We start from the raw sequence: 94,029 nt of genomic DNA, 5'->3' as shown, positions 1-94,029 counted from the left end.
CCGTCAAACCCTATTTCAGGTGCCTATATCGGCGGGGTCCACCTCTTCCCATCCCGAACAGAGAAGTTAAGCCCGCCAGAGCCGATGGTACTGCAGTAACATGTGGGAGAGTAGGTCGGCGCCAAACCTTATTGTAATAAATTGAAGAAAGCCCGGATGCGATGCGTCCGGGCTTTCCTCGTTTTTGGCCATTCCAATTAAATGAGTTGGAGATCGGTGCATTTCCAAGATTTAAGATGTTTTTTCGCTTCCATGCGGATGTTGTTTGGTTTAAACAAACAATGGATATATTGCATTTGTAGTGCATATATGCGCATACCACAACTGTTTTTAGCAACGGCTTACGGATTGCTTTTTTTTACACTTGGCTATAGCCAGCAAGGGAAACAATCACCTATTGATAATCTCTTTGCGAGTAGCAAAAAAAAAACTCGCTCTTTCCATAGAAATACAAGATACTGCCTTATTGCAAATTGTGGATAAAGATGCATTATATACGGTATTGGGAACGGGTTATTATTGGACGGAAGGGCCTTTATGGATCGACTCTCTCCAATGTTTATTGTTTTCTGACGTTCCTGCCAATACCATTTATAAATGGTCTGTGGATAGTGGAATTACCACCTATCTAACCCCTTCGGGTTATACAGGAGATATACCTCGTGGAGGAGAACCAGGGTCAAATGGTCTTCTATTGAATAGTAATGGAGAACTTATTTTGTGCCAGCATGGCGATAGACAAATAGCAAAAATGCGGACGGATATAGGCCAGCCAAGCCCTTCTTTTATCACTATCGGAGATAGTTATTTGAAGCAAAAGCTCAATAGTCCGAATGACATAGTAGAAGATACCGAAAGAGGGCGCTACTATTTTACTGATCCTCCCTATGGGCTTAATGACCAAGAAGTCTCTAAAAGAGAACTATCGTTTAACGGTGTTTATAGCCTAGATTACAATGGCGATATCCGTTTGTTGGTGGATAGCCTTACGAGACCCAATGGCATAGCCTTGATGCCTGGAGGCAAGAAGCTCATCGTTTCTAACTCCGATGCCAAAAATACTGCGCTTTATTGCTTCTATCTGAATCGTGACGGAGCAGTAGAAAGTGCAGAAAAGGTTTTTGATTTTACGCCCTATATGAAAAGTGGCGGAGGTGTGTCGGACGGTCTAAAAATCGATGAAGAGGGGAACGTCTTTGCATCGGGGCCGCAAGGTATCTGGATTTTTGATCGCAATTTTAAAGTCTTAGGCAGGGTGTTGTTTGATCACAATATATCTAATTGCTTTTTGGCGATGGAGGGAAAAGTATTGTTCGTGACTGGAAGCGATAAGGTAATGATGCTTCGATTGCGGAAGTAAGTGTTATTTTTGCTTATGAAGCGTATGCATACTTTTCCCGAACAAAAGCTCTTGAGGTCTGAAGATATATTGTTGCTGGATATGTCCAAGCATCGACATCAACTATCGGCCGTTCCGCACCGCCATGATCATTATACCATCATGTGGGTACAGCAGGAGGCTTCGTCCACACAAAGTATAGACGGAAATTCATACGAAATGCATCCACATAGGATATTCTTTATGGCACCTGGGCAAATCCATGTTATGGATGGCAAACCGCAACAGGGTTGGTTGCTTCTTTTTAGCGAAGCCATGTTCCAATATTTTCTTAATTCACATCCAAGCAAAGAAACAATAGGTATTACCACACCACTTATCAATAAGCCTTTTGTGGATTTGCCGAAGCAGGAAAGGGATCTGTTTGCCTTTATATTCCAATACCTTTATCGGAACCTGCAGAAAAAGCAAATGACGTTTAGCCTCGCTTTCCATCAATTATCTTTATTATTATTGAAGCTAAATGCTATCCACTTGCAACAGCAACATCAATTGGGGCCTCCAAAGCTTGAAACAAAGTTATATCTTCAACTTACGCAATTGATAGAACGATATTTCAGAATAGAACACGACACTAACTTTTATGCAACAGCACTATTAAGACATCCTAAAACCATAAATAATATGCTTAAACGTAGCGCCGGATCTTCTATAGTACAAATGCTGCACGAGCGTATCTGCGCAGAGGCCAAGACGCTTCTTATCACCAGCGAGCTTTCCATCAAAGAGATAAGCTATTCGCTCGGTTTCAAGGATCCTTCCTATTTCAATCGTTTTTTCAAGCGCATTGTATCAATAACCCCCTTAGACTTTAGAACGAAACACCATCATAATTCCTAAAAGTACCATGCTACTTTGCCGTGTCTCCCTACCTTTGCAAAACAAAATTAGAGAGATGACAAACTTTTTGATCATTGGCTTAGGTCTTATAGCGGGAAGACTTTTTAGGTATTTTAAGGCCATACCTGCAGATAATCATAAGGGAATCAATGCATGGATACTTTATATTGCATTGCCCGCTGTGTCGTTCAAATACCTGCCCAAAGTGCAATGGACGACAGACATGATTTTGCCCGCTATTACTCCTATTATAGTAGCATTAGGCGGCTACCTAGCGGTATCTGTATATAGTAAGAAGAAGAATTTGTCTGTTAATACTGAAGGTGCTATGAAATTGGCAGCGGGCTTTTGCAATACCTCATTCATTGGTTTTCCTTTGATCATGGCTTACTATTCTGAACAAGACCTTAGCGTTGCCATCATTACCGACCAAGTAAGTTTTATGCTGGTATCCACCTTGGCGATAACTACTGCAGTTACTTCTTCTGGGAAAGGAAAAGTGACGGCTTCCCTCTTGCTCAGAAAATTATTTACCTTTCCTCCCTTAATAGGATGTATTGCGGCACTTACCTTGCCGCGCTTATTCGATATGTCGGCCTTCGATGATTTCTTTGATAAATTGGCAGGCACAGTAGGGCCTTTAGCGCTCTTTTCTGTGGGGCTGCAGTTGCGTTTTGATGGATGGCAAGAAGAAATAAAGAATATTTTGTTTATCCACGGGTATAAACTGCTGGTAGCACCTGCGCTCGTACTATTGGTTGCCTATTTTATGAAGGCACCACACGACATTTCCAAGATCAGTGTATTTGAAGCGGCGATGCCCACATTGATTACCTCTGGTATCATAGCGGAAGAATATAACCTGAATCCGAAGTTTGTGAGCCTTACCATTGGTACGGGTATTATACTGGGCTTCATTACTACGGGCTTTTGGTATGTTGTGTTGAAGATGGCACCGTATTAGTCAAAAAATTCCGAAAAATTCATTTATTTGTGCATATCGTTAGCGTTTTATAGTCATATCAGTATCTTTGTGAAGCTAACCACTGTTGAATTGAATTATGACATGGACGTATACGAAAGCGACATTTATGATAATAGTGGCAAATATGTTGGCGCTAGCGCTAAAGGCACAAACGGAGGAAACCCCCGATCTGGTATTTGGTAACTTGTTTACCCAGGTACAGATGGAACGTGTATTCCCGGACAATAAGACTTTTGTGGATGCTGTGCCCAAAGCTCCGCCCCATCAGATACTGGCGTCTTACTTGGCTTCTAAGGATAGGGCGGACTTCTCGCTTTCGGATTTCGTATCGGCTAATTTCCATATCATAGGCCCCAAAGAATCGCATTATATTACAGATAGCACGCAAACGGTAGTGCAGCACATCAATAGGCTATGGTCCGTATTGACGCGTATGCCCGAGGAGCCTGTACCAGGTAGTTCCATATTGCCGCTGCCCTATCCCTATATTGTACCTGGAGGTCGTTTTAATGAAATATACTACTGGGACTCCTATTTCACCATGTTGGGGCTTCAAGTGAGCGGGCAGCAAGAGATGGTGGAAAACATGGTAAAGAACTTTGCCTATATGATCGATAAGTTCGGACACATACCCAATGGAAATCGTTCCTATTTTCTGAGCCGATCACAGCCGCCCTTTTTCTCCCTGATGCTGGAGCTACTGGCCGAAGACCAGGGAAATGAGGTGTACGGCATCTATAAAGACCAGTTACTAAAGGAATATGCCTATTGGATGGACAAGTCGGGCAAGACCAATCACCTGGTAAATATGCCCGATAGTACCAAGCTCAATCGCTATTACGACCAATACGCCATACCTCGGCAGGAATCCTATTTCGAGGATTCTACTATGGCCCGCTTGGTGAGCAATCCCCCTGCCCTCTACCGCAACTTAAGGAGTGGTGCCGAGAGTGGTTGGGATTTCAGCTCACGCTGGATGGCTGATGGGCAACACCTGCATACCATTGAAACCACGCGCATCTTGCCCGTCGATCTCAATTGCCTGCTATACCACCTCGAACTTACCATAGCGAAAGCCTATAAGCAAACAGGCGATAAGCAAAAGGAGCATAAATATAGACACATAGCCAAAAGTCGTAAGACTGCCATTAATCATTTTTTCTATAACAAGCATGACGGGTGGTACTACGATTACAATATCAGGACCAAGCAGCTTTCGAAAGAAAAAACCATCGCCGGCATGACACCGTTCTTCCTGAACATTGCACCCGAAAAAGCTATTAAACGGGCAGTATATGTCCTTAAAAAGGACTTTCTGCGCAGCGGCGGTGTGGTAACTACACTGAAAGTGAGCGGTGAACAATGGGATGCTCCAAACGGATGGGCCCCTCTGCAATGGATGACTGTCAAAGGACTACGCAATTACGGTGAGCACGCTCTTGCAGAAAATATTGCTAAACGATGGATTGCTTTGAATACTAGGGTTTTCCAGAATACGGGAAAGATGATGGAAAAGTACAACGTGATGGACTCTAGTTTGGATGCCGGTGGAGGCGAGTATCCCGCGCAGGATGGTTTCGGTTGGAGCAATGGCGTGTTGCTAAAGCTCATCCGTATATACGGCGAGTACTAGGACAGTATAGTACGGTATGGCAGATAAGGAAGATATAACTATCTTGTCCCCCACATCTTGATAATACAAACTCGGTGCTGTAAGTTGTAAACTAACTAAGTAGACTAAACATATACATGAAAGTAGCATTATTCATTCCATGCTATATAGATGCGCTTTATCCTAAAGTGGGTATTGCGACATTGGAATTGCTGGAAAGATTGGGTGTAGAAGTTGATTATCCACTGAATCAGACCTGTTGCGGACAGCCACTGGGCAATGAAGGCGACCAAAAGAATGCCGCTGCGGCCGAGCGGCTATTCGTAGACAACTTCAAGGGCTATGATTATATTGTGGGCCCAGCTGGCAGTTGCGTAAAACACGTAAGGCACCACCTGGACGCCATTGAGCAAACGACAGACGTACAGTCGGTAAGAAAAAACACCTATGAACTGGTGGAGTTTCTGCACGATATACTCAAATTAAGGGATTTTTCGAACGTCACCTTTAGCCACCGCGTAGCGGTGCATAACAGTTGCAGTTCTATCAGAGGATTGCAACTGGCTTCTTGTAGCGAAGTGATGGGACCGCGGTGGAACAAGACCGAGGCATTGTTGGAGCGAGTGAAGGGACTGGAGCTAGTTCACATCGACCGCCCTGATGAGTGCTGTGGCTTTGGAGGTACCTTTGCCGTCACCGATGAGGCTGTTAGTGCCAAGATGGGGCTCGATAAGGTACGCGACTATGAGCGGCACGGCATAGAATATGTGGTTTCTCCGGATATGTCCTGCCTCATGCATCAAGAGGGCGTTTCCAAAATGCAGCAGATGCCTATCCAATTTGTTCACATAGCTCAGGTGTTGAACCAAGGGCCATTTTAGAAAAGGGGGTAAACCAATGAGTACGACTAAAGTGAAGGTGGCAGAAAATGCGGCCAAGTTTATCCAACAGGACGATATACACGAGAAATTGCACGACCAGAATCTCTGGAACGTGCGGATGCGGCGCGATACGGTAGCTAGTGCCATTCCCGAGTGGGAAGAATTACGCACCCTCGCCTCTAGAATCAAAGAGCATACCCTAACACATCTGGATGAGTATGTCCTGCAGTTTGCCGATAATGCAGAAAAGCGTGGTATAAAGGTACATTGGGCAAGCACGGCAGAAGACCATAACCGCATTGTTTACGAGATATTGGCCTCGCATCAGGTCAAACGCTTGGTCAAGAGCAAATCCATGTTACAGGAGGAATGTCATATGGCTCCCTACTTGGAAAAAAGAGGCATTACCTTGACGGAAACCGATTTGGGTGAGCGCATTCAGCAGCTATCTGGGCAAGATCCCAGCCACATTGTTATGCCAGCCATTCACCAAACAAAGGAGGATATAGCTAAGCTCTTTGCAGAAAAAATAGGTACCGATCCCAACAAAGTGGATGCCAATTACTTGACCGAGGCGATGCGCAATAATGCGCGGCCCAAGTTTTTGGAGGCAGAGGCCACGATGACCGGAGCCAACTTCGCCATTGCCGAGACCGGTTCCTTTGTAGTATGTACCAACGAGGGCAATGCCGATCTTGGAGCAGCTATTGCTCCGTTGCATATTGCCAGTATAGGTATAGAGAAGATGGTGCCCAAGGTGGAGGATATGGGCGTGTTTATCCGCCTCCTTTCTAGAAGCGCTGTGGGCACAGCCGCCACGCAATACACCTCCCATTTCAGTGGACCTCGGAAGGGTACCGAAATGCATATCATACTGACCGATCATGGTCGAAGCCATCGCTTGGGACTGGAAGACTTTTGGTCTTCGCTGAAATGCATTCGTTGTGGAGCTTGTATGAACACCTGTCCCGTATATCGGCGCAGTGGTGGGCTTTCTTACGGCGCTACCTATTCTGGCCCTATCGGAATTATCCTAGATCCGAGTTATGATGAGGATAAGTACAGCGAGCTGCCCTTTCATTCCTCGCTCTGCGGTTCTTGCACGGAGGTATGCCCTGTGCGCATAGATATTGCCGAGCAAATCGTGAAATGGAGAAAGGTCATGAGTGCTAAGAAGAAATTGCCAGTGGGCTTGAGACTGGCTTTTGGCGTCACGGGAACAGTGTTCAAGTACCCATGGGTATTTAGAACAGCCGAGGCAGCGGGCAAGTGGGCGCTGAAGTTTGCTCCCGATGCGCTGATATATAACAAAACGCTGAATGCGTGGGGAAGGCAGAGAAAACTGCCTGAGTTTGCCGACCAGACTTTTCGGGATTGGTATCTAAAAAATAGGAACAAAGAGCCAAAGGCATAGCCACGGGTGCTTTGTCTGAGGTTTTACTTTTAAATTTTGATTTCACAGTGAACGCTATAAAAGAAGAAATGCTCGCCGCCATACGCAAGAATATGCCTAAGGACAAGGTGGCCTATCCCCGTCTGCCAAGCTTTGAGGTGGCGGGAAAAGATTTGAAACGCACCTTTGAAGAGAGCCTCTCCAAAGCTGGAGGAAAGCTATTTGACATAGCCAATAAGGAGGAAGCTCTGCAACTATTTGCTGAGTTGTATCCAGATGCGAAAGTCGTTTGTTCGGCTACGGCAGAATGGACTGGAAACAAGTCCTTGGAAGAAGTGAGTGCACCAGGCGAGCTGGAAAACGTGGATGTAGCCGTCATCCGCGCCCGCTTTGGCGTGGCTGAGACGGGTATGGTATGGCTCACCGAGCATGAACTCATAGTCAATTCACTTGCCTTCCTAGCCCAACACCTGGTCATCTTGCTAGATCCAGATGAAATAAGTGAAAATATGCATACTGCGTATAGACGAGTGGACCTGCAGCGGGCAGATTATGGTGTCTTTGTCATGGGACCATCCGCCACGGCAGACGTGGGCGCCGTACTGGTACGGGGAGCGCAGGGACCAAGGAGTTTGTCGCTGTTCTTCACCAAATCTCTGTAAATGGATTTGGGCATATCCTAATTTGGGCAAGCTTGTACATGAAGACAAGTTTATCTAAGTTTGTTCCGTCATGATGAACTGGGAAAAATTGCTTTCTGCTAAGCGCTGGGGTTACGAACACCGCGAAATAATCAACAAAGATATTGCTCGTTCCGAATTTCAAAGGGATTATGATCGGATTGTTTTTTCGTCTCCCTTTCGCCGTTTGCAGAACAAGACGCAGGTCTTTCCCTTGCCAGGGAGCGTATTCGTGCACAACAGGCTTACCCATAGCTTGGAAGTGGCCAGCGTGGGCAGGTCGCTGGGCTGGATATTCTACAATAAGGTAAAAGAACAGGAGCCAAGTATCGACCAACGGATTCCCTATTTGCAAGAGGTGGGCAATATCGTGGCCAGTGCTTGTCTGGCACATGACATGGGCAATCCAGCCTTTGGCCATTCGGGTGAATCGGCCATTTCCCATTATTTCCTACATGGCGATGGCCTACAGTATCAGAGCAAGGTAAGCGAGGAGGAGTGGGCTGATCTCGTCCATTTTGAAGGTAACGCGAATGCTTTGCGCATCCTCACTCACCAGTTTGCCGGAAGAGAGGCTGGAGGCTTTGGCCTCACCTACAGCACCTTGGCCGCCATTGTAAAATACCCATGCGCAGCGATAGATGGCAATGTCAAAGGAAAAGGGCTGCATCGCAAAAAGTATGGTTATTTTAATCCAGAGAAAGCTTCGTTCGAGCGTTTAGCACAGGAATTGGGCATGATAGAAGAAAATCCGGGTACGGGCATTTATCTAAGACATCCATTGGTATACCTGATGGAGGCCGCAGATGATATCTGCTATAATCTTATAGACCTGGAAGACGCACACCGGTTAGGTATCCTATCCTATGAGGAGGTGGCAGACCTGCTAGCTCCTCTTTGCGTTGATGTGGGGATTAGGGAAAGACTGGATCAGTTAGATGATATAGACAGCAAAGTGAGCTTGCTGAGGGCGAAAGCCATTGGTACCCTCATTCAAAAATGCTCATCCGTTTTCTTTGCCAATAATAAGGCCTTACTGGACGGAACATTTGAGAAATCACTGCTAGATCATTTGGAAGCTTCCTTGTTAACGGCGATGAAAAACATCGAAAATGTTTCCGTGGCCCGTATCTACAATGCGCAGTCGGTAGTACAGATTGAGGTGGCAGGCTATAAGGTGATGAGTGGGCTTTTGGAAGAGTTTGTACCTGCTTATATCAACAAGAGCTCTGCCTACGATCAGAAACTGATAGCTCTCATGCCTAAACAGTACTATACTGCAAGCGATAATGTCTATCTGAAAATTAGGAGCGTGCTAGATTTTGTAAGCAGCATGACCGATTTATATGCCGTGGAGCTGTTCAGAAAAATAAAAGGTATATCGTTTCCTTCATTGGAGTGATAGCGGTAGCGTCTTTTTTTCTTGAACCATTTTGGTTTTTGGTATGAAAGTGTTATTTTTACCCAAAATAGGTTTGCTTATGAGACGCGATTTATTGCATTATTCCCTTTTGGTCGATCGTCGTTTCGATTTTAAGCCCCATATTAAGATGTCCTTTTGGGCCTGGATGCTCTGTCTGCTGTTCCTCAAGTAGCGATTTGTTTTTGCTGTGCCTTTTCCGCAAAGGTCTTTTGTCCGAGGGGAGGCCATCCGATGCGCCCATATTTCCATTTTTATTTATCCTCGCAAAGCCGCATGGCCGCAAAAGGGGAGCGATTTTTTTGGAAAGAAAATCGTATTTTTGCCCCTTGCATGGGAAATAGAAAACCTCGGGAAAACAGGCTTATAGAAAACCTTTCGGTCATCGATATAGCAGAGGAAGGCAAGGGCGTTGCCAAGGCAGATGAGCTGGTATTGTTCATAGACAAGGCCATTCCTGGCGATGTAGTGGATGTATCGCTGTACAGGAAAAAGAAGAATTTTGGAGAGGCAAGCATAGTGGCTATCCGACAGGCATCACCTTACAGAACGGAAGCCTTTTGCCAACACTTTGGCACCTGCGGGGGCTGTAAGTGGCAGCATATGGACTATGCTGCGCAGCTCATCTACAAGCAGAAGAGCGTGGAGAATGCCCTCAGCCGCATCGGCAAGGTGGATATAGAGCCCATGGAAAGTATCTTGCCATCGGCACAAACACGCTACTATCGCAATAAGTTGGAGTACACCTTTTCCAACAAGCGCTGGCTCACGGCAGCGGATGTGTCCTCGGGCGAGCAGCACGAGGATATGGACGCACTGGGCTTTCACGTACCCCTCCGCTTCGACAAGATACTGGACATAGACCACTGCTACCTACAGGCAGATCCCTCCAATGCCATTCGCAATGGACTGAGGGATTTTACCAAGCAGCATGCTATCAGCTATTATGACCTGCGCCGGCACAGCGGCGCGTTGCGCAATCTCATGATCCGCACGTCTACCACGGGAGACCTCATGGTGGTGGTGGTGTTTGCCTACCCCACCGAAGAGGAGATCGATTTGGTGATGGAATACCTGAAGGAAGGTTTCCCTGCCATCACCTCCCTGCAGTATATCGTCAATCAGAAGAAGAACGATACTATCTTCGATCAGGAGATCGTTTGTTACCATGGGGCGGAGGACCATATCTTCGAGCAGATGGGCGACCTTCGTTTCAAGATAGGTGCCAAGTCTTTTTACCAGACCAACTCGGTCCAAGCGTATGAACTCTACAAAATAGCAAAGGATTTTGCCTCGTTCACAGGCAATGAAAAGGTGTACGACTTGTACACAGGGGCAGGCACCATCGCCAATTTCGTGGCGCGCGATGTGACAGAGGTCATCGGGGTGGAGTATGTACCATCTGCCATCGAGGATGCTTATATCAATTCGGAGATTAATGGCATAGAAAATACCAAGTTCTACGCAGGCGACATGAAGGACGTGCTGGTACCGGCCTTCATTGAGGAGCACGGCAAGCCCGATGTGGTCATCACCGATCCGCCAAGGGCGGGCATGCATCCCGATGTGGTGGCCAGGCTGCTGGAGATGGAAGCACCCAAGATAGTCTACGTGAGCTGCAATGCCGCCACGCAGGCCAGGGATCTGGCGCTGCTATCGGAGAAATACATGGTAAAAAGAATAAAACCCGTAGATATGTTTCCTCATACCCAGCACGTAGAGAATGTGGTACTATTGGAACTCGCAACTGACAACGCATAACACACAACACGCAAGGCATATATGGATTTAGAGGAATTGATGTCATCACAGGCAGGCGGCGATGGGCAATCGCCCAAGAAGGATAGTCCCTTGAGGAGTCTTCAGAAAGACCTTGATTTTTACAAAGAGTCTATTAAGGAGGTGGCTATAGAGATCGTGGCCGAAGGACTGTCTGCATATCCCATCTTCATTGCGCACCAGCATGAGGTGAGCGTTGGCGAGCTTATTTTGGACCGCAACGAGCTAGGCACCCAGTGGACTATACAAGCCTCCACGCTAGAGGAGTTTGTGGAGATTGGCCTTATCAAGCCGGAGCGGAAAAAGGCCTTTGAGGCAACCTACAAAAAGCCCGAGGACTATATGTGCCTATTCGTCATCGTACCCGAAGGGGCCAATTTCGTGTTCTATCCTTATTAGGAATTTGCAGCAATTGCCGAAGAGCAGACCGGCCTATCTCCGGTCGAAGCGTTTTTTTATTTATAGCCTCCGCCTTTCCAAAAAAGCTATATCTTTGTGCCTTGATGAGAGGCCCTATCGGTGTATTAATAGAAGATTTCAAGAATCAAATGAAATATTCGTCATTCCCTCTACAAGTATACAATGAATGTTACTTGTCTACCATCGCAGTTAATCCTATGGCCTTTAATAAGCAAATTAAACTCAAATGAAATTCAAGCGTATTTTACTGAAACTAAGTGGAGAAGCACTAATGGGGGCTAAGCAGTATGGAATTGATATCGATCGTGTGGCACAATATGCCGAGGATATTAAGGCGGTACATGACGCTGGAGTAGAAATAGCCATTGTGATAGGTGGCGGGAATATTTACAGAGGCTTGAGTGCGGAAAAGGCTGGGATGGACAGGGTACAGGCCGACTATATGGGTATGCTCGCAACTGTGATAAACAGCATGGCCTTACAGGATGCCCTGGAAAAAATAGGCCTTCGTACACGTTTGCTCACAGCGATAAAAATGGAGCAGATCTGTGAGCCTTTCATTAGGCGTAGGGCGGTGAGGCACCTGGAAAAAGGAAGGGTCGTTATTTTCGGTGCAGGAACCGGCAATCCGTATTTTACTACAGATACTGCAGCTTCTTTAAGGGCCATCGAAATCAATGCCGATGTGGTGCTGAAGGGTACGCGTGTAGACGGTATCTATACGGCAGATCCAGAGAAAGATCCAGAGGCTACTAGGTATGAGAAGATTTCTTTTCAGGAGGTGTATGACCAAGGTCTTAACGTCATGGATATGACTGCTTTTACGCTGTGCCAAGAGAACAAGTTGCCCATTATAGTTTTTGATATGAATAAGCCGGGCAATTTTAAGAGTCTTGCCGAAGGTGAAAAGATAGGCACTATTGTAAGAGATTAATAATTAAGCAAAGAAGGCTGGATTTACCCAGCCTTCTTTGCTTTGATCGGAAATTTTCGCCTATTCTCAGTTTTACGTTCTATAGGCTAGTTAAACGCTATACATGCGTTTATTCTATCAATCTCTTTAGCGCGGAATTCACTTTGCTAAAGCCAAATTCATCTACGATTTTGTAGAACATATGTCCAATTTCTTTATTGTAAAGATTCCCTATGCTGCCTTCGTGTGTGTGGTTTACTTCTTTTAAGGGCTTAAAATGGCCATGCTCAATATCATAGCCTACATTCTTGTAAGCATCTCTAAAGGGAGTGCCATTAAGCACCTGTTCATTGACCACATCTACACTAAAGAGATAGTCATATTTGGGATCGTCCAAGATATGTGCGTTGATGCGAATATTTTTCAGCATCAGGGTCATCATGTCAATACAGTCATTAAGCGATCGGAATGCTGGGAATAATCCTTCCTTGAGCAATTGCAGATCGCGATGATAGCCAGCAGGAAGGTTGGTTGTGATCATCGCTATCTCGTTTGGCAAAGACATTATTTTGTTACTCCTGCCTCTGATGAGTTCAAAGACGTCTGGATTTTTCTTGTGAGGCATAATGCTGGAACCAGTGGTAAGGTTATCCGGGAAACTGATAAAGCCAAAATTCTGACACATATATAAGCAGGAGTCCATCGACATCTTGGCCAGTGTCGCGGCAATAGAGCTCATAGCCTGTGCTAAGATGCGCTCTGTTTTTCCCCTTCCCATCTGCGCGTAGACTACGTTGTAATTAAGGCGTTCAAAGCCCAAGAGTTCTGTGGTCAGAGACCTGTTTAATGGGAATGATGAGCCATAACCAGCGGCAGAACCTAGTGGATTTTTGTTGCATACCTTCCATGCCGCTAGCATAAGTTGGAGATCGTCGGCCAGGCTTTCTGCATACGCGCCAAACCAAAGGCCAAAAGAAGAAGGCATGGCAATTTGCAAATGGGTATAGCCTGGCATTAATACGTCGCGATGTCGATTGCTGAGATCTATTAAAGTGTCAAATAAAACGCTGGTGCTCTTTACGATATGTTCAATGGCATCACGAAAATACAGCTTTAGATCTACCAATACCTGGTCATTGCGCGAGCGGCCACTGTGTATTTTCTTGCCGGCATCGCCTATGCGCTCTGTGAGCAACAATTCTACCTGGGAATGCACGTCTTCGACATGCTCGTCTATGACAAACTGGCCAGCCTCTATTTCCCGGTATATGTTTTTGAGCTCCTTTTGGATGGCTTGTAGATCCTTGCTACTCAACAATCCGATACTTTGCAGCATTTGCGTGTGCGCCAGGGAGCCCAGTACATCAAATCTGGCGAGCATCAGGTCCAGCTCGCGGTCATTGCCCACGGTAAAGCGTTCAACCGAACTTTCTACGTCTGTTTCTTTTTGCCAAAGTTTCATAATTGTTTAGATGTGAGATGTGGGATATGAGGTATGAGACACCTGACATCCAACATTCTGTTGCTTAATAAACGATTTTTTTCAATATGTTGATATACAATTCAATTCCTTCTCCTATCTCGGCAAGATAAACAAATTCATCGGCACTATGCGAACGGGCAGAGTCTCCGGGGCCCAACTTTAAGGAAGGAATGTCCAATAAAGCTTGGTCGCTGGTGGTTGGTGAGCCATAGGTAGTTCTGCCAAGGGCTATGCCCGCTTGTACGATGGGATGTTCCTTGGGAATGGAAGATGGCTTCAAGCGGGTGGAGCGGGCTTTTACCTGGCAACCCACATGCTCACTAATGATCTCGAGTACCTCTTCATTCTTATAGGCGTCGGTTACCCTGATATCGACCACAAAATTGCAGGTGGCCGGAACCACATTGTGCTGAGAGCCCGCGTTAATGACTGTCACGCTCATCTTAATAGGGCCAAACTCTTCGGAAACTTTGGGAAATCTATAGTTTTTGAACCATTCGATGTCCTTGATGGCTTTATAGATGGCATTGTCCCCCTCTTCGCGCGCGGCATGGCCCGGTTTGCCGATAGCCGTGCAGTCTAGCACCATCAATCCCCGTTCGGCAATAGCCAATTGCATAAGAGTAGGCTCCCCTACGATGGCAAATTCTAACGGTCCCAGATCGGGGATGACCAGCTCAAGTCCATTCGTCCCTGAGATTTCTTCTTCGGCCGTAGCGGCTATACAGAAGTTGTATTTCAGATTTTCTTGCGGATAAAAATACAGGAAAGTGGCTATCAAGGAAACGAGACATCCTCCCGCGTCATTGCTCCCAAGTCCATAGAGTTTTCCGCCTTCAATATCTGGCGAAAAGGGGTTACGTGTATAGCCTGTATTAGGTTTTACGGTGTCGTGGTGTGAATTGAGCAGTATTGTTGGCTTGCTATTGTTGAAGTGCTTGTTGTAAGCCCATACGTTATTTAGCTTGCGATGGGTCTGGACGCCTCGTTGCTGCAAGAAGCGTTCTATTGTTGTCCCTGTCTGCTGTTCTTCTTTGCTAAAAGAGGGGATGCGAATGAGATCACGAAGGAGGTTGACGCTATCTTGTGCCAGTTTTTCAATCATTTGATTTACGATTTACGATTTACGATTTTGGATTTACGATTTACGATTTACGATTTACGATTTGAAGTAGCCGATTGTCTAATTCTTAATGTATTGATAGAGGCCACAAAAATAGAGAGTAATTCATTGCCTTCTTTCCATAACAATTGAATAGTATCTCTTTTTTCATGATTAAATTCCGCCAGCAATTCCAGAAAAAACAATGTCTCGTCCAGTTCTTCTTCCACAATCTTTAGTTTATATAAAAAGTCAGCATTAGACTTTGCTCTGCATGCGGCCCTATAGTTTGCCCCTACAGAACTAGAACATCGCGTGATTTGATTAGAGTAATTTCTATTAAGTACGTTATACGGTAATTCCAAAACCAATTTTCCAATGTCAACGGAAAACTTCTTTGTGCGGTTTTTGAGTATGTCGCTATTCATGTGACGCTTACCTAAATCTAAAATCGTACTTCTACAATCTAAAATACCAATTAATCTTTGTTTTCGTAAAGTCCTCCTGCTTTCAAAGCCGATAATTTGATGCCCTTGATGAATGCGGAGCTGAAGCCGTTGTGCTCCATTTCGTTGAGTCCGGCAATGGTACATCCCTTTGGAGAGGTGACCTTATCGATTTCGTGCTCTGGATGGCTTTGGGTCTGCAACAGCAGGTCTGCGGCTCCCTTGGCCGTCTGCACGGCCATCTTGAGGGCATCATGGGCGTGGAAGCCTATTTCTACTCCTCCTTGCGAAGCAGCCCTGATGCTTCGTAGGAAAAAGGCTATACCACAAGCGCATAGAGCGGTGGCAGATGTCATGAGGTCTTCGTTGATAATAACGACAGCACCCACTGTCTCAAACATTTTCTCTACCTCATCGATGTTGTCTTGGCTCGCGTTGTCGGTGGCAATACAGGTCATGGATTGGCCAATGGCAATAGCTGTATTGGGCATGGCGCGTATTACCTGCACATTGTTTCCGAGTTCATTTCGTACGTCAGCACAGCTGACACCAGATACGACAGAGACAACAACTTGTTTTTCTGGGGATACGGATGGTTTAATCTCTTCCATTACCTTTTTCAACTGTTGTGGCAACACCGCCAGAACAATAACATCGGTATTAAAGATAGCGAGTCTATTGTTGTCGCTTACTTTAAAGCCGGCTGCCGCTTCGCCGTTCAATGATTTAAGGTTCCTCCGCGTCAAGGTGATATCCGCAGCTTGACAGTATTGCTTTTCCACTAGACCTTTTGCCAGAGACAAACCTATGTTTCCACTTCCGATAATGGTTATTTTCATGATATTTAGATTTGAGATATGCGATTTAAGATATAAGACCGAGCTTTCTTGATACTTGAGTCTTATGTGTTGATACTACAATTAGCTATTAACAATAATAGTCCCCACGTTTTCGTCCAAAATGTCGTCAGCATGTTTGATGATGATCCTGGCGACTCCATTACCCAAAGCGTCAAAGGCATTGTCTAGTTTTGGTATCATACCGTCGGCGATTATGCCTTTGGCTTTCAGTATAGGATAATTTTCCTTATTTACTTCAGATATAAAAGAGTTATTGTCCTTTATATCCATTAGCACGCCTTTCTTTTCAAAGCAATAGGTCAGCACAGTCTCAAAATAAGAAGATAATCCTACAGCTAAAGCAGATGCAATGGTATCGGCGTTGGTATTGAATAGCTGGCCTTTGCCATCGTGTGTAATGGCGCAGAATACGGGGCAAAAGCCTAGTGAAAGCAAATCGGTTATGCGTTTGCCGTTAACGGACTTATCCGTAATATCCCCTACAAAGCCGAAATCGACCTTTTTTATCGGTCGTTTAATAGCCGAGATGCTGTTTGCATCTGCTCCGCTCATTCCAATGGCATCGGTACCCAAGCCCTGCAGCTGAGCAACGATCTCTTTGTTTGTAAGGCCGGCATATACCATGACAACCAATTTCAGCATCGCTTCATCCGTCACGCGTCTTCCCTCTACCATGATGGCTTCTATGCCCATGTCTTGGGCCATCTGGGTAGCGATCTTACCTCCTCCATGTACCAATATTTTGTATCCAGCCAATTGATGAAAATTCGACAGGAATTTTTTTAAGGCATCGGGATTGTCGATGATATTGCCACCTATTTTGATAATGTTCAGTTTTTCCACTTGCGCTTGCTGTATCGCCTATTGCGTTTCCAAAATTCGTTTCAGTACTACTTGTGCTGCCCATACCCGGTTGCCCGCTTCTTGTATCACTACGGAATTTGGCCCGTCCAATACGGCGGAAGCCAATTCCAGGTCGCGCCTTACGGGCAGACAGTGCATCACTTTGGCATTGTTACTTACCTTCAATTTTTCTTCATCGGGCATCCAGCCTTCTCCACCTATGAGTATCTGCCCGTACTCATTGTAGCTCGACCAATTTTTGACATAGATAAAGTCGGCATCTTGGAAAGCCTCTTGTTGGTTGACCGTTATATTGGCGCCTTGCGTAAATTCCTCGGCAAGTTCATAGCCTTCGGGATGCGTGATGGTAAAGTCGAGTAATCCCTGAGCTTGCGCCTTGCACATCCACTCGGCAAATGAATTGGGTACCGCTTGCGGCAGCGGCTTCACATGCGGAGCCCAGGTAAGCACTACTTTGGGTTTTTGCCTCTCCTTGCCTTGCCAAAGCTCCGTAATGGTGATCAGGTCGGTAAGGCTCTGCAAAGGATGTCTCGTGGCACTTTCCAGACTGATGACCGGCTTTCCACAAAACTTGACGAACTTGTTGAACAGGTCTTCACTGTAGTCTTCAGCCCGATCCTTGAGTTTTGGGAAAGAGCGTATACCCAGCACATTACAGTATTCGCCCATTACGGCGGCTGCTTCACGGATATGTTCTACCGTAGTGCCGTCCATTACCACGCCGTCTCTTGTTTCCAGTGCCCACCCGTCCTTGTCCATGTTCATGACCATGACGTTCATACCCAAATTGGCAGCAGCCTTTTGCGTACTCATGCGGGTACGGAGGCTTGGATTCAGAAAAATCAGACCTAGCGTTTTGTTCTTTCCAAGTGATTGATAGGCATAAGGTGCCGCTTTCAGGGCTAACGCCTCGTCTACTATTTCTTTGAGCTTATCTACATTATGTGCCGAAAAAAAAGTATTCATAATTCAAGTAAAAAGTAAAATTCAGAAGTAAAAAACTAATTCTCTCGTAGAGCCTTTTTGCGGTTCTGGATGTTAGCGCAGCGCATTTGAAAGAGCATCAGGCTTGATCCACCGGCGGAAAGCATTATGCTTCATCCAGTCTTTCTTTCAGCGCTTCCAAGAATCGATCGGCATGTTCTTTCTTCAGATTCAAGGCAGGCAGCAAACGAATGATATTAGGCTTAGCTTCGCCCGTAAATATGCGATTTTTGAACAAAAGGTCTTTCTTTACGCTCGATAATTCTTCTGGAAGGTCGATACCTATCATCAGTCCGCGGCCCCGTATTTCCCTGATCTTGTCAAAGCCTTTCAATTCCTCGAATATATAATTACCCAAGCTAAGGGCGTTTTCGATCAAATTTTCTTGCTCCATCACTTCCAGTACGGCCAAGGCTGCCGTGCAAGCCAGGTGGTTGCCACCGAAAGTGGTGCCTAGCTCGCCAAACCAAGGCTGTATTTTGGGTGATATGGATATAGCTCCGATAGGAAAGCCGTTGCCTATTCCCTTGGCCATGCTATATATATCGGCGTTGATGTCCGCATAGTCGTGCGAGTAGAACTTGCCCGAGCGGCCATAGCCGCACTGTACCGAGTCGGCAATAAAAACGGCACCGTATTGCGTGGTCAGCTGGCGTATTTTCTGCAGAAAACTTTCGCTGGCCACCTTGATGCCGCCCACGCCCTGTATGCCTTCAATGATGACCGAAGAAATTTCATTGCCATATTGCTGGAAAGCATTTTCCAATGCTGCTTCATCATTGAAAGGCAGAAAAATCACATTGTCCGTCTCGTTGACAGGAGCCACGATCTTGGGATTGTCCGTAGCGGCCACTGCCAGGGAAGTACGACCGTGGAAGGCTCCCTTAAAGGCGATGATTTTCTTTCTTCCATTGTAGAATGAAGCCAATTTAAGTGCGTTCTCGTTGGCCTCGGCACCCGAGTTGCAGAGGAAAAGCTGGTAATCCCCTTTGCCCGATACCTTACCCAATAGCTCGGCCAATTGCGTCTGCAGAGGGATCTCTACCGAATTGGAGTAAAAGCCAATCTTATGGAGCTGGTCCGTAATACGTTGGATATAATGGGGATGACTGTGGCCAATGGAAATGACCGCGTGGCCTCCATAGAGGTCTAGGTACTCGTTGCCTTGGGCATCCCAGACGGTGCTGCCCTGTCCTTTGGCAATTTCGATGGGATTTATGGGATATACGTTGAAGAGTTTCATTTTTTTGTGAGCTAAAAGACTAAAGCAGAAAGACTAAAGCCCCTAGTCATTCAGTCCAGTCTCGTGGTTAATATTTTAATTTTCCGGTCTCAAACGCCTGATTAATCCAATCATCATGGCCTTGACTTCGGCAGTGTTTTATTCCTTTCAGAAAATTGGTTTTCATCAATGTAATCTAAATCCTTCGCAAGTAAGCAGGCATATTCCAGTTCATGAATAGAGCCCATTATCTAGAAAATGAGCGAAATCCTTTTCTGTTCTACGGCTTGCCCCTTCCACGATATTCAATGGAGCAGAGTAAGCAGCCCTTTTCAATTGATTGTGTAAATCATATCTTTCATGTAAGGAAAACGAAGGCAATACATTGCTGTATATATGAAGGACCATTAAGTGGGCCTTTTTCCAAACTTCCAATTTCTTATAATGTCTCATTACACAATCTGTTTTAGTCTATTAAAAAGCTGTCCCCTTTAACCGAAGTCCAGTGGCCTCACCCAAACCAAACACCAGGTTCATGTTCTGAACGGCTTGCCCGCTTGCACCTTTCAACAGATTATCTATGATGGTGGTGATGAACAATTTGTTGCCGTGCTTTTCCAAGTGGATGAAGCATTTGTTGGTATTGACCACTTGTTTCAAATCGATGTTTGTCTTGCTGATATGCGTAAAGGGCTGTTCGGCGTAATAGTCTTGGTAGATGGTTTCTATCTCTTCCAAACTCTTGTCGCAATCGAGGTAAATGGCCGAGAATATGCCTCTTGTGAAATCGCCCCTTTGTGGGATGAACAGTAGGCGTTCTGCGGCATTTTCCAATAAACTATCCCTGTCATTGGGCAAGAACCCTTGCTGCAATTGCTCCAGGCTCTCGCCTATCTCCTGCAAATGCTGGTGGTTAAAAGCCTTATAGACCGATAGGTTATTGTTGCGCCAACTGAAATGTGAAGTAGCTCCGGGTTTTTGCCCTGCTCCGGTGGAGCCTGTAGTGGCGTTGATATTGACTTCTTTTGGTAGGAGCTTGCTGGCGGCCAAAGGCAGCAAAGCCAATTGGATATTGGTGGCAAAGCAACCTGGATTGGCGATATAGTCGGCACTTTTTATCTTTTCTTTGTTCAGTTCGGGAAGCCCGTACACAAAATCTTTTCCTTGGTAAGAGGTATTGGCAGACAACCGGTAGTCTTGCGAAAGGTCGATAATCTTGATGGGGCTGGGAATGGTATTAGCTTCCAGGAATTTCCTAGCATCACCATGCCCTACGCAAAGGAACAGCACAGGGTTTTCTTGTCCCGCCAGTTTCTCAAGGTCAAAATCGGACGAAAACAGCAGGTCGGTATCGCCCAAAAGATCGGTATGTACGCTATGGATAGGTTTGTCGGCATTGCTGGCACTATGGGCAAACAGGATTTGTACGTGGGGGTGATGGACCAGTATCCTGAGCAATTCACCTCCCGTATAACCTGCCGAACCGATAATACCCACATGGATGGTTTGCATATCGTGTTTTGCTTGGAGTTTATTCTTCTACTTTTCCGTTCACCTTGTGCCAGATGACGATCTGGTTTCCGAATATCTTGGAGAAACCCTTTACGTCATCGGCCGTCCAGGTATTGTTCATTTCGCCATAGCTGCCAAATTTGTTGGACATAAGGTCATTTTCTGATTCGATACCGATGAGATTGAAGCGGTAAGGCAGCAGCTCTACGAAGACCTTTCCGTTTACCTGTTCCTGTGAACTGGCCAGAAATGCTTCTATGTCCCGCATCACGGGATCGTGAAATTGGCCTTCATGCATCCAGTTGCCATAGAAAGAGGCCAATTGGTCTTTCCAGCTCAATTGCCATTTGGTAAGCGTATGTTTTTCAAGTAGGTGGTGTGCTTTAATTAGGATGACAGGTCCAGCCGCCTCGAAACCAACGCGGCCCTTGATGCCTATAATGGTATCGCCTACGTGGATATCGCGGCCAATGCCATAAGGCTGTGCGATGGCCTGTAGCTGTTGGATAACCCTTACTGGACCCAATCGCTCACCGTCTAGGGCTACTGGTTCGCCTTTCTCAAACTCGATGGTCACACGGCGAGGTGCAGTTTCCGTGGCTGGTGTAGGCCAGGCGTCTTCGGGCAGCGTGTCATGAGAGGTTAAGGTTTCTTTTCCACCTACAGAGGTGCCCCATATCCCTTTGTTGATGCTGTATTTGGCCTTTTCGGCATTATACTCTACGCCATGTTTGTGTAGGTATTCTATTTCCTGTTCGCGGCTTAGTTTTAGATCCCGTATGGGCGTAATGATACCGATATTTGGGATGAGAATATTGAATATCATGTCAAAACGCACTTGATCGTTGCCGGCGCCCGTGCTGCCATGGGCTACGTAATCAGCACCAATTTTTTTGGCATAGTTGGCAATGGCGGTAGCTTGACATACGCGTTCTGCACTTACGGATAATGGATAGGTAGCATTTTTGAGAACATTGCCGAAGATGAGGTACTTGATGCTGTCATTATAGAAGTTTTGGGTTTCATCCACCGTAGCATGTGAAGCTACTCCCAGTTCATAAGCTCTTTTCTCAATGTGTTGAAGCTCCTCTTCGGAAAAACCACCTGTATTTACAATCACGGAATGAACTTCCAGCCCCCTGTCCTGCGCCAGATAAATGGCGCAAAATGAGGTATCCAAACCTCCACTAAATGCTAAAACTACTTTTTCTTTCATCTCCTTTTTCTGTTTGATGGCCATTTTCCCATGGCGATCCCTATTGTTTATTGGTTAATTTTATGAACGATTTTGTTATTTATCTTGTGAGTCTTACCTTCTATCTAGGAGAAAGACAACATCTTTGTAGATCGCCTCAAACTAAGCTCGATACGTTTTAAGAGCGAATGCTTTTTCTGCATGCCTTTCAATCTTTCTTTGGCCTTAGCTTTCATCTCGATCTTTTCCTGCAGTTCTTTTTTCTTTTCTATCGGATCCCAGAGCATGGCTGTGCACATGCAGTTCTTACGATCCTTGCTCATCAGGATATCATAGTTGACACAGCTTTTGCATCCGCTCCAAAATTCTTCATCCTGAGTGAGTTCCGAATATGGAACGGGTTCATAACCTAACTCCGAATTAATCTTCATAACCGCAAAGCCCGTGGTAAGCCCAAATATCTTGGCGTCGGGATATTTTTCCCTAGAAAGTTCGAAGATACGTTTTTTGATCGCCTTGGCAAGGCCCTCCTTTCGAAACAATGGGTTGACAATAAGTCCCGAATTGGCCACGTAGTCGCCATGACTCCAAGTTTCAATATAGCAAAAGCCGGCCCAAGTGCCGTCCTTATGTAGGGCAATGACCGCTTTGCCTTCCAGCATTTTTTTAGCAACGTATTCAGGTTTGCGTTTGGCTATACCCGTTCCACGTGCTTTGGCTGATTCGGACATCTCGTTACAAATTTCTTCTGCATAGCCAATATGCGATTCATTTGCAGGGATAACAATAAAATTTGAATGGTTCATTACAGTAATGACACGTATGAAACAAGCTAGTTTTAAATCTTCCTTTGAACTAGGTTGTTCCGATGGATTGTTTACAAAATTTTTGTTTTTTTTAACTTAGGACTGGACTTGTCCAAGTAATTAAAGACCGCGAGAGTGTATGCCCCAATCAAGCCCGGGGCATAAAGGGTCGTCGGGAGCGTAAGATGAGTTTTGGGAAATGGATGCTATTACGAGACACCGAAACCACGTGGTTATTCACAGGGTTGTTAAATTTGATGATATGTAACTGGCTTGTTTCCACAGCGTTTATTTGTTGGATACAAATGTATTAATATTTTTTTCTTTTTTGCAAGTATTATTTTTCTTTTTGTATAAGATCGGGTTTCACTTTCTGTTTACACTTTTACACTTCTTTGGTTTCTCTTTTTAACGCTCTTCCTTAAGACAAAAGTAGTCTAAGGCCTTTTTATGGGCTTGTTCAAATAGATGAAAATCAAAATTTTATTAGTTAAATGTTTTTTAGACACTTTTTATTAAGTGTTTCTTGTACATTTAATAAAAAGTGTCTACCTTGCTTCCATATTTAATGACGGTTTTAGCCAGCCGTATAAACCTATAATACAATGAAAAATAAACTACAAGGAACTTGCAGATTAAAATTCGTGGTTTTAATGCTGTTTCTCATCCAGATCACAGCTGTTGTCCAAGCGCGGCAACGGGCGGTTAGAGGTGTTGTAACGGACCAACGAGGGGAACCGATGTCCGGGGTAAGCGTCCTTTTGAAGGGAACCAATACGGGAACCAAAACGGACGAATGGGGAGCGTACACCTTAAGCGCTCCTGCTAATGGTACTTTGGTGTTTAGCTTTGTAGGACACCTGAGTAAGGAGGTGACATTGGGGCCTCAATCTGACATTCATGACCTAAGCTTATCAGAAGACCTTACCTCATTGGATGAGGTGGTAGTGGTGGGATATGGTACGCAGCGTAGGGCCGATATAACTGGCTCTGTTGCAATAGTAGAGATGACCGATGCCAAAAAGCTTTCTACCAATGATGTGGGCAATATGTTGCAAGGAAGGGTTGCCGGGGTATCAGTGACCAGTGATGGACAGCCAGGTGCTTTTCCGCAGGTGAGGCTGCGAGGTATTTCTACCTTCGGAAATGCCGATCCGCTGTATGTAGTAGACGGTATTCCACTAAGTGGGGTTCCCCGTGAGCTCAATCCCAACGATATTGAGTCCATGCAGGTGTTGAAAGATGCGTCTGCTGGTGCCATCTACGGATCACGTGCTGCCAATGGCGTTATCATCATCACGACCAAGCAAGGTAAGAAGGGTACACCATTGAAAGTAGACTACAGTGCATACTACGGCTTTGACAACATATGGCAAATTATGCCGGTCACCAATGCACACAATTATCAGGTACTGAACAATGAAGCGCGCTATAATTCAAACAACAAGCCCCTGGCACCGGGAAATGATCCCAATTCGCCCCGTTTTATTACCGATGTAGATACCGACTGGCAAAAGGAGGGACTGAAAACCGGAACAAGGCATAACCAAACCCTGAACCTGAGCGGCGGTGGGGAAAGCAGCACCTACAATGTATCCTTTGACCTATTTGATAATAAGGGAACCTTTGTGGGGAATGGGCCCGATTACAAACGCTATACCGGCCGTGTCAATACCACCCAGGAAAGGGGACGGTTTAGGTTCGGGCAAACAGTAGCCTATGCGCACTCGAAGGAGAATGCACTGGTGACCGGCGACGGTATCCTGGCGGGCGGTAGGCCGCCGCTGATCAACGACCTGGTTTTTGCCATCCCTACCATGCCGCTCTACGATCCAGCACGTTTGGGAGGCTATGGCGGTACCGCCAGTGACCTGCATGATGCTATTTCCTTAAACGGCATTGGTTTCAATGAATTGATTACCAACAATGCGACGGTAGGACGCCTTATTACCAACTTATGGTCGGAGGTAAACCTGCTTAAAACAGGCAACCATTCCCTGAAGTACAAATTGAATCTGGGTTATGATATAAACGAAGTAAGGGATTATACTTTTACGCCGACGTTTAATCTGGGTTATTTCTTTATCAATGATATTGCCCGCTTATCGGATAACCACCGGAAATACGAAAACCAGCTCATAGAGAACACGTTGACATATGATCTGACCTTGGGCGAGCACTCCATCTCCTTATTGGCTGGACAGATGTACCAGAAAAATTCTTATTGGCTCACCCAGGCTTCGGGTGTAGGCTTTCAGGATGAAAACTTTGCTTCTCTACGCAACGCACAGGAAACCAATGCCAATAGCTGGGAGGAACATAATGCTTTGGCCTCTTATCTGGGCAGGTTCAATTACAACTATGACGATAGGTACCTATTTACCGCTACCGTACGTAGGGACGCCTCCTCCAAGTTTGCCTCGCAACATAGAGTGGGCTACTTCCCTTCGTTTGCGGCAGGCTGGCGCTTGTCCAACGAAAGTTTTTTCCCTGATACGAAGGGTGCGATTTCCGATTTGAAACTAAGAGCAAGCTGGGGGAAACTGGGAAATGAAAACATTGGCAACTACTTGTATCAGGCTGTAATAAATCCCGCCGTCGTTTATACTTTTGACGGGCAACGCATACTGGGAGCTATTCAGACCAGTGTAACCTCGCAGGACCTGAAGTGGGAAGAACGCATCACCAGCAATATAGGGTTTGATGCACAGCTGTTGAATGGTAAGTTCGATTTGTCGGCTGAGTACTATAATAGCGAAAGCCGCGATATTTTGGTACCTATTCCCATTCCCTTGACCGTGGGCTCAATTAATGCCGCGCCTATTGTAAATGCAGGAACCTTGCGCAATAGCGGTGTTGAGTTTACACTGGGATACCATAAAACACAAGGCGATTTTACCTTTGATATAGCGGCTAATCTTACCACCATCAAAAATAAGGTGCTGAGCTTGGGCGAAAATGTGCAATCGAGGATTGATGGTGCCTTCCGTACGGAAGTGGGCAAGGAAGTGGGACGCCACTATGGATTTATAGCCGATGGTATTTTCAAATCGCAGGAAGAAGTGGATGCACATCCCTACCAGTTTGATGGAGCTTCGGTGGGAGACGTAAGGTACCGAGATATCAATGAAGACGGTGTTTTGGACGATAACGACCGTACCGATCTGGGAAGCGGCTTACCTAAATTCAATTATGGCTTGAACTTTACGGCATCCTATAAACGGTTTGACTTTACATTGTTTGCTTCCGGTGCTGGCAAATACCTTATAAACAGTCGTCTGTACCGCGATTTGATGCACAGTGGTGGCGATGCCAATTATCACCAGGACATGTTAAATCGCTATACATCGGTCAATACGGAAACCAATATCCCCCGCCTTACCTGGGCCGACCCTAACCGCAACTGGGAGAGCTCCAATAGAGAGGGATGGCTGCAGGATGGTACTTTCTTGCGGATCAATACAGTTTCCTTGGGTTACGCACTGCCTCAGAATTTGATCCCGTCCGTTTCCAATACCCGTATTTATGTGACCGCACAAAATCTCCATACTTTCCAGAAATATAAATCCTATAACCCTGATTATGCCTACGGCGTGTTTACGCCTGGGCTGGACAACGGTTCGTTCCCTAAACCAAGGACCATCCTTTTCGGGGTGCAGGTAGGATTTTAATGGTTAATCTAAAAAGCAAGAAAATGAAAAGATCATGTATCAATATGTTTATGGCAGCATCGGTATTTCTCTTTGCCTGCGATAAAAAACTGGATTTGTACAATCCCAACTTTCCCGTGACCGAAACATTCTGGCAAACGCCTGCCCATGCCGATGCAGGCGTGGTATCTGTTTATAATGCCTATGCACTGGAAGGAACCTATACTCGCTCTTTCCCTGGACTTAGTGACAGCCGAGGCGATGATATGCAAGGCAACAGCCCTTGGAGCGATTTGGAATTGGTGGGACGTTTTACCATTCCCAGCAATTCGGCACCTGTAGAATGGGTGTGGAGAGACCATTATTTGGTAGTGAACAGGGCCAATCAGGTATTGCGATATGTGCCCGATATTGCCGACGACCTATTTGAGGCTGGGCACAAGGGAAGAGTGTTGGGGCAGGCTCATTTTTTAAGGGCACTGGCTTATTTTAACCTGATCAATACGTATCAAAAAATACCCTTGGTGACAGAACCACAAACTACCGCCGATGAATATTACCCAGAGACGGCAGCACCAGAGGCCGTATGGAACCAGATCATAGATGACCTGAAACAAGCCGAAGGTTTATTGCCGATAAGTTACGAGGGAGTGACGGGTCCCGATGCCGGACAAAAGGGGCGGGCCACGAAAGGAGCTGCTGCCGGTCTGTTGGCCAAAGCCTATCTGTATACCAAAAACTACAACGATGCTGCCGTACAGCTGGAAAAATTTGTAGCGGCTGGAGGTGAACTCAATGGAGTATATTCCCTGATGCCTAATTACCGAAGCAACTTTAACACAGTGAACGAAAACAATGCCGAGTCATTGTTTGAAATACAGTTTACCGCAGAAGGAGGAACCGATGGAAACTGGACAGGCGAACCCAATGCCAATTGGAGGCAATTTTCAGCTGTGGCGGTTACCTATGCGGCTCCAGGAGAAACGTGGGGAGGATATAGTGACTACGAGCCTACCCGCTCCCTGTACAATGCATTTAAATCAGAACAAACAACGGACGGCAGAAGCGACCCCAGGTTGCTGGCAACCATTACTTCTTATGAGCCAGCCGATAATTCTACCACGGTTTACGGGCTGCCGTGGCCGTATAGTGCTACCAACCTTATTTATGTCAGGAAGTACACCTATGACGGGCTGGGGCTTATCCAAAAAGAATCTTTTGAAACAGGGGGAATCAACTACCGCATACTCCGTTATGCCGATATTCTTTTGATGTATGCAGAGGTTCTGAACGAGCTGGGGCGTACCAGCGAGGCCTATCCTTATATTCAGCAGGTAAGGGATAGGGCACGCTTACCTGTGCTGTCGACGATAAAGCCCAATCTCTCACAAATACAGATGCGGGATCAAATAGCCCATGAAAGATTTTTGGAATTTGCCATAGAAGGACAGCGAATCCATGATATCATTCGCTGGGGTTGGCTATACGACCCTGCAAAGTTGGCACAGCTGAGGGAAAGAGATTCCGATTTCAATAGCTGGAGACCCGGAAAGGAATATCTACCTATTCCGTTCAGCGAATTGAATAACAACAGAAACCTTTCACCCAACGATGCAAACTAAGGTCTAAAATGATATCGTTTGCTCTATTTACAGCGGAAGGAAGGAAGGAATTGATGATAGTTTTATTGGTTAACAATGTATTGAAATAAGCTCCATCTGACCGATGGATAAAAATTATTTACAGATGAAAAAGTGCTTAAAATACGTGGCAATTGTGATAGGGGGAGCGATTTTTTTTACTTCCTGCGTCAAAAATGATTTCGAAAATCAGCCACTTACGGAAACGGACCCGGGGATTTTTGCTCCGAAACCATTCGACATAGATAATATTACGGATACTTACGGGCATATTGCTAGTTATGCGTATACGGGGCAATGGGGGCCTTACAATCTGCATGACCCATCCGTTATAAAGGAAGGCGAATGGTATTATTGCTATAGTACGGATGTAGCCTATGGCCAACAGCTGCGTCCCGGCATCATGGTAAGGCGTTCGCGTGATTTGGTAGAATGGGAATATAGAGGATGGGCGCTTGATGGTCTGCCCCAGCAAGCTGTCGATTTCATACAAGGCCAGGGGACCAATCCCAATGAAGGTATTTGGGCTCCCTACATCATGCAGGTGGGCAATGAATACCGCTTGTACTATTCCTTAGCCTCTGATGGCTTTCGCGTGAGTGCCATCGGCCTGTTGACCGCTACTGCCCCGGAGGGACCTTGGACGGAAAGCGGCTTGGCGGTCACCTCCGTAACCGCAGGACCCGGCACCAATGCCATCGACCCCTCCGTGGTAGTTACCCCGGGAGGCGAACACTACATGTACTATGGCTCTGCCTGGGACGGCCTGTTCGTGGTGAGGTTAGATCCCGCCACGGGTTTGGCCGCTACAGCGGGAGATCAAGGGACGTTGATCGTGAGAAGGGGCATGACCAACGGTTTGTACAACGGCAACCTGGAAGCGCCGGAGATCATTTATAATGCTGAGCAGAACAAGTATTACCTCTTTGTATCCTACGATTGGATCGATACCAAATACAATGTACGGGTATTCCGATCGGACAGCCCTACCGGGCCTTTCCTGGATTGGGACGGACAGCCCGCCACTACTTTTGCCGATAACAATGCGCCCATGATCCTGGCACCTTATGCTTTTGAAGAGCACGCAGGGTGGCAAGGAGTAGCCCATTGTGCCGTTTTTAAGGACGATGCTGATCAATACTACATGGCCCATCAAGGACGACCGCAAGTCGATAGGTTCTTTATGGTGATGCATGTACGCAAAATCCAATGGACACCGGAAGGATGGCCTTTGGTGCTGCCCGAAAGGTACGCCAACGTTCCGCAATCGGAGATTACCAGCGATGATTTGATAGGCGCCTATGACCAGATCGTGCAAGGTTATGTCACGGTACCCGGCTATGCCGATGAACAGGTTGATCCCAATATCAACTATTCGTTCATCAGCGAACTCCTTGCCGATGGCACCATCAATGGAGATGGCAACAACACTTGGAACTATCAAGCCCCCTGGTTAGAGTTAAGCTGGGCAGGTGGCGTTTTTGTCGATAGGCTGTATGTGGCCCGCGAAAGGGACTGGGAGCATAAACTCTCCTCCACCATCGTGATGTCGGGATTCAATGGCGGAGGCCTGTCCATCTGGTTGAAGAAACGACCATAAAAAACAGATAATAAATAAATGTTTTTTTGACATTTAATTTTTTACCTTATCTTTATGGCCACGATGTCCTTGTACGAGGATTTTGTGGCCAAGTTAAAATTATCCAATTATGCATAAATTATCATTGTTTCTACTCTTTCAATTCTTCTTTTGTTGGGGTATCTCTCTGGGCCAGTCCAAGGTCACGTTAGGTGTAGATAGCGCTGAGGTTATCATCAGCAAGCACATTTATGGCCATTTTGCCGAGCACCTGGGTCGTTGTATTTACGATGGCATCTATGTGGGGGAAGATAACAAAACCGTAGCCCATACCAACGGCGTAAGGAATGACGTCATAGAGGCCCTGAAAAAATTAAATATCCCCAACTTGAGATGGCCGGGAGGCTGTTTTGCCGATACTTACCACTGGAAAGATGGCATAGGCCCCAAGGCCGAGCGGCCTAGCATCGTCAACAACTGGTGGGGCGGCGTCACCGAGGACAACAGTTTTGGTACGCACGACTTTCTGAACATGTGCGAGCTATTGGGTACCGAGCCCTATCTGGCCGGCAATATCGGGAGCGGTGAGGTACAGGAACTGGCAGACTGGGTACAATACGTCAATTTTGATGGCAAGAGCCCCATGTCCGATCTCCGCAGGGAAAATGGACGGGACAAACCCTGGAAGGTGAAATTCTGGGGAGTGGGCAACGAAGCTTGGGGCTGCGGGGGTAACATGCTGCCTGAGTACTATGCCGACCTGTACCGCAAGTATGCTACGTTCATGGCCGATTGGGATAACTCGGGTGGACTTTTCCGCATAGCTTCAGGGGCGAATGTGGACGACTACAACTGGACGGAAACCTTGATGAAGAAAATTCCCAAGAACTTGGTGTCGGGCGTAGCCTTGCACCACTATGCCAACGTGCAATGGAACAAGAAAGGTTCGGCCACCAAATATTCCGATGAAGAGTATTTCAAGACTATGAAATCGGCCTGGCGTATGGAAGAGCTGGTGGCCAAGCACAGTGCTATTATGGATAAATACGATCCGCAGAAGCGAATAGCCCTGGTGGTGGACGAGTGGGGAGGATGGTATGAAGTGGAGGAAGGAACCAATCCCGGGTTTCTTTATCAGCAGAATACCATGCGCGATGCCATGATTGCCGGTGTCACCCTCAACGTATTCAACAACCATGCTGAGCGCGTGCGCATGGCCAACCTGGCCCAAACGGTCAACGTTTTGCAAGCCGTCATCTTGACGGAAAAGGACAGGATGCTATTGACACCAACTTACCATGTCATGGAGATGTACAAGGTACATCAGGATGCCAAGCTAATTCCGGTAAAGATCGAATCGGTCGATTTTGTCTACGGGGAGGAAAAGCTACCTGCCGTATCCTCTTCGGCCTCTTTGGATAAGGAAGGCAAGCTTCATATATCTTTGGTAAACATAGACGATACCAAGTCCAATAAAGTCGATATCGATTTGGGAAGAAAAGACCTTAAATTGGCACAGGCGCGGATTCTCCGCTCGGATAACTTGAGGGACTACAATTCTTTTGACAAACCCGACCTGATTCAACCATCGATCCTAAAAGATCTGGAGGTAAACAGTGGACAGCTAAGTCTTACCTTACCCCCTTTTTCCGTAGTGGTGCTAGAATTGAATTAATGGTTTAGATTTTATATCATGATTGCAAAACACATAAAATGCAGTATACTTGGACTCATCTCGCTCGTATCTATGGGCACGGCCCAGGAAGTAAAAACACTCAAGGTAGACTTGGCAAACGCAAAGGCGGATGTTTCCGACAAGCTTTGGGGCGTATTTTTTGAGGATATCAATATGGGAGCCGATGGTGGCATATATGCCGAGCTAGTAAAGAACCGTTCCTTTGAATTTACCGAGCCCCTGATGGGATGGAAAAAACTGGGAAAAGGCGTGGCCGAAGGCGATGTGCTGGTGGTCAACAGGAGCGGGAAGCAATACGAGCGAAATCCCCGATATATCAGTGTATATACCGGAAATGCCGAAGCGAACAAGGTAGGTTTGGAGAACGAAGGTTTTCGGGGCATGGGTATCAAGAAGGGGCTGAGGTACGATTTTTCGTCTTTCTATCGCACAGACGGTACAGACATTAAACTAACGCTGGAATTGCTCGATACCACAGGTAGGGTAATAGGTACGCAGGAAGTCCCGATTGGTGCTACCGCAGGGCAGTGGCAAAAAATCAATGCCAGTTTGACGGCTACCGCCACAGAAGCAAAAGGGCATTTTCGATTATGGATAGTAGGCAAGGGAAAAGTAGATATGGATATGATTTCCTTGTTTCCCGAAGATACCTGGAAGAATAGGCCGGGAGGTTTGCGGGCAGATATGGTGCAGCTCTTGGCTGACTTAAAGCCTGAGTTTATACGCTTTCCTGGCGGCTGTATCGTAGAAGGGCGCGACTTGGCCAATCGCTTTCAGTGGAAAAAGACCGTAGGCCCCGTAGAAGACCGTCAGCTGATCATCAATCGGTGGAATACCGAGTTTAAGCATAAGCTGACACCCGACTATTTTCAGAGTTTCGGACTGGGTTTCTTCGAATATTTCCAGTTGGCCGAGGATATCGGTGCACAGCCATTGCCCATCCTCAACTGCGGGATGGCCTGTCAGTTCAATACGGCCGAATTGGTGCCTTTGGAAGATTTGGACGAATATGTGCAGGACGCATTGGACCTGATCGAATTTGCCAATGGCGACCTTTCTACCGCTTGGGGTAAGCTAAGGGCCGAAATGGGCCATCCCGAACCCTTTCATCTCAAGATGCTGGGCGTGGGGAACGAAAATTGGGGGCCGCAGTACATCGAACGCTTGGCCATTTTTCAGAAGGCCATCAAAACGAAATATCCCGATATCCAGATCATTGCTAGCTCGGGTACTGATCCCGACGGGGAGCGCTTCGAATTTTTGGACAAGCAGTTGAGGTCCATGAAAATCGATGTCATCGACGAACATTTTTACCGTAATCCGGAATGGTTTTTGAAAAGCGCGGCCCGCTATGACCACTACGATCGCCAAGGGAGCAAGATATTTGCGGGGGAATATGCCGCACATACCGATAAGATTGCCAGCAATGGTAACAAGAACACTTGGCGTGCTGCGGTGGCAGAAGCCGCATTTCTCACGGGTATAGATCGCAATGCGGATGTGGTGGCCATGGCCTCCTATGCACCGCTTTTTGCCCATGTCGATGGCTGGCAGTGGAGCCCAGATCTCATATGGGTAGATAATCTCCGTTCCTATGGCACACCAAACTATTATGTGCAGCAATTGTACTCGACCAACAAGGGCGATAAGATAGTGCCACTCACGAAAGATGGCGCACCACTGGTAGGCAAGGATAGCCTATATGCTTCTGCCATGTGGGATAGCAAAGCGAAAGAGCTGATCATTAAGGTAGTCAATCACTCCAATAAAGAACAACACATCAAGCTTGATTTGGGAAAAGGAGGCAAGTGGCAAAAATCGGTATCGGTTCAGGTACTGCATGCCGATGACCTGGACGTCGGCAACACCTTGGATGAGCCTAAGAAAGTAAGCCCTCGAGAGCAGAACATGGCCATAGCGGCCCTGCAAAAGGATATAGGTATGCAACCCTATTCGTTTCATGTATACCGAATCAAAGCAAGATAGATGATGCGCGCACTGGTCTTTGGTTTATTGGCTGTTATCGTTGGCACCACATCGTTTGCTCAGGAGCAAGACATTGTGGTACATGACCCCGTTCTCCAAGAGGTGGATGGAAAATATTACCTTTTTTCTACCGGCAACGGGATCAGTGTATGGCGTTCCGATGATTTGAAGAACTGGCAAGCCGAGCCTGCTGTGTTTTCCGAGCCACCGCTTTGGGCCAAAGAGCAGATACCGAGCTTCAAAGGGCATATCTGGGCTCCCGATATCAGTTATTATCAAGGGAGGTACTATTTGTTCTATTCGGTATCGGCTTTTGGGAAAAACACCTCCTGTATAGGACTGGCCACCAATATTACTTTGGACAGGGACGATCCCAACTTTCATTGGGAAGACCATGGGCTTATTATCCAGTCGTTTCCAGGTGTCACTAATTGGAATGCCATAGACCCAAACATGGTGCTGGACGAAGGGGGCAACCCTTATTTGGTTTTCGGATCTTTTTGGGGAGGCCTGCAATTAGTAAAGCTTCGCCAAGATGCCTTAGCGGTGGCCGATACCTTAAAGCACCCTTTGAAAACCATAGCCAGTAGAAAGAAAGATCCGGCCTTGCCTAACCCATTGGCCATAGAGAACAACCCGGTAGATGCGGGTGGCAATGCCATAGAAGCACCGTTTATTTATAGACATGAAGGGTACTTTTATCTATTTGCATCCATCGATTACTGTTGCAAGGGTAAGGAAAGCACCTATAAGATGATCGTAGGGCGTTCCAAGGTCGCGGAAGGACCTTACGTAGACGAACGTGGGGTGGATATGGCAAGGGGAGGTGGCAAGTTATTGTTGCAGGGTGACGAGCGTTGGCACGGTGTTGGACACAATGCCGTGGTGAACATAAAGGGTGTAGACTATATCCTGTTTCATGCCTACGATGGCAATGACAACGGCAAGCCCAAGCTGCGGTTGAGCGAGTTATCATGGAATAAAAGTGGCTGGCCAGAAATTAATTGATTAATATTGCTGATAAATTAAAACTTATATGATGAACTTGGGAAAATTGACTGCTGGTCTTCTTGTTGTAGGAGTCGCAGCGTGTGGCAGCCCCGCGGGAAAACAGGGATCTGCCGAGCTAGACAAGGCGGATTCGGTGGATTTTAAACTTGGTAACTTCAATCAAGAACATGAAGGAAAGCAAATTGGAATTTACTATCTGAAAAACAAGGATGGCGTGAGTGCGGCTATTACCAATTTTGGTGCTCGCTTAGTACAACTGTTGGTTCCCGACAAAAATGGCCAGCTCACTGACGTGGTACTAGGTCACGATAATATAAACGAATACCTGAAAAATCCGACCACCTTCTACGGTAGTACCATAGGACGCTATGGCAATAGGATCAAGGATGGTGCTTTTTCATTGGATGGACAAACCTATCAGTTGCAGCAAAATGACGGCAGCAATAGCTTGCATGGCGGAAAGGATGGGTTCCATACTAAAGTATTCGATGCACAGCAAGTCGATAGTCAAACGGTGAAACTTACTTACATTTCTGTTGACGGCGAAGCCGGATATCCAGGTACATTAACGGCTACAATCACCTATAGATTGACCGACAATAACAGTATTGAGATCTCCTATGAGGCTACTTCGGACAAGAACACCGTTGCAAACCTTACCAACCACAGCTTTTTTAACCTCAATGGAGCGGGAAATGGAGACATCCTATCGCATGAATTGCAGATCGATGCCGATGCGATAACATCGGTGGACAGCACGCTGATCCCAACGGGTGAACTGATGCCTGTAGAGGGTACGGCTTTTGATTTCAAGAACGCGACCAAGGTGGGTGAGCGTATAGGAAATGAAGAGGAGCAACTGAAATTGGGTGGAGGATACGACCATAACTATGTCCTGAACAAGAAAGAAGGCTATGGAAAGATCGCTTCCCTGTACAGCGCAGAGACCGGAATTTTCATGGAAGTCTATACCGATCAGCCAGGTGTACAGTTCTATTCGGGCAATTTTATGAAAGGCGGTGATCATCATGGAAAGGGCGGAAAGGATTACGATTATCGCACGGCTCTTTGTTTGGAGACCCAACATTTTCCAGATTCCCCCAACAGGCCCGAATTTCCGAGTACCGTGCTGAAGGCGGGAGAAAAATACAGAACGAAAACTTCCTATCACTTTACGGTAAAATAGACAATGAACATGAGAGCGCTAATCCAATTGTCCCTTTTGGCTATACTGCATACCCAAGCGGACTTTGCGAATGCACAGGATACGACCTTTATGGCTAAAGGCAACCCCATTATCACTCATAAGTACACGGCGGACCCTGCGGGCTTGGTGGTAGGGGAGAAATTGTACGTTTATGCCGGCCATGATGAGGCACCAAAAAGCAAGCACTTTTATGAAATGCATGAATGGTTGGTCTTCTCCACGACCGATCTCAAAACATGGACGGAACATCCCGTTCCTTTGAGCACAAAGGATTTTTCTTGGTCCAAGGGCGATGCCTGGGCTTCGCAGGTAATAGAACGGGATGGCAAGTTCTATTGGTACGTCGCTACCGAACACAAAGATGGCGGCAAGGCCATCGGGGTAGCTGTGGCCGATAGGCCAGAAGGGCCATTTAAGGACGCGCTTGGCAAAGCATTGATAACAAACGAAATGACGAGAGCGACAGCCATCTCATGGGATGATATAGACCCCTCGGTCATTATTGACGATGATGGGCAGGCTTATCTATTTTGGGGCAATACGGCCTGTTATTATGCCAAATTGGCTAATAACATGACCGAACTGGCAGGAGATATTCAAGTCATAAATATCCCAAAGTTTACCGAAGCGCCGTGGATACATAAGCATAAGGGATGGTACTACCTGTCCTATGCTACCGAGTTCCCAGAGAAGATAGCCTATGCTATGAGCAGGAGTATACATGGGCCTTGGGAATTTAAAGGTGTCATCAATGAGATTGCCGGAAATTCCAATACCAATCACCAATCTATCGTGACCTTTAAGGGAAAGGACCTGTTCATCTACCATAACGGAGCCATCAATACTGATGGAGGAAGCTACCGCCGTTCGGTATGTATCGATGAGCTGAAATATAACAAGGACGGTTCCATAAAGCGCGTCGTCATGACATCGGAAGGAATAAATTCACATTAGTATGCAAAAGTATAAAGCCGTGCTGTTTGACCTGAATGGCACCATGGTAGACGATATGCAATATCACATCCAAGGATGGAAAGAGGCCTTGCATAAATGTCTAGGTGTAGATGTCGGCGTTGAGCGCCTGAACCGCGAAATGTACGGCAAGAACGTGGAAGTACTCAAGAGGTTACTGCCAGATAGGGGATTTTCCCCTTCGGAAATCAGAGCGCTGGAAAAAGAAAAGGAAGAGAGGTATAGAAAAAATTTTGAACCTCATCTGAAGTTGCTGGATGGCCTGTACAACTTTCTGTTCTTTCTTCAGGATCACCGGATAAAAATAGCGATCGGCAGTGCGGCCATACAGGAAAATATCGACTTTGTGCTGGATGGTTTGCATATAAGGTCTATGATCGATGCGGTAGTAAGCGCAGATGAGGTAAAGGAGAGCAAACCTAGCCCAGAAACCTATCTGCAATGCGCCAGTAAGCTGCAATTGCCTCCAGCGGAATGCCTAGTATTTGAGGATAATCCCAATGGCGTGCTATCTGCCCAGAGGGCGGGCATGGATGCTGTAGTGGTCATGACCATGCATGGGCCAGATGACTTTGTCGGGTTGGACAATGTGAAGGCATTTGTGGCCGACTTTACAGATCCCATTCTTCGGGAAATCATGGAAGGAAATTTTGACGAAACAATAAATAAGGGAAGTTTATGAAATTTTTTATCGACACGGCAAATCTCGAACAGATAGCCATAGCAAACGATCTGGGTGTATTGGATGGCGTAACTACCAATCCCTCCCTCATGGCCAAGGAAGGTATTAGCGGGGAGGAAGCGGTAAGAAAGCACTACCGAGCTATTTGCGATTTGGTAGATGGCGATGTGAGTGCAGAAGTGATCGCCACAGATTATGAGAACATCGTCAAGGAAGGCTTGGTATTGGCTGAGCTCCATGAAAACATCGTGGTGAAAGTACCCATGATAAAGGATGGTATCAAGGCCATACGTTATTTCAGCGAGCAAGGCATCCGTACCAATTGCACCTTGGTGTTCTCCGCTGGACAAGCATTGCTGGCGGCCAAGGCCGGTGCGACCTATGTATCTCCATTTGTGGGACGTTTGGATGATATTTCCACGGATGGGTTGTCGCTGATTGAAGACATCAGGACCATATACGACAACTATGGCTATGAAACACAGATTTTGGCGGCATCTATCAGGCACAACATGCATATCATCGAATGTGCCAAGATTGGGGCAGATGTTATGACAGGGCCTTTATCTGCCATACTAGGGCTGTTGAAGCACCCTCTTACGGACAAGGGCCTGGAGCAATTTTTGGCAGACCATGCCAAGGCTGCTGCTGCGGCTCAAGTAGTGTAAACAAGGAGAACTATGAAAGCAAAAGGCGAAAAGAAATACGATCTTTTCGCCTTTTCTATGGCAAGGAGCTTATTATTAATGTGGATGCATGCTCGCTTTGAGGTTCCAATTGACGGGCATATACCATCTTCATAAGAGCCCGCTGTATCTGTTAGGCCATGTCCTTTAATTGGTCGTCGGTGTTAATTACCAAAATCTAACATAAAGGGCACTTACCAAGATAAGGGTAATGACAATCAATACCATGACAGATGGTTCTACACGGAACATCTTGGTATCCAGTACAAAGGCCTTGGGATTTACCTTTGGACCCAATAGGCTAACGGAAACCATTAGGATCATGGTGAACAGGAAAGCCAGCCCCATGCAGATCTGAAAAGGAATTTCATATCCGCCTCTACCATTTGGATAAGCGGTATATATCCAGGTTTCGTTGCCGAACAAAGAAGGAGCAAACTCATTGAAAAAGACCGATAGACCAAAGCCGGTAATTAGGCCCAATATGGCTGCCGTACCGGTCGTGCGCTTCCAGAACATGCCCAATAGGAACATGGCAAATACCCCGGGGCTGATGAAGCCCGTATATTTTTGGATAAAGGTAAATCCACCAGCTCCCCCAATACCCAGCATATCGTCCCAAGTGAATAGGATGGAAAGCAGGATGGACGCAATAACGGTAATTTTCCCTACCCATACCATTTTGGATTCGCTTGCGCCCTTGTCCATGTATTTTTTGTAGATATCCAGTGTGAAGATAGTAGCAATACTATTGGCTTTGCCGGCCAACGACGCTACGATGGCAGCGGTAAGTGCAGCCAATGACAGGCCTTTCAGCCCATCTGGCAAGAAGCCCAAGATAGCCGAATAGGCATTGTCGGGATTGAAATTGCCGCCGGGTGCCATTTCGTTCTGCAAGGCTCCGTTTTTGTAAAGCACATAAGCTGCAATACCGGGGAGCATCACAATGACCGGCATGAACAATTTCAGAAAGCCGGCAAAGAGAATACCCGTACGTGCCGTTTTCAGGTCGGCACCCAAAGCCCGCTGGGTGATGTACTGGTTACAGCCCCAGTAGTTGAGGTTGACTATCCAGATACCGGCAAAGTACATGGCAATGCCCGGCAGCATCAGGTATTTGTTGATGTGCTCCTGGGAGGAGCCGGGGCCAGGTTTGTCGATAATCATTTCAAAATGGTCCGGGGAATCTTTCAACAATTTATTGAAACCTGCCAATACGTCTTTTCCCATACCGAAATGTTCGCTTACGAGCGTCAGCGCCACATAGGTAGTGGCGATGCCGCCTATAATGAGTACAACTACCTGGATGACATCCGTAAACCCTATGACCCGCATACCGCCAAGTGTAATCACGATGGCAAAAATGGCCAGTGCCACCACAATGAGGTGGAAGCTTTCGCCGCCCGCCATATTGTTTATGGCCAGGGAGCCCAGGAACAAGATGGATGTCAGGTTGACGAAAATATAGAGGAACAGCCAGAATACGGCCATAATGAGGCTGGTGGTCTCATTGTAGCGGTTGTTCAGGAACTGCGGCATGGTAAATATCTTGTTCTTCAGGTAGACAGGGATAAACCATACGGCTACGATGATGAGGGCTATGGCAGCTATCCATTCGTAGGCCGCAACGGCCACGCCCACGGTGAAACCATTGCCACTCATGCCGATAAACTGCTCGGCGGAAATGTTGGAGGCAATGAGCGACGAGCCTATGGCCCACCAGGTGAGTGAGCCTTCGGCAAGGAAATAATCCTTGCTACTGGCCTTTTCTGAGCTTTTCTTTCGATAAATCCAATAGCCATAACCGGCCACTAGAAAGAAGTAGATGACATATATGATATAATCTACGGTTGCAAATTTTTCCATATCAGTTCCATATTGGTTTGTATAGGGTTGTCGATAAAGTTAACCTTTTTCGACAACCCCACAGGTCTTGGTTATTTTTTCAATAAATAATACAATTCACTCCATTTCAGCTCATTTTCGAACGTCGAAAGGTTCGTGTTCTCGTCTATCGCCACGTATTCGATATTGGCTATTTTGGCAAAGTCCTCCAGGTATTCGGGGGTGAGGCTCAGGCTGTAGGCGGTATGGTGGGCGCCTCCGGCATAGATCCATGCGCTGCATCCGGTTTTCATATCGGGCAATGGTTTCCATAGTACTCTGGCTACGGGCAATTTAGGCAGTTCGTTTTCTACTTCCACACCCTCTACCTTGTTGACGATAAGCCTAAATCGGGTGCCAAGGTCTACCAAGGAGGCATTGAGTGCAGGACCGCTTATGCCGTTGAATACCAGCCGTGCGGGGTCTGCCTTTCCGCCAATGCCCAGTGGGTGCACCTCTATCCTGGCTTTGCCCTTCGCCAGGGCGGCGTCCACTTCCAGCATGTGCGAGCCCAGCACCAGGGCATTGTCTGGGTCGAAGTTGTAGGTATAGTCTTCCATGAAAGCGGTGGTTCCGGGAAGTCCGACGCCCATTACCTTACAAGCCCTCACCAAGGCTGGGGTTTTCCAATCGCCTTCGCCCGCAAAACCATAACCTTCGGCCATGAGCCTTTGTACCGCTAAGCCTGGCAACTGTACCATGCCATGCAAATCTTCAAAAGTATCGGTAAAACCCTTGAAGTTGCCCTGTTCAAGGAACTTTCTCAACCCTATTTCTATTTTGGCCGCCTCTACCAGGCTATGGCGTTGCGCGCCGCCGGCTTTCACGTCATCGGCCAACTCATAGATGGTTTCATATTCAGCTAATAAGGTGTTTATCTCCTCTTCGCTAGTTTGATTGATGACCGCCACCAAATCGCCAATGGGGTAGGTATTGACAGAGAAGCCGAATTTTGTTTCGGCCTCTACCTTGTCCCCGTCGGTAACGGCCACGTAACGCATATTGTCGCCAAAACGTACAAATTTGGCACCTTGCCAATCGTGCCAAGCGGCCGCGGCCCTGGCCCACACGTTGATCCTTTCCAATACCTCTTCATCTTGCCAGTGCCCGGTCACCACCTTTCGGTTGATGTTCAGCCTGGTGACGATATGGCCGAACTCCCTGTCGCCGTGTGCACTTTGGTTGAGGTTCATGAAGTCCATGTCCATGCTAGACCAAGGAATGTCCCGGTTGTATTGCGTATGGAGATGCAGCAAAGGCTTTTGCAGCGCCTTCAATCCCCTGATCCACATTTTTGCCGGTGAAAAGGTATGCATCCAGGTGATAATACCGATGCAATGGGCATCTGCATTGGCAGCGACGATGGTATCGTATATTTCTTCGCTGTTCTTTACGATAGGCTTGTAGGTTACTTGTATAGGAGTACTTTCGTGAGTGGAAAGGTATTGCGCTATTTCCTCGGCATGTGCAGCTACTTGCTGGAGTGTTTCTTCCCCATATAAGTCTTGGCTTCCGGTAACGAACCAGACTTGCAGTTGTTTTAAATCTATCATTCTATTTTAAGTGAAATTTATTTATTCTTGACCATAATAGGCATTGCCGCCATGTTTTCGTTCGTAGTGTTTCTTTATGAGTGCGTCTTTCAACCTGGGTGCGTTTGGGTTGATTTGCTCGGTTAGGAGTGCCATTTGCGCCACCTGTTCCAGTACGGCACTATTATATACCGATTTGATACCCGTTTTTCCCCAGGCAAAAGGGGCGTGGTTGCCCACCAATATCATTTCCACTTCCTTGTAGTCGAGGCCCTGTTCCTTAAAGTGGTTGATAATCTGAAATCCGGTCTCGTATTCGTAGTTGCCACGTATCATATCGTCGCTCATGGGCGGGGCACATGGGATGTCCGCTGTAAGGTGGTCGGCATGGGTAGTGCCGTAATTGGGAATAGCACGCTGGCTTTGTGCCCATGCCGTGGCATAGGTAGAGTGCGTGTGGGTTACTCCCCCTATTCCCTCCCAATGCTTGTACAGTACGGCGTGGGTCTGGGTATCCGAAGAGGGCCGTAGATGACCCTCAACTATTTGTCCCTCGAAATCGACGACGACCATTTTTTCGGGCGATAATTCTTCATAAGGTACGCCACTGGGCTTGATGGCAAAGACACCTTTGGAGGCATCGGCTACGCTGACGTTGCCAAAGGTGAAAAGCACTAGGCCCAGTTTAGGCAGTTGCATGTTGCAATGGTATGCTTCTTCTTTGATATGGTTATACATGGTTTAAGCTAGGTTTAACTGTTCTTCCTTGATATCCTTTTTGCTCAGGAAACTGCCAAATTCCTTGTACTTTAGGTAGCGTTTGGCATAGAGCGCCGTTTTTTCCGCATTGGGATAATAGGTTTTTTCAAAACCTTGTCCCATGGCTTCCATGGCTTCCTCCACTTTGGTATATATGCCTGCTGCAGTGGCTGCAAACATGGCCGCACCGATGGCGCAGGTCTGTTCGCTTTTGTGGATTTTAATGGGCATATCCATAATATCGGCCATGGTCTGCATGATGTAGGGCGATTTTTTGGCCACGCCACCGAGACCGATAAGTCCTTTCACGGGAATTCCCTGCTCGATGAAACGTTCTACGATGCTTTTCGCACCAAAACAGGTGGATTCGACAATAGCCCTAAATATCTTCACCGTGTCGGTTCCTAGATTCAATCCCTGTATGGCCCCCTTTAGTGTCTGGTCCGCATCTGGCGTTCGGCGACCATTCAGCCAATCGACGGCAAGTTCGGAAGATTCCGTTACGGGGAGTTCTTCCGCCAATTTGCTCAATTGCGGCAACAATTGGTCATCAAGTTCTTTTATGAGGTAATTGATGGTCTCTTCATCTACATTGGCTAGGCCGGCCAATAGGTTCTTGCTAGGCCAGAGTAGTACTTGTTTTAGCCAAGCGTAAGCGTCTCCAAAAGCAGATTGCCCGGCCTCCATACCAATCATGCCAGGAATGATAGAGCCATCGACCTGTCCACAGATACCCTTTACCAGTGTATCGGCCACTTCATCCTTAGGAGCCACCAACATATCACAGGTAGAAGTACCCATCACTTTGCTAAGATAATAGGGTTCTATCTGGCCTCCTACGGCTCCCATATGGCAATCAAAGGCACCTATGCCTATGACTACATCGGTAGATAGGCCCAGTGTATCGGCCCATTCTTCGCATAGGGTACCCGCTGCTTGATCGGCCGTGTAGGTCGTGCTAAATAGCCTATCTGTAAAACCATTTAGCAATGGATCTAAGGAGCTGAAAAATTCGTTCGGAGGGAGACCGCCAAATTCGGCTGCCCATAGGGATTTATGCCCCGCCGAACAAACACCTCGTTTTATGTCTTTTGCGCGCTTGCCGCCAGAAAGCATGAAAGGAATATAGTCGCAATGTTCCACCCAGGTATAGGTGGCGTTCCTTACCTTTTCATCAGCCCGGAATACATGGAGCAATTTGGCCCAAAACCATTCTGACGAATAGACGCCTCCGACGTATTTCAGGTAATCGGTTTTGAAGTTTTTCGCATGTCTGTTGATTTCTTCTGCTTCCCGAACGGCCGTATGGTCTTTCCAGAGCACAAACATGGCATTGGGGTTGTCCGAAAAATCTTCCAGGAGGCTTAGTGGTACACCTGCTTCGTTAATGGCAATGGGTGTGGAGCCGGTAGTATCTATGGAAATAGCCTTGATTTTTTTGGCTATATCCAGTTCGGTGGCCTGCTGCAGGCAGTCCTTGATGGTGAATTCTAGTCCTTCTATGTAGTCCAGGGGATGTTGTCGGAATTGGCTTTCCGATGGAATGCAAAAATCCCCTCTTTTCCATCGCGGATAATAATATACCGACGCGGCCACTTCTTCGCCGGAGCCCGCGTTTACGATGACGGAACGTACCGAGTCACTTCCGTAATCTACTCCTATAACAAATGCTGTGTTCATCCTGTCAATGAGGTTTTTTATTTGGTTATTTTTTCATTATAAACGTTCATGCAAGGAGGTGTTTCATGCCGAAAAACTCCTTTTCATTATAATTAATGTCAAATTAACATTTAATTTTTTAGAAATGGAAATTTATCTGGAATTAGTTTACTCATGTTTTGTCGGCAAATTTTAAGAGAGATTAAGTCATTGATTTGTTCGCTGCAATTTTTTTTAATATAATTGTCTTTTTACTTTATGACGTCTTATAAAACTGAACCACCTGTACTTCTTGCGGTTGATTGCATTATATTTGGCTTTGATGGCGAAGGCTTGAAGATATTGCTGATAAAGCGTGGCTTTGAGCCCGAGCGGCATAAGTGGAGCTTGATGGGAGGCTTTGTCCAGCCTACTGAAAGTCCTGAAGATTCCGCGGCAAGAATTCTCAAAAAATTGACGGGGCTTACGGATGTTTATATGGAACAGATTGCGGTTTTTGGCAAGCCTGACAGAGATACGGAGCAGCGTGTGGTAAGCGTGGTCTATTTTGCATTAATAGATATCAACAAATATGAGCATGTCATCAGCCATGATTATAGGGCAGAATGGTTTCCGTTAAAGGAAGTTCCACAGCTAATATTTGACCATAATGAAATGGTAGAAGTAGCCAAAAAGAAACTGAAGTATAAGGCAGCGCTATACCCTATTGTGTTCGAACTGTTGCCGGAGAAATTTACCATTCCTCAAATTGCCTTGTTGTATGAAAGTGTGTATGATATCGACTTGGATAGGCGAAACTTTAGTCGCAAATTGCTTTCATCGGGCCTGATTATCAAGTTGAAGGAAAAGGATACCGAAAATTCAAAAAAGGGAGCTTTCTATTTTAAGATAAATACGGAAGTCTATAAGGAAAAAATTATGTCGTTCTTGAGATTCCTACCCGGATGGCCTATTGACTAAAGGGCAATTCACCGCAGGTTATATAAATGTTTTTTTGACATTTATAATTATATGCATACATTCGCAACATGAGATTGCCTCCATATGGTATCGATCTTCTATGTTGTTAACCAATGTATAGCCATTAAGACCGCAGATGAAAAAGTATCTTTTCCTTTTCCTTTCCATTAGCCCGTTCGTTATAATAGGGCAAACCAAGAGGCTTTCGACATTCTCGCTTGAAGATGTGCGATTAACAGAAAGCCCGTTTTCTGAAGCACAAGAAACAGATAGGGCCTATATCATGAAATTGGATCCAGACAGGCTGTTGGCTCCATTCAGAAAAGAAGCGGATTTGGCTGTAAGGAAAGAAAGTTATGGCAACTGGGAATCTACCGGGTTGGATGGTCATATTGGCGGACATTACCTGTCGGCACTTGCCAATATGTATGCATCCACAGCCGATTCCGCTATAGGGAAAAGGCTGGAATATATGATTTCCGAATTGGCAGATTGCCAAAAGAGCAATGGGAATGGCTATGTTGGCGGAATACCGGATGGAAAGGCGCTTTGGAAGGAGATTGCCGAAGGCAAGATAGAGGCCAGTTCCTTTTCGCTCAACGGAAAATGGGTTCCCTGGTACAACATCCACAAATTGTATGCTGGCCTTTGCGATGCCTACCTGTTGGCACATAACGAGCAGGCAAAGGATGTGTTGGTAAAACTTTCGGAATGGTGCCTTGGCTTGACGGATAATTTGACCGATGAACAGATGCAGGAAATGCTCATCTCGGAGCATGGGGGCATGAATGAGACTTTTGCCTATGTTGCCAGTATCACCAAAGATAAGCGCTACGTAAGATTGGCACAGCGATTTTCAGACCGCCGGATTTTGAATCCCTTGCTGGAAGGCCGCGATGAGCTCAACGGGTTACATGCCAATACCCAGATTCCAAAAGTAATAGGCTTTTACAGTGTTGCCCAGTTGACAGATGAGCAGGAATGGGCCAAAGCGGCCCGTTTTTTCTGGAATACGGTAGTCAACAAGCGAACGATATCGATAGGCGGTAACAGCGTGCGCGAACATTTCCATCCTTCGGATAATTTTTCTTCCATGCTGGAATCGGTGGAGGGACCGGAGACATGCAATTCGTACAACATGCTGAAGCTGTCGAAACAATTGTTCCTGACCAAGCCATCACCTGAACTGATTGATTACTATGAACGGACATTGTACAACCACATCCTCTCCTCACAGCACCCGCAAGGAGGCTTCGTTTATTTTACGCCCATGCGCCCAAGGCACTACCGCGTATACTCTCGGGTGGACGAAGGTTTTTGGTGCTGCGTAGGCTCGGGTCTGGAAAACCACGGCAAATATGGCGAGTTGGTCTATGCGCATAATGGCGAGGATCTATTTGTCAACCTGTTCATTCCATCTACGCTGAATTGGAAAGAAAAAGGGGCGAAGATTTCCCAAGACACTAAATTTCCATTTGAAGAAGCCACCGAGATCAAAATAAATCTAGAGAGGAAACGGTTATTTACCGTTTATATCAGAAAGCCGTCTTGGGTAAAGGATAGCGGTTTTCAGGTCAAAGTAAATGGTAAACGGGTGGCGGCTACCGAAGATGTGGTATCTTCCTATATCGCTGTAGAACGCACATGGAAAAATGGAGATATTGTTAGCGTATCATTGCCCATGGAAACGACTTTGGAACAAATGCCCGATCAATCGCCCTGGTATTCTTTTGTTCACGGCCCCATTGTACTGGCGGCGGCGGTAGACTCGAGCGGTTTGGATGGGCTGTTTGCAGATGGCAGCAGGATGGGCCATATTGCCCATGGCCCCCTATACCCCATTGATAAGGCCCCGCTTTTGGTCGGTGAGCCCGCGGAAATTCTCCAGTCTTTAAGGCCAGTTGAAGGCGAACCTTTGACGTATAACATTACAAACGCATATTATCCGGAACACGAGGGAACGTTGGAGTTGAAACCTTTCTTTCAGCTTCACGACGCGCGTTATATGTTGTATTGGATGCAAACCAGCCCAGAAAACCTGGACAGTATCGTGCTGAAACTCCAAGAAGAGGAACAGGCTATGCTGGAACTGGAATCACGCACGATCGATAAAATAACTCCTGGGGAGCAACAGCCGGAATCCGATCACGGCTTTAAAGGAGAGCGTACCGAGTCTGGCGTGTTTCAAGACAGGCACTGGAGACATGCAAGAGGATGGTTCAGCTATAATCTGAAGAATCCAGGCAAAGATGCCCAAACGCTACGGATCACCTATTTCGGAGGGGATAAAGGACGTAGTTTCGATATATATGTTAATGATAAGCTGTTGGAAAGGGTGACGGCACATGCTGAAGGGCAGGACGGCTTTTATGACGTGGACTATGAGCTGGCTGATGGCATGACTTCTGATCCTGTATTGAACTTGAAATTTGTCGCCCAAAAAGGCTCGGTAGCTGGGGGGGTGTATTATATCCGATTACTCAGATAATCCCTCTATTTGCCAAAGGCCTCCTAATTTGTAGGTACTACAGGCACAATGCTACCATCTGTCCTAAATTCCAGCTTGTCCATGCATACTTCGCGGTGAAAACCGGCCGCTTGCCCCATTTTGATGCCGTTGGGAATATTGAAACGGTGGTACACGATATACCATTCGTCGCTATTGGGCATCTGCAGCACCGAGTTATGCCCTGTTCCGTAGATGCCCTTTTCTGGGACTTTGCTTAGGATTAGGTTGTCCTTTGGAATTTCGATGGGTCCCAAAGGTGATTTGGAAGTGCCGTACCTGACCCTGTAGTTTTCGCTGCGCGTATCGTCCTCGGACCAAAGAAAGTAATAAATGCCCTTGCGGTAGAATACGTAGGCCCCTTCGCGAAAGGTACCATCGCTCGGAGTGATGATCTTTGGGCTGGAAGATTTGATAGATACCATATCGTTATTCAGCTCGACAACGGCCAGGTATCCATTGCCCCAATAGAGATAGCTTTTCTTGGATTTGGGATCCGTAAACACGTCGGGATCTATCTCTTGTCCTCCCTTGATGCCTTCGGGTCTTTTGTCTACCAATGGTTTGCCGATATCGGTAAACGGCCCAGTGGGCGAGTCGGCTACGGCCATACCTACCTTCTGTGCTCCTGTGAAATAATAAAAATACTTGTATTTTCCTTTTATTTTCTTCTCCTCAATGGCAGGGGCCCAAGCGTGCCTGCCTGCCCATGGGACGTCCTTTTTTAGGTCAAGGATGATACCTTCATCTTTCCAGTCTTTTAAATTGTCGGAGGAGAACGTCTTGAAATAATAGCCACTCCAACCGTCAAACCCATCACTGGTTGGATACAAATAGTATTTCTTGGTTTTCTGGCTATACAGGATTTCCGGATCGGCATAATAGCCTTCTAGGATGGGATTATTTTTCCAGGCAATTTCGGGGTATGCTTTGGGTTTTCCCCATTTGTCGATGAGCGTTTTCAGTTCTTTCTGCGTAATGGGAATAATGGTGCCGTGCCTGGGATGAAAGTCCATGGAGATTTCCTCGTCTATCACCTCAAAGTGTTCCAAATCAGTGCTCTTGGTAAACTGGTATTTGCCTTTGGTATAAACATCATACATGAGGATATACGTGTCCGAGTTGATGAGTTTGAACGTGCCCGCGCCTTCTACCGCGTCATTGGTTTGTTGTTTGTAATCGTCATCTTCTTTCCATTGACCTGAAGTCAGCCTATCGGTAGTGGCATGTTTGATACCGTTGCCGTGCCCCTCGGTCTTGTAGAATAGGTGGTACAGGCCGTCCTTGTACAGGATATCGCCATCAATGCAGGATTTGCCGTTCTTGGGGAAAAACAATTGTTTGGGCTCGCTTTCCAGATCGCTGAAGTCTGCATTGGCATAAGCATAGTAAATGATGTCTGGCCCATCTCCGTGCTTCATGGACCAGTACACCATATATTTCCTTGCCTCTTTGTCGTAAATGGTCTGTGGCGCCCATACCCGTAGGAGGTTTTCCTGATTGGGGTATTTCTGCTGGATATTGATGACGCTCGATTTCCAATTGATCAGGTCATCTGATTTGAGCAGTACCATGGCCCTATTGGAATCCCAACCTTTGGAAGAAACCATATCGGTCAGTACCATATAGAACGTTTTTCCGTTCTCTCCGCGCAGTATATGTGGGTCTCGCACGCCACCGGTGGAGCTGATGGTCCTGGAGTCGAGGATCGGATCGTTGTTGTTCAAAGCGTAATAACGATAACCGTCGGGGCTTATGGCAAAGCGTACGGCTTCTTCTTCTATGCGGTTGCCCGTGAAATAGGCAAATAGGTAAGCGGTGTAGTCCTTTTCCGCCACGTTAGGAGGAACGCTTTGGGCCTTCATGGCCAAAGGGAAAAAACAGATGAATAGTGCCAAGCAGAGAAGAGGCGTGGATGGAAAAGAGCGCGTTTTCATATGGTTCTCTAGTATCTTTATAACTGGTAAAAAACACGGCAAGATAATCAAAAACAAATAAATGTCAAACTTACTTTTATTATCGGCGCGCCAAAGCGAATTTGCCCCCTCAATTATACGAAAGTGACCATGTTGCGTATCGGACGAAATCGGCATCTTTAGCCAGTAAAATATAGCAGCTATGACCATGATTATGAGAACAAGATTTTGTATGACCTTACTGTGCTTGATATTATTGGAACTTGCAGAGGTGCAAGGACAGCATAAAATGATGGATGTCTTTCAGCCAGGTTCCATATGGCCCGATACCGAAGGCAAGCACATCAATGCCCATGGCGGAGGGATATTGTTCCAGAACGGAACTTACTATTGGTACGGAGAAAAGCGGGGCGATAAAACCTCATCGGGCGGGGTGTCTGTCTATTCCTCCAAGGATCTTTACAACTGGAAGAACGAAGGGATTGCGCTATCGCCTTCCGATGATCCCGATAGCGATATCACCCTAGGCTGTATCATGGAAAGACCCAAGGTCATATACAACAGGAAAACCAATCAATATGTCATGTGGTTCCACCTGGAACTGAAAGGCAGGGGCTATGCGGCGGCACGGGCAGGGGTGGCCGTGAGCGACAAGCCTACGGGGCCATTTAAGTTTGTCTCCAGTTTCCGTCCCAATGGCAATATGTCCAGGGATATGAACCTCTATGTAGACGACGATGGCAGCGCTTACCACATCTATTCGTCGGACGAGAACATGGACCTCCGCATCGTGAAACTGGCAGACGACTTCCTGTCGGCCACCACGGACGATACTTTTCTCTTTAGGCGACAAAGGGAGGCACCTGCCTTGTTCAAATATAAGGGAAAGTATTACCTGATTACCAGCGGCTGTACGGGCTGGGCGCCAAACGAAGCTTCCATACACGTGGCCGATCAAATAAGGGGGCCGTATACGCTCTTGGGCGACCCTATGCGTGGGCCAAATGCCAAGAAGACTTTCGGTGGCCAATCGACCTATATATTGCCCGTGCAAGGCAAGAAAGATGCGTTTATCTTCATGGCCGATATCTGGAGACCACAGAATTTGCAGGATAGCAGGTACATATGGCTGCCCATCGGTCTTGACGAAGAAGTGCCCTACGTCAAATGGATGGATGAGTGGCAGTTGGATTGGTTTAAGTAGGACGGTTTGGGTGAATTCTTCCACCTGATATTAAATGTAATTTGTACATTTGTTTTGTCCTTGTTAGGATGTGAACCAATTGGACTTAATTTTAACGATTGATATTGAAATGAAAAGAATTACCTTGGTATGCCTGTTTTTGATGGCTTTTACATGCTTGTTTGGAGAAGAAGTGCTCGTGACGGGGCCCGACGGGCAGCTGGCACTGCGTTTTTATATTCATCAAGGATTGCCCGTCTATTCGGTGAGCTATCAGGGAAAAGCCATGCTGGAAGAGTCGCCTTTGGGCCTGGTGACCAGCGCAGGTGATTTCAGCAAGGAAATGCGATTGGTGAATACGGAAGAGTCGACGATCAACGAGGCCTATTCCCTTGACCGTATCAAGCGCTCCAAGGTAAACTATGTAGCCAATAAGGTGGTGCTGACGCTAGAAAACGCGGAAAAAAAACAAATAGCCATTACCTTTCAGGTCAGTAATCATGATATTGCATTCAAATATGCCTTATTCCAATACAGGGAAACGGCCAATGCCATTATCGTAAAGGAAGCCACGGGCTTCGATTTTCCGCAGCATACCACCACTTTCCTAAGTCCGCAAGCAAGTCCCATGATCGGGTGGATGCGCACCAAACCGAGTTATGAGGAAACCTATGTGCCCGATGAACGCTTGGGAACACCGTCACGGTACGGTGAGGGTTATACCTTTCCTTCCTTGTTCCATGTGGGCAGCGATGGCTGGGTACTGTTATCGGAAACGGGAGTCCGTAGCTTATATTGTGGGGCTCACCTAAGTGAGGGTAGTGCGGATGGTTTGTACACCATTGCTTACCCAAATCCGGGAGAGAACAACGGAATTGGTAGTGCCAATCCTGCCATTGCCTTGCCCGGGGAGACACCATGGCGTACCATTACCGTTGGCAATACCTTACAGCCAATTGTCGAAACTACCGTTCCCTTTGATGTTGTCTCCCCGCTGTACGAAGCCTCCCGGGATTATCGTTACGGTCGTTCCACTTGGAGCTGGATTATGTGGCAGGACAACAGCATCAATTATGATGACCAGGTGCGGTATATAGACCTAGCGGCAGCCATGGGATATGAATATGTGCTGATAGATGGCCTTTGGGACAAACAGATTGGTTACGAGCGCATGCCCGACCTGTTCAAGTATGCCCAGTCCAAGGGAGTTGATGTCTTTTTGTGGTACAACTCCAACGGTTATTGGAACGATGCCCCGCAGGGAGCCAAGCAAAAAATGAACAATGCCATTGCACGTAAGAAAGAAATGAAATGGCTGAAAGAGCTGGGCATCAAGGGACTCAAGGTGGATTTCTTTGGAGGCGATAAACAGGAAACCATGAAGCTCTATGAAGATATCCTTTCGGATGCCAATGATTATGGATTGATGATTATTTTCCACGGTTGTACCCTGCCCAGGGGATGGGAGCGCATGTACCCCAACTATGTGGGCAGCGAAGCCGTACTGGCCTCCGAAAATCTCATATTTACCCAAGAAGCAAACGATAAGGAAGCTTTCCATGCCGCCTTGCACCCGTTTATACGCAATACGGTGGGGTCTATGGAATTTGGTCCCGTATTGCTCAATAAGCGCCACAATAGGACCAATGATGGCGGTACGGTGCGGAAGACGACGGATATTTTTCAGTTGGCGACCGCTGTGCTGTTCCAGAATGCGGTGCAAATGTTTGCCTTAGCGCCCAATAACCTGGATGATGTGCCAAGCTTTGAAATAGATTTCATGAAACAAATCCCAACCACATGGGACGAAACCAAATTCATTGATGGCTATCCGGGGAAATATGTTATCCTCGCTAGGAGAAGTGGAGAAAAATGGTACATAGCAGCGATCAATGCTACTGATGAGCAGCTTTCCGTGAAGGTAGAGCTACCAATGTTGGCAGGAGAAACGGTGCTCAAATATGGCGATAGCAAGAATAGGCAATCGAATGTGGAAGAATTGAATATCAAGAAGAACGGGCAGCTCACGCTATCGGTACAGCCTAACGGGGGACTTGTTCTAGTGAAGAGATGAAGGAAATGAAATGATGGATACTATCCATTTTTTGCGCTATAGGAATAATAATGGTCGTTATTAAATAAAAGATGAAATGAAAAAGGTTTGGTTGTTTTTAGGATGCTCGTTTTTTTCATTGATGCTATCGGCACAAAGAAGAGAAAGACTCGAAATCAGGGAAAGCGTTCCTTTGGACTCCATTGTCTTGAGCGACCCCGCCATACTGGCCGACCGCAAGACAAGTGCCTATTACATGACTGGTACGGGTGGCATGCTCTGGAAAAGCAGTGACTTGAAGTACTGGAACGGGCCTTTTCGGGTAGCCGAAACCGATTCAAGTTCGTGGATGGGACCAAAGCCAATGATCTGGGCAGCTGAAATCCATGCTTATAAGGACAAATACTATTATTTTGCCACTTTTACCAATAGATCCGTCAAGATTGACACGGTCAGGGGAAATGAAATAGAACGCCGTGCCAGCCATGTACTGGTAAGCGACCGTCCCGATGGGCCCTATGTACCCATGCAGGATTCCATTTATTTGCCCGCCGATAAACCGACCTTGGACGGAACTTTCTGGGTCGATAAGGATGGAAAGCCCTATATGGTCTACTGCTATGAGTGGCTGCAGAACTGGGACGGCACCATCGAAAAGATCGAATTGAAACCTGATTTGAGCGGAGCGATAGGCGAGGGGAAAGTGTTGTTTCGGGCCAGTGATTCCCCTTGGAGCCGTGAGAAAGGTGAGGATGGCAAGGACCGTCCGAACAAGGTTACCGATGGCCCTTACCTGTTCCGCACCGCAACGGGTCGGTTGGGAATGATCTGGACCAGTTGGATATACGATGTATATACGCAGGGGGTGGCCTATTCGGAGAGCGGAACCTTGGATGGGCCTTGGATACATGAGCAGAAGCACATTACCCCGCCCAATTATGGCCATGGCATGTTGTTCCATACTTTGGACGGCAAACTGCTAATGGCTGCACATAGCCATGAAGCCGTCGATGGCCGATATCATAGGGTTCCCCATTTGTTTGAAGTTGATTTGTCGGGTGATAAATTGGTCGTAGGTAAACTTTATACCCCTTAAAGTTTTATACCCCCTCTTTTGTACTAGATTGCCCCCTAATTACATTCCGAAAAGTGGGTATATTGCGATTTTATTTACTATCAATCGTAGCTTATTTATATAATCAAATGAACAAACCATTTTTGAGACACCTTACAGCAATCGCCACTGTGGGTTTCCTGTACCTATCTTTGGCATTTGCCCAGTCTAGTCCGGTTTTCAATTCCGGCAGTCAAGGTGGTGCAGTAGATACGGCACTCCTATCCAGCCGTTTTCCATGGAATAACGAGAAAATCACCGAGGAAAACCGACTGCCCATGCACAGTTCCTATTTTGTCTATGCAGATCCCAAAGAGGCAAAAGTGAACGACTGGCAGCAATCGCCCAATTACCTAAGTCTGAATGGGAGTTGGAAGTTCAAGTGGTCCGAGAAACCTTCGGAGCTTCCCGATGATTTCATGCGGGAGGGACTGGCCGATGCGGACTGGGATACGTTTCAGGTGCCTGCCAACTGGGAGATGAATGGCTATGGCTATCGGATTTATTCCAGCGCGGGGTTTGAATTTACGCACCTGATGAAACCGAATCCGCCCTATACGCCCATGGATAACAATCCTACCGCGATTTACAGACGTGAAATAGAATTGCCCAGTAACTGGAATGGAAAGCAGATCGTGCTGCACATAGGTGCCGCAAAATCCAACCTTTCCGTTTGGATCAACGGACAATATGTGGGCTACGGGGAAGATAGCAAGTTGTCTTCCGAATTTGACGCTACCCCCTATCTGAAACCGGGAAAGAACCTCCTTGTGCTGAAGATCATGCGCTGGTGCGATGCGGTCTACTTGGAAGACCAGGATATGTGGCGGTTGAGTGGCATCACTAGGGATTGTTACCTATTGGCCCGCAATCCCGAACATATATATGATATAGAACTGAAACCCAGTCTGAATACCACTTTTGATAGTGGTAATCTGGGCATCAAGATATCGCTGAATAAGAAATCTGCCGGAGCTTTGAAGGCCAGCGTGAAGCTGCAAAGGGACGGTAAGGAGATCAGCAGCGCTCATTTGGATTTTTCCGATAGCGTGGCTACGGCCAATATATTGGTGGAAAAGCCATTGCTTTGGTCCGCGGAGACGCCCAACCTGTACGATGTACTTGTCACGCTTTACGACACAGATGGAAACAGCAGCGAAATCATTCCGCAGCGCATAGGTTTCAGGGATATACAGATCAAAAACGGACAACTGCTGGTGAATGGCCAACCTATTTTGATAAAAGGAGTCAATAGGCACGAGTTCAACATGAATACCGGCACGGTCGTGAGCAGGGCCGACATGCTGCGCGATATCCAGTTGATGAAGCAGTACAACTTCAATGCCGTGCGTACGAGCCATTATCCCAATGATCCCTATTGGCTGGGGCTATGTGACCGGTACGGACTTTATGTAATAGACGAGGCAAATATCGAGTCGCATGGCATGGGCTACGACATCAACCGGACGATGGCCAACAGGCCCACATGGGTACATGCGCACCTGGAACGCGTGAAGCGCTTGATAGAACGCGATAAGAACCATGCTTCTGTCATTATTTGGAGCATGGGCAACGAGGCGGGCAACGGATACAATTTCTACTCCTGCTATCTGTGGATGAAAGAGCGGGACCCCAGCAGACCTGTGCACTACGAACGTGCCGTGAGCGATTACGGCAAATTGGAATGGGAGTTCAACTCGGATCTGATTTGCCCCATGTACCCCAGTCCAGAAAGATTGGAAGAATACCTAAAGAACAATCCACAGCCAACAAGGCCGCTCATCATGTGCGAATACGCGCATGGCATGGGGAATTCCCTGGGCAATTTCAGTGATTATTGGCAGTTGATAAGGGAAAACCAACAGGCCCTGCAGGGCGGCTTTATTTGGGATTTTGTAGATCAGTGTTTCGTGCGGGTAGACGAAAAAGGCGATACCACCTTTACTTATGGAGGAGACTATGAACCCCGGGGCGTGAAGAACGACGGCAACTTCTCTGCCAATGGCATGTTTACGGTGAGCCGCAACCCCAATCCGCATGTATGGGAAGTGAAAAAAGTGCAGCAGGATATACATGCTACTTGGCTGGGGGATAATACCATTGAACTCTTTAACGAGAGGTTTTTTGCAGATCTGGCCAATGTGGAGATGCATTGGCAACTGCTGGTGAACGGGGAGCCAGTTCAACAGGGAAAGTTAAGTGACGTGAACATAGCCCCTCAGCAAAAACGGACCTTCACGCTTCCGCTGAAGCAAAGCAAGCAAGGAGAGGTGTTCCTGAACCTCCGATTTACGCTAAAAGAAGCGGAACCGCTCATAGCCAAGGGGCATTTGATAGCCTCGGAACAGCTGGCATTGGGCGGTACATTCGTCAGCCAAACAGCTATCGTCGGGAAAGGTACCCTTAGCAAGGACGAGGATGCTGCGAGCCATTACATCAAGTCCCCATCGCTCCTTGTTCGGTGGGACAAGCAGGACGGGCTCATCAAGGAATTTAAGCACAAAGGGCATGACCTGCTGGATTCCGGGCATGGCCTAAGACCCGATTTCTGGAGGGCAATGAACGATAACGACTATGGGGCACGCCTTCAAAGGCAATTGAAGGCTTGGAAACATGCTGGTAGCGATCCCAAGTTAACACGATTTGATATGACGGTCAAAGAAGGATTGGCCTATATAGAGGCTCATTATACGCTCGATTCCGTATTTTCGACATTAACATTGAGCTACGTACTGAATGGTCAGGGCGAAATGAAGGTAAGGCAACAACTGGAGGTAGACACGGCAAAAAAGGTAAGCGTTTTGCCGAGATTTGGCATGACCTGGGTGATGCCCAAAGGCTTTGATGATATAGCGTACTATGGGCGCGGGCCCATGGAGAACTATTGGGACAGGAAAGAAGCGGCTTTCGTGGCCCTGTATAGGCAAAGCGTGGATGAACAGTATTATCCTTATGTGCGACCGCAGGAAAACGGCAACAAAACGGATATTCGCTTTTTCAAGGTTCTGGATAGGCGAAAAAAAGGCTTGGAGATAAGCTCCGATTCCCTGTTGAGCATGAGCGCGCTACACTACCTCGACAGCGACCTGGATGACGGCGATCGCAAGCATCAGCGGCATGCGACGGATATAGCTCCACGTCCATTGACGCAGTTGCATATAGACTGGAAACAGATGGGCGTGGGCGGTATCAATACCTGGGGCGCTTGGCCATTGCCAAAGTACCAATTGCCCTATGCAGATTATAGTTATGAATTTGTGGTGTGCGCGCTAGATTAGGGGACACAGACGAAATAAACCCCTTTTTTTTAAAACTTCACCAAAGTTTGCCTGCGCTTTGGCACTGCACGCAACTTTGGTGAGTTCTTAATGACGAAAAAGGGTTTGTGGTATTGGGAAAATGTTGATTTCTAATTATTTATTTGTAAATCAGTTTTTTGTATTAAAATTTACTCTACTGTTGTTGTATAAAAAAGTGTTTTAATAGCTTTGCCTTGATGAAAGGAAAAAGCCAAACGCAACTTGTTGGTGTCAAAGAAATAGCAAGGAGAGCAAAAGTTTCCATTGCTACGGTCGATCGGGTATTGAACAATAGGATCGGTGTTTCTGAAAAAACAAAGCAACGAATTCTTGAAATTATCAAGGAGTTGAACTATCAGCCTAATATTATGGCCAGAAGGCTTGCCTCCAAGAAATTAATCAAGTTTGCTGTGTTTATCCCCGAGGTTTCGGATGAAACTGGTTACTGGAATGCTCCATTGGAAGGAATTAGGAAAGCGGCTGCCGAAATAAAAGATTACGGAATCGTAGTGGATATTTATTTTTTTGACCAAAACGACAGAAAGACTTTTCTTGCGCAATCGTCCTCTATATTGGAGAACGAATACAACGGCGTGTTGTTGGCTCCTATGTTTGAAGCAGAATCCCTTGAATTTTTGGAACGATGTAGAAAGAAGGGAATCATATATGTATTTATCAATTCCGATATAGAGGATCAGCACAATCTGTGCTATATAGGGCCCAATTTGTATCAAAGTGGCTACCTTGTGGCTCATCTCATACGCTATCTAGTGAGGGGAAATGAGAAGATACTGGTTGTAAATATCTCTAAAGAGATCGATACACACCATCATTTGCTGAAAAAAGAGGATGGGTTTAAAGCCTACTTTGCAAAGTACTACCAAGACAATGAGCTGTTAAGAATGGATGTGCGACAAACAGATTATTCTTCTATCAAGCGTAGTTTGGAGGAACTATTTGCAGCGCATTCTATAGACATTATATTCGTTACCAATTCCAGAGTTTCTTCTGTGGCTCAATACTTGGAGGACACTGGGCGCGAGGATGTGAAGTTGATAGGGTTTGATTTTTTGGACGAGAATATTAGGTTTTTAAAAAATGGTACTATTGATTTTCTGATTTGCCAGAAACCTCGAGAACAAGGATATAGAGGTGTTATGGCGCTATATCATTACTTAGTTCAGTCACAGGAGATAGAAAAGCTCCATTATATGCCTATTGATATCATTACGAGGGAAAACTACATTTTTTACGAAAACTAGACCATCTTCCTTCCCCTCCTTATAATCGTTTTTTGCCAATCGTATCGAACTGGATACCGCTGGCCATTTTTCTCTCAAAATAAATTTTTTTGTTAAAAAAATGAAAAATATTTGGTTTTTGAAGACGAATTACTATTTTCGTGTACGTTACCGTTAAAGGATAAAACAATAAAATACATCAATCGATATTTTTTTTGCTATTTAACGTGTACGTTACCGTAAAAATGAATGACTTTTCCCTGTGGATAAAGGAATATTAGTCCCTTAATTTAATATAAGACGTTATGTGTTTACAATTGACTACAAAACAGAGGCGACGATAGCTATAAATGCTTCTGGCATGCCTACGGAGATTAAAGAAAATTGATTTTAAACAACAAAAACCAAGCAAAAAGTATGTTTATGAGGAATATCAAACAACTTATTTTCCTGTTTTCATTGGTGCTTATATGGCTGGTTCCGGCGGCCATACATGCACAGGGTGTCTCAAGAACCGTGACAGGACAGGTTAAAGATGAAGTAACCGGAGAACCACTACCTGGGGTTTCCGTATCACTTTTATCTACGAATAGAAGTGTAGCGACGGATGGCCAAGGTAGATTTAGTATTCAAGTGACTGGCGACAGTCCCGTACTGGTATTTAGTTTCCTTGGGTATAAAAAACTATCAGTAGATATTACAACCCAGGATGAACTGGAAGTAAAGCTTAGTGCTGAGGCTTTCGATTTGAGTGAAGTGGAAGTGGTCGTAGGTTATGGTACGCAGAAAAAGCGGAATTTAACGGGCTCAGTTGTATCCGTGGGAAGTGAAGAGATTGAAAAAACAACCTTGCAGGACCCGATATCGATTCTTCAGGGGAGGGCCGCGGGTGTACAGGTAACCTCGAATTCGGGAGCCCCAGGTGGAGAAATGACGATTCGCGTCAGAGGTAACTCCTCCTTGAATTCTGGTAATAATCCGCTGTTTGTGGTAGACGGCATACCCATTGAATCCAATTCCCTATCCTCATTGAACGGCACGGAAAACTTTGGGCTGAATCCTTTGGCCGATATCAATCCAGGCGATATCGCTTCCATTGAAATTCTCAAGGATGCTGCTTCTACGGCCATCTATGGATCACGGGCAGCCAACGGGGTGGTGATGATCACCACCAAGCGCGGGGCGGAAGGAAAAGCTCAGGTGAGCTTTAACGCAACCACCGGAGTGAGTGCGCTTACGCGGAAACTGAGCGTATTGAACGCTAGCCAGTATAGGGAAGTTATCTTGGACTCCTATAGGAATATGACCAATCCCGAAGAACCTTACTGGACGGTTTTGGACTCGTTAAACCCTATGAACAACGGAGACGTAGATTGGCAAAGCGAATTGATGCGTACGGCGAGTCAGCACAAGCTGGACTTGGCCATTCGAGGGGGTACAAAAAATACGAAATATGCCTGGAGCTCTTCTTACTTGGATCAAGACGGAGTTATCCTGAATTCAAATTACAAAAGGGTTACCTCCAGGTTGAACGTGGACTTTGATGTGAACGACAAACTAACGATAGGACAAAGCGTTTCATTTACCAACGCGACCAATAATCGGATAAATGCAGGAGGCAGCGGTAATCTGAGCGTGATTCGTGAATTGTTAATTAGGCCTCCTATTATGTCGATGTACCTACCAGACGGTTCATTGAATGGATATTCACTGGGGAGGCGCAATCCTGTTGGGATCGCTTTATACGCTACTCATCTGAACAAAAGCAATCGGATTATCGGCAGTGAATACCTAGAGTATCAATTTATTGAAGGGCTTACTTTTCGGAGCAATTTGAATTTCGATTTTACGGCAATGAAAGAGGATGAATTCATGCCTTCCATTTTGGACTATAGGGAGGGATACAATACCGGGGCTGTAAGAAGTACCAATAACCTCACTTGGGGCAATGAAAACTTCTTGCGGTTCAACCGCGTCTTTAATGGTGACCATAACCTTGGCGCATTGGTTGGATTTAGTTTCCAAAACTGGAAATACGAACGTACTGGTTTGAACGGTATGTATTTTCCGAGTGACAATATCAGGACCCTGAATGCCGCGAGCGTCATTTCTAATAAGGATGCCAATGGGGTGGATATAAATGTGGCTTCGGAACATGCCATGCTGTCCTATTTTGGAAGGGTATCTTACGACTATCAGGGGAAGTACCTGGCAGAAGTCAATCTCAGGGCCGATGGTTCTTCCAGGTTCGGAAGAGATAAACGCTTTGGATACTTCCCTTCGGCTTCGGTTGGATGGCGCTTTTCCCAAGAAGGGTTCTTGAATGATCTGAAGGCTCTAAATGACGCAAAGCTTCGCTTTAGTGTCGGAAAGACAGGAAATGAAGCGATTGGTGATTATACTTCCCAAGGTGAATTCATTGTGGGAACAAACTACCTAGATTATTCTGGCGCCTCACCATCCGTGATGCCCAATGCGGGATTGACGTGGGAGACGACAACACAATACAATGCAGGATTGGACGTGGCGCTCTTGGCAAACCGACTTACTTTAAATGCCGACGTGTACCTGAAGGATACTAGGAATCTGTTGTACAATGTACCTATTCCCACTACTACCGGTTTCGGTGCCATTACACAGAACATCGGGCGCATCGAAAATCGTGGGATTGAAGTTTTGCTGTCCAGCAAAAACCTTGTCGGACCATTTGGTTGGAGTACCAACTTCAATATCAGTGCCAACAGAAATAAGGTAAAGTCGCTCCCACAGGAATTGCTTACCAACGGATATATACAGAATGGATCCTATCATATCTTGCAGGAGGGCCTGCCCATTGGGGTCTTCTACGGCTGGAGGTTTGATGGTGTATATGCCCGAGATGAAGACAATGTGAATGGGGTGACCAACGGTGCCCTGGGACAGGTGTTTAAGGGTGGTGATCCCATCTGGAACGATGTAAACGGAGACAATATCATTAATCAGGACGATCGGCAGATCATCGGCTATGCTCAACCGAAATTTTTTGGCGGTATATCGAATGATTTTACGTATAAGAACTTTTCGTTGAATGTATTTTTCCAATTCTCTTATGGCGGCGATATCTATAGCGAAATCAACGCTCAACGGAATGCTGTGGTACGTTACAATAACTTGTCGACGGATGCTTTGCGAAGATGGAGACAGCAGGGAGACGTAACGGATTACCCCAAACCGGTAAGGGACGATCCCATGCAAACCGATAGCCGGGTGCAGAGCAGATGGGTGGAGGATGCATCGTACATCAAACTCAAGAATGTAAATCTTCGCTATAGCTTCTCGCCCAATTTCATCCATCGTATCGGTCTACGCTCGCTGGATGCTTTTGTGACGGCGACCAATCTGGTGACGTGGACCAGGTATACCGGTTTTGATCCAGATGTGAATTCTTATGCCGGATTACGGGTAGGGTTGGACGAGGGATCTTATCCACAAAGTCGTACGGTCATTTTCGGATTAGGTTTTGGGCTTTAAAATTTTTGGAGATGAAAAGAACAGTTATACGAATAATAAGTGGCGCCATGCTCGTTTTATCGGGCTCTTGCGCAGATTCAATTTTAGATAAAGATCCAATCAGCAGTTTCTCGGCACAGGGATTCTATAAAAGTACAAGTGACGCACAGGCGGGCGTGTATGGTATCTATAATGCCATGCAGTCCACATTTCGGGGCAATTTTGCGTATTGGGGAGAGGGAAGAGCAGATGCAGTCGAGACCAACCACGCCGGAGATCCTTTTGCACTTCGCCAGAATACGTTGACACCCATCATTACATCGGCCAACTGGAATAACCTGTACACGGTAATCAGCAGGGCCAATTATGCGATAAAATATATTCCGGAGGTTTTTGAGGATGAAACCAGTGCATTAAGAAATCAATTGATAGGGCAGTCAAGAGCATTGCGGGCCATAGCCTATTTTTATTTGGTGAGGGTATGGGGAGACGTGCCTTTTACCTTGGAGCCTTATGAGAGTGTGCAGCAGGATCTGTTTTTGCCAAAAACGGATAAAGAAGCTATTCTTGACCAAATCGTGGACGATCTTTTGTACGCTTCGGAATTCTGTTCGTCAAGCTACGGCGGAGAACGCGATAGGGTTTTGATTACTCGTGGTGGTGCTGATGGTATTCTGACACAGGTATATATGTGGCGGAAGCAATATGGAGATGCCATCATAGCGGCAGAGCGCGTACTCGATAATCCCTTATATTCGTTGGTTTCGATCAGCAACTGGAACAACATGTTTTCCGCTGGGCTGAGCAGCGAAAGTATATTTGAGGTCGGCTACAACGAGGTCCAGACCAATTTGATGCGTGTTCTTTACGCCCTGGGCTCGGATGCAGACTATTTTCCAAGCCAGCGGTTCATGGATTCCTTCGAAGACGGGGATTTGCGCAGACCGAAGATTTGGGACAACACCCAAGTGCAACCAAGAAAAATCTGGAAATTTTTCGGGGAAGGTTTCAATGACGAAAGTGCCGATCCATCTGCCAACAACATTGTTTTGGTTCGATTGGCCGATATTCTGTTACTGAAAGCGGAGGCGCATGCTCGATTAGGGCAAAACCAAGAAGCATTGACCTTGTTGAATAGCATCCGAAGTCGTGCCGGGTTGAGCGGATTGGACGAAGAAGCTGCAACGCAAGGCTACGGCGATGTCACTGCCGCCATTATGCATGAAAGATCGATAGAGCTTTGTTACGAAGGTCACCGTTGGTTTGATCTCGTAAGGACTGATAAAGCTATCGAGGTGATGCAACCGATTAACGGACTTAGTGATCCGCGCAATATACTATGGCCGATTCACGAGGATGCTATCAATCGCAATCCAAATCTGGTGCAAAACGAATTTTACAGATAATTTGATGCCAAGGCATTGATAATAAAGACAATTTATTATGCAAACGAAAAGAATTTTAAATCGAATTTTAGCAGCGTGTATCACGATGGTGTTCTTGATGACGGGCTGTGAAATCCAGGAAAATTTCAAATACGAACCCTCTGGAGTTGACGGAAAGCTGGGCATGACGGCATGGGAATTTATTCAGTCTAACAGCGATTTTGCACAGCTGCAAAGAGCGATCGTTCGTACTGGACTTCAAGACCTTTATCAACAGGAAGAAAGGACTTTTATAGTTCCCAATAACATTGCGTTCAATACGTACCTGCAAAGCAGCGGTTACAGTTCGGTAGAAGATATACCCTTGCCGATACTGCGCAATATGTTGCGGTATCATATAGTCAATGCCCGTGTTATTTTTACCGATCCCGAAATAACGAGCAATAGACCTATAGCCTATGAGACCGAAAACGGACAGACCATGTACCTTTCCCGCAATAACAATTATGTGGGATTAATAAACCAAGGAACCTCAAGACAATGGGAAATCCGTACTTCCAATCTGGAACCGACTAATGGCGTGATGCATGCGGTAGATTTTATCGTCTATTTTTCCGCTCCAGCCATTGATGCTAGTGAAGACCCTACATTGGTGAGAGACACGATCTATCCTTTGCATGATTCTTTTGTGGCTGGTGATAGTCCTGGTGAATTATATGCAAATACGAATTATGGCTCTAATCCGCTCCTCAGACCGAAATATTCTAGTCCAGCGGGTAATTCTGCTTATGATAGAATCGCGTACCTGATGTTTGATCTTGATGATTTTGAAAAGCCAGGAGCCGTCGTGGATATGAAACTCAAGTTGTCCGTTAGTTTCACAACGGGAGATGGCTATACCCTAGATCTTTACAAAGTGGCTAACAACAACTGGACAGAATCCACGATTACATTTAACAATGCTCCCAGTAGAGCTGGAGATCGTATTTCTTACGTAACCACTTCTAAGGTGAGTGCTTTCAATTTTGATATTACGAATTTTTACAAAAATGAATCACCAAGTGGAAGGGTTTCCTTTATGTTGGAAAGTGGTGCTGCTCCTGCGGGTAATAAAACCGACGATCTGGCTTCAAAAGAACATCCTACGCTAGACCCTCCCATGATCATAGCGACATTGGCAACAAATCAAAATGTACTGGTTGTGGGAACAAATGAACAGGTTCCGGTTTCAAATGGAGGTTCCGTGGTTATCAATACAGATTTTCTGGAAGTATCAGGTGCCGAAGCTGCGGACATCATCTATACCGTGGAAGCCGCTCCTGCAAAAGGATGGCTCGTTAGAGGCGCAGATATAATCGGACAGGGAGGAGAGTTTGTGCAGACGGATCTCCAGTCATTGAGCCTGATCTATATCCATGATGGTGAGAGCAGTGGGGACGATACCATAGTGTTATCTGCTAGGGATAGGACGGGTGCTGTGTTAGAAGATATCGAAGTCAAAATCAATATTCAGTAATTTTTGCTATATGAAATTCGTTTTATATAGTTTTAAAATGGTTTTGGGTGTCATGGTTCTTTTGTGCTCTTGTTCATCGGGCCCAACAATAGAACCCGATGAACAGGTGACACAGACGGAACGGATAATCAAGTTCTCGGGTTATGAGTGGATTGTTCGTACTTCTAACGATGGCAAACTAGGGCCAGGGCCAAACTTCTTTTCAGATTCTGAGGACAACGTATGGGTCGATGAAGACGGGCGATTACATTTGAAGATCGTTCAGAAAGGAGGACTCTGGTATTGCTCGGGAGTAATTCTGAGGCAGTCCTTGGGATATGGCAAATATGTTTTTTACCTATCCAGTGATGTTAGTAAGTTGGACCAACATGTCGTTGGTGGTTTGTTTACTTATCTTAACGATGAAGAAGAGATTGATATTGAGTTTTCGAAATGGTCGGATCAGGAAAATCAAGATTCCCAATTTGCCGTGCAACCTGCAGATTTGCCCGGCAACAAGGAACGCTATGACTTGGACCTACTGACAGCGTTTTCTACGCACTCCTTCAATTGGCAACCGGATAGAGTCGATTTTTTCAGCCGTCAGGGACACGGCTTGATCGTCGATGACAGTAATCGTATCCATGAGTGGACTTATCGGGGAAGTAATATTCCACCAAGTAGAGGAACTGAACGATTAAGGCTCAATCTATGGCTGTTCCGTGGTAGAGTCCCCTCTGATGCAACGGAGCAAGAAATGATCATTGAGAAGATCGAGTATTTCGAGTAAGAATACTGGATTGAAATTAGTATTGGATTTTTGGCCATTGCGATTTTTTACTTAAAACTACATGAATAGAAAATGCTTATTATATATCGTATGCTTGCTCGTGTTGTTTGGGACGATTTCCAAAGCGCAAGTGCGCGAGACGGATCCAATTGCAATCAAAGGATTTCACCTCGACCTCCGGATACAGGTGATGACGATGCCTGCACTCAAAGCTTTTGTGAAAAAGTTAAGCGACAATGGCATGAATACCTTGGTAATGGAATGGGAAGGAACCTACCCCTTTAAAAAGCATCCGTTGATTCCCAACCGTTTTGCCTATACGCGGGAAGAGGTGGTCGGTTTTATCGATTATTGCAGTAAACTGAACATCGATGTGATTCCGCTTCAGCAAAGTTTCGGACATGTCGAGTATATCCTTCGTCACTATCGGTATAAGGAACTGCGCGAAGACCAAAAAGACTATTCGCAGGTAAACCCGTTGAAGGAAGACCTCGATAGGCAATTGTTTACCGATCTCTACGAAGACTTGGTGTCTACGCATCATTCTGATTATATCCATATTGGAGGAGATGAAACCTATCTGCTGGGTCATTCGGAAGAGTCGAAAGAAAAGGTAGCCGCAGTTGGCAAAGGCCGCTTATATGGAGATTACATTAAGCTTTTGTGCGATATCGTGATCAGCTTTGGCAAACGTCCAGTACTCTGGGCAGATATTGCGCTAAAATACCCTGACGCGCTCAAAGGCCTGCCCAAGGAGACTGTATTTATAGATTGGAACTATGGCTGGGACATAAATATGTTAGGAGACCACGAGCAATTGATGCAAAGCGGATTTGAAATATGGGGCTCTCCGGCCATAAGAAGTCATCCCGACAATTATTTCCTGACCCAATGGGAAAAGCATTTCAACAATATCCGCGATTTTGTGCCCATAGCCAGGAATTTCGGATATAAAGGCATAATAATGACTTCCTGGTCCACATCGGGCTTGTACTCGACAGTTTTGGAAACAACCAGGGATATCGTGGATTTGTACGCCATCAGAAGGGTTTATCCCATCACTGGTTTCAACATGCTTATTGATGCTTATTTTCAAGCTGTCAATCTGGATGAGCCGCTGGAGGTGGAAGATTTTATATATGGTTATGCAAAAGACAAATATGGACTTGACCAGCAGCAGGCCATGGCTTTCTGGGATGCCTTGAAAGCCGCTCCCTATGAAATAAACCAAGGGACGATAAGTAAAGCCTCTGTCAGTATGGATCAATTGCTCGACAGTGCAAGAATAGCTGCTCAAATGCTTAGAACTTTAAAACCTATTAAGAACAAACAGGAGTTTGCCCATTATCGCCTGATGGCAGATATAAGGGAACAATACCTGACCTATATGTCGTTGGAAATGAAAGTAAATGCTCCGTCTTTTAAAGAAGAGGAGATTCCCGAGATATTAACACAGCTGAATGCACTCAACACTTCCAGGCTAGAAAAAAGATTTAAAAAACTCAATAAGAATGCATTTTTTAAAGCCGAGCTAGCGCTGGAAAATAAGCTAAGGAACAGTAAAATAAACTTGTTGCGTCAGCGTCTCGCGCGCGATAAGCACAATATTAAATGATGTCTTATTTGGTAATAAAATGAACAGGGGATGAAAGTAATAATAAAAGCCATCTGTTGCTTGCTTATCGGGAGCGAAATAGTAAAGGGACAAACATCAAACGATACCCTACCAATAAACGTCAGTTGGCAGCCGCTGGAAAATAATTATTTGGGCAAGGAACGGGCTCTGTCTGTTTTGGAAATAAGGAATAATGGCACTACGACCTTGCCGAAAGACGGTTGGAAACTGTACTTTAACTTTGTAAGGATAATTACGCCGAAATCGGCAAATGACAAACTGGATATTACGCATGTCAACGGTGATTTCTTTTTTTTAAGCCCTTCTAGCGATTTTGAAGGGCTGAGGCCTGGAGAGCATATGCGTTATGAAATGGTTTCCAATTCGTGGCTGGTGAACAGGTCTGATGCCCCGCAGGGTTTTTACCTTGTCTGGAATGAGGGTGAGGCAATACAGCCGCTAGGTCAGGGAGAAGTGTTGGCGCCAATAGACGATAAGAAGTTTTTCAGATTTGGCCGAGACAGGGAGACTTCGCCAGAAATGATTTATGAGCAGAACGAAACTATCCGCGATATCTCCGAGCGAGACCTGCCGAAAATCTTCCCTACACCATCCTTTTATCAAGAGGGTGACGGTGCATTTCATATAGACCACCAAACGGTTATCGTTTACGATGCCGTTTTTGAACGGGAAGCTACGCTTTTAAATGCCGACGTTGCAGGATTGTTGGGAGAAAAGCTGAAAACATCCATTGTTGCAAAGGATGTAAAAAATGTGATTAGGCTACAAAAGGAAGACGCCCTTCAAAGAGAGGCTTATGAATTGGTAGTAAACCCTGACGGAATAAATATAAAAGCGGCAACGTCGGCAGGCATATTTTACGGTATGCAATCCTTAAAGACGTTGATAGACCCTGGTTTCTATTCGGTTCAGAACAGCCGTGTTGATGTCAGGGCCGTAACCGTAAAGGACGAGCCACGGTTTGGTTTCAGGGCACTGATGCTTGATGTAGCCCGGAATTTCCAGCCTAAAGACCAAATAAAAAAAACACTGGACCTGATGGCGCTTTATAAGCTGAACACCTTACATTTTCACCTGAATGACGATGAGGGCTGGCGGCTGGAAATTCCCGCTTTGCCAGAGCTTACAGAAGTGGGCAGCAAAAGAGGGCATATCGATCAAAGAGTGCATGCAAGCCTTCCTCCCTCATACGGCTCTGGGCCATTCGTCGGCCGATCATCCGGAAGCGGTTATTATAGTAAAAGCGATTTCATCGAAATATTACGCTATGCAGCAGATAGGCACATTAAAGTCATTCCTGAGATAGAAACGCCAGGGCATGCGAGAGCGGCCATAAAGGCCATGGAAGCGCGCTACCAAAGGTTGGTGAAGGAAGGCAAAAAAGAAGATGCCGAAAAATACCTTTTGCAAGATCTTAACGATAAATCAACCTATCAGTCCGTGCAGAAATGGAACGACAATGTAACGGATGTTTCCATGCCATCCGTATACCGTTTTCTGGAAGTAGTGACAGATGAGTTGATAGACATATATAAAGAAGCAGGAGCAGCACTAAATACCATCCATTTCGGTGGGGACGAAGTGCCCAACGGTGTCTGGGAGCAGTCTCCTGCTTATGAAAAGTTGAAATCAGAACACGGGAGCATAATGGCGACAGAAGACCTTTGGGAATATTTTTTCAACAATATTTATGAAATGCTCAAAAAAAAGAGCCTCTACCTTTCGGGATGGGAAGAGGTGGCCCTACGTAAAGTAAGCGTCGAGGGCAAAAAGAAATGGATACCCAATACGGACTTCCGCAACAGGAATATTCATGTCAATGTATGGAACAATTTGTTGGGAAGTGAAGATTTGGCTTATCGATTGGCAAATTCCGGCTATCAAGTCGTACTCTCGTTTGTGACCAACTTCTATTTTGATATGGCCTATCATAAGCAGTTTGAAGAGCCTGGCTTTTATTGGGGTGGGTTTACCGAACTGGATAAACCTTTTAGTTTTATACCATTCGATTACCTTAGAAATCAGCAGAAGGATTATTTGGGTCGGCAATTGAAAGACAGCGTATTGTCCCATGCAGAAAAACTTTCAGATGACGGTAAAGCCAATATCGTAGGCATACAAGGGCTACTATGGTCAGAGACGGTGAAAAGCCCCGATCAAATGGAATATCTAATATTGCCTAGGTTCTTGGCCTTGGCAGAAAAAGCATGGAGCAGAAGCCCCCAGTGGGCAGAAGAGCCAGATTCGCTAAAGTCAAAACAGGCATACGAGAAATCCCTTGCCGAGTTCTTTGCTATTGTTGGCAGAAGGGAACTGAAAAGACTGGATTACTACGCTGGGGGATTTGCATACCGCATACCTGTACCTGGCCTGAAAAAGAAAGGAGACTATGTGAGTGCCAACTGTCAGTTGCCGGGTTTTACGATAAGATATACCACGGATGGTAGTATACCAACGCTGAATAGCCCGATGTATAACTCGCCCGTTAAAGTCGGGGGCAACCTGGTTTTCAGGGCCTTTGACAGTAGGGGCAGGGGAAGTAGGATTTCCAGTATACAGTAATTTTAAAATCTATGAAGCAACAGGAACGGGCCGTGCAGGCTACCTCATTAAGTAAGAGAGATACAAACATTTCTATAGCCATCATAGGAGTGCTGTTCTTTATATTCGGTTTTGTTACCTGGATAAATGCCATCCTCATTCCTTATTTTAAAATAGCCTGCCAGCTCAATAATTTCCAGTCCTACCTAGTCGCATTTGCCTTCTATATAGCCTATCTGGTCATGTCTTTGCCGGCAGCCTTACTCCTTAAGAAAATAGGTTTCAAGAACGGTATGATGCTTGGCTTTTGGGTAATGGCTATTGGAGCTGTAATATTTGTCCCTGCTGGTTTAACGCGAACTTACGGACTTTTCTTGGCTGGTTTGTTTACTATAGGAATGGGTTTGGCCATATTGCAAACAGCCGCAAACCCCTACATTACCATCCTTGGCGATAAAGAAAGGGCAGCGCAGCGGTTCAGCATAATGGGCATATGCAATAAACTGGCAGGTATCATTGCTCCGCTGTTGTTTGCAGCGGTTATCCTGCGGCCTACGGATAATGAACTTTTCAAGGAAATAGCTGTCATGCAGGGAGGTGAGAAGGAACAGGCACTGGACGAGCTCATTGCAAGGGTCATCGCGCCTTATGCCCTTGTTTCCGTCGTATTGTTGGCTTTGGGATTTTTTGTTAGGTATTCGCCCCTGCCAGAAATAGACACGGAATCCGAAAACGACAAAGTCGCGGTCACCAATTCGGGGAAAAAAAGCATTCTCGATTTTCCTCACGTGGTGCTTGGAGGGATAGCTATATTTTTTCATGTCGGCTCACAGGTTATAGCGGTAGATAGTATCATAAGCTACGTCTCCGAGACTGGTGTGCCTTTTTTGGAAGCGAAGGTTTTTCCGTCCTATACCTTGACGGCTACCATCATCGGTTACCTATTGGGTATCAGTTTTATACCTAAGGTGCTAAGCCAGCTAAGTGCTTTAAGGATCTGTACCATTTTGGGCCTACTTTTTAGCTTACTCGTTCTTTTGGTGCACGGTAAAATACAATTATTGGGGCACTATACGGATGTTTCTGTCTGGTTTGTAGTGTTGCTGGGCTTTGCGAATTCCATGATATGGGCGGGTATCTGGCCTTTGGCGCTGGACAATCTCGGTCGTTTTATCAAGGTTGGGGCATCGCTACTGATTATGGGCTTGTGTGGCAATGCAATTATGCCTTTGCTATATGGTTTTTGGGCCGATGGTCACGGACTACGCCAGGCCTATTGGGTATTGCTACCCTGTTATCTCTATCTTATTTTTTATGCTTTTTACGGATATAGGTTAAAAAGCTGGTCTTTTTAAAAAGAAACACGCGAATGGACTATTTGAAAATATACAATGGCCAAATACTTACACCTCATAGAACGATAAAAGAGGGATGTGTGATTATTGCCGATGGACGCATTAAAGAAGTAAGCGACAGGAATATCGCTATAACAGGTGCTAGGGAAATAGATGCACGAGGCAAATATATTGCGCCAGGATTTATAGACATTCATGTACATGGAGGGGGCGGGCATGATTTTATGGACAATACCTTGGAGGCTTTTTTGGGAATAGCCCAAGCGCATGCGGCTTATGGTACTACGGCTTTGATGCCGACAACCTTGAGCTGCGAAAAACAGGACCTGTTGGATACGATAGCCTTATACGATAAAGCGGATAGTGAAAATGTTTCTGGGGCGCAATTCATAGGCCTGCATATCGAAGGCCCTTATTTCTCTATGAAACAAAAAGGCGCTCAGGACCCGCGTTATATCCGTGATCCAGACCCGCAGGAGTACAAAGAAATATTGGCAAGCTCTTCCGCCATAAGAAGATGGAGTGCTGCACCGGAATTGCCGGGTGCATTGCGGTTTGGAGAATATATGATGAGCAAAAATGTTTTACCCGCCATAGCCCATACCGATGCGATCTATGAAGAGGTACTGGAAGCCTATGAAAGAGGGTTTACGCACGCAACGCATTTTTACTCCTGCATGTCCAGCGTTTCGAGGCGTAATGCCTATCGCTATGCAGGCGTGGTCGAAAGCGCATATCTCCTAGACGCAATGACCGTAGAAATCATTGCCGATGGGATACACTTGCCTATGCCATTGCTTAAGCTGGTGTACAAAATAAAGGGACCGGATAAAATTGCCTTAGTTACAGATGCGATGCGTGCCGCGAGCATGCCTCCGGGAGAAAGTATCCTTGGGAGCCTGCGCAATGGGATGAAAGTGATTATCGAAGATAATGTGGCAAAACTTACTGATCGTAGTGCTTTTGCCGGAAGTGTGGCCACAGCCGATAGGTTAGTGCGCAATATGGTCGAATTGGCCGATGTACCATTGATAGATGCCGTCAAGATGATGTCGCTCACGCCTGCAACTATCATGAGAATAGACGATAGGAAGGGAACGCTGGTTGCTGGAAAGGATGCCGATATCGTCTTGTTCGATGAAAATATTAAGATAGATACTACCATTGTCCGGGGAAAGGTAGTGTATTCCGCTACAGAGGTAGTCTCTGATTAACAAAGGACAGTATAATAGGGTTGATGATTGTAGGAAGAAATGGATATTAGGATATACGAAAACAGACAGTTAATGGGTGAGGATGCCGCTCAGGAAATAGCGAAGAAACTAGAGGAACTATTAGCAGTTCATGACGACGTAAATGTCATTTTTGCGGCAGCCCCATCTCAAAATGAAATGCTCGAAGCCTTGTGCCTGTATGAGGATATTGATTGGAATCACGTCAATGCATTTCATATGGATGAATATATAGGTTTGGATAGCAATAAACCACAATGTTTCGGCAAATTTTTAAAAGATAGACTGTTTAGCCGGCTGCCCTTCAAATCCGTTCATTATCTCAACGGAAATGCGCAGAATCTCGAGGATGAGTGTACTCGATATACGGATTTGATAATCGAGCATCCTCCGCATATCATATGCATGGGCATAGGGGAGAATGGACACATTGCGTTCAATGATCCTCCTGTAGCCAATTTTAATGATCCCAAGAGGGTTAAAGTAGTTCAGTTAGACGAACCTTGTAGGCGGCAACAAGTCAATGATGGCTGTTTTGACGCTATTGAACAAGTACCTACCCATGCCTTGACATTGACGATCCCCGTCATGCTGGCGGCTTCATATATCTATTGCGTTGTTCCTGGGGCCGCAAAGGCAAAAGCCGTTCATGATACCATGCAACGTGAAATCGTAGAAATGTATCCAGCTACTATATTGAGAAAGCATGCAAACACCATGTTATTTTTAGATAAACAGAGTAGCTCATTGTTAAATAAAACTGGAAGCCGAGGGTGAAGAAACTCATTGTTCCATTTATTGACACATCGGGTGCGCCGGTAGAGGACTTTACTAAGTCATTGGAAATGTCAGCGCTACAACGTATAGCATATAATCCTTGGCCGCAATACCTGCACGAAGTCGATGCCCACTTCGCTATCGCACATGACGGAGATACCATTTGCCTTAAATATGTTATAGAAGAGTATCATGTAAAGGCAAATGCAAGCTCCAATGGAGGTATGCACAAGGATAGCTGTGTGGAATTCTTCATTGCTTTTGATAGTGACAGGGGCAATTACTATAATTTAGAATTTAATTGTTTGGGTTATTGTAAAATAGCCTATGGCAGCAGGAGAGTATCGAGGAGAAATCTTCCCCTTTCCCTGGTGGAAAGTATACCATCCTATGGGAAAATAGATTCTGCATGCGTCAATGGAAGAAAACGCTTCGTATGGGAAATCGTGTTGCTTATCCCGCGCACCGTTTTCTGTTATACGCCATTGGATTCGCTAAAGGGAAAAGAAGCCAGGGCCAATTTTTATAAATGTGGCGACAGCTTGCATACTCCTCATTTTCTAGCATGGAATAACATAGCGCTTCCAAAGCCAGATTTCCATGCCCCGGAGTTTTTTGGCAAGCTACACTTTGGTTGACCGCTTTCCCATTCTATTATTGGCACCGATAGCCTCTTTCCAAAACGAGTATAGGAAACCTACTCGATCTCGACGGCGTGCCGTTATTTCGCCATTCGGTTCAGTTAGCTCACGGCCATCCACGAAAGGCTAACCATAGTAAAAAATATTTTAATTGTCAATTGTACCTTTTATAGCGGTTAAAATCAATTGTTTGTCAAAACCGACCTGCTAATTCTTATTGATGCCAAGCCTCATCTTATTCTTGGATAATCGAAATATCCTTATCTTTAACAGCGAGATCATTCGGGTAAACACGAACTTGCTGATATAAAACCAAAATTGTGATAATAACTATTCTAAGTCTATTTATATCAATAGGTGGGGCGAAATTTCAAAAACCTACGGAGACGCCTAATTACAAGGTATATCAATATACCCTGCAGCACGGTTTGGCCTTCAATAACGTCAATGGAATTGCACAGGATAGCACGGGCTTTGTGTGGGTTGCGACCGAAGATGGGCTTAGTCGTTTCGATGGTAAGTATTTCAAAAATTTCAAATACGATGCCAAATGGAATGAAGGGCTTGCTGGCAACTATGTGCAGGCCGTTTTGATGGATGCGGACGGGGTTCTCTGGCTTACTTCGCGTACGGGAATCAGTAAGTTCAATAGCCAGTTGGAATCTTTTACCCATTATCCCATATTGGAAGGGACCAGTGGGCAATACAAAATGGATGTAGGAGCCATTGGTAAAAGTGCCAATTCAACCATACTTTGGATTTCGGCAAATGGTCTTGGAATCTATCGATTTGATAAACAAAATGGCGATTTTATCCGGTACACTACCGAGAGTCTTTTGGGCTTACGGTCAAATATGACCACGTCTTGTTTTGAAGACAGCAAAGGGCGTCTATGGATTGGTACCCAAGGCCATGGGTTTCAAGTGTTCCAGGTGCGAGGCAAAGAAATGAAGCATCTCTCGGCGTTCGATAAGCTGCAAAGCGTGGATGCCCATTTTAGAGTGCATCAATTTTTTGAGGATAAGAACGGGCGAATGTTTGTGGCTACCGATAAGGGACTCTTGATTTATGATTCAAGAGCAGGAACCCATAAATGGGTAAAGGGCACTGCGTTTGGGCTGCCCAATGACCGTTTTTTATCCACTGCTGTCGATGCCATGGATCAGATATACGTCGGATTGCAGGATGGGGGTTGCTACAAAATGGATGTTAGAACGGTTGAAGGTGGTACCATCGAGGTAATGGGTTTTAGGAATATAGATAATAACGATGATTTGCGTCCCCATGGAATTACCAAAAGATCTGTTCCTACCTTGTTTTTCGACCGCGACCAAAACTTATGGGCAGGAACATATGGAGATGGGTTGTTTTTGCTGGCAAAACCAAAATACGATTTTTCCAATTTTCCCAAAACACGGTTGTTGCCGCCAGAGATGGCCAAGGAGATGCGTTTTTATGGGATAACAGAAGATGAAAACGACAACCTCTTTTTGGGAACGGATGGACATGGACTCTTTGTGGTAGACAGGCAAAATCGTTTGCTGAAACATTTTAAACAAGGAGATGGGAGCGGCATCACAGACAATGCCATCTTGGTAGGTTTCAAAGATCATGCCCATCGCTTGTGGTTTGGTACCTATAACGGGGGCTTGCTGCTTTTTCGTCCGGAAAGCAATTCCTTTAAATCGTATTTGCATGACCAGCAGGAGAAAGGAAGCTTGGCAGTGAATGATGTACGTGCGATATATGAAGACCATGATCATCAATTGTGGATAGGAACAAACGGCGGGGGACTTCATAAGTTGAATGCGTCTACCGGAAAATTCACGCAGTATGCGCAGCATAATAGTAGTATCCCGTCCAATGACATACGCTCCATCGTAGAAGATGAAAAGGGCAATCTCATTATCGGTACATATGGTGCTGGCATCACATATTTTGACCCCAAAAAGGAACGCTTTTCAGCTTATCTCCTAAAAGACGATACTTATTGCCGACTGAATGCAGAGGTGATTTATGATTTGTACGTAAGGGAAGATGGAAAACTGTGGATTGCGACAGAGGGCAATGGATTGCTCGTGTGCGATATGGACAGTAGGGAAATCATCCAGTCCTATAACGAAAGCAAGGGGCTTGCCAGCAATACGGTATTGGCAGTCATCGGAGATGATGCAAGACAGTGTTGGGTAAGTACCAATAAAGGACTTAGTAGCATTGGTAGGAAAACCACGGAGATCCATAACTATAGTTCCATGGCAGGCCTACAATCGGGTATCTTCAATCCCAGGTCCGTGCTTTATAGTCCCGCTAGGAGGCAGTTGTTTTTTGGAGGTACCGGTGGACTGACCTATTTCGATCCGTCGGCACTGGAAATAGAAAGGAATACCTATCCCATTATTTTCACGGGACTGGAGGTCTTTGGTAAGGAGGTTCCCATAGCCGGGGAAAAGGGATATTCCATTCTAAGTAAATCCATAAATGACACCGAAGGCATTGTGTTAAATCCCGATCAGTCTACGTTCACCTTACAATATGCTGCCTTGGACTTCGGTATGTCTGGAGAAACGAATTTTGTCTACCGCTTAAAAGGCTTGGATAAGGAATGGAATTTTGTGCACGACAACCAATCGGCAACATACCATTATCTGGCACCTGGAGATTACACTTTTGAGGTGGCTTTGGAGCATGCCGGTACTGTATTGGAAAAAAGCATGCGGAGCTTACGCATACAAGTACTCCCGCCCTGGTACAGGACATGGTGGGCCTACCTTTTCTACCTTTCAACGATTTCTTGCCTTGTCTTTTTCTATATGCGCTATAAGAGGCAGAAACAGGAGCTGAAATATCAATTGAAGATAAGCCAGCTAGAACATGAGAAAGATAAGGAGCTCAATGAGGTTAAAATCAATTTTTATATGCGCCTTTCTCATGAGTTCAGGTCAACATTGACATTGATATTGAATCCGGTGAAGGATTTATTGCATAATAACGGCATCAAGCAGCAAATAGCTCCCTCTCTCAATACATTGTATATCAATACCAACAGGCTGTTGCGCCTGTCCAATCAGGTATTGACCATCAGCAAAGGAGGGGCGGGCAAAGAAAGTCTCTCCTTGGAAAATGTGGATGTTGTGGCATTGGCCAATGATGTGTTGAGTTGTTTTGAGCATCAGGCCAAGCAAAAAGGAATAGCCTTGATTTTGGAGACCCATGAATCATCCATGCCTGTTTTGGCCGATAGGGAGAAGCTGGAAATCGTGCTGTTCAATTTGGTGTTTAACGCGGTGAAGTTTACGAAGAGCGGCTGGATAAGGATAACGATCAACCCCGAAGGAAATGATCGATTGATCATACACGTTAAGGACAGTGGATGCGGTATAGACAAAGCCATCGGCGACCGACTTTTTGAGCAATTTGTACACCATAAGGAGCAAGACCAGCATCACCCCATGATGCAGGGTTTTGGCGTAGGCTTATGGATGGTGAAATATTTTGTGGAAATGCATCGAGGGATCATTAGCTACCAGAGTGAACTGGGGAAAGGAACGTGCTTCCTGATTGACATGCCTACTGGAAAGGAAAAACCTGCCAATGACCCTGAGAGGGCAGAAATGACACAAGCTGTCGGGCCGAGTACCTTAATGGTAGTGGACGATAAGTGTGCACCGGTAGAAAAAATGAAATTGGCAGGGGGAACTATATCGACCATCAAAATGCTCGTTGTAGATGATGACGCGGAAATGACACACTACCTGCATGACTTTTTTGAGCCTTTATATGAAGTGATTGCGGTACATGAGGTAGACGAGGCACAGGAAATCATGAAGGAAATATTGCCAGACATTATTTTGTGCGACATCATGATGAAACACAGCAATGGCATAGAGTTCTGTCAGGCATTGAAAAGTGATGATGCCACAAGGCATATCCCAATCATATTGCTCACCGCCATGCATAGTGTGGAAACCCAATTGGATGGACTTCATAAGGGAGCAGACGATTACATCATCAAGCCTTTTGACAAGGAAGTATTACGGGCAAAAGTGAGCAGTTTGTTGAAGACAAGAAACAATCTGAAAGAATATTTCTACAATGGGATAGCCGGGACATTGGATTACCAAAAAATATCGCCAGAGGAGAAGGCATTGCTCGAGAAGTGCATCGCCATTGTGGAAAAAAATATAGATGACGAGAAGTTCAATGTGCAAAAGCTCGCTGCCTCATGCGGGATGACCTATGCCACTTTATCCAACCACATAAAAAGCATCAATGGGCTAACCTTGAACGCCTTCATCCGAACCATAAGGTTGCAGCAGGCTGCCAGGTTGTTCCTGAATACCGATGCCACGATATATGAGGTGGCAGATAGGGTCGGCATTCGCGATTTGAAGTATTTCAGGGAACAATTTGCCAAGCAGTATGGCATGAACCCCTCGGCCTATATCAAAAAATACAGAAAGCCGTTCCATGGCATCTATCATCCCAATTGATACAAAATTGAAGATTACCCCCTGTTTTTTTCAGATATCCCCCTCACTTGGGCTTGGCGTATGAACGACATTTGTCCCTACTAAAAGCCAATTGTAATAGTTTCGATACCTCGTGGGCAGTGACAGGGCGCTCGGTGTTCGAAGCTCAATTATTAACCAAATTAAGAACAATGAACATTATCTACGAGCTTAAGCATGTACCGGCCTATTGCCGATGCGCGCTCATTACCTTAGCGCTCATGACGAGCGGATTTTACTTGGCACCAAATAGCTACGCCGAGAGCAGGGAGGCACATGCTAACCAAAATCAACGGAGCATTACCGGAAAAGTTACCGATGAGGATGGATTGCCTTTGCCCGGAGTTAGTATTAAGGTGAAGAATGCCGGTACGGGAACCACCACTAACGAAGAGGGTATGTATCAACTGCTGGTGCCAGATGGTAGCGTGGTATTGGTCTTTAGCTATGTGGGCTATATGCCGCAGGAAGTAGAAATCGGTGGGCAGCAGCGTATCGACGTGGTATTGAAGGCTGATGCCCAATCCCTGGGCGAGGTGGTCGTAGTGGGATATGGTACCCAGAAAAAAGCAACCGTAACGGGTTCAATCTCCGAGGTGAAAGGAGCCGATATCGTAAAAAGTCCGCAGCCCAATCTATCCAATTCTTTGGCGGGTCGTTTCTCCGGTGTGGTCATCAACAACCGCAGTGGCGAGCCGGGCTATGACGGATCGAATATCACCATCCGTGGATTGGCAACCACCGGGAGCAACAGTGTCTTGGTGGTGGTAGATGGCATACCTGGGCAGATTGGCGGTTTGGAACGTTTGGATCCAAACGACATAGAGAGCGTATCCGTCCTAAAAGACGCCTCTGCTGCCATCTATGGCAACAGGGCGGCCAATGGTGTCATACTGGTGACGACCAAGCGAGGGAAAAGCGGGAAACCCACCATCAGCTACAGCTTCAATCAAGGGTTCAGCTCTCCCACTCGCTTACCAAAGATGGCTGACGCACCTACCTATGCGCAGATCATGAACGAAATAAATTATGATGCCAATCCTGCCGGTGGCCTCAATCAGGCCTATACAGAAGAGGAAATTCAAAAATTCAGGGATGGATCCGATCCGCTTTTTTACCCCAATCAGGACTGGATTGATGCGACATTGAAAAATACCGCATTGCAAAACCAGCACAACTTATCTGTCAATGGTGGCAACGAGGATGTCAAGTATTTCCTATCCTTGGGCCTGATAAATCAAGATGCCATATACAAGGATGGCGCAACGAAATATAAACAGTACAATTTCAGGTCTAATGTAGATGCCAATATCAATGAACGTTTCAAGATGAGCCTGTCGCTATCTGGAAGGCAAGAAGACCGCACCTTTCCACAGGTGGGCGCCGGCGATATATTCAGGTCTATCTATAGGGCAAAACCCATCATTGCGGCTTATTATCCCAACGGGTTGCCTACCACCGGTATAGAAAACAATAACCCGGCAGTGCAGGTAACAGATATAGCGGGAACGGCCAATTCACCCAAGCAGGTATTGAACGGTATCTTGAGGGGAAGCTATCAGATCCCGGGGGTGGACGGCCTATCGGTAGATGGCTTTTTCTCGGTGGACAAGTCCAACACCTTCAGCAAGAGCTTCAGTAAGCCCTATCTATTGTATAGTTACAATGATGGCGAATACAACAGCGTCATCGTGGGTGGCAATAACAATGCCGCTACCCTTACCGAGTCGCAAACACAGGAATCCCTCATCACTTCCAATATCAAGCTGAATTACGTCAAGGCAATAGGAAAGCATAATGTAGATGCTTTTGTGGGTTACGAACAGAGCAGCAATCTCTTGGAATATTTCGATGCGCAACGCTTCAATTACCTTTCCACTTTATTGCCAGAGCTGTCCCAAGGAGGTTCTGCAGCTACAGACTACCTCAATTCGGGCTACAGCTCCAGGTACAACAGGAGAAGCGTGATTAGCCGCCTGGCCTACAATTTTGACGAGCGTTACCTCTTTGAAGGCCAGTTGCGGGTGGATGGATCTTCCATCTTTCCCGAAGGCAAGCAGTGGGGCTATTTCCCATCGGCATCCGTCGGTTGGCGTATCTCAAAAGAAGATTGGTTCAATGAGTCCATATCTTTTGTAGACGACCTGAAATTGCGGGCATCTTACGGTTCTTTGGGGAACGACAATGTGAATGCTTTTCAGTATTTCGACAACTATGTGCTGGTCGGCAATGGTTTTGTGGCCGTCAACGATGGAATGCCCATCATCCAGCCTAATGTTAGTTTGGCCAAATTAGCCAATCCAAATATTACGTGGGAAGTAGCCAAAAAACTGGATATAGGAATTAATGCCGCTTTCCTGAAATATTTTACGCTGGAAGCCATTTACTTCCAACAAAAGCGTTCTGACATCCTTGCCACACGAAATGCTTCATTACCGGGGTCTTCGGGTATTGTTAACCCATTTGATTCGGATCCGCTGGTTCCGTCCGAAAATATAGGCAAAGTGAACAGCAGTGGTTTGGAAGGCACTTTGGGTTTCCAAAAACTTGGTGAATTTAGTTGGGGAGTATCTGCCAACCTTACTTACGCCAAGAGCAAGATTATCTTCATAGACGAGGCTAGCGGCACATTGGACTACCAAAGGCAAACGGGGCTTCCCATGAACACCTACCTGTTGTACAACAGTATAGGCATGTTCCGTACCCAGGAAGATCTGGACGCCTATCCGCATGTTACCGGAGCCAAACTGGGCGACCTTATTTATGAAGATTATAACGGTGACGGCGTAATCAACGCGGACGATATGCTTAGGACAAAATATGGCAATATACCGGAAATCACTTATGGCTTTTCGCTCAATGCGGGATATAGGAACTTCGATATTTCGGTATTGTTCGCAGGCCAAGGTAGGGTTTCGCAGTATGTACTCCCGGAATCGGGCAGTGTGGGTAACTTCTACAGCAGCTGGGCAGATAATCGCTACAGCATCAGCAATCCTGAAGGGACATTCCCAAGGGTGACCGAGCGCGCGTCGAACGCTATCAGCGGAGGGCAATACAACAATACGTTCTGGCTGAACGATGCTTCTTTCTTGCGCCTCAAGAACGTGGAGCTGGGGTACAATGTAAAAGCACCTTTTCTGGAGAGGATTAAGGTTAGCGGTTTGCGCTTCTATGCCAGTGGATTCAACCTGTTTACCATCACCAAGGTCGAGGATTACGATCCCGAAGGATCTAGCGGTAGCGGGCAGTTCTATCCACAGCAGCGAATCGTAAACCTAGGCGTAAATGTCAAATTTTAATCGAGAAGAAGATGAATGCATTAAATAAAAACACGAACCGTATACTTGCCGGCTTGGCCATTATCATATCGCTGACCGCCTGCAACAAGGATTTTCTCAATGTGGATCCAACCGATCGGATTGCGACCAGTGCCATTGAAGCCGATACCGCTGTTCTGGAAGCCTATATTACCAATAGGTATATCGGTGCCAGGCTACAGGACAAGGAAGGAGATGGAACAGACCCCGGCTTCGGAAGGGGATTTGAATATGCCATGTGGAGCTCGCTAACAGACGAGTCCATCTACAACAATGACGATGCCACCTGGCTAGTTCAACGGGGTCAATTGGCACCGGAAAACCTGGGCAATGCAGGTGTACTGTGGGCTCGCAGCTACCGTAGTATCAGGGAGTGCAACTATGCCCTCAGCGTACTGGCAAACATCGAAATGAGTGAAGCCAGAAAAACGATGCTGGAAGGTGAACTGAAATTCATAAGGGCATTTCGGTATCATGACCTAATCAGGAATTACGGCCGAGTAGTATTGCTGGGCGATACGGTTTTTGACCTTACGGACGACTTACAAGATCCTATCTTGTTCCAGCGAGTAAGTATTGGGGAAGGGATAGACTATACCATGGCCCAGTTGGATGACGCAGCGACAAAATTGCCATTGGACAATGGCGCTTCTTGGCGGCTGGGAAGAGCCACAAAAGGGGCTGCCTTGGCCCTGAAATCACGGCTTGCACTCTATGCCGCAAGCCCACTATATAATGCGGGCACCTGGGAAGATGCCGTATCTGCCGCTCAAGAGGTGATTGCCCTTAACAAGTACAGTATATATAGCGGAGGTTACAGCAACTTGTTTCTAGTAGATGAGACGAGCGAGACCATTTTTGCAAGGCATTACACCAGAAATGCCAATCACGTACACTTGGAGATAGCCAATGGGCCGAATGGTTACGGAGGTTGGGCGGGAAATACGCCGCTACAAAATCTGGTAGACGCCTATCAAATGCGAAACGGATTGAACCCCTTTAATGAAGATGGTTCCATAAATACGGCATCGGGCTATGATGAAGGAAATCCCTATGATAACCGTGACCCTAGATTTGCGGCGACTATTCTCTACAACGGAAATCAATACCGGGGAAGAGCCGTGGAGACCTTTACCCCTGGTGGTCGAGACAGTCGCGATGGCAACGATAATTGGAATACGACCAAAACGGGCTATTATCTCAAGAAGTTCATGAACGACAGCTACCCATTGCAAAATCCGTGGGGCAATGCCGGTTTTCAGCCATGGATCTATTTCCGGTATGCGGAAATATTGCTCAACTTTGCGGAAGCCGCCAATGAGGCTTATGGATCGGACGCGGTACCAGCTGGGGGAAGCATGTCTGCCCGACAGGCCGTGAACCTGGTCCGAGCCCGGGTAGGTGTGGATATGCCTGCCTTGCCTACAGGCCTTTCCCAGGAAGCCATGCGCCGGGCCATTCGCAATGAAAGGAGGGTGGAGCTGGCTTTTGAGGAGCATCGTTTCTATGATGTACGTCGTTGGATGATTGCCAACATAACAGAGAATGTACCCGCATATGGGATGGACGTCGTTAGAACAACTTCTGGTTACACATATACCAGAAAGACGGCGTTGGATGGAAGAAGCTTTGCCGATAAACACTATTGGCTACCCATACCAAGGGCTGAAATATTGGCTTCAGGTGGACAATTGGAACAAAATCCCGGATATTAAAAAGAGCTTTCCTTTATTTGTAAATAGACGATTCAATAGAATAGATATATGAAACACCGAGCAATTATTTTCCTATGGGCGCTAAGCCTTCTGTTTTCATGTCCTTTATTGGCCCAGCCAGCGAGGGAAATTCAACCGTTCAGCAACAATTGGCAATTCCATCCGGGAGAATTACCTGAAAAGAGCGATGAAAAGGATTGGCGTACGCTCGACCTTCCCCACGACTGGTCGGTGGAAGCTCCCTTGAGTCCGTCCCTTGGCAGTGCCACGGGCTACCTGCCCGGAGGTATCGCTTGGTACAGGAAGACCTTTGTGCCAGAAACCGGTCAAAGGGACAGGCAAGTATATATCTATTTCGAAGGAGTATACAACAATAGCGAAGTATACCTCAATGGGAAGCTCCTCGGCAAACGACCAAATGGCTATGTATCCTTTTATTACGATATAACGCCCTTTATCCGCTTTGGTGAAGAAAATACTTTCACCGTAAAGGTGGACCACAGCAAGTACAACGACTCCCGGTGGTACACGGGGTCGGGTATTTATAGGGACGTACAACTCATCTATGCCAGCCCCGTTCATATTGACGTTTGGGGGACTGGCTATGAAACCAAGAGTGTTCAGTCGGGCAAGGCAAGGCTCGCCGTCAATACCAAGGTAAAGAATACAGCGGCAAACAAGGCCAATGTCAGCATTCTACAAGAGCTTACCGAAAAGGGAAGTGACAAGATCTTGGTTAAAAAGCAGGTGAAGGCAGCAGTTGAATCGGGAGGAACGGCGGACGTACCCGTAGAAATGCAAGTGCCCTCGGCAAAACTTTGGTCGGTGCGCAGCCCAAATCTCTATACCTTGAAAACAACCATTGTGCAAGACGGCAAAGTGGTAGATGAAGAGTGGACTACAGTAGGGATAAGAACCACCACATTCGATGCCGATAAAGGATTCGCACTCAATGGCGAATGGATGAAGTTGAAGGGGGTGTGTATACACCATGACGCGGGCGTGCTGGGATCGGCAGTACCCAGGCAAGTATGGGAACGCCGCTTGAAACAACTGAAAGAAATAGGTTGCAATGCCATTCGTTTGAGCCACAACCCGCAGGCTACGGACGTGTACGACCTGTGTGACGAGTTGGGCCTGTTGGTAATGGACGAAGCTTTTGACGAATGGAGAAAGCCGAAGCGCAAATGGGTGGAGGGCTGGAACGTCGGTACACCGAGTTATGACGGCTATGCCAGCTATTTTGATGAATGGGGCGAAACGGATTTGCGCGATATGGTGCTTCGTGACAAGCGACATCCCTCCATTATCCTGTGGAGCATAGGCAATGAAGTGGATTATCCCAACGATCCCTACACCCATCCCGTCTTGGATACCGCAAACATAGGTCAAAAGGTATATGGCGGCTATCAGCCGGAAAGGCCAAACGCAGAAGAATTGGGAGAAATAGCCAAACGACTGGTGAAAGTAGTGAAGGCGCATGATACTTCGCGGCCAGTTACGGCAGCACTCGCAGGCGTGGTGATGTCCAATTTCACGGATTACCCCGGTGCTCTTGACGTTGCAGGATACAATTATACCGAAGACCGCTATGCGCGAGATCATAAAACCTACCCCGAAAGGATTATCTACGGCAGCGAGAACAGGCACGATATAGATGCCTGGAAAGCCGTACGCGACAGCGAATACATCTTCGGGCAGTTTCTTTGGACGGGGATAGATTACCTAGGAGAATCGGGTAGGTGGCCGTCACGCGGTTTTTATTCCGGGTTGTTGGATTTGGGTGGTTTCATTAAACCCAGAGGATACTTTCGTCAGGCCCTTTGGGCAGAAAAGCCAGTGGCCTATATCGGTACTTATCCCTTGGGTCGCAATAGGAGAAACCTGTCTATGGATGCCTGGCCGATATGGAATTACAAAGCAGGCGATACCATACGCGTGGTGTGCTACACCAACTGCCCACAGGCACAGCTTTTGCTGAATGGCAATGTCGTCGGCAAAACGAAGGACTATGATGATGGAACAGGAATTATCTCTTGGGATATTCCCTATCAGCCGGGCAAGCTTGAAGTCGTGGGGCTTGAACGCGGGGATGAAAAGGCACGCTATGCCATCCATACCTCAGACAGACCGTACCAGCTCAAGGCAAGCGTAGACCGCGCAACCTTGGCGAAGGACAAGGATCTAGCACATATTACCGTGGAAATCGTAGATGAAAAGGGGCTTCCCGTAATTCTTGCCGATGACAATATCCGTTGCCGTATTGTGGGGCCTGCCAAGCTTCTTGGTCTGGAGGCTAGCAATAATGCGGATATGGGTGACTATCGCGACGACGAGCAGCGTGCTTATCACGGCAGGTTGCTGGCCTATATACAGGCAACTGGAGAAAAGGGGGCGGTACAGGTCGAGTTTTCGAGCACTTGGTTGAAGCCTGTGACGGTAGAATTGGAGGTGGAGTAGACAGGACTAACCCACCCCATTCAACTGACCGCCAAATCCAAATACTTCATTTTGTAGTCTCTTGGCGTGATGGCGGTTACTTTCTTGAAGTGCCGATAGAAATTGGAAACGTTATTGAAGCCGCATTCGAAGCAGATCATGTCAATGGGCAGTTTGTCTTCCACCAGCATCCTGCAGGCATGGCTAATGCGGATCTCTATCAGGAAGTCATAATAGGTCTTGTTGGTCATCAGCTTAAAATAACGGCAAAAGGAAGTGATGCTCAGGTTGCTTATGGAAGCGATCTCCTGTAGGGAGATCTCTTTTTTATAATGCTGCAGGGTGTAGTTGCATATTTTGTTCAGACGTATAATATCCAGTTCATTGGATTGGTAGAAAGCGTGAGCCGATGCCAGCGGCACATACTCTTCCGTTTCGGACAGAAGGCGAAGAATGGAGAGAAACCGAATGATGCGATCGAGGTCATTGGCCTGCGGCAGGCCATGCATAAGTCGAGCCAGTTTCTCCCTGGTGTCGCCCTGAAAAACCATTCCTTTTCGTGCCTTTTCAAAAAGTTTTGTGAGCAAATAGGTCTCTGGCAGATTCAGGAAATCTTTACCTAAAAAATAAGGAGAGAAATGAACTACAATGGCCTCAATTTCGTGCGCCGCGTCCTCGTCAAAATATTCTTCATTGCAGCGCCACATATGGGGAAGGTTGCTTCCTAGCAAGAGGATCTCACCATGGGCAAAATTGCTGATATTATCACCTATAAACTTGACACCACGGCCGCGTATGACATAATGCAGTTCCAGTTCTGGATGGTAATGCCAGATGTTTCCGAAATTTTGCTGTATATCGTGTCGCACACTGAACGAGGTCTGTGGAGGTACGGGGACTTTATGAAATTGCGGTTTCATGGCACGTAAGGTCTATTTCAATAATTCGTAAAATGTTTAATTGGTTATTCTTGTATCGCCGATGGCTTTTTGCCAGCGATTAACGAACCTAAATTAATCATGTTCCAGCTACTTCACAAGTAAATGATAATATAGTACAAAAAAAAGCTAATAAGTGCCACAAACCCCTCCGCTTATATCCCCACATTTGTCCATGGCTTGAAGCTTTATTTGTTCAAGCAGCCAATAGATACATATAAACCTCAAATAATGGACACCAAGGAAAATAAAGTAGTGTGGCTGGTAGCCAGTGGCGATTTGCGCTTGTCTGCCAATCAATCTTGCTGGAAAGCGCAAGCAGATATGGAACAACTGCTGGGTCTTGCTCTTGAAAAGCAAGGGTATCAGATACAACGGGCACATCCCTACGATGCAGAAAAACAACATGGTTTTATAGACTCGCAACGTATGGGAATAGAGGTTTTCAAGGCCATTCCAACAGATGCCCCACTTATTGTAGCAGAAAGCGTTTGGCAATATACCCACCATGTATTGGCGGGACTGACGACACATAAGGGGCCGATACTGACCGTTGCCAACTGGAGCGGGCAGTGGCCTGGACTGGTAGGCATGCTCAACCTGAACGGTTCGCTCACCAAAGCAGGCGTCAAATTCAGCACCTTGTGGAGCAGGGATTTCACGGATTCTTTTTTTGAAGAAGGACTTCGGGAATGGCTGGATAGTGGGGCGGTGAAGCATGATACAAGTCACATCAAGGATTTTGAACTGGTGAAGCTTCCTTGGAAAGAAGAACGTATAGGAAGGCAGTTCGCACGGGCATTTCGATCAGAAAAGGCCATTATGGGCGTTTTTGATGAAGGCTGTATGGGTATGTACAATGCCATTGTGCCAGATGACCTGTTGCATGAATTGGGCATTTTCAAGGAAAGGTTGAGCCAATCAGCGCTATATGCACGGATGTTGACGGTGACAGATGGAGAGGCAGAGGCCGTATTGCAGTGGTTGCTAAATAGAGGCATGCAATTCAAGTGGGGCGCCGACGAAACCACGGAATTGACCAAAAGGCAGACTTTGGAACAATGCAAGATGTATGTTGCAGCTACGCGTATGGCCGCCGAGTTTGGTTGCGATACCATTGGGATACAGTACCAACAGGGACTGAAAGATTTGACCGTGGCCAGCGATTTGGTAGAAGGATTGCTCAATAATACCGATAGGCCTCCCGTATTTTCGGAAGACGGAAAGGAGTTATTTGCCGGCAAGGCATTACCGCATTTCAACGAAGTAGACGAATGTGCGGGTATCGATAGCCTCATTACCTATAAACTATGGGAACAGTTAGGCATGGAGGGTGAAAATACCTTGCACGATATCAGATGGGGCGAGCAGTATAAAGACGAATATACGGATGCATTTGTGTGGGTATTTCTGATTTCTGGTGCAGTGCCGCCCGCCCACTTCGATGGGGGTTACGCGGGAGCTGAAAGCTGGCGACAGTCGCCCATGTATTTCCGTCTGGGTGGTGGAACCATCAGGGGAGTCAGCAAGGCTGGCTATATCGTATGGAGCCGTATCTATGTGAAGGACGATGAGTTGCATTGTGACCTTGGGGTGGGCCAGGCCTTGGAATTGCCTCACGAAGAAAGTGAAAGGCGGTGGAAGGCAACCTCACCGGAATGGCCTATCATGCACGCCGTATTGCATGGCGTCAATAGGGACCAACTGATGGCAAGGCATCAGGCCAATCATATTCATGTCGTATACGCAACAGATGAACAGCAAGCCCATAGCGCCTGCCGTATCAAAGCGGTGACCTTGGATGAATTGGGTATTCAGGTCCATTTTTGTGGTGACGTACATTTTGAGCATTAATCTATCCAGGCATGCAATCAACATATGTTATTGGGTTAGACTTTGGGACAGATTCCGTTAGGGCCTTAGTGGTCGATGCGCTGACGGGTGAAGAAATGGGTATGGCCGTATCCCCTTTTGCTCGCTGGGCGGCCGGTTTATACTGCAGTGCGGCCAAGGCGCAGTTTCGCCAGCATCCGTTGGACTATTTGGAAAGTATGGAGCGCGGCCTGCGGGCGGTATTGACTTCCGTTTCGCAGCAGGTCAGGGACAACATCGTCGGCATTTCCGTAGATGCTACAGGCTCTACACCTGTTGCGGTAGATGAGTATGGAACACCTCTTTCACTGCTTCCCGAGTTTTCGGACAATCCGAATGCGATGTTCATTTTGTGGAAAGATCACACGGCCAATGCAGAAGCGGCCGAGATCAACGAGTTGGCAAAGCGTTGGGAAACGGATTTTACCCAATATGTCGGTGGGAGTTATTCTTCTGAATGGTTTTGGTCCAAAATCCTCCATATTATCCGCAAGGATAATGCGGTATCGCAGCGTGCATTTTCATGGGTGGAACAATGCGACTGGCTATCTGCCGTGCTTACGGGCAATACCAATCCCTTGGAGATAAAGCGGAGCCGTTGCGCGGCAGGGCATAAGGCCATGTGGCATCAGGATTTCGGCGGCCTCCCCACAGCCAATTTTCTGCAACAGCTCGATGGCCGACTAGCCCAATTGCGCAATAGGCTCTACCAAGACACCTATACGGCCGATCATGGCATGGGGAAAATATCGTTGCAGTGGGCCGAAAAATTAGGTCTATCGCCAGCGGTAAAAGTAGGCGTAGGGGCCATTGACGCACATATGGGTGCTGTAGGTGCCTGTATTGCTCCGTACAGCTTGGTGAAAGTGATGGGAACGTCTACGTGCGATATGCTGGTGGCTCCTACCGATAAACATGGAGGGCAGTTTGTGCGCGGTATATGCGGCCAAGTGAATGGGTCTATCATTCCAGATATGCTCGGCTTTGAGGCAGGACAATCCGCCTTTGGTGATCTATATCAATGGTTTGCCAACTTGTTAAGCTTTCCACTCACGAACATATATCCAGAAAAACTCTCTGCCGAGGAGCAGAATGGCCTGAGCGGCCGCATATTGTCCGAGTTGAACAAAGAAGCCGCGCTTGTTCCCCTTACCGTAGATGACGAAATCGCGTTGGACTGGATCAATGGGCGCCGTACACCAGATGTCGATTTGAATCTTACTGCTGTGCTTTCGGGATTGCATTTGGGGTCTTCTCCCGCTCGGATATTTAAGGCATTGGTCGAAGCCACCGCTTATGGATCAAGAGCCATTATCGAGCGTTTCGAGAAAGAAGGTATTCCGGTACAAGAAGTTATCGCCCTAGGTGGCATCAGCAAAAAATCGCCCTACGTGATGCAGACCTTGGCCAATGTGTTGAACAGGCCCATAAAAACTGTACGCAGCGAACAAGCCTGTGCCTTGGGTGCGGCCATGTATGCCGCTGTGGTGAGCGGTATTCACGCTGATATATCCAGTGCTCAGCGGGCCATGTCATCGGGATTTGAGCAGACCTATCTGCCCGAACAGGATAAAGTGGCGATATATGAAACACTTTATCCAAGATATCTTATACTTGGGGATAAATTTTATAGTCATAAATTATGAAGAACCTGCCAATTATAGATCTTGCCATTATCTTTTTATACCTTTTGGCTATGGTATTGGTAGGCATATGGTTCTCCAGAAAGAACAAAAGCGCCGATCAGTTTACCAAGGCCTCCGGCATGATACCGGGTTGGGCAATCGGCTTGTCCATCTATGCCACTTTTTTGAGCAGCAATACTTTTCTCGGTGTACCGGGCAAGGCATTTGGGGGGAATTGGAATGCATTCGTATTCAGTATATCCATGCCATTGGCGGCCTGGGTTGCGGTCAAGTATTTTGTTCCTTTTTATAGGGCTACGGGCGAGGTCTCTGCCTATACCAATCTGGAGAAGCGCTTTGGTCCTTGGGCCAGGAGCTATGCCGTAATTTGTTTTTTGCTTACCCAGCTGGCGCGAATGGGATCCATTTTTTTCGGTATCGCCCTTAGCTTGCAAGCCCTCACGGGATATTCCATGGAGCTTATTATGTTGGTGACCGGCATCTGCATTATCTTTTACACTGTTTTAGGAGGGATTGAGGCTGTGATCTGGACAGAAGTAGTACAAGGGATCATCAAAACGCTGGGTGCCGTGCTGATAGTATACTTGGTAGTAGTCAATATGCCCGGAGGCATTTCCAAGATCGTGGAAATAGGCAAGGCAGACCATAAGTTCAGTTTGGGGAGTTGGGATATTGATTTTACACAGGCAAGCTTTTGGGTTATCCTCTTGTATGGTTTCTTTATTAACCTCAACAATTTTGGCATGGATCAGAATTACGTGCAACGGTACCACACGGCTACTTCGCCGAGGGAAGCCAGTAAATCGATCTGGCTGTGCGTATGGATTTATTTGCCCGCATCCCTGTTGTTCTTCATCATCGGCACTTGCCTGTATGCCTATTACCAGATAAATCCAGACATGATTGAGCCCGTCAAGTTACAGGCCGCTGCCGAACGTCTTTCCGCCAGCGCCACGTCAGGCGACATAGCAAAGTTGGCAGCTACTTTGAAGCCAGAGGATTATGGCGATAAGGTCATGCCCCATTTTATGGTCACCAAGATTCCCACGGGCTTGGTTGGCCTCATCGTATCGGCCATACTTTCGGCAGCCATGAGCACCATCAGTTCGGGAATGAATGCTTCTGCTACCGTTTTTTCCGAAGATATTTATAAACGCTATATCAACCCGAATATAAAAGAAAAACAGCAATTGCGCTTGCTCTATATCGCTACCACGGCCTTCGGATTGTTCGGCATGTTTGCAGGAGTGGCCATGATTGGCATCAAAAGCGTATTGGATGTATGGTGGCAGCTATCTGGTATCTTCGCAGGTGGCATGTTGGGATTATTTCTACTGGGCATCATCAGCAGAAAGACAGGCAATGCCGAGGCCATAGCGGGGACAATAATCGGTATATGCGTCATCGTGTGGATGACTTTTTCTTATCTTATTCCCGAGCAGTACAGCTATCTTCGGAATCCGCTACATGCCAATATGGTCATCGTCGTAGGAACCTTGAGCATCTTTTTGTCGGGGAGATTGATTACTTGGATTCGCGCAAAGAAACAGCGCGATAATATCCTATAAATACCTGCCAATATCCTATAGAAAAGGACATAGGTATCGGTATATCTTTGTTTGGTATCAATTATAAATGACAAATTTCCATACGTATTTATCCCATGAATAGAGAGAAAGGATTTATTCCTGTGATGCTGACCCCTTTTAAGGAAAACGGAGCAATCGATTATGATGGTTTGACCCATTTGACGGAGTTCTATCTCAACGCTGGCGCGGCAGGATTATTTGCCAATTGCCTTTCCAGCGAAATGTTTGAGCTCAGCGAGGCAGAACGCCTGAAGGTAACCAAATATATTGTAGATGTTAGTGCTGGTGCAGTGCCGGTAGTAGCAACGGGTACCTTTGGGGGGAATACCGTGCAACAGGCCGATTTTGTGAAGCAAATCTATGACACTGGAGTGCAAGCGGTAATAGTCATCACTAATATGTTGGGAGAAGACGGTGTAGAAGATGCCATTTTTGAAAGTAACGTATATGATTTGTTGACCCTTACCGAAAACATTCCCTTGGGTTTTTATGAATGCCCAGATCCCTTCAAACGTGTGCTGTCGGCCAAGCAATTGGGTGCATTTGTGTCTACGGGAAGGGTGATATACCACAAAGATACTTGCCTGGATCTGGATGCAATAAAGGCGAAGCTTAAAGCCACAGAAGGACATGATGCCTTTGGGCTTTACGATGCCTATATGGCCCATGCGGTTGATTCCCTAAGGGTTGGCGCAGCGGGTCTTTCCTGTATTCAGGGCAATTATTTTCCCGAGTTGATCGTGTGGCTGTGCAAGAACTATGACGTGCCCGAACTTCATGAGCAAGTGCAAGAGGCACAGCAGTTTTTCATAGACCACATGGATGTCATGCATGCCGTATATCCGGTAGTGGCCAAATATTTTTTGCAAAAGCGGGGGCTGCCTATTTCTACTTATACGCGTCGGGATGTGGGAAACTTCGATAGCGAGGTACGGAGAGATATAGATAAGTTATATGTTGACTATGAAAATTTGTACAAAAGAATGGAGATAAAACTGGTCGTTTAAAAAAATAGCCGAGAGGCAATGTCTCGCCGCATCTATTGCTGTCATCGGGGAAGGCGAAGATTCGTAGAGATTTTTGAAACAGGACTTGATCGAACCAATGTCAAGTCGTGAATAGTAATGAACCAATTAATTATAAACTAAACATGATAAAAGCGCGATTAAAAAGATGGTGTCTTGCTGCCTGCTTAATGTTTTGCATGACATATGCAGCTGGACAAACGGTTATTTCCGGGAAGATAACCGATCGATTGACCAATGAGCCGTTGGTGGGTGCTTCAGTGAAAGTCATAGGATCAACCAACGGAACGACAACGAATGCTGAAGGAAAATATTCCATTACGATCTCAGCAGGAACTGAAAAATTGTCGGTGAGTTTTATAGGTTATCAAAGCCAAGAAGTAAATCTAGCTGGGAGAACGATTGTCAATATAGCATTGACTGCAGACGACTCGGAATTGGATGAAGTTGTGGTAGTGGGTTATGGTACCGTGAAAAAGAGCGATCTGACAGGGTCGGTAACTACGTTGAGTGCGAAGGATTTCAATCAAGGAGCCATAACCTCTGCCGATCAGCTGATCGCTGGTAAAGCAGCAGGTGTTCAGGTAGTGCAGAATAGCGGCGAACCAGGAGGTGGGATCTCTGTGAATATCCGTGGTGTGGGATCCATCAATGCGGGCAATAGCCCACTGTATGTGGTAGACGGTTTGCCGCTGGACAACTCGTCTGCAGTTTCTGGCTCGGGTGCCAATTTTACGGGTATGCGCACGGCAAGGAACCCATTAAATTCCATAAACCCAAATGATATTGCCTCTATCGAGGTCTTGAAAGACGCTTCTGCCACGGCCATATACGGTTCAAGAGGTGCCAATGGCGTTGTCTTGATCACAACTAAAAGTGGCGCATCAGGCGCCATGAAAGTTAACTATGATGCCTATGCCGGTTTCCAGAATGTAGCCAACAAAATACGACTACTCAATGCATCCGAATACATGCAAACCATTAATGCCATTATCGATGCCGGCGGAGGTTCCGACAACCAGCGGGTTTCAGGTATAAATAACGGGGGAACTGATTGGTTGGAGGAGGTATATCAGCCGAATGCAGCGATTCAAAATCATAACCTGTCGTTCTCTGGAGGCGGTGAACATACCACTTTTATGACTTCTTTTAATTATTACGATCAAGATGGCGTTTTGATCAATTCGCGAAACAAACGATATACCGCCAGGATCAACCTAGAACACCGCGTGATGGACAGGTTTAAGCTAGGGCTCAGTTTGAGCACATCCTACAGCAAGGACGATTACGTACCCAATGGGATGGATTTGAATGAAAGGGCAGGTATTATTTACGCCGCCATCAATTATGATCCGACCTTATCCATGTTTGATGAACAGGGAAAATATACCTTATCAACGGACATGAATATCGACAATCCATTGGCTATTGGGAATGGAAAGAAAGCTGTCTCTAATCTTTACCGTACATTCGGTACCGTTTACGGCGAATACCAACTCGCCGATGGCCTGTCGGCAAAACTCAATATTGGAGGAGATATCGTGAACCAACGTAGGGATACATATATCAACAGGCTAACTATCGATGGCGGCGCGGCCGGAGGAATAGCCAGTATCCTGCAAGGC

At 46.3% G+C, this 94,029-nt stretch carries 65 protein-coding genes and 1 rRNA gene (1 of these 66 cut by a window edge); 48 read left to right on the top strand and 18 right to left on the bottom strand.

All coding sequences use genetic code 11. The features are described from left to right. Positions 1-15 precede the first annotated feature (15 nt). The 9 genes from rrf to A37S_RS0104735 all read left to right on the top strand — a co-directional run bounded on the left by rrf (position 16) and on the right by A37S_RS0104735 (position 9,192). Positions 16-127, top strand: a 5S ribosomal RNA gene (gene rrf, locus A37S_RS0104775). A gap of 282 nt (positions 128-409) precedes the next feature. Then, the gene (locus tag A37S_RS23625) at positions 410-1,360 is read left to right on the top strand and encodes an SMP-30/gluconolactonase/LRE family protein (RefSeq protein WP_036601310.1); all 951 of its coding nucleotides are present in this window, start codon (positions 410-412) and stop codon (positions 1,358-1,360) included. A gap of 15 nt (positions 1,361-1,375) precedes the next feature. Further along, positions 1,376-2,239 carry an AraC family transcriptional regulator gene (locus A37S_RS28125; RefSeq protein ID WP_028295992.1) on the top strand — a complete coding sequence of 288 codons (864 nt, stop codon included), beginning with the start codon at positions 1,376-1,378 and terminating at the stop codon, positions 2,237-2,239. A gap of 55 nt (positions 2,240-2,294) precedes the next feature. Next, entirely contained in the window at positions 2,295-3,203 is a 909-nt protein-coding gene (locus tag A37S_RS0104760) for an AEC family transporter (RefSeq protein WP_028295991.1), read from the top strand. Positions 3,204-3,300: 97 nt separating this feature from the next. Further along, positions 3,301-4,857: an alpha,alpha-trehalase TreF gene (gene treF, locus A37S_RS0104755; RefSeq protein ID WP_028295990.1), complete on the top strand. Its 1,557-nt coding sequence runs from the start codon at positions 3,301-3,303 to the stop codon at positions 4,855-4,857. 116 nt (positions 4,858-4,973) lie between these two features. Beyond that, the gene (locus tag A37S_RS0104750; protein ID WP_028295989.1) at positions 4,974-5,717 is read left to right on the top strand and encodes a (Fe-S)-binding protein; all 744 of its coding nucleotides are present in this window, start codon (positions 4,974-4,976) and stop codon (positions 5,715-5,717) included. Between the two features lie 16 nt (positions 5,718-5,733). After that, a complete protein-coding gene (locus tag A37S_RS0104745) occupies positions 5,734-7,131 on the top strand; it encodes a lactate utilization protein B (RefSeq protein WP_028295988.1) in 1,398 nt (465 codons plus the stop codon). 47 nt (positions 7,132-7,178) lie between these two features. Then, positions 7,179-7,772 (top strand): LutC/YkgG family protein, encoded by a 594-nt coding sequence (locus A37S_RS0104740; protein WP_028295987.1) that lies wholly within the window; start codon positions 7,179-7,181, stop codon positions 7,770-7,772. Between the two features lie 73 nt (positions 7,773-7,845). Continuing rightward, positions 7,846-9,192 (top strand): deoxyguanosinetriphosphate triphosphohydrolase, encoded by a 1,347-nt coding sequence (locus A37S_RS0104735; RefSeq protein WP_211229722.1) that lies wholly within the window; start codon positions 7,846-7,848, stop codon positions 9,190-9,192. A 91-nt stretch (positions 9,193-9,283) separates the two neighbouring features. Here the strand turns inward: A37S_RS0104735 and A37S_RS27420 are convergent, their stop codons facing one another. Then, on the bottom strand, positions 9,284-9,454 hold the full coding sequence (locus tag A37S_RS27420; protein ID WP_169719437.1) for a hypothetical protein: 171 nt from the start codon (positions 9,452-9,454) through the stop codon (positions 9,284-9,286). An 89-nt stretch (positions 9,455-9,543) separates the two neighbouring features. On the opposite strand from A37S_RS27420, the gene rlmD reads away from it, so the two are divergent. The 3 genes from rlmD (at position 9,544) to pyrH (ending at position 12,343) form a co-directional block, all read left to right on the top strand. After that, positions 9,544-10,971 carry a 23S rRNA (uracil(1939)-C(5))-methyltransferase RlmD gene (gene rlmD, locus A37S_RS0104725; RefSeq protein ID WP_028295985.1) on the top strand — a complete coding sequence of 476 codons (1,428 nt, stop codon included), beginning with the start codon at positions 9,544-9,546 and terminating at the stop codon, positions 10,969-10,971. A gap of 21 nt (positions 10,972-10,992) precedes the next feature. Further along, on the top strand, positions 10,993-11,388 hold the full coding sequence (locus A37S_RS0104720) for a hypothetical protein (RefSeq protein ID WP_028295984.1): 396 nt from the start codon (positions 10,993-10,995) through the stop codon (positions 11,386-11,388). A 247-nt stretch (positions 11,389-11,635) separates the two neighbouring features. Further along, the gene (pyrH, locus tag A37S_RS0104710; protein ID WP_028295983.1) at positions 11,636-12,343 is read left to right on the top strand and encodes a UMP kinase; all 708 of its coding nucleotides are present in this window, start codon (positions 11,636-11,638) and stop codon (positions 12,341-12,343) included. Positions 12,344-12,452: 109 nt separating this feature from the next. Here the strand turns inward: pyrH and argH are convergent, their stop codons facing one another. From argH to A37S_RS0104655, 11 genes are all read right to left on the bottom strand, one after another. Further along, complete coding sequence (argH, locus tag A37S_RS0104705; protein WP_028295982.1) at positions 12,453-13,784, bottom strand: argininosuccinate lyase; 1,332 nt, start codon at positions 13,782-13,784, stop codon at positions 12,453-12,455. 64 nt (positions 13,785-13,848) lie between these two features. Further along, a complete protein-coding gene (locus tag A37S_RS0104700) occupies positions 13,849-14,910 on the bottom strand; it encodes a M20 family metallo-hydrolase (RefSeq protein ID WP_028295981.1) in 1,062 nt (353 codons plus the stop codon). A 47-nt stretch (positions 14,911-14,957) separates the two neighbouring features. Further along, complete coding sequence (locus A37S_RS0104695) at positions 14,958-15,335, bottom strand: four helix bundle protein (protein ID WP_028295980.1); 378 nt, start codon at positions 15,333-15,335, stop codon at positions 14,958-14,960. A 50-nt stretch (positions 15,336-15,385) separates the two neighbouring features. Continuing rightward, positions 15,386-16,195, bottom strand: coding sequence for a pyrroline-5-carboxylate reductase (gene proC / locus A37S_RS0104690; protein WP_028295979.1), 810 nt, complete (start codon positions 16,193-16,195; stop codon positions 15,386-15,388). Positions 16,196-16,273: 78 nt separating this feature from the next. Further along, positions 16,274-17,056 (bottom strand): acetylglutamate kinase, encoded by a 783-nt coding sequence (gene argB, locus A37S_RS0104685; RefSeq protein WP_028295978.1) that lies wholly within the window; start codon positions 17,054-17,056, stop codon positions 16,274-16,276. An 18-nt stretch (positions 17,057-17,074) separates the two neighbouring features. Continuing rightward, on the bottom strand, positions 17,075-18,043 hold the full coding sequence (locus A37S_RS0104680; protein ID WP_028295977.1) for a Rossmann-fold NAD(P)-binding domain-containing protein: 969 nt from the start codon (positions 18,041-18,043) through the stop codon (positions 17,075-17,077). A gap of 124 nt (positions 18,044-18,167) precedes the next feature. Next, the gene (locus A37S_RS0104675) at positions 18,168-19,304 is read right to left on the bottom strand and encodes an aspartate aminotransferase family protein (RefSeq protein WP_028295976.1); all 1,137 of its coding nucleotides are present in this window, start codon (positions 19,302-19,304) and stop codon (positions 18,168-18,170) included. Positions 19,305-19,514: 210 nt separating this feature from the next. Continuing rightward, a complete protein-coding gene (locus tag A37S_RS28265) occupies positions 19,515-19,736 on the bottom strand; it encodes a four helix bundle protein (RefSeq protein WP_051292720.1) in 222 nt (73 codons plus the stop codon). 21 nt (positions 19,737-19,757) lie between these two features. Continuing rightward, entirely contained in the window at positions 19,758-20,795 is a 1,038-nt protein-coding gene (gene argC, locus A37S_RS0104665; protein ID WP_028295975.1) for an N-acetyl-gamma-glutamyl-phosphate reductase, read from the bottom strand. Between the two features lie 19 nt (positions 20,796-20,814). After that, on the bottom strand, positions 20,815-22,011 hold the full coding sequence (gene argG, locus A37S_RS0104660) for an argininosuccinate synthase (RefSeq protein WP_028295974.1): 1,197 nt from the start codon (positions 22,009-22,011) through the stop codon (positions 20,815-20,817). 104 nt (positions 22,012-22,115) lie between these two features. After that, positions 22,116-22,796: an N-acetyltransferase gene (locus A37S_RS0104655; RefSeq protein ID WP_028295973.1), complete on the bottom strand. Its 681-nt coding sequence runs from the start codon at positions 22,794-22,796 to the stop codon at positions 22,116-22,118. 605 nt (positions 22,797-23,401) lie between these two features. Between A37S_RS0104655 and A37S_RS0104650 the strand changes: the two genes are divergently transcribed. The 10 genes from A37S_RS0104650 to fsa all read left to right on the top strand — a co-directional run bounded on the left by A37S_RS0104650 (position 23,402) and on the right by fsa (position 37,887). After that, positions 23,402-26,467 carry a SusC/RagA family TonB-linked outer membrane protein gene (locus A37S_RS0104650; protein WP_028295972.1) on the top strand — a complete coding sequence of 1,022 codons (3,066 nt, stop codon included), beginning with the start codon at positions 23,402-23,404 and terminating at the stop codon, positions 26,465-26,467. A 23-nt stretch (positions 26,468-26,490) separates the two neighbouring features. Continuing rightward, positions 26,491-28,068 carry a RagB/SusD family nutrient uptake outer membrane protein gene (locus A37S_RS0104645; protein ID WP_028295971.1) on the top strand — a complete coding sequence of 526 codons (1,578 nt, stop codon included), beginning with the start codon at positions 26,491-26,493 and terminating at the stop codon, positions 28,066-28,068. Between the two features lie 124 nt (positions 28,069-28,192). Further along, complete coding sequence (locus A37S_RS23615) at positions 28,193-29,686, top strand: arabinan endo-1,5-alpha-L-arabinosidase (RefSeq protein ID WP_084163751.1); 1,494 nt, start codon at positions 28,193-28,195, stop codon at positions 29,684-29,686. Positions 29,687-29,795: 109 nt separating this feature from the next. Further along, positions 29,796-31,340, top strand: a complete 1,545-nt coding sequence (locus A37S_RS0104635; RefSeq protein ID WP_028295970.1) for an alpha-N-arabinofuranosidase — start codon at positions 29,796-29,798, stop codon at positions 31,338-31,340. Between the two features lie 18 nt (positions 31,341-31,358). Further along, positions 31,359-33,347, top strand: a complete 1,989-nt coding sequence (locus A37S_RS0104630; protein ID WP_036601266.1) for an alpha-L-arabinofuranosidase C-terminal domain-containing protein — start codon at positions 31,359-31,361, stop codon at positions 33,345-33,347. Continuing rightward, the gene (locus A37S_RS0104625; RefSeq protein WP_245586308.1) at positions 33,348-34,355 is read left to right on the top strand and encodes a family 43 glycosylhydrolase; all 1,008 of its coding nucleotides are present in this window, start codon (positions 33,348-33,350) and stop codon (positions 34,353-34,355) included. Between the two features lie 28 nt (positions 34,356-34,383). Next, on the top strand, positions 34,384-35,544 hold the full coding sequence (locus A37S_RS27010) for an aldose epimerase family protein (protein WP_245586307.1): 1,161 nt from the start codon (positions 34,384-34,386) through the stop codon (positions 35,542-35,544). Between the two features lie 9 nt (positions 35,545-35,553). After that, the gene (locus A37S_RS27005; RefSeq protein WP_028295966.1) at positions 35,554-36,519 is read left to right on the top strand and encodes a glycoside hydrolase family 43 protein; all 966 of its coding nucleotides are present in this window, start codon (positions 35,554-35,556) and stop codon (positions 36,517-36,519) included. Position 36,520: 1 nt separating this feature from the next. Next, a complete protein-coding gene (locus tag A37S_RS23610) occupies positions 36,521-37,219 on the top strand; it encodes an HAD family hydrolase (protein ID WP_051292718.1) in 699 nt (232 codons plus the stop codon). Further along, a complete protein-coding gene (gene fsa / locus A37S_RS0104605) occupies positions 37,216-37,887 on the top strand; it encodes a fructose-6-phosphate aldolase (RefSeq protein WP_028295965.1) in 672 nt (223 codons plus the stop codon). Before A37S_RS23610 ends, fsa begins: the two co-directional genes overlap by 4 nt. 186 nt (positions 37,888-38,073) lie before the next feature. Here the strand turns inward: fsa and A37S_RS0104600 are convergent, their stop codons facing one another. The 4 genes from A37S_RS0104600 to A37S_RS0104585 all read right to left on the bottom strand — a co-directional run bounded on the left by A37S_RS0104600 (position 38,074) and on the right by A37S_RS0104585 (position 43,760). After that, the gene (locus A37S_RS0104600; protein WP_028295964.1) at positions 38,074-39,771 is read right to left on the bottom strand and encodes a sodium:solute symporter family transporter; all 1,698 of its coding nucleotides are present in this window, start codon (positions 39,769-39,771) and stop codon (positions 38,074-38,076) included. A 71-nt stretch (positions 39,772-39,842) separates the two neighbouring features. Beyond that, positions 39,843-41,342 carry an L-arabinose isomerase gene (araA, locus tag A37S_RS0104595; protein ID WP_028295963.1) on the bottom strand — a complete coding sequence of 500 codons (1,500 nt, stop codon included), beginning with the start codon at positions 41,340-41,342 and terminating at the stop codon, positions 39,843-39,845. A 21-nt stretch (positions 41,343-41,363) separates the two neighbouring features. Further along, on the bottom strand, positions 41,364-42,059 hold the full coding sequence (locus A37S_RS0104590; RefSeq protein ID WP_028295962.1) for an L-ribulose-5-phosphate 4-epimerase: 696 nt from the start codon (positions 42,057-42,059) through the stop codon (positions 41,364-41,366). Between the two features lie 3 nt (positions 42,060-42,062). Further along, positions 42,063-43,760: a ribulokinase gene (locus A37S_RS0104585; protein ID WP_028295961.1), complete on the bottom strand. Its 1,698-nt coding sequence runs from the start codon at positions 43,758-43,760 to the stop codon at positions 42,063-42,065. A gap of 237 nt (positions 43,761-43,997) precedes the next feature. Here A37S_RS0104585 and A37S_RS0104580 point away from each other — a divergent pair, with 237 nt between their 5' ends. Both A37S_RS0104580 and A37S_RS0104575 read left to right on the top strand, forming a co-directional pair. Next, the gene (locus A37S_RS0104580) at positions 43,998-44,699 is read left to right on the top strand and encodes an NUDIX hydrolase (protein WP_028295960.1); all 702 of its coding nucleotides are present in this window, start codon (positions 43,998-44,000) and stop codon (positions 44,697-44,699) included. Positions 44,700-44,835: 136 nt separating this feature from the next. Beyond that, positions 44,836-47,187 (top strand): glycoside hydrolase family 127 protein, encoded by a 2,352-nt coding sequence (locus tag A37S_RS0104575; protein ID WP_028295959.1) that lies wholly within the window; start codon positions 44,836-44,838, stop codon positions 47,185-47,187. A 23-nt stretch (positions 47,188-47,210) separates the two neighbouring features. Here the strand turns inward: A37S_RS0104575 and A37S_RS0104570 are convergent, their stop codons facing one another. Continuing rightward, positions 47,211-49,142, bottom strand: a complete 1,932-nt coding sequence (locus A37S_RS0104570) for a glycoside hydrolase family 43 protein (protein ID WP_028295958.1) — start codon at positions 49,140-49,142, stop codon at positions 47,211-47,213. Positions 49,143-49,335: 193 nt separating this feature from the next. Between A37S_RS0104570 and A37S_RS23605 the strand changes: the two genes are divergently transcribed. The 19 genes from A37S_RS23605 to A37S_RS0104475 all read left to right on the top strand — a co-directional run bounded on the left by A37S_RS23605 (position 49,336) and on the right by A37S_RS0104475 (position 85,355). Beyond that, complete coding sequence (locus A37S_RS23605; RefSeq protein ID WP_036601296.1) at positions 49,336-50,325, top strand: glycoside hydrolase family 43 protein; 990 nt, start codon at positions 49,336-49,338, stop codon at positions 50,323-50,325. 109 nt (positions 50,326-50,434) lie between these two features. Then, positions 50,435-52,378 (top strand): glycoside hydrolase family 97 protein, encoded by a 1,944-nt coding sequence (locus A37S_RS0104560; protein WP_028295957.1) that lies wholly within the window; start codon positions 50,435-50,437, stop codon positions 52,376-52,378. 76 nt (positions 52,379-52,454) lie between these two features. After that, entirely contained in the window at positions 52,455-53,453 is a 999-nt protein-coding gene (locus tag A37S_RS0104555; protein WP_028295956.1) for a glycoside hydrolase family 43 protein, read from the top strand. A 107-nt stretch (positions 53,454-53,560) separates the two neighbouring features. Next, positions 53,561-56,749 (top strand): beta-galactosidase, LacZ type, encoded by a 3,189-nt coding sequence (lacZ, locus tag A37S_RS23600; protein ID WP_084163749.1) that lies wholly within the window; start codon positions 53,561-53,563, stop codon positions 56,747-56,749. Positions 56,750-56,967: 218 nt separating this feature from the next. Beyond that, entirely contained in the window at positions 56,968-58,032 is a 1,065-nt protein-coding gene (locus A37S_RS0104545) for a LacI family DNA-binding transcriptional regulator (protein WP_028295955.1), read from the top strand. Positions 58,033-58,434: 402 nt separating this feature from the next. Continuing rightward, positions 58,435-61,521 (top strand): SusC/RagA family TonB-linked outer membrane protein, encoded by a 3,087-nt coding sequence (locus A37S_RS0104540; RefSeq protein ID WP_245586306.1) that lies wholly within the window; start codon positions 58,435-58,437, stop codon positions 61,519-61,521. Between the two features lie 11 nt (positions 61,522-61,532). Continuing rightward, positions 61,533-62,906 (top strand): RagB/SusD family nutrient uptake outer membrane protein, encoded by a 1,374-nt coding sequence (locus tag A37S_RS0104535; RefSeq protein ID WP_028295953.1) that lies wholly within the window; start codon positions 61,533-61,535, stop codon positions 62,904-62,906. A 37-nt stretch (positions 62,907-62,943) separates the two neighbouring features. Continuing rightward, entirely contained in the window at positions 62,944-64,401 is a 1,458-nt protein-coding gene (locus A37S_RS0104530) for a CBM96 family carbohydrate-binding protein (protein WP_028295952.1), read from the top strand. A gap of 10 nt (positions 64,402-64,411) precedes the next feature. Then, positions 64,412-65,170, top strand: a complete 759-nt coding sequence (locus A37S_RS0104525) for a glycoside hydrolase family 16 protein (protein WP_028295951.1) — start codon at positions 64,412-64,414, stop codon at positions 65,168-65,170. 61 nt (positions 65,171-65,231) lie between these two features. Further along, entirely contained in the window at positions 65,232-66,785 is a 1,554-nt protein-coding gene (locus tag A37S_RS0104520; protein WP_028295950.1) for a family 20 glycosylhydrolase, read from the top strand. Positions 66,786-66,815: 30 nt separating this feature from the next. Then, on the top strand, positions 66,816-69,368 hold the full coding sequence (locus A37S_RS23595; protein ID WP_036601263.1) for a family 20 glycosylhydrolase: 2,553 nt from the start codon (positions 66,816-66,818) through the stop codon (positions 69,366-69,368). Positions 69,369-69,379: 11 nt separating this feature from the next. After that, positions 69,380-70,702, top strand: coding sequence for a sugar MFS transporter (locus tag A37S_RS0104510; protein ID WP_028295949.1), 1,323 nt, complete (start codon positions 69,380-69,382; stop codon positions 70,700-70,702). Between the two features lie 14 nt (positions 70,703-70,716). Beyond that, positions 70,717-71,916: an N-acetylglucosamine-6-phosphate deacetylase gene (gene nagA, locus A37S_RS0104505; RefSeq protein WP_028295948.1), complete on the top strand. Its 1,200-nt coding sequence runs from the start codon at positions 70,717-70,719 to the stop codon at positions 71,914-71,916. A 39-nt stretch (positions 71,917-71,955) separates the two neighbouring features. Then, on the top strand, positions 71,956-72,711 hold the full coding sequence (locus tag A37S_RS0104500; RefSeq protein ID WP_028295947.1) for a glucosamine-6-phosphate deaminase: 756 nt from the start codon (positions 71,956-71,958) through the stop codon (positions 72,709-72,711). Next, positions 72,708-73,349, top strand: a complete 642-nt coding sequence (locus A37S_RS0104495; protein ID WP_051292716.1) for a carbohydrate-binding family 9-like protein — start codon at positions 72,708-72,710, stop codon at positions 73,347-73,349. Before A37S_RS0104500 ends, A37S_RS0104495 begins: the two co-directional genes overlap by 4 nt. Before the next feature lie 323 nt (positions 73,350-73,672). Beyond that, a complete protein-coding gene (locus tag A37S_RS0104490) occupies positions 73,673-77,842 on the top strand; it encodes a hybrid sensor histidine kinase/response regulator transcription factor (protein WP_028295945.1) in 4,170 nt (1,389 codons plus the stop codon). Between the two features lie 170 nt (positions 77,843-78,012). Next, positions 78,013-81,162 carry a SusC/RagA family TonB-linked outer membrane protein gene (locus A37S_RS0104485; protein WP_028295944.1) on the top strand — a complete coding sequence of 1,050 codons (3,150 nt, stop codon included), beginning with the start codon at positions 78,013-78,015 and terminating at the stop codon, positions 81,160-81,162. Positions 81,163-81,173: 11 nt separating this feature from the next. Next, complete coding sequence (locus tag A37S_RS0104480; RefSeq protein WP_028295943.1) at positions 81,174-82,895, top strand: RagB/SusD family nutrient uptake outer membrane protein; 1,722 nt, start codon at positions 81,174-81,176, stop codon at positions 82,893-82,895. A gap of 48 nt (positions 82,896-82,943) precedes the next feature. Then, the gene (locus A37S_RS0104475) at positions 82,944-85,355 is read left to right on the top strand and encodes a glycoside hydrolase family 2 TIM barrel-domain containing protein (protein WP_028295942.1); all 2,412 of its coding nucleotides are present in this window, start codon (positions 82,944-82,946) and stop codon (positions 85,353-85,355) included. Positions 85,356-85,375: 20 nt separating this feature from the next. Here the strand turns inward: A37S_RS0104475 and A37S_RS0104470 are convergent, their stop codons facing one another. Beyond that, positions 85,376-86,254, bottom strand: a complete 879-nt coding sequence (locus tag A37S_RS0104470; RefSeq protein ID WP_028295941.1) for an AraC family transcriptional regulator — start codon at positions 86,252-86,254, stop codon at positions 85,376-85,378. Between the two features lie 249 nt (positions 86,255-86,503). On the opposite strand from A37S_RS0104470, the gene A37S_RS0104465 reads away from it, so the two are divergent. The 5 genes from A37S_RS0104465 to A37S_RS0104445 form a co-directional block, all read left to right on the top strand. Further along, positions 86,504-88,126 carry a fucose isomerase gene (locus A37S_RS0104465; RefSeq protein WP_028295940.1) on the top strand — a complete coding sequence of 541 codons (1,623 nt, stop codon included), beginning with the start codon at positions 86,504-86,506 and terminating at the stop codon, positions 88,124-88,126. Between the two features lie 11 nt (positions 88,127-88,137). Further along, positions 88,138-89,790, top strand: coding sequence for a ribulokinase (locus A37S_RS0104460; protein WP_028295939.1), 1,653 nt, complete (start codon positions 88,138-88,140; stop codon positions 89,788-89,790). Then, entirely contained in the window at positions 89,787-91,358 is a 1,572-nt protein-coding gene (locus A37S_RS0104455; protein WP_028295938.1) for a sodium:solute symporter family protein, read from the top strand. The genes A37S_RS0104460 and A37S_RS0104455 overlap by 4 nt, the downstream gene beginning before the upstream one ends. A 95-nt stretch (positions 91,359-91,453) precedes the next feature. Continuing rightward, on the top strand, positions 91,454-92,386 hold the full coding sequence (locus A37S_RS0104450; RefSeq protein ID WP_036601259.1) for a dihydrodipicolinate synthase family protein: 933 nt from the start codon (positions 91,454-91,456) through the stop codon (positions 92,384-92,386). 197 nt (positions 92,387-92,583) lie between these two features. After that, positions 92,584-94,029: the 5' end (the start) of a SusC/RagA family TonB-linked outer membrane protein gene (locus A37S_RS0104445; RefSeq protein ID WP_211229719.1), read on the top strand. The gene runs 1,563 nt beyond the window's last position; only the first 1,446 of its 3,009 coding nucleotides appear in the window; the start codon lies at positions 92,584-92,586; its stop codon lies off the right edge, out of view.

The organism is Olivibacter sitiensis DSM 17696, from assembly GCF_000427965.1.
Taxonomy (GTDB): domain Bacteria; phylum Bacteroidota; class Bacteroidia; order Sphingobacteriales; family Sphingobacteriaceae; genus Olivibacter; species Olivibacter sitiensis.
Note: the sequence above shows the minus strand (reverse complement) of the source record. Positions and strands in the feature narration are given on the sequence as shown.

Coding starts and splice junctions, on each gene's coding strand:
- A37S_RS28125 (WP_028295992.1), top strand. CDS start 1,376: ATGAAGCGTATGCATACTTTTCCCGAACAAAAGCTCTTGAGGTCTGAA.
- A37S_RS0104585 (WP_028295961.1), bottom strand. CDS start 43,760: ATGAACACAGCATTTGTTATAGGAGTAGATTACGGAAGTGACTCGGTA.
- A37S_RS0104760 (WP_028295991.1), top strand. CDS start 2,295: ATGACAAACTTTTTGATCATTGGCTTAGGTCTTATAGCGGGAAGACTT.
- fsa (WP_028295965.1), top strand. CDS start 37,216: ATGAAATTTTTTATCGACACGGCAAATCTCGAACAGATAGCCATAGCA.
- A37S_RS0104460 (WP_028295939.1), top strand. CDS start 88,138: ATGCAATCAACATATGTTATTGGGTTAGACTTTGGGACAGATTCCGTT.
- A37S_RS0104530 (WP_028295952.1), top strand. CDS start 62,944: ATGCAAACGAAAAGAATTTTAAATCGAATTTTAGCAGCGTGTATCACG.
- A37S_RS0104655 (WP_028295973.1), bottom strand. CDS start 22,796: ATGAACCATTCAAATTTTATTGTTATCCCTGCAAATGAATCGCATATT.
- treF (WP_028295990.1), top strand. CDS start 3,301: ATGACATGGACGTATACGAAAGCGACATTTATGATAATAGTGGCAAAT.
- rlmD (WP_028295985.1), top strand. CDS start 9,544: ATGGGAAATAGAAAACCTCGGGAAAACAGGCTTATAGAAAACCTTTCG.
- argH (WP_028295982.1), bottom strand. CDS start 13,784: ATGAAACTTTGGCAAAAAGAAACAGACGTAGAAAGTTCGGTTGAACGC.
- A37S_RS0104470 (WP_028295941.1), bottom strand. CDS start 86,254: ATGAAACCGCAATTTCATAAAGTCCCCGTACCTCCACAGACCTCGTTC.
- lacZ (WP_084163749.1), top strand. CDS start 53,561: ATGAACAAACCATTTTTGAGACACCTTACAGCAATCGCCACTGTGGGT.
- A37S_RS0104590 (WP_028295962.1), bottom strand. CDS start 42,059: ATGTATAACCATATCAAAGAAGAAGCATACCATTGCAACATGCAACTG.
- A37S_RS0104575 (WP_028295959.1), top strand. CDS start 44,836: ATGAAAAAGTATCTTTTCCTTTTCCTTTCCATTAGCCCGTTCGTTATA.
- A37S_RS0104520 (WP_028295950.1), top strand. CDS start 65,232: ATGAATAGAAAATGCTTATTATATATCGTATGCTTGCTCGTGTTGTTT.
- A37S_RS0104450 (WP_036601259.1), top strand. CDS start 91,454: ATGAATAGAGAGAAAGGATTTATTCCTGTGATGCTGACCCCTTTTAAG.
- nagA (WP_028295948.1), top strand. CDS start 70,717: ATGGACTATTTGAAAATATACAATGGCCAAATACTTACACCTCATAGA.
- A37S_RS0104645 (WP_028295971.1), top strand. CDS start 26,491: ATGAAAAGATCATGTATCAATATGTTTATGGCAGCATCGGTATTTCTC.
- A37S_RS0104535 (WP_028295953.1), top strand. CDS start 61,533: ATGAAAAGAACAGTTATACGAATAATAAGTGGCGCCATGCTCGTTTTA.
- A37S_RS0104570 (WP_028295958.1), bottom strand. CDS start 49,142: ATGAAAACGCGCTCTTTTCCATCCACGCCTCTTCTCTGCTTGGCACTA.
- A37S_RS28265 (WP_051292720.1), bottom strand. CDS start 19,736: ATGAGACATTATAAGAAATTGGAAGTTTGGAAAAAGGCCCACTTAATG.
- A37S_RS0104600 (WP_028295964.1), bottom strand. CDS start 39,771: ATGGAAAAATTTGCAACCGTAGATTATATCATATATGTCATCTACTTC.
- A37S_RS0104675 (WP_028295976.1), bottom strand. CDS start 19,304: ATGAAACTCTTCAACGTATATCCCATAAATCCCATCGAAATTGCCAAA.
- A37S_RS0104545 (WP_028295955.1), top strand. CDS start 56,968: ATGAAAGGAAAAAGCCAAACGCAACTTGTTGGTGTCAAAGAAATAGCA.
- A37S_RS0104465 (WP_028295940.1), top strand. CDS start 86,504: ATGGACACCAAGGAAAATAAAGTAGTGTGGCTGGTAGCCAGTGGCGAT.
- argG (WP_028295974.1), bottom strand. CDS start 22,011: ATGAAAGAAAAAGTAGTTTTAGCATTTAGTGGAGGTTTGGATACCTCA.
- A37S_RS0104540 (WP_245586306.1), top strand. CDS start 58,435: ATGAGGAATATCAAACAACTTATTTTCCTGTTTTCATTGGTGCTTATA.
- A37S_RS0104680 (WP_028295977.1), bottom strand. CDS start 18,043: ATGAATACTTTTTTTTCGGCACATAATGTAGATAAGCTCAAAGAAATA.
- A37S_RS0104480 (WP_028295943.1), top strand. CDS start 81,174: ATGAATGCATTAAATAAAAACACGAACCGTATACTTGCCGGCTTGGCC.
- A37S_RS0104500 (WP_028295947.1), top strand. CDS start 71,956: ATGGATATTAGGATATACGAAAACAGACAGTTAATGGGTGAGGATGCC.
- A37S_RS27005 (WP_028295966.1), top strand. CDS start 35,554: ATGAGAGCGCTAATCCAATTGTCCCTTTTGGCTATACTGCATACCCAA.
- A37S_RS0104635 (WP_028295970.1), top strand. CDS start 29,796: ATGCATAAATTATCATTGTTTCTACTCTTTCAATTCTTCTTTTGTTGG.
- A37S_RS0104700 (WP_028295981.1), bottom strand. CDS start 14,910: ATGATTGAAAAACTGGCACAAGATAGCGTCAACCTCCTTCGTGATCTC.
- A37S_RS0104625 (WP_245586308.1), top strand. CDS start 33,348: ATGATGCGCGCACTGGTCTTTGGTTTATTGGCTGTTATCGTTGGCACC.
- A37S_RS0104735 (WP_211229722.1), top strand. CDS start 7,846: ATGAACTGGGAAAAATTGCTTTCTGCTAAGCGCTGGGGTTACGAACAC.
- A37S_RS27420 (WP_169719437.1), bottom strand. CDS start 9,454: ATGGGCGCATCGGATGGCCTCCCCTCGGACAAAAGACCTTTGCGGAAA.
- A37S_RS27010 (WP_245586307.1), top strand. CDS start 34,384: ATGATGAACTTGGGAAAATTGACTGCTGGTCTTCTTGTTGTAGGAGTC.
- A37S_RS0104555 (WP_028295956.1), top strand. CDS start 52,455: ATGAAAAAGGTTTGGTTGTTTTTAGGATGCTCGTTTTTTTCATTGATG.
- A37S_RS0104580 (WP_028295960.1), top strand. CDS start 43,998: ATGACGTCTTATAAAACTGAACCACCTGTACTTCTTGCGGTTGATTGC.
- A37S_RS0104720 (WP_028295984.1), top strand. CDS start 10,993: ATGGATTTAGAGGAATTGATGTCATCACAGGCAGGCGGCGATGGGCAA.
- pyrH (WP_028295983.1), top strand. CDS start 11,636: ATGAAATTCAAGCGTATTTTACTGAAACTAAGTGGAGAAGCACTAATG.
- A37S_RS0104485 (WP_028295944.1), top strand. CDS start 78,013: ATGAACATTATCTACGAGCTTAAGCATGTACCGGCCTATTGCCGATGC.
- A37S_RS0104455 (WP_028295938.1), top strand. CDS start 89,787: ATGAAGAACCTGCCAATTATAGATCTTGCCATTATCTTTTTATACCTT.
- argC (WP_028295975.1), bottom strand. CDS start 20,795: ATGCAAACCATCCATGTGGGTATTATCGGTTCGGCAGGTTATACGGGA.
- A37S_RS23605 (WP_036601296.1), top strand. CDS start 49,336: ATGAGAACAAGATTTTGTATGACCTTACTGTGCTTGATATTATTGGAA.
- A37S_RS0104745 (WP_028295988.1), top strand. CDS start 5,734: ATGAGTACGACTAAAGTGAAGGTGGCAGAAAATGCGGCCAAGTTTATC.
- A37S_RS0104695 (WP_028295980.1), bottom strand. CDS start 15,335: ATGAATAGCGACATACTCAAAAACCGCACAAAGAAGTTTTCCGTTGAC.
- A37S_RS0104650 (WP_028295972.1), top strand. CDS start 23,402: ATGAAAAATAAACTACAAGGAACTTGCAGATTAAAATTCGTGGTTTTA.
- A37S_RS23610 (WP_051292718.1), top strand. CDS start 36,521: ATGCAAAAGTATAAAGCCGTGCTGTTTGACCTGAATGGCACCATGGTA.
- A37S_RS0104750 (WP_028295989.1), top strand. CDS start 4,974: ATGAAAGTAGCATTATTCATTCCATGCTATATAGATGCGCTTTATCCT.
- A37S_RS0104525 (WP_028295951.1), top strand. CDS start 64,412: ATGAAATTCGTTTTATATAGTTTTAAAATGGTTTTGGGTGTCATGGTT.
- A37S_RS0104475 (WP_028295942.1), top strand. CDS start 82,944: ATGAAACACCGAGCAATTATTTTCCTATGGGCGCTAAGCCTTCTGTTT.
- A37S_RS0104510 (WP_028295949.1), top strand. CDS start 69,380: ATGAAGCAACAGGAACGGGCCGTGCAGGCTACCTCATTAAGTAAGAGA.
- A37S_RS23595 (WP_036601263.1), top strand. CDS start 66,816: ATGAAAGTAATAATAAAAGCCATCTGTTGCTTGCTTATCGGGAGCGAA.
- A37S_RS23615 (WP_084163751.1), top strand. CDS start 28,193: ATGAAAAAGTGCTTAAAATACGTGGCAATTGTGATAGGGGGAGCGATT.
- araA (WP_028295963.1), bottom strand. CDS start 41,342: ATGATAGATTTAAAACAACTGCAAGTCTGGTTCGTTACCGGAAGCCAA.
- A37S_RS0104630 (WP_036601266.1), top strand. CDS start 31,359: ATGATTGCAAAACACATAAAATGCAGTATACTTGGACTCATCTCGCTC.
- A37S_RS0104560 (WP_028295957.1), top strand. CDS start 50,435: ATGAAAAGAATTACCTTGGTATGCCTGTTTTTGATGGCTTTTACATGC.